The 114797-nt window shown below is 71.3% G+C and carries 105 protein-coding genes and 4 tRNA genes (1 of these 109 running past the window's edge); 70 read left to right on the plus strand and 39 right to left on the minus strand.

Translation table 11 applies throughout. From position 1 onward, the window contains the following. Window positions 1-76: 76 nt before the first annotated feature. Both KK087_RS11600 and KK087_RS11605 read right to left on the minus strand, forming a co-directional pair. Window positions 77-1309, minus strand: coding sequence for an MFS transporter (locus KK087_RS11600; RefSeq protein WP_214543703.1), 1233 nt, complete (start codon window positions 1307-1309; stop codon window positions 77-79). Next, entirely contained in the window at window positions 1306-1755 is a 450-nt protein-coding gene (locus KK087_RS11605) for a MarR family winged helix-turn-helix transcriptional regulator (RefSeq protein WP_214565443.1), read from the minus strand. Before KK087_RS11605 ends, KK087_RS11600 begins: the two co-directional genes overlap by 4 nt. 83 nt (window positions 1756-1838) lie before the next feature. Here KK087_RS11605 and KK087_RS11610 point away from each other — a divergent pair, with 83 nt between their 5' ends. Next, complete coding sequence (locus tag KK087_RS11610; protein ID WP_017886051.1) at window positions 1839-2129, plus strand: hypothetical protein; 291 nt, start codon at window positions 1839-1841, stop codon at window positions 2127-2129. Between the two features lie 29 nt (window positions 2130-2158). Next, window positions 2159-2419, plus strand: a complete 261-nt coding sequence (locus KK087_RS11615) for a thioredoxin family protein (RefSeq protein WP_214530391.1) — start codon at window positions 2159-2161, stop codon at window positions 2417-2419. On the opposite strand, the gene KK087_RS11620 is transcribed toward KK087_RS11615, so the two are convergent. The 3 genes from KK087_RS11620 to KK087_RS11630 form a co-directional block, all read right to left on the minus strand. Continuing rightward, window positions 2363-3811 (minus strand): DUF6716 putative glycosyltransferase, encoded by a 1449-nt coding sequence (locus KK087_RS11620; protein WP_214565445.1) that lies wholly within the window; start codon window positions 3809-3811, stop codon window positions 2363-2365. The genes KK087_RS11615 and KK087_RS11620 overlap by 57 nt on opposite strands. A gap of 181 nt (window positions 3812-3992) precedes the next feature. Beyond that, window positions 3993-4865, minus strand: a complete 873-nt coding sequence (locus tag KK087_RS11625) for an N-acetylneuraminate synthase family protein (RefSeq protein WP_214530393.1) — start codon at window positions 4863-4865, stop codon at window positions 3993-3995. Then, entirely contained in the window at window positions 4862-5623 is a 762-nt protein-coding gene (locus KK087_RS11630; RefSeq protein WP_214565447.1) for an acylneuraminate cytidylyltransferase family protein, read from the minus strand. The genes KK087_RS11625 and KK087_RS11630 overlap by 4 nt, the downstream gene beginning before the upstream one ends. 164 nt (window positions 5624-5787) lie before the next feature. On the opposite strand from KK087_RS11630, the gene KK087_RS11635 reads away from it, so the two are divergent. After that, window positions 5788-5860: transfer RNA gene (locus KK087_RS11635), tRNA-Arg, on the plus strand. 80 nt (window positions 5861-5940) lie between these two features. Here KK087_RS11635 and KK087_RS11640 read toward each other — a convergent pair. After that, window positions 5941-7269 carry a hypothetical protein gene (locus KK087_RS11640; RefSeq protein ID WP_214565448.1) on the minus strand — a complete coding sequence of 443 codons (1329 nt, stop codon included), beginning with the start codon at window positions 7267-7269 and terminating at the stop codon, window positions 5941-5943. A gap of 89 nt (window positions 7270-7358) precedes the next feature. Further along, window positions 7359-7625 (minus strand): hypothetical protein, encoded by a 267-nt coding sequence (locus tag KK087_RS11645; RefSeq protein WP_017886047.1) that lies wholly within the window; start codon window positions 7623-7625, stop codon window positions 7359-7361. A gap of 150 nt (window positions 7626-7775) precedes the next feature. Between KK087_RS11645 and msrA the strand changes: the two genes are divergently transcribed. The 3 genes from msrA (at window position 7776) to KK087_RS11660 (ending at window position 9377) form a co-directional block, all read left to right on the plus strand. Then, complete coding sequence (gene msrA, locus KK087_RS11650; RefSeq protein WP_214565450.1) at window positions 7776-8303, plus strand: peptide-methionine (S)-S-oxide reductase MsrA; 528 nt, start codon at window positions 7776-7778, stop codon at window positions 8301-8303. Between the two features lie 37 nt (window positions 8304-8340). Next, window positions 8341-8544, plus strand: a complete 204-nt coding sequence (locus KK087_RS11655) for a methyltransferase (RefSeq protein ID WP_214565453.1) — start codon at window positions 8341-8343, stop codon at window positions 8542-8544. Window positions 8545-8663: 119 nt separating this feature from the next. After that, on the plus strand, window positions 8664-9377 hold the full coding sequence (locus tag KK087_RS11660) for a single-stranded DNA-binding protein (RefSeq protein WP_214565461.1): 714 nt from the start codon (window positions 8664-8666) through the stop codon (window positions 9375-9377). 74 nt (window positions 9378-9451) lie between these two features. On the opposite strand, the gene KK087_RS11665 is transcribed toward KK087_RS11660, so the two are convergent. Further along, complete coding sequence (locus tag KK087_RS11665) at window positions 9452-10189, minus strand: hypothetical protein (protein ID WP_214565464.1); 738 nt, start codon at window positions 10187-10189, stop codon at window positions 9452-9454. Window positions 10190-10378: 189 nt separating this feature from the next. On the opposite strand from KK087_RS11665, the gene ettA reads away from it, so the two are divergent. Continuing rightward, the gene (gene ettA, locus KK087_RS11670) at window positions 10379-12064 is read left to right on the plus strand and encodes an energy-dependent translational throttle protein EttA (protein WP_214543694.1); all 1686 of its coding nucleotides are present in this window, start codon (window positions 10379-10381) and stop codon (window positions 12062-12064) included. 32 nt (window positions 12065-12096) lie between these two features. Next, the gene (locus tag KK087_RS11675; protein ID WP_214543693.1) at window positions 12097-12549 is read left to right on the plus strand and encodes an acyl-CoA thioesterase; all 453 of its coding nucleotides are present in this window, start codon (window positions 12097-12099) and stop codon (window positions 12547-12549) included. Here the strand turns inward: KK087_RS11675 and KK087_RS11680 are convergent. After that, window positions 12536-13399 carry an acyl-CoA thioesterase gene (locus KK087_RS11680; RefSeq protein WP_214530401.1) on the minus strand — a complete coding sequence of 288 codons (864 nt, stop codon included), beginning with the start codon at window positions 13397-13399 and terminating at the stop codon, window positions 12536-12538. The genes KK087_RS11675 and KK087_RS11680 overlap by 14 nt on opposite strands. A 92-nt stretch (window positions 13400-13491) precedes the next feature. Here KK087_RS11680 and KK087_RS11685 point away from each other — a divergent pair, with 92 nt between their 5' ends. Continuing rightward, window positions 13492-14193, plus strand: coding sequence for a DUF8185 domain-containing protein (locus KK087_RS11685; protein WP_071405518.1), 702 nt, complete (start codon window positions 13492-13494; stop codon window positions 14191-14193). A 100-nt stretch (window positions 14194-14293) separates the two neighbouring features. Then, entirely contained in the window at window positions 14294-15136 is an 843-nt protein-coding gene (locus KK087_RS11690) for an NAD(P)H-binding protein (protein ID WP_214565466.1), read from the plus strand. A 299-nt stretch (window positions 15137-15435) separates the two neighbouring features. Here KK087_RS11690 and KK087_RS11695 read toward each other — a convergent pair whose 3' ends face one another. The 3 genes from KK087_RS11695 to pepN form a co-directional block, all read right to left on the minus strand. Next, window positions 15436-15906, minus strand: coding sequence for a globin (locus KK087_RS11695; RefSeq protein ID WP_250901053.1), 471 nt, complete (start codon window positions 15904-15906; stop codon window positions 15436-15438). A 29-nt stretch (window positions 15907-15935) separates the two neighbouring features. After that, window positions 15936-17000, minus strand: a complete 1065-nt coding sequence (locus tag KK087_RS11700; protein WP_214565468.1) for a mechanosensitive ion channel family protein — start codon at window positions 16998-17000, stop codon at window positions 15936-15938. Window positions 17001-17075: 75 nt separating this feature from the next. Beyond that, complete coding sequence (pepN, locus tag KK087_RS11705; RefSeq protein WP_214565470.1) at window positions 17076-19655, minus strand: aminopeptidase N; 2580 nt, start codon at window positions 19653-19655, stop codon at window positions 17076-17078. A gap of 213 nt (window positions 19656-19868) precedes the next feature. Between pepN and KK087_RS11710 the strand changes: the two genes are divergently transcribed. The 5 genes from KK087_RS11710 to KK087_RS11730 all read left to right on the plus strand — a co-directional run bounded on the left by KK087_RS11710 (window position 19869) and on the right by KK087_RS11730 (window position 23556). Beyond that, window positions 19869-20429 (plus strand): mycothiol-dependent nitroreductase Rv2466c family protein, encoded by a 561-nt coding sequence (locus tag KK087_RS11710; protein WP_250901054.1) that lies wholly within the window; start codon window positions 19869-19871, stop codon window positions 20427-20429. A gap of 80 nt (window positions 20430-20509) precedes the next feature. Next, window positions 20510-20833 carry a hypothetical protein gene (locus KK087_RS11715; RefSeq protein WP_214565472.1) on the plus strand — a complete coding sequence of 108 codons (324 nt, stop codon included), beginning with the start codon at window positions 20510-20512 and terminating at the stop codon, window positions 20831-20833. Beyond that, complete coding sequence (locus KK087_RS11720; RefSeq protein ID WP_214565474.1) at window positions 20830-22050, plus strand: hypothetical protein; 1221 nt, start codon at window positions 20830-20832, stop codon at window positions 22048-22050. Before KK087_RS11715 ends, KK087_RS11720 begins: the two co-directional genes overlap by 4 nt. Before the next feature lie 5 nt (window positions 22051-22055). Further along, entirely contained in the window at window positions 22056-22514 is a 459-nt protein-coding gene (locus tag KK087_RS11725) for a hypothetical protein (protein ID WP_214543688.1), read from the plus strand. Further along, window positions 22507-23556 (plus strand): hypothetical protein, encoded by a 1050-nt coding sequence (locus tag KK087_RS11730; protein WP_214565476.1) that lies wholly within the window; start codon window positions 22507-22509, stop codon window positions 23554-23556. The genes KK087_RS11725 and KK087_RS11730 overlap by 8 nt, the downstream gene beginning before the upstream one ends. A gap of 10 nt (window positions 23557-23566) precedes the next feature. Here the strand turns inward: KK087_RS11730 and KK087_RS11735 are convergent, their stop codons facing one another. Then, complete coding sequence (locus KK087_RS11735; RefSeq protein ID WP_250901047.1) at window positions 23567-24085, minus strand: GNAT family N-acetyltransferase; 519 nt, start codon at window positions 24083-24085, stop codon at window positions 23567-23569. Here KK087_RS11735 and KK087_RS11740 point away from each other — a divergent pair. The 3 genes from KK087_RS11740 to KK087_RS11750 are packed head-to-tail and all read left to right on the plus strand — an operon-like array spanning window position 24084 to window position 26226. Beyond that, the gene (locus KK087_RS11740; RefSeq protein WP_214565478.1) at window positions 24084-24725 is read left to right on the plus strand and encodes a helix-turn-helix domain-containing protein; all 642 of its coding nucleotides are present in this window, start codon (window positions 24084-24086) and stop codon (window positions 24723-24725) included. The genes KK087_RS11735 and KK087_RS11740 overlap by 2 nt on opposite strands. Window positions 24726-24771: 46 nt before the next feature. Continuing rightward, on the plus strand, window positions 24772-25260 hold the full coding sequence (locus KK087_RS11745) for a ribose-5-phosphate isomerase (protein ID WP_214565480.1): 489 nt from the start codon (window positions 24772-24774) through the stop codon (window positions 25258-25260). 36 nt (window positions 25261-25296) lie between these two features. Further along, complete coding sequence (locus KK087_RS11750) at window positions 25297-26226, plus strand: Fpg/Nei family DNA glycosylase (RefSeq protein ID WP_214530411.1); 930 nt, start codon at window positions 25297-25299, stop codon at window positions 26224-26226. Between the two features lie 27 nt (window positions 26227-26253). Here KK087_RS11750 and KK087_RS11755 read toward each other — a convergent pair whose 3' ends face one another. Both KK087_RS11755 and KK087_RS11760 read right to left on the minus strand, forming a co-directional pair. Further along, a complete protein-coding gene (locus KK087_RS11755; protein WP_214565482.1) occupies window positions 26254-27723 on the minus strand; it encodes an amidohydrolase in 1470 nt (489 codons plus the stop codon). After that, the gene (locus KK087_RS11760) at window positions 27720-28373 is read right to left on the minus strand and encodes an FMN-binding negative transcriptional regulator (RefSeq protein WP_214565484.1); all 654 of its coding nucleotides are present in this window, start codon (window positions 28371-28373) and stop codon (window positions 27720-27722) included. The genes KK087_RS11755 and KK087_RS11760 overlap by 4 nt, the downstream gene beginning before the upstream one ends. Window positions 28374-28552: 179 nt before the next feature. Here KK087_RS11760 and KK087_RS11765 point away from each other — a divergent pair, with 179 nt between their 5' ends. The 7 genes from KK087_RS11765 to KK087_RS11795 all read left to right on the plus strand — a co-directional run bounded on the left by KK087_RS11765 (window position 28553) and on the right by KK087_RS11795 (window position 37122). Beyond that, window positions 28553-30139 carry a peptide ABC transporter substrate-binding protein gene (locus KK087_RS11765; protein ID WP_250901048.1) on the plus strand — a complete coding sequence of 529 codons (1587 nt, stop codon included), beginning with the start codon at window positions 28553-28555 and terminating at the stop codon, window positions 30137-30139. A 7-nt stretch (window positions 30140-30146) separates the two neighbouring features. Beyond that, entirely contained in the window at window positions 30147-31541 is a 1395-nt protein-coding gene (locus KK087_RS11770) for a M14 family zinc carboxypeptidase (RefSeq protein WP_214565486.1), read from the plus strand. Continuing rightward, complete coding sequence (locus KK087_RS11775) at window positions 31541-32482, plus strand: ABC transporter permease (RefSeq protein ID WP_214565488.1); 942 nt, start codon at window positions 31541-31543, stop codon at window positions 32480-32482. The genes KK087_RS11770 and KK087_RS11775 overlap by 1 nt, the downstream gene beginning before the upstream one ends. Then, entirely contained in the window at window positions 32479-33369 is an 891-nt protein-coding gene (locus KK087_RS11780) for an ABC transporter permease (protein ID WP_214565490.1), read from the plus strand. Before KK087_RS11775 ends, KK087_RS11780 begins: the two co-directional genes overlap by 4 nt. 89 nt (window positions 33370-33458) lie before the next feature. Beyond that, entirely contained in the window at window positions 33459-34868 is a 1410-nt protein-coding gene (locus KK087_RS11785) for a serine hydrolase (protein ID WP_307860048.1), read from the plus strand. Then, window positions 34865-35464 carry a GbsR/MarR family transcriptional regulator gene (locus KK087_RS11790; RefSeq protein WP_214565492.1) on the plus strand — a complete coding sequence of 200 codons (600 nt, stop codon included), beginning with the start codon at window positions 34865-34867 and terminating at the stop codon, window positions 35462-35464. Before KK087_RS11785 ends, KK087_RS11790 begins: the two co-directional genes overlap by 4 nt. Beyond that, window positions 35461-37122, plus strand: a complete 1662-nt coding sequence (locus KK087_RS11795; protein ID WP_214565494.1) for a dipeptide ABC transporter ATP-binding protein — start codon at window positions 35461-35463, stop codon at window positions 37120-37122. The genes KK087_RS11790 and KK087_RS11795 overlap by 4 nt, the downstream gene beginning before the upstream one ends. An 18-nt stretch (window positions 37123-37140) precedes the next feature. Here the strand turns inward: KK087_RS11795 and KK087_RS11800 are convergent, their stop codons facing one another. Further along, window positions 37141-37722 carry a hypothetical protein gene (locus tag KK087_RS11800; protein ID WP_214565496.1) on the minus strand — a complete coding sequence of 194 codons (582 nt, stop codon included), beginning with the start codon at window positions 37720-37722 and terminating at the stop codon, window positions 37141-37143. Window positions 37723-37866: 144 nt separating this feature from the next. Between KK087_RS11800 and KK087_RS11805 the strand changes: the two genes are divergently transcribed. Beyond that, window positions 37867-38199: a hypothetical protein gene (locus tag KK087_RS11805; RefSeq protein WP_214530420.1), complete on the plus strand. Its 333-nt coding sequence runs from the start codon at window positions 37867-37869 to the stop codon at window positions 38197-38199. A gap of 102 nt (window positions 38200-38301) precedes the next feature. Further along, complete coding sequence (locus KK087_RS11810; protein WP_181420993.1) at window positions 38302-38454, plus strand: hypothetical protein; 153 nt, start codon at window positions 38302-38304, stop codon at window positions 38452-38454. Window positions 38455-38522: 68 nt separating this feature from the next. On the opposite strand, the gene KK087_RS11815 is transcribed toward KK087_RS11810, so the two are convergent. Genes KK087_RS11815 through KK087_RS11825 form a run of 3 tightly spaced genes read right to left on the minus strand, consistent with a single transcriptional unit; the run spans window position 38523 to window position 41684 of the window. Beyond that, complete coding sequence (locus KK087_RS11815) at window positions 38523-39380, minus strand: EamA family transporter (protein WP_214565498.1); 858 nt, start codon at window positions 39378-39380, stop codon at window positions 38523-38525. Window positions 39381-39410: 30 nt separating this feature from the next. Further along, window positions 39411-40073 (minus strand): response regulator transcription factor, encoded by a 663-nt coding sequence (locus KK087_RS11820; RefSeq protein WP_214530422.1) that lies wholly within the window; start codon window positions 40071-40073, stop codon window positions 39411-39413. Between the two features lie 39 nt (window positions 40074-40112). Next, window positions 40113-41684, minus strand: coding sequence for a sensor histidine kinase (locus KK087_RS11825; RefSeq protein ID WP_214530423.1), 1572 nt, complete (start codon window positions 41682-41684; stop codon window positions 40113-40115). A gap of 132 nt (window positions 41685-41816) precedes the next feature. On the opposite strand from KK087_RS11825, the gene KK087_RS11830 reads away from it, so the two are divergent. Further along, window positions 41817-42689 carry a helix-turn-helix domain-containing protein gene (locus KK087_RS11830; RefSeq protein WP_214565500.1) on the plus strand — a complete coding sequence of 291 codons (873 nt, stop codon included), beginning with the start codon at window positions 41817-41819 and terminating at the stop codon, window positions 42687-42689. A gap of 305 nt (window positions 42690-42994) precedes the next feature. Here KK087_RS11830 and KK087_RS11835 read toward each other — a convergent pair whose 3' ends face one another. Continuing rightward, window positions 42995-44026 carry a LacI family DNA-binding transcriptional regulator gene (locus KK087_RS11835; protein WP_214565502.1) on the minus strand — a complete coding sequence of 344 codons (1032 nt, stop codon included), beginning with the start codon at window positions 44024-44026 and terminating at the stop codon, window positions 42995-42997. Between the two features lie 118 nt (window positions 44027-44144). Between KK087_RS11835 and KK087_RS11840 the strand changes: the two genes are divergently transcribed. The 8 genes from KK087_RS11840 to KK087_RS11875 all read left to right on the plus strand — a co-directional run bounded on the left by KK087_RS11840 (window position 44145) and on the right by KK087_RS11875 (window position 53777). Continuing rightward, a complete protein-coding gene (locus KK087_RS11840; protein WP_214530426.1) occupies window positions 44145-45419 on the plus strand; it encodes an ABC transporter substrate-binding protein in 1275 nt (424 codons plus the stop codon). A gap of 33 nt (window positions 45420-45452) precedes the next feature. Next, window positions 45453-46331, plus strand: coding sequence for a carbohydrate ABC transporter permease (locus tag KK087_RS11845; protein ID WP_111030545.1), 879 nt, complete (start codon window positions 45453-45455; stop codon window positions 46329-46331). Continuing rightward, window positions 46328-47305: a carbohydrate ABC transporter permease gene (locus KK087_RS11850; RefSeq protein WP_214565504.1), complete on the plus strand. Its 978-nt coding sequence runs from the start codon at window positions 46328-46330 to the stop codon at window positions 47303-47305. Before KK087_RS11845 ends, KK087_RS11850 begins: the two co-directional genes overlap by 4 nt. Beyond that, on the plus strand, window positions 47305-48720 hold the full coding sequence (locus KK087_RS11855; protein ID WP_214565506.1) for a glycoside hydrolase 5 family protein: 1416 nt from the start codon (window positions 47305-47307) through the stop codon (window positions 48718-48720). Before KK087_RS11850 ends, KK087_RS11855 begins: the two co-directional genes overlap by 1 nt. A 14-nt stretch (window positions 48721-48734) precedes the next feature. Then, a complete protein-coding gene (locus tag KK087_RS11860) occupies window positions 48735-51758 on the plus strand; it encodes an alpha-mannosidase (RefSeq protein WP_214565507.1) in 3024 nt (1007 codons plus the stop codon). 84 nt (window positions 51759-51842) lie between these two features. Beyond that, the gene (locus tag KK087_RS11865) at window positions 51843-52814 is read left to right on the plus strand and encodes an endo-beta-N-acetylglucosaminidase H (protein WP_214565509.1); all 972 of its coding nucleotides are present in this window, start codon (window positions 51843-51845) and stop codon (window positions 52812-52814) included. A 332-nt stretch (window positions 52815-53146) separates the two neighbouring features. Next, window positions 53147-53278: a DUF1905 domain-containing protein gene (locus tag KK087_RS17940; protein ID WP_307860049.1), complete on the plus strand. Its 132-nt coding sequence runs from the start codon at window positions 53147-53149 to the stop codon at window positions 53276-53278. 166 nt (window positions 53279-53444) lie between these two features. After that, complete coding sequence (locus tag KK087_RS11875; protein ID WP_214565511.1) at window positions 53445-53777, plus strand: hypothetical protein; 333 nt, start codon at window positions 53445-53447, stop codon at window positions 53775-53777. Between the two features lie 46 nt (window positions 53778-53823). On the opposite strand, the gene KK087_RS11880 is transcribed toward KK087_RS11875, so the two are convergent. Beyond that, window positions 53824-54702, minus strand: coding sequence for a G5 domain-containing protein (locus KK087_RS11880; RefSeq protein WP_307860050.1), 879 nt, complete (start codon window positions 54700-54702; stop codon window positions 53824-53826). Window positions 54703-54921: 219 nt separating this feature from the next. Beyond that, window positions 54922-54992: transfer RNA gene (locus KK087_RS11885), tRNA-Gly, on the minus strand. A 54-nt stretch (window positions 54993-55046) separates the two neighbouring features. On the opposite strand from KK087_RS11885, the gene KK087_RS11890 reads away from it, so the two are divergent. From KK087_RS11890 to KK087_RS11910, 5 genes are all read left to right on the plus strand, one after another. Continuing rightward, window positions 55047-55322: a hypothetical protein gene (locus KK087_RS11890; protein ID WP_214565513.1), complete on the plus strand. Its 276-nt coding sequence runs from the start codon at window positions 55047-55049 to the stop codon at window positions 55320-55322. A gap of 93 nt (window positions 55323-55415) precedes the next feature. Beyond that, window positions 55416-55492, plus strand: a tRNA-Pro gene (locus KK087_RS11895). A gap of 53 nt (window positions 55493-55545) precedes the next feature. Continuing rightward, window positions 55546-56853, plus strand: a complete 1308-nt coding sequence (gene tig / locus KK087_RS11900; RefSeq protein ID WP_214565521.1) for a trigger factor — start codon at window positions 55546-55548, stop codon at window positions 56851-56853. Window positions 56854-57022: 169 nt separating this feature from the next. Continuing rightward, complete coding sequence (locus KK087_RS11905; RefSeq protein ID WP_182064839.1) at window positions 57023-57652, plus strand: ATP-dependent Clp protease proteolytic subunit; 630 nt, start codon at window positions 57023-57025, stop codon at window positions 57650-57652. 26 nt (window positions 57653-57678) lie between these two features. After that, the gene (locus KK087_RS11910) at window positions 57679-58338 is read left to right on the plus strand and encodes an ATP-dependent Clp protease proteolytic subunit (protein WP_031259232.1); all 660 of its coding nucleotides are present in this window, start codon (window positions 57679-57681) and stop codon (window positions 58336-58338) included. A gap of 63 nt (window positions 58339-58401) precedes the next feature. Here KK087_RS11910 and KK087_RS11915 read toward each other — a convergent pair whose 3' ends face one another. Both KK087_RS11915 and KK087_RS11920 read right to left on the minus strand, forming a co-directional pair. Next, a complete protein-coding gene (locus KK087_RS11915; RefSeq protein ID WP_214565523.1) occupies window positions 58402-59010 on the minus strand; it encodes a copper resistance CopC family protein in 609 nt (202 codons plus the stop codon). 50 nt (window positions 59011-59060) lie between these two features. Next, the gene (locus tag KK087_RS11920; RefSeq protein ID WP_214565525.1) at window positions 59061-59789 is read right to left on the minus strand and encodes a YcnI family copper-binding membrane protein; all 729 of its coding nucleotides are present in this window, start codon (window positions 59787-59789) and stop codon (window positions 59061-59063) included. A 235-nt stretch (window positions 59790-60024) separates the two neighbouring features. Here KK087_RS11920 and clpX point away from each other — a divergent pair, with 235 nt between their 5' ends. Continuing rightward, window positions 60025-61305 carry an ATP-dependent Clp protease ATP-binding subunit ClpX gene (clpX, locus tag KK087_RS11925; protein WP_111224128.1) on the plus strand — a complete coding sequence of 427 codons (1281 nt, stop codon included), beginning with the start codon at window positions 60025-60027 and terminating at the stop codon, window positions 61303-61305. A 75-nt stretch (window positions 61306-61380) separates the two neighbouring features. Here the strand turns inward: clpX and KK087_RS11930 are convergent, their stop codons facing one another. Both KK087_RS11930 and KK087_RS11935 read right to left on the minus strand, forming a co-directional pair. Next, entirely contained in the window at window positions 61381-63405 is a 2025-nt protein-coding gene (locus tag KK087_RS11930) for a M3 family metallopeptidase (RefSeq protein WP_214565527.1), read from the minus strand. Between the two features lie 242 nt (window positions 63406-63647). Next, window positions 63648-64229: a TetR/AcrR family transcriptional regulator gene (locus KK087_RS11935; protein ID WP_214530439.1), complete on the minus strand. Its 582-nt coding sequence runs from the start codon at window positions 64227-64229 to the stop codon at window positions 63648-63650. Between the two features lie 122 nt (window positions 64230-64351). Between KK087_RS11935 and KK087_RS11940 the strand changes: the two genes are divergently transcribed. Further along, window positions 64352-65191, plus strand: coding sequence for an alpha/beta fold hydrolase (locus KK087_RS11940; RefSeq protein WP_214565529.1), 840 nt, complete (start codon window positions 64352-64354; stop codon window positions 65189-65191). Between the two features lie 133 nt (window positions 65192-65324). Here KK087_RS11940 and KK087_RS11945 read toward each other — a convergent pair whose 3' ends face one another. Both KK087_RS11945 and valS read right to left on the minus strand, forming a co-directional pair. Further along, window positions 65325-65576, minus strand: a complete 252-nt coding sequence (locus tag KK087_RS11945; RefSeq protein WP_214530441.1) for a hypothetical protein — start codon at window positions 65574-65576, stop codon at window positions 65325-65327. 65 nt (window positions 65577-65641) lie between these two features. Beyond that, window positions 65642-68236, minus strand: coding sequence for a valine--tRNA ligase (gene valS / locus KK087_RS11950; protein WP_250901049.1), 2595 nt, complete (start codon window positions 68234-68236; stop codon window positions 65642-65644). A gap of 288 nt (window positions 68237-68524) precedes the next feature. Here valS and proP point away from each other — a divergent pair, with 288 nt between their 5' ends. Then, window positions 68525-70090, plus strand: coding sequence for a glycine betaine/L-proline transporter ProP (gene proP, locus KK087_RS11955; protein WP_250901050.1), 1566 nt, complete (start codon window positions 68525-68527; stop codon window positions 70088-70090). 148 nt (window positions 70091-70238) lie between these two features. Here proP and KK087_RS11960 read toward each other — a convergent pair whose 3' ends face one another. The 4 genes from KK087_RS11960 to KK087_RS11975 are packed head-to-tail and all read right to left on the minus strand — an operon-like array spanning window position 70239 to window position 75524. Then, entirely contained in the window at window positions 70239-71978 is a 1740-nt protein-coding gene (locus KK087_RS11960) for an ATP-binding cassette domain-containing protein (RefSeq protein WP_214565531.1), read from the minus strand. Further along, complete coding sequence (locus KK087_RS11965) at window positions 71975-72895, minus strand: ABC transporter permease (protein WP_214565533.1); 921 nt, start codon at window positions 72893-72895, stop codon at window positions 71975-71977. Before KK087_RS11965 ends, KK087_RS11960 begins: the two co-directional genes overlap by 4 nt. Continuing rightward, window positions 72892-73899 carry an ABC transporter permease gene (locus KK087_RS11970; RefSeq protein ID WP_214530444.1) on the minus strand — a complete coding sequence of 336 codons (1008 nt, stop codon included), beginning with the start codon at window positions 73897-73899 and terminating at the stop codon, window positions 72892-72894. Before KK087_RS11970 ends, KK087_RS11965 begins: the two co-directional genes overlap by 4 nt. Window positions 73900-73904: 5 nt before the next feature. Continuing rightward, window positions 73905-75524, minus strand: a complete 1620-nt coding sequence (locus tag KK087_RS11975; protein WP_214565535.1) for an ABC transporter substrate-binding protein — start codon at window positions 75522-75524, stop codon at window positions 73905-73907. 32 nt (window positions 75525-75556) lie between these two features. Here KK087_RS11975 and KK087_RS11980 point away from each other — a divergent pair, with 32 nt between their 5' ends. Further along, the gene (locus KK087_RS11980) at window positions 75557-76156 is read left to right on the plus strand and encodes an acyl-CoA-like ligand-binding transcription factor (RefSeq protein ID WP_214565537.1); all 600 of its coding nucleotides are present in this window, start codon (window positions 75557-75559) and stop codon (window positions 76154-76156) included. 344 nt (window positions 76157-76500) lie between these two features. Here KK087_RS11980 and KK087_RS11985 read toward each other — a convergent pair whose 3' ends face one another. Further along, the gene (locus tag KK087_RS11985) at window positions 76501-77523 is read right to left on the minus strand and encodes a cation diffusion facilitator family transporter (RefSeq protein WP_214565539.1); all 1023 of its coding nucleotides are present in this window, start codon (window positions 77521-77523) and stop codon (window positions 76501-76503) included. Between the two features lie 245 nt (window positions 77524-77768). Between KK087_RS11985 and ileS the strand changes: the two genes are divergently transcribed. The 5 genes from ileS to KK087_RS12010 are packed head-to-tail and all read left to right on the plus strand — an operon-like array spanning window position 77769 to window position 84247. Next, window positions 77769-81026, plus strand: a complete 3258-nt coding sequence (ileS, locus tag KK087_RS11990; protein ID WP_214565548.1) for an isoleucine--tRNA ligase — start codon at window positions 77769-77771, stop codon at window positions 81024-81026. Continuing rightward, entirely contained in the window at window positions 81023-82516 is a 1494-nt protein-coding gene (locus tag KK087_RS11995) for a bifunctional folylpolyglutamate synthase/dihydrofolate synthase (protein ID WP_214565550.1), read from the plus strand. Before ileS ends, KK087_RS11995 begins: the two co-directional genes overlap by 4 nt. Then, complete coding sequence (locus KK087_RS12000; RefSeq protein ID WP_214530450.1) at window positions 82513-82929, plus strand: DUF4233 domain-containing protein; 417 nt, start codon at window positions 82513-82515, stop codon at window positions 82927-82929. The genes KK087_RS11995 and KK087_RS12000 overlap by 4 nt, the downstream gene beginning before the upstream one ends. A gap of 35 nt (window positions 82930-82964) precedes the next feature. Beyond that, window positions 82965-83384 (plus strand): nucleoside-diphosphate kinase, encoded by a 420-nt coding sequence (gene ndk / locus KK087_RS12005; protein ID WP_017885984.1) that lies wholly within the window; start codon window positions 82965-82967, stop codon window positions 83382-83384. Window positions 83385-83398: 14 nt separating this feature from the next. After that, window positions 83399-84247, plus strand: a complete 849-nt coding sequence (locus KK087_RS12010; protein WP_214530451.1) for a DsbA family protein — start codon at window positions 83399-83401, stop codon at window positions 84245-84247. 68 nt (window positions 84248-84315) lie between these two features. On the opposite strand, the gene KK087_RS12015 is transcribed toward KK087_RS12010, so the two are convergent. Both KK087_RS12015 and KK087_RS12020 read right to left on the minus strand, forming a co-directional pair. Then, window positions 84316-85179, minus strand: coding sequence for a DsbA family protein (locus tag KK087_RS12015; protein WP_214565552.1), 864 nt, complete (start codon window positions 85177-85179; stop codon window positions 84316-84318). A 31-nt stretch (window positions 85180-85210) separates the two neighbouring features. Next, window positions 85211-85813, minus strand: a complete 603-nt coding sequence (locus KK087_RS12020) for a vitamin K epoxide reductase family protein (protein WP_307860052.1) — start codon at window positions 85811-85813, stop codon at window positions 85211-85213. Between the two features lie 348 nt (window positions 85814-86161). On the opposite strand from KK087_RS12020, the gene KK087_RS12025 reads away from it, so the two are divergent. Continuing rightward, window positions 86162-89251: an Rne/Rng family ribonuclease gene (locus KK087_RS12025; RefSeq protein ID WP_214565554.1), complete on the plus strand. Its 3090-nt coding sequence runs from the start codon at window positions 86162-86164 to the stop codon at window positions 89249-89251. Between the two features lie 2 nt (window positions 89252-89253). Further along, window positions 89254-90066, plus strand: coding sequence for a hypothetical protein (locus KK087_RS12030; RefSeq protein ID WP_214565556.1), 813 nt, complete (start codon window positions 89254-89256; stop codon window positions 90064-90066). A 196-nt stretch (window positions 90067-90262) separates the two neighbouring features. Here the strand turns inward: KK087_RS12030 and KK087_RS12035 are convergent, their stop codons facing one another. Next, window positions 90263-90535: a DUF4031 domain-containing protein gene (locus KK087_RS12035; protein ID WP_071405560.1), complete on the minus strand. Its 273-nt coding sequence runs from the start codon at window positions 90533-90535 to the stop codon at window positions 90263-90265. 179 nt (window positions 90536-90714) lie between these two features. Between KK087_RS12035 and rplU the strand changes: the two genes are divergently transcribed. From rplU to KK087_RS12110, 15 genes are all read left to right on the plus strand, one after another. Next, window positions 90715-91023: a 50S ribosomal protein L21 gene (gene rplU, locus KK087_RS12040; protein WP_027464715.1), complete on the plus strand. Its 309-nt coding sequence runs from the start codon at window positions 90715-90717 to the stop codon at window positions 91021-91023. A 12-nt stretch (window positions 91024-91035) separates the two neighbouring features. After that, complete coding sequence (gene rpmA / locus KK087_RS12045; protein WP_017885976.1) at window positions 91036-91287, plus strand: 50S ribosomal protein L27; 252 nt, start codon at window positions 91036-91038, stop codon at window positions 91285-91287. Between the two features lie 104 nt (window positions 91288-91391). Continuing rightward, on the plus strand, window positions 91392-92969 hold the full coding sequence (gene obgE / locus KK087_RS12050; protein ID WP_214565558.1) for a GTPase ObgE: 1578 nt from the start codon (window positions 91392-91394) through the stop codon (window positions 92967-92969). 7 nt (window positions 92970-92976) lie between these two features. Beyond that, on the plus strand, window positions 92977-93795 hold the full coding sequence (gene proB / locus KK087_RS12055; RefSeq protein ID WP_250901051.1) for a glutamate 5-kinase: 819 nt from the start codon (window positions 92977-92979) through the stop codon (window positions 93793-93795). A gap of 401 nt (window positions 93796-94196) precedes the next feature. Then, a complete protein-coding gene (locus KK087_RS12060) occupies window positions 94197-95462 on the plus strand; it encodes a glutamate-5-semialdehyde dehydrogenase (protein ID WP_214565560.1) in 1266 nt (421 codons plus the stop codon). Window positions 95463-95503: 41 nt separating this feature from the next. After that, on the plus strand, window positions 95504-95704 hold the full coding sequence (locus tag KK087_RS12065) for a hypothetical protein (protein WP_214531371.1): 201 nt from the start codon (window positions 95504-95506) through the stop codon (window positions 95702-95704). An 11-nt stretch (window positions 95705-95715) separates the two neighbouring features. Beyond that, window positions 95716-96315 (plus strand): nicotinate-nucleotide adenylyltransferase, encoded by a 600-nt coding sequence (nadD, locus tag KK087_RS12070; protein WP_110859233.1) that lies wholly within the window; start codon window positions 95716-95718, stop codon window positions 96313-96315. Beyond that, complete coding sequence (locus tag KK087_RS12075; protein ID WP_214565562.1) at window positions 96312-97820, plus strand: hypothetical protein; 1509 nt, start codon at window positions 96312-96314, stop codon at window positions 97818-97820. Before nadD ends, KK087_RS12075 begins: the two co-directional genes overlap by 4 nt. Window positions 97821-97952: 132 nt before the next feature. Beyond that, window positions 97953-98327, plus strand: a complete 375-nt coding sequence (gene rsfS / locus KK087_RS12080; RefSeq protein WP_214531373.1) for a ribosome silencing factor — start codon at window positions 97953-97955, stop codon at window positions 98325-98327. Window positions 98328-98435: 108 nt separating this feature from the next. After that, a tRNA-Ala gene (locus KK087_RS12085) sits at window positions 98436-98508 on the plus strand. A 119-nt stretch (window positions 98509-98627) separates the two neighbouring features. Next, the gene (locus KK087_RS12090) at window positions 98628-99551 is read left to right on the plus strand and encodes an aldose 1-epimerase family protein (RefSeq protein ID WP_214565564.1); all 924 of its coding nucleotides are present in this window, start codon (window positions 98628-98630) and stop codon (window positions 99549-99551) included. Then, window positions 99530-101053, plus strand: coding sequence for an anthranilate synthase component I family protein (locus KK087_RS12095; RefSeq protein WP_214565566.1), 1524 nt, complete (start codon window positions 99530-99532; stop codon window positions 101051-101053). Before KK087_RS12090 ends, KK087_RS12095 begins: the two co-directional genes overlap by 22 nt. Before the next feature lie 46 nt (window positions 101054-101099). Continuing rightward, the gene (gene imuA', locus KK087_RS12100; RefSeq protein ID WP_250901052.1) at window positions 101100-101966 is read left to right on the plus strand and encodes a DnaE2-dependent mutagenesis accessory factor ImuA'; all 867 of its coding nucleotides are present in this window, start codon (window positions 101100-101102) and stop codon (window positions 101964-101966) included. After that, complete coding sequence (locus tag KK087_RS12105; RefSeq protein ID WP_214565568.1) at window positions 101963-103591, plus strand: DNA polymerase Y family protein; 1629 nt, start codon at window positions 101963-101965, stop codon at window positions 103589-103591. Before imuA' ends, KK087_RS12105 begins: the two co-directional genes overlap by 4 nt. A 37-nt stretch (window positions 103592-103628) precedes the next feature. After that, complete coding sequence (locus KK087_RS12110) at window positions 103629-107039, plus strand: error-prone DNA polymerase (RefSeq protein WP_214565575.1); 3411 nt, start codon at window positions 103629-103631, stop codon at window positions 107037-107039. 46 nt (window positions 107040-107085) lie between these two features. Here the strand turns inward: KK087_RS12110 and KK087_RS12115 are convergent, their stop codons facing one another. Continuing rightward, window positions 107086-108597, minus strand: coding sequence for a sensor histidine kinase (locus KK087_RS12115; protein WP_214531378.1), 1512 nt, complete (start codon window positions 108595-108597; stop codon window positions 107086-107088). Next, window positions 108594-109271, minus strand: coding sequence for a response regulator transcription factor (locus tag KK087_RS12120; protein ID WP_214531379.1), 678 nt, complete (start codon window positions 109269-109271; stop codon window positions 108594-108596). Before KK087_RS12120 ends, KK087_RS12115 begins: the two co-directional genes overlap by 4 nt. Window positions 109272-109466: 195 nt before the next feature. Here KK087_RS12120 and KK087_RS12125 point away from each other — a divergent pair, with 195 nt between their 5' ends. Next, on the plus strand, window positions 109467-109775 hold the full coding sequence (locus KK087_RS12125) for a hypothetical protein (RefSeq protein WP_214531380.1): 309 nt from the start codon (window positions 109467-109469) through the stop codon (window positions 109773-109775). Window positions 109776-109785: 10 nt separating this feature from the next. Here the strand turns inward: KK087_RS12125 and KK087_RS12130 are convergent, their stop codons facing one another. Next, window positions 109786-110916 (minus strand): FUSC family protein, encoded by a 1131-nt coding sequence (locus KK087_RS12130; RefSeq protein WP_307860053.1) that lies wholly within the window; start codon window positions 110914-110916, stop codon window positions 109786-109788. 80 nt (window positions 110917-110996) lie between these two features. Here KK087_RS12130 and KK087_RS12135 point away from each other — a divergent pair, with 80 nt between their 5' ends. Together KK087_RS12135 and KK087_RS12140 are read left to right on the plus strand one after the other, a co-directional pair. Continuing rightward, a complete protein-coding gene (locus KK087_RS12135; RefSeq protein WP_214565577.1) occupies window positions 110997-112241 on the plus strand; it encodes a phosphotransferase in 1245 nt (414 codons plus the stop codon). A 568-nt stretch (window positions 112242-112809) separates the two neighbouring features. Continuing rightward, on the plus strand, window positions 112810-114797 hold the 5' portion of the coding sequence (locus KK087_RS12140) for a DEAD/DEAH box helicase (RefSeq protein ID WP_176708427.1). Its footprint extends 139 nt past the window's final position; the window shows 1988 of its 2127 coding nt (coding positions 1-1988); its start codon is at window positions 112810-112812; the stop codon falls past the right edge of the window.

The raw sequence follows: 114797 nt of genomic DNA on the forward strand, positions 1-114797 counted from the left end.
GGGGACGGCGAAGGGGCGGGGCGCTCGCTGGAGGCTCGCGACGGGTGGCCAGCGAAGGCACCCGCCCCCCCGGCGGCTAGGCCATCTCGCCGGCGGTGATGGCCTCGGCCTCGACGGGCTCGGGCTCGGGGCCGTCGTCGACGCGGCGCAGGACCCTCGTGGTGCAGAGGATCACGACGAAGGCGACCGCGACGGACGCACCCGCGAACACGTACGCCGCCGAGGGGGAGTACGCGTCGGCGAGCAGGGTCGCGACGGGCGGGGCGATGGCGCCGCCGATGAAGCGGACGGCGGAGTAGGCACTCGAGGCGACCGAGCGGGGGAGGTCGGTGGCCTCCATGACGCACTCGGTGAGCACGGTGTTCAGGACGCCGAGCACGAGACCACCGATGACGACGCAGACGATCAGGCCCACCTGCGACCGCACGACCACGGCGGCGGCGAACAGGTCGAGTGCCAGCAGGGGGAGGGCGACCTTCAGGACGGTGGTCCGACGCATGCGGGCCGTCAGCATCGGGGCGACCCACACCGAGGTGATCGCCAGGCCGACGCCCCAGCCGAAGAACGTGAAGCCGATGCCGAGCGCGCCGAAGCCGAGCGGGAACGGCGTGTAGGCGAGCAGGACGAAGAAGCCGATGTTGTAGAACAGCGCGGTCGCCGCCAGGGCTGCGAGCGCGGGCTGTGCCAGGGCGCGGAAAGGGGCGGAGAGCTTCGTCGGGGTGGGCTTCTCGAGGCTGCCGGTCTTGAGCAGCGCCACGATCGCGATGAAGGCCACGGCCATCAGCGTGGTGACGCCGAAGAACGGTCCGCGCCAGCTCACCGAGCCGAGCAGGCCTCCGACGAGGGGACCGACGGCGATGCCGAGGCCGAGCGCTGCCTCGTACAGGATGATCGCCGAGGCGGTGCCGCCGGACGCCGCACCGACGATCGTCGCGAGTGCGGTGGAGATGAAGAGCGCGTTGCCGAGGCCCCATCCGGCGCGGAAGTCGATGATGCTCCACACACTGTTCGAGGTGGCGGCGAGGACCGAGAACACCACGATCAGGGCGAGACCGATGAGCAGGGTGCGCTTCGCGCCGATGCGGCTGGAGACCCAGCTGGTGAAGAACATCGCGACACCGGTGACGGCGAGGTAGCTCGTGAAGAGCAGCTCGGTCTGCGCGGGGGTCGCCTTGAGGGACGCCGCGATCGCCGGGAGGATCGGGTCGACGAGGCCGATGCCCATGAACGCGACGACGCAGGCGAAGGCGATCGCCCAGACTGCGGATGACTGCTTGAGGATGGAGCCGGTGGGTGCGTGGGTGTTCACGCGGAGATCTCCGTTTCGATGGGTGTGGTCCGGGTCCGCTCGGCGACCAGGGTCGCCGCGTGGTGCAGGACGTCCCAGTCGTCGTCGGTGAGGTCGGCGAACAACGGGCCGACCGTGCTGGTGAGGGCGGAACGCCAGGCGGCGAGGCGCTCCCGGCCGGCTTCGGTGAGCTCGATGAGCTGCCCACGGGAGTCGTCCGGGTCGACGCTGCGGCTGACGAGACCGTCGGTGAGCATCCCGGTGACGAGCCGGGTCATCGTGGGCTGCGCCACGCGCGACGCGGTGGCCAGTTCGCCGAGCCGCAGGGGCTCGTCGGTCTCGAGGATGCCGAGCGTGCGCCAGACGGCGGCGGACGTCGTGTTGCCCGTCGACTGGACGGCGCGGCGGATCAGGCGGTTGACGGAGACGAGGAGGGTCTCGATCGTCTGCTCACGCGGTGTTTCCATAGCTGAACTATATAGCTGTGCTATGAATATCGCAACGACGGGCTGGACAGACTGCGCCAGCCGCCGCCTGGTAGAAGGGACACATGAGCGACATCACCATCCACGAAGGCGACGAGTACACCGCGATCTTCCACGGCGGCCCCTTCGACGGCACGACCGACACCCGCACCGCCACGAGCGACGCGCTGGACGACGAGGTCACGGTGTTCGCCGACGTCGAGGGCCTGCAGACGGCCTTCACCTACCGCGCCACCAAGTCCCGCCAGGTCCTCGACCAGATCTCGGTCGAGTTCACCTACGAGCCCAGCGAGTCCGACCCGGTCGACGACCTGCAGGACCGCGGCGACCGCAGCGGCGAGTTCGACCGGGAGTAGAACCCGCACCCGCCGCGTTGCAGGACCACATGCAGCTCGACCTCTGGACGTCCGCCTTCTGTGCGCCGTGCGCCGCCGCCCGCCGGGTGTCGGCCGAGGCGTCGGCGCTCGTCCCCGGGCTCACCGTGACCGAACGCGACGTGGCGGCTCATCCCGACGACGCGGAAGACCTCGGCATCCGGTCCACGCCCACGATCATCGTGCGGCAGGGCGACGGGACCGAGGTCTTCCGTTCACCCGGCGTCCCGACCCGCGACCAACTCCTGCTCGCGGTGGCCAAGGCGCTCTGACCGAGCGGCCGCGCCAGCGGCGGCCCCCGGCGCTGGTGCAGCGGCGTGCGCCCCAGGGCGGACCCCCGCCCGCTGCGACGTCGGCGCAGCCACGACGACGGGCTCCGGTGGGTCGACCACCGCACGGACCCGTCGCACCAGGCGCTTCGCACCCCGGATCGGTGCCCCGATGCCCAGCGCCACCAGCCCGAGCGGGCTGCGATCGGCACCGCCGAGGGCGTTCTTCCGCTCCCATGCACGACGCAGCACCCCACCGCGGCTCCGGCGAGCAGGCTCCCGGTCCACGAGCGTCCCGGCGTCCCGGCGGGCCATGAGCTCCGCGAGTCGGTGCTGCCAGTCGTCGTCCGATGCCGGGTGGAAGTAGTTGTCCCGCATCCACTCCGGTCGGACGACTCCGAAGCGGCCGTCGACCAGGTCGACGGCGTCGCCTTCGAGTCCGCTCCCCACGAACACCTCGTTGATCAGGTGCCGCCCGATGCCGAAGTCGGTCAGCGTGAGCGCGGGGACGCCCCGGGCAGCCGCCTCGAGCACGGCGGTCGAACTGATCGTCACGAGCGCCACCGCACGGTCGAGGTGCTCGGCCATCGGACCGCTCTCGACCACGAGGTTCGCCGGGGCGTCCGCGGGCACCAGGTCCGGGTAGGGGTGTTCCTCGCGGTGCGTCTGCTGCTCGCCGGCAGCGGCGCGCGTCTTGATGACGACGCGCCACTCCGGGTGCTGCCGCGCCGTCTCGACGAGCCACCGGACGACGAGCGCGCGGTCGGCCCGCTCGAGCGGCACGCTCGGCTGCGCCGCGAAGACCACGGAGTCCTGGACGCCACGGACGGTCGCGCCGGTCGCGCCGGTTGCATCGGTTGCATCGGCTCCACCGGTCTCGCCGACCTCACCCGCCTTCCGCGCGAACGGCAGTGTTGCGAGTGCGAAGTGCGGCTCGACCCCGCCCTCACGCGCCATCTCCTCGTAGGCCCGGACCTCACGGTGGCTGTGCAGCACGAACAGGTCGGCTCGGGCGCGGAAGAAGATGCCCTTCCACTTCGACGGGAACGAGATCCCCGGCAGCCCGGACACCAGCACGGGCCGCTCCGGGATCCGCCGGTGCACCTCGTCGATCACGAGTTCGGCCACCGGGCCGATCAACGACACCAGGACAGCGTCCGGCGGGTCCTGTCGGAGCTCCTCGACGACCGCGTCGACGTCCTTCGGCGCGGGTGGCTCGTGGTGCAGGTGGGCGAGCCGTCGGTCGAGCCCGCGGAATGCCGACCGCAGCTGCTTCGGGCTCGCCGACCGCGGGGTCGCCACGGTCCGCAGTTCCAGGTCCCAGTCTGCCGGGGCGGTCGCCAGCAGGTGCGCGCCCCACTTCGCGAACGAGTCGGTGTCGACCAGGCCGACCACGCGTCGGACGCGTGGTGACGCGTCGGACGGGAGGCGCGCCTCCCGTCCGCCTGTCGACCCACTGCCGTCAGCCGGCACGCCCAGGGCGCGGGTCCCGTCGACCGGGCCGCTCACGCGCCGACGCGGCGCAGCTTCGCGAGCGGTGCCTGCTCGCCGGCGGTCAGATGGGGACTGCATCCGCTCACGCGCCGACGCGACGCAGCTTCGCGAGCGGTGCCTGCTCGCCGGGGAAGATCCTCTTGACCCCGTCGCCGAGGGCGGTCTCGATGATGCGGATGTCACGGGCGAGCGTCTTCAGGCCGTGCGGCTCGAGCGATGCCGCGTGGTCCGAGCCCCACATCGTGCGGTCGAGCGTGATGTGCCGCTCGACGGCCGTGGCACCGAGGGCGACCGCGGCGATGGAGATCTGCAGGCCGGGCTCGTGCCCGGAGTAGCCGACGGGGACGCCCGCGTACCGGTGGGCGAGGGTGTCGATCATGCGGAGGTTCGCCTCTTCGGCCGGCAGTGGGTACGTCGAGGTCGCGTGCATGAGGACGAGGCGGTCGGTGCCGAGCGCCTCGACGGCGGCGTCGATCTGCTCGAGCGTCGACATGCCGGTCGACAGGATGACGGGCTTGCCGGTCGCGGCGACGGCGGCGAGCATGCCGAGGTCGGTCACCGACGCCGAGGCGATCTTGTAGGCGACGACGTTGAGGTCCTCGAGGAAGTCGACCGACGGTTCGTCCCACGGGGACGCGAACCAGTCGAGGCCGCGGAGGGTCGCGTGGTCGCCGATCTCGATGTACTGGTCGCGGTCGAACTCGACGCGGTAGCGGTACTCCAGGTAGGTCATGTCGCCCCACGGAGTGCTGCGCGGGGTGTTCTTCATGTGCTCCGGCGTGGAGATCTCCGGGGTGCGCTTCTGGAACTTCACGGCCTGCAGGCCCGCGTCGGCAGCCACGTCGATGAGCTGCTTCGCGATGTCGACGTCGCCGTTGTGGTTGAGGCCGATCTCGCCGATGAGGTACGCGGGGTGGCCCGCGCCGATCGTGGACGTACCGATGGTGACGGTCATGGTGCTCCGTTCGGTGCGGGGGTTGCCCGCGTCGGGGATGGGTCTCGGGTCGTGGTGGATGCTGGGGCCGGGGCTTCGACGGGGGTTTCGGCGAGGGCTTCGGCGAGGGCCAGGTCGGCTTCCTCGTCGATGTCGATCGCGCCGGCACCGTCGACGACGGCCAGCTCGACCCGGCCGTGGAACCGGTGTCGGTTCTCGAGGAACCCCGCCGTCCGCATCACGTAGAAGGCGCCGGTCTCGCGGTACTCGGGCTCGCGGTCCTGCCGACGGGGCCTGGTCGCCGCGTCGTGGTTCACCGCGACCGCCGTGCCGTCCGGTGCGGTCCGCCACAGGAACGCGTGTGACGGAGCGGCGGCGAACACCGCGTCGGCACGACCGTCGAGCACCCGCGCGACGGCGGCGTCGAGGTCGGCCGGGTCGATGAACGGCGAGGTCGCCTGCAGGAAGACGAGGACCTCGGGCAGCGGCGTGCTGATCGCGTCGAGGACGTGCAGCAGCGCGGACTCGGACGAGGCCTCGTCGCCGGCGAGCTCGACCGGCCGGCGGACGACCCCGGCGCCGGCGGCGACCGCCTCGGCGGCGATGGTGTCGCCGTCGGTCGTGACGACCACGTCGTCGATGCTCCTGGCAGCGAGGGCCGATTCGACCGCTCGACGGACCAGAGAACGACCTGCGACCGTGCGGAGGTTCTTGCCGGGTATCCCCTTCGACCCGGCACGTGCTGGCACGACGGCGAGGACGGAACCGGTGGTGCGCATGCTCCGGACGCTACGAAGCGCGGGTGTCCCGGAGGGGAACGGGGAGCAGACGGCGGCCGACCGTTGGGCGACCGCCGCCCCCGGTCACGGCGTTGTCGGCGGTGTTGGGTCGCGGTGTTCGTCGTACGTTCGGTGGCCGCTCGCCGCTACAATCGACGCTGCTCGCCTCCGTAGCTCAGTGGATAGAGCAGGTGGTTTCTACCCACCGTGCCGCGGGTTCGATTCCTGCCGGGGGCGCCGAAGACGAACGGGGCCGCCATCCTCTCCGGATGGCGGCCCCGTTCTCGTCGTGCGGCTGTTGCTCGTCGTGCTGGCTGTTACTCGTCGTCGTCCGCTGCGCGGCGTCGGAGTTCGGCGGCGCTGATCGGCTGCGTGTACGGCGCCTCCGACGTCTCGTTCGCATCGGCCGGCTCGGCGGGCGCCTGGTTCAGGCGCGTCGGGACGGACGTGGTGTTCGTCGCGCCGGGGGTGTCGACCCGGGGAGCCGGTGGCGGCGGGACGTCGTTCGCGGGCGCCCGGTTGACGTGGGCGTCGGCCGCGGTGGGGCTCGCCACGGGGCGGTCGGACGAGGACGGACGGTCGTTCCGCGGTGCGCCGTCGGTGTCGCCGAACGCTCGGGTGGCGCTGGACGCACCGAAGGCCCGGGTGGCGGTGGAATCGTCCACGACCTCGGTGTCGTCCGTACTCCGGTTCGGGGTGGAGCGGGAGGGCGAGGTCGGGGTGCCGAGTGCCGGACGGACCGGGGCTGCCGCGTCGTCGTCGCCGTAGACGCGGGTGGTGTTGTCGCCGAAGGAGCGCGTGACGTTCGGGTCCGTGCTGCCGCGGTTCGGGTTCGGGGTGGCACCACGGTTCACCGAGAACGAGGGCGTCGTCCCACCGGCAGGAGATGCTCCGCCGACCGCGCCGGCAGCGGGCGCGGACGTCGTCGAGGGAGCCGGAGTCGCGGCGGACGCAGGGGTCGAGGGTGCGGACGCGGGGCGCTGCGCCGGGCGAAGCGAGGTCGTCGTCGGCGTCGGTCGCTCGGTGGCGGCCATCGGTGCCGGTGCCGGGGCCCCATTCTGGGTCTGCTCCTGGTTCTGGCTGCGCGGCGCCTGGGCCTGATCGGCGTTCCAGTCCTGCTGGCGCTTGATCAGGTCGGCGTCGGGGTCGGGTGACTCGAACTTCCAGCGCTCGAGGTCGGCCTTGAAGAGCTTGCGTGCCCGGTTCGGGCGGGCCTGCCACTCGAGCAGGCGGTCACGGAACTCGGCGAGTGACTGCTCGGCCTGGAAGCTGAACGTCGACGAGTTCTTCTTGATGTCGGCGATCTCGTGCTGCGCCCAGTTGGCGGCCAGGGGCGCGCCCTGCACGGGGAGGAGGCGCAACCGGATGTCGGCGTCCTCCGCCAGGTGGTCGGCATAGGCGCGCTCGTCGTGTCCGAGCGAGCCCCAGTCCGCCGACTTGCGCGCCGCCGTCAGGATCGCGGCCACTGCCGCGTTCTTCGATTCCCGCTCCTGGAGCGCCACGACCCGCTTCGTCGCGCTGCGTCCGATGAGCGCCGCGATGACGCCCGCCACGACGATGGCGACGAAGGGGATCACAGCGCCCGAGAGCACCCGCCAACCCGTGTCGGACGAAGTCCAGTCGGTCAGGTCGTTCCACCAGTCCATGCGCGCACCATATCCACGGAACGGTCAGGCGTCGGGGAGGCCGGACGGCGTTCCGTGCATCCCAGCGCAGATGATTCCAATCTGGAACATCATGACCAGCGCAGGGTGTCCACGGCGTCGTCGGCGGACCACACGCTCGGCAGTTCGACGAACCGACGCTCGGTCGCGACGTACCGGCGGGCACGGTAGGCGGTGTCGCCCGCGACGTCGATGCGGTCGACGTACCCGACGATCTCGCCGTTGGCTCGGGTCACCCGGCTCAGGTCGTCGCGGACGTCGAGGATGCGGTAGTCGCCCCGGGCGCGGGCCAGCGGGACGGTGCGGATCCGCAGTGCGGGTTCGGTGATGGTCTGCATCGCTGGCCTCCTGGTCGGTGTGGATTCGACGCTACGGGGGACCACCGACACGCCGAGGGGTGCCAGCCGATCTGGGGAACAGGACCTCCGCGCACACTGTTGTGGAGGAACGAAGGGGCTGCACCGGCGGCCCGGAGAGAGGTTGTGGCCATGACCACGTTCGTGCTCGCAGGTGGATGTTTCTGGTGTCTGGACGCCGTGTACCGCACGCTCCAGGGCGTGCAGGACGTGGTGTCCGGCTACGTCGGCGGGCAGGACGCGGACCCGTCCTACGAGCTCGTGTGCACCGGCACGACCGGGCATGCCGAGGCGGTCGCCGTGACCTTCGACGAGTCGGTGATCCCGGCCGACGTGATCCTCGACGTGTTCTTCACGCTGCACGACCCCCGTCAGCTGAACCGTCAGGGCGCCGACGTCGGCACGCAGTACCGCTCGGCGATGTTCCCGGCCGACGACGCGCAGCGCGAACTGTTCGAGCACGCGGTCGAGCGGGCGTCGGAGATCTGGGACGGCGGGATCGTCACCACCATCGAGCCGTTCTCGACGTTCTACCGCGCTGAGGAGTACCACCAGGACTTCTTCGCGAAGAACCCCGGGCAGGGGTACTGCCTCGCAGTCGCGCTGCCCAAGGTGAACAAGGTCCGGAAGGCCTACAGTCAGTACATCCTGGCGTCCTGACCCCGGGGCGGCAGGGCCACAAGGAGGTGGTTCGAACATGACGGACAACACGGGAACCTGGGTCGCCATCGGTCCGGCCGGAGCGGTGGGCAGCATCCACCGCGCGGCGGACGGCTTCCAGGTCGAGCTCTACGGACGACGACGGGCGGGCGGGCCGTACCCGTCCCTCGAGTCCGCGAAGGGCGCGGTCCACTCCGCGCTCGGACCGTTGGCCGCCCGGCCCGAGTTCCGAGCACACTGAGCGGGTTCGGACAGGAGGCCCGGGGGACTCGTCCTCCACAGGTCGCCTGATCGGGTCCACACGTCACAGATCGAGCCCGGGGCCGCTCGCGCAGCCCCGGGCTCCGTGACGATCGACGCATGAACGACATCATCACCGTCTGCGGAATCGTCGCCACCGAGCCACGTCACCTCGTCACCGAGACCGGCATCGCCATCACGAGTCTCCGGCTCGCGTCACCTTCGCGCCGTTGGGACCGGGCCAGTGCCGCCTGGGTCAACGGTGCGACCAACTGGTACACCGTCACCGCGTTCCGCTCACTCGCGTCGAACGTGTTCAAGTCTCTGAAGAAGGGCGACCGCATCGTCGTGGCCGGCCGCGTCCGCATCCGGACGTGGGAGCGCGACGGTCGCGGCGGGACCTCGGTCGAGATCGACGCCGACGGCATCGGCCACGACCTGGCGTGGGGGATCAGCAACTGGGTCCGGGTACCGCGGCAGGTGGGGGATGCCACCTCGGGCCATGGCGGTCTCCGCGGGGTCGACCCGCGCACCGGCGAGGTCCGTGAGTCCGTACCGGAGCCGGGGGCCGGTCGCGCGCCCGAGCACGGCGCACCGGGACACGGCGGGGGAACCGAGCACGATCCGTCAAGCGAGGACGGCCCCGGGGGCGGAGACGGCGACGGCGATGACAGCGGAGCTGACGGCCTGCACGGCGAGCCGCCGCTCGGCGACGCTCCCGACCCGGTCGGGCCGTCCGAGCACACGCTCGAACAGGACGCTGCGCCGTGGGACCCGGTGCCGCCCCTCGACGACCAGGACCGTCACGACGCGCACGTCGCCGAAGCGGCCTGACCCGACGCGCCGACCAGGGTCAGTGTGTCCGGTCAGGCCGCCGGTGCAGCGTGCCGTTCAGCGGGACGCGGCGGTCACCACTTCTGGGCGATCATCCCGATGCCGGAGACCTGGGCGGTGTCCCAGTTCCCGCCGCGGGGCAGCCCGGTCACACGGCCGTCGATCTTGAAGCTCGCACCCTGCACCCGGGGGGTGTTGGTCTGCTTGGCCTTCAGCCCGTGGAACGAGAAGCTCGTGTCCCACTTGCCGTTCAGACCGGTGTTCGACTTGCGGTCACCGACCGTGATGCGGGTGTTCTGCACCGTCGAGTGCACGACGTCACCGTTCAGGCGGGCGTTGGCCTCGGCGTTGAAGAACAGGCGACCGTCCAGGTTGAGCTTGAGCGTGCCGATCGTCTTGTGGTTCACGATCATCGTCGCGACGTCGTTCTTGTACCAGCGCATCCCGATCGGCGTGAGCTTGTTCGTGGCCGGGCCGAGGTAGCCGTAGGTGAACTTGCCGTTCTGCACGCGCTCCCAGATGTAGCGCGGCTTGCCCTTGCTCTCGGGGGAACCCTTGTCCGACTGGATCCCGAAGGCGTACGCGTTGTTGTGGGCGTCGTGCACGTTGATGTACGACGAGTAGCCGGTGCCCGTGCCGTTGGCGCTGATGCTCGCCGTGTACAGCAGGTACGGGTCGCCCTTCGGCACGGCACCGGCGGCCGATGCCGGTGAGACCGGGGCGATGAGTGCGACGGTGAGTGCGATCGCTCCGACGAAGGGGAGCGCGAGGCGGCGAAGCCGCGACGGGGTCGTGGTCGTGTGCGTGGTCATGGTCCTCGTCCTGTCCGTGGTCCTGATCCTGGTCCTCGTCGTGGTGAGCGACGGGCCCGAGGTAGCGGGGTGAGGCAAAGCTACGTCGTCCGTGCCGTGAACAACAGGGCTGTTCGTACAGGTGCGGGAAGCGGCGATCCGGCGTCGTGCGAGCACCGCTCCGACGGTGTCACTACACTTGGGGCCGATATGGCTGAGTACATCTACCAGATGGTCCGCGCCCGCAAGGCGGTCGGCGACAAGCTGATCCTCGACGACGTCACGATGTCGTTCCTCCCCGGCGCCAAGATCGGCGTCGTCGGGCCGAACGGTGCGGGCAAGTCGACGATCCTGAAGATCATGGCGGGTCTCGACCAGCCGTCCAACGGCGAGGCGAAGCTCACGCCGGGCTTCTCCGTCGGCATCCTCATGCAGGAGCCGGAGCTCGACGAGACGAAGACCGTGCTCGAGAACGTGCAGGAAGGCGTGGGCGAGATCCACGGCAAACTCGCACGCTTCAACGAGATCTCGGCGCTCATGGCCGAGCCGGACGCCGACTTCGACGCCCTGCTCGCCGAGATGGGCACGCTGCAGGAAGACATCGACGCCGCCGACGCGTGGGACCTCGACTCCCAGCTCGAGCAGGCGATGGCCGCGCTCCAGTGCCCCCCGGGGGACGAGCTCGTCACCCACCTGTCCGGTGGTGAGAAGCGCCGCGTCGCGCTCTGCAAGCTCCTGCTCCAGAAGCCCGACCTGCTCCTCCTCGACGAGCCCACCAACCACCTCGACGCCGAGAGCGTGCTCTGGCTCGAGCAGCACCTGCAGCAGTACCACGGTGCCGTCCTCGCCGTGACCCACGACCGGTACTTCCTCGACCACGTCGCGCAGTGGATCGCCGAGGTCGACCGTGGTCGCCTCTACCCGTACGAGGGCAACTACTCGACCTACCTCGAGAAGAAGCGCGCCCGCCTCGAGGTGCAGGGCAAGAAGGACGCCAAGCTCGCGAAGCGCCTGTCCTCGGAGCTCGACTGGGTCCGCAGCAACACCAAGGGCCGCCAGGCCAAGTCGAAGGCCCGTCTCGCCCGCTACGAGGAGATGGTCACCGAGGCCGAGCGCACTCGCAAGCTCGACTTCGAGGAGATCGTGATCCCCGTCGGCCCGCGCCTCGGTTCGCAGGTCATCGACGCCGAGCACCTGCGCAAGCAGTTCGGTGAGCGCGTCATCATCGGTGACCTCTCGTTCACGCTGCCCCGCAACGGCATCGTCGGCGTCATCGGTCCCAACGGCGTCGGCAAGACCACGCTCTTCAAGACGATCGTCGGCCTCGAGCCCCTCGACGGCGGCACGCTGAAGATCGGTGACACCGTCCAGATCTCCTACGTCGACCAGACCCGCGGCGGGATCGACCCGAACAAGAACCTGTGGGAGGTCGTGTCCGACGGCCTCGACTACATCCAGGTCGGCAAGACCGAGATCCCGTCCCGCGCCTACGTGTCGCAGTTCGGCTTCAAGGGCCCGGACCAGCAGAAGCGTGCCGGCATCCTGTCCGGCGGTGAGCGCAACCGACTGAACCTGGCGCTGACGCTCAAGCAGGGCGGCAACCTGCTGCTCCTCGACGAGCCGACCAACGACCTGGACGTCGAGACCCTCGGCAGCCTCGAGAACGCCCTGCTCGAGTACCCCGGTTGCGCCGTGGTCATCACCCACGACCGGTGGTTCCTCGACCGCATCGCCACGCACATCCTGGCGTGGGAGGGCCTCAACGAGGACGGGACACCGAACTGGTACTGGTTCGAGGGCAACTTCGAGGCGTACGAGGAGAACAAGATCGAGCGCCTCGGGGCAGACGCCGCGAAGCCCGGGCGCGCGACGTACCGCAAGCTCACCCGCGACTGACCCGCGTGGCGAGACTGCACGCTCCCATCCGCATGCGGTGGAGCGACATCGACGCCTACGGTCACGTCAACAACTCCGCGATGCTGCGCCTGCTCGAAGAAGCGCGCATCGTGGGGTTCTGGGGTGCCGACCCCGGTGAGGACCCGGACGGCAGCCTGCCGGAGCCGATCATCGACGGTCGGCCGGGCTCGGGCACGATGACCGTGATCGCCGGGCAGCGCCTGGAGTACCTGGCGTCGATCCCGTACCTCCGCCAGCCGCTCGACATCCAGATGTGGATCGGGCGGCTCGGGGGCGCGAGCATCGACGTCTCGTACGAGGTCTGGTCGCCGGTGGGGCAGCAGCCCGCCGTCCTGTACACCCGGGCCACGACGGCGCTCGTGATGGTCGACGCGGCGACGAGCCGTCCGCGTCGCCTGACCGACACCGAGCGTGCGGCGTGCGAGCGGTACCTCGAGGATCCGGTGCAGTTCAGCCGGCCGTAGGCACCCGCATCATGCCCTCCTGGGCGACGGTGGCCAGCAGCTGCCCGTCCCGTGAGAACATCCGGCCGAACGCGAGTCCCCGGCCGCCCTGGGCGCTGGGGGACTCCTGCGTGTACAGGATCCACTCGTCGGCGCGCCCGTCGCGGTGCCACCACATGGCGTGGTCGAGGCTCGCGCTCTTCACTCCCGGCGTGCCCCAGGCGATGCCGTGCCGTCGCATGATCGGCTCGAGGATCGACAGGTCGCTCGCGTACCCCAGCACGGCGCGGTGCAGGGCCGGGTCGTCCGGCAGGTCGCCCTGCACGCGGAACCAGACCGCCTGGTGCGGCACGTGCTCGCCCTGCACGTCGACGAACACCGGCCCCTCGACGTGCCGCAGGTCGATGGACCGCGCGGCCCACGCGCGAGCGACGGGGTGGTCGATCGCGGACAGGATCGACGCCGCCGAGGGCAGGGACTCGGGGTCGGGAGTGTCCACGGGGTACGGGTCCTGGTGCTCGATGCCGGTGTCCGGCACCTGGAACGACGCGATCATCGAGAAGATCGGCACGCCGCGCTGGTACGCCTGCACCCGTCGGGCCGCGAACGAACGACCGTCGTGGATGCGCTCGACGCCGAAGGTGATCGGCACCTCGATGTCACCGGGCCGCAGGAAGTACCCGTGCATCGAGTGGACGTCCCGACCGTCGATCGTGCTCTGCGCGGCGACGATGCACTGCGCCAGGACCTGCCCGCCGAACACCCGACCACCGGGGGACCAGTGGCTTGCACCGGTGAGGATCGTCTCGCCCGTGCTCGCGCCGGTGTCCTCGAGTCGCAGGGTCCGCAGGAAGTCGGGTTCGCCGTTCACGCTGTGCAGTCTACGAACGGCCGCCCGGCCCCGCCGCAGGGTCGCCACGCCCAGGCGGTGCGGCACCGATGGCCGGTAGGATCGGGGACGACATGGGCAACTCGTTCACGCTTCCCGACGCCGCCTCCCTCGGTGACCTCCGCACGTACCTCGGACGTGCCGCTCGGATCGAGGACGGCTCGGTCCGGCTCATCGCCGACTCCGGCGTCCTCGCCGTCTACACCGCGATCCTCTACCCCCTCGGGTTGCTCGACGAACTCCCGACGGTCCTCGGCCTCCGCACGTTCTCGCTCACCGAGCCCGCCTCGATCGACACCGTGGTCCCGCTGCAGTCGCTGCTCGAGCGTCTCCGCCTGCTGGCCGAGGCGCAGGACGCCGAGCACGCCGAGGGTGCCGACCCGACGCGGGCCACCCCGATCGAGGTCGAGTTGCCGCACGAGGTCCACACCGTCACGTGGGCGGCCATCTCGCCGCCCCGCGGTGGCTGGGTGCCGCTGCCCGACGTCTCGCCGGAGCTCCTCCGCCGCGCCACCCGCGACGGCATCGCCGAGGTCGCCGACGCCGTGCCGTCCAACGCGGGCGAAGCCATCGTCCGACGGATCCGCGCCGAGGTCTGGGGCCGGCCGGTCCCCGGCGTCGAGCACCTGCCGGCCGGCGCGGGCTTCGCGGGGGAGAGCCTCGGGTTCCTCGGGCACGACCCCGTCCGCCTGTTCGAGACCGGTCCGTGGAGCCGACTCACGACCTCGCGCGGCCACGTGCTCGTGAAGCGCCGCGCCTGGACCCTGAGCTCCTAGCGACCGCGACCGCGACCGCGACCGCGACCGCGACCGCGACCTCGACCTCGACCTCGACCTCGACCCTGACCCGGCCCGGCCGCCGTGGTTGGCTGGACCCATGCACGTCCTCCTCACCGGTGCGTCCGGGTACATCGGCTCCGCCGTCCTCCGCTCCCTCGTGGCCCAAGGCGACGAGGCCACCGCGCTCGTCCGGTCCGACGAGAAGGCCCAGCACGTCCGCGACGCGGGCGGCCGTGCCCTGGTCGGCGACGTCACCGACACCGAGGTCGTCGAACGGCTGCTGCACGAGAGCGACGGTGTGGTCCACACGGCGTCAGCGCCGGGCGTCGACCCCGACTTCATCCGCACGGCGATCGGTGCGCTGGCCGGCACGCCCAAGCCGTTCGTGCACACCGGTGGGATCTTCACCTTCGGTGACTCGACGGACATCTCCGAGCAGTCGCCGATCGACCCGCCGACGTTGACCGCCTGGCGCGGGCACAACGAAGCCGCACTCCGCGCGAGCGCCGTGCGGAGCACGGTCGTCGCGCCCGGCATCGTGTACGGCCGTGGCGCCGGCATCCCGGCGATGTTCGTCGGCGACGGCGAGCAGCCCGTGCACCTGGTGGGCGACGGTTCGCAGCGGTGGACGACGGTGCACGTCGACGACCTCGGCGCGCTGTACGTCCTCGCGCTGCACCGTGGCGAGCGCGACGGGTACATCGTCGCGGCGACGGGGGACAACCCGACCGTGCGCGAGCTCGCCGAGGCCGGGGCCCACGGATCGCCCGTCGTGGCCGAGAGCGTCGAGGCCAGCCGGCAGCGGCTCGGCACCGACTACGCCGACGCCCTGCTCCTGCACCAGGAGGCCTCCGGCGCCCACGCTCGGTCGGCCTACGGCTGGCGCCCGTCGCGGCCGACCCTGGTCGAGGACCTCGCCTCCGGCGCGTACGTGCGCTGACGCGCTGCCCACCAAAGACGCCGGCGTCCCGCGAACACGCCGCCGGTTCCGCGAGACGCCGCCGAATCCGGAGGCGTGGAACGCACATGGCGGCGTCAGACGGACACGCCGGCGTCTCGCGAACACGAGAACGCGGGGAAAGGCGGACGGGAGGCCCGTGGCGGCGCCGCCACGGGCCTCCCGTCCGCCACTCGTGACGATCACTGCACGCCGGCGTCAGCGGAAGACGCCGCGGGAGCGTCGAGACGCCGCCGGATTCAGCGGCGTCTCGACGACACGACGGCGTTTGTGCCCGCGCGTCAGTCGAAGGTGTTCGTCATCGCGTGGGCAGCGCGGTCGAGGTAGCCCCAGAGCTCGGCTTCGTCGAGGGGCGCGAGCCCGAGGGACTCGACCGCCTCGTGCATGTGGTGGAGCCAGCGCTCGCGGGCCTCGGACGTGATGCGGAACGGGTTGTGCCGCATCCGGAGCCGTGGGTGCCCGCGCTGCTCGCTGTAGGTGCCCGGGCCGCCCCAGTACTGCTGCAGGAAGGCCGACAGGCGCCAGATCGCACCCTCGAGGTCGTCGGCCGGGTACATCGGCCAGATGACCTCGTCCTGCTGCACGCCCTCGTAGAAGCGCCGGACGAGCCGGTCGAAGGTCGGGGCGCCGCCGATTCGCTCGTACAGCGACCCGGTGGCCGAGGCGCCGTGCTCCCCGACGCGCAGGGTGATCGGCTGCGCCGGGACGCCGGGGCCGCCGAGCCCCGGGGTGGTGCCGAGTCCGCCGGGCATGCCGAGACCGCTCGGCGGTGTGGGGTCGGTCATCGGGGGTCCTTCCCGCTGTCGGGGTCGTCCGTGCGGATCGGCTGCCCGAGGATGTTGCGCTTGGTGCGCCGGGGCTTCGTGGGCGCCGGCGTCGGCTGGGTCCGGATGGTGCGCAGGCCGTTGATCGAGGTGGCGTTCTCCCAGCCCTCGGGCATGATCATCGCCATCGCGGGCAGGGTGATGCCGAGCTCGTCGACGGCGTGCTTCAGCCGGGTGCGGAGTTCCCGGCCGACGACGTCCAGCTCGGACGCCCGGGTCTTCACGACGAGGCGGAAGACCATGCCGGCGTCGGTGATCGACTGCAGGCCCCAGATCTCCGGCTTCTCGACGATGCGTTGCCGCCAGCGGGGCTCCTGCGACATCGTGACCGCGGCCTTGAGCAGGGCGTCCTGCACAGCGTCGATGTCGGTGTCGTAGGGCACGGTGATGTCGACGAGCACGCGGGACCAGCCCTGCGACAGGTTGCCGACGCGCAGGATCTGGCCGTTCGGCACGAACCACAGGATCCCGTTCACGTCGCGGATCTGCATGACGCGCAGGCCGACGTTCTCGACGACGCCGGTGGCCTGACCGGTGTCGACGACGTCACCGACGCCGGCCTGGTCCTCGAGGATCATGAAGACGCCGGACAGCAGGTCCTTGACGATGGACTGGGCGCCGACGGCGAGACCTGCGGCGACGAGGGACGCACCGCCGACGATGCCGACCGCGGCGTTCGGGATCGCGACCGGGATGATGATGGCCAGCGCGATCACGACGACGATCACCGTCGCCAGGTTCTCGAGCACGCTGCCGAGCGTCCGGGTCCGCTGCACGACGCGGGCGGTCTGCACGGGCGAGGCGATGAGGGCCTGCGTGTCCTCAGCGCCCTGACGCTTCTTGACGCCGTTCACGACCCGGTCGACGACCTGCTTGATGATGCGGCGGAGGAACACGCGGACGAGGATCGCCGCGAGGATCGTGATGACGATCGTGATCGGGATGTGCCACGCCTCGACGAACTGGGTGAAGGTGTTGGAGGCCCACTTCGGGACGTCGGTGGAGTCTGCAGCCAAGTTCATATCCGGTCGATGCTAAGCGGCGGGGCCTCGGCGTCCCTGGAGGAACACCAAGACCCCGCCGGGTGGGACGACGGGTCAGGCGTCGGCGGCCTGGACCCGGAGTGCGCGCTCCGTGCCCGCGAGGCTCTCGGACACGATGCGGCGCAGGGCCGGCGTCTCCGGGTGCTCCTCGAGCCACGCGGCGGCGGCGTCACGGAGCTCGGCCGACGCGAGCGGCGCCGGGTAGAGGCCCGAGACGATGGTGTCGGCCATGTGGTAGCTGCGCTCGGCCCAGATGCGCGTCAGCACCTCGAAGTACTTCGGCACGAGGCCCTCGAGCAGCACCGGGCTGTTCACGTGCTGGAACCCGACCGTGGTCTGGCGCACGATCGCGTTCGGTAGCTCGGACGAGTCGACCAGTGACGAGAACGCCGCCAGCTTGCCCTCGGCCGTGGGGATCGTCGCCCGGGCGCGGGCCGCGGCCTGCTCACCCGAGGCCGTCTTGTCCGCGGCGAGCTCGGTGTCGATCTCGGCGTTGCCAGCGGCACCCGCGAGCACGAGACCCTCGAGCAGCTCCCAGCGCAGGTCGGTGTCGATCTCGAGGCCCTGCAGCGTGACCGAACCGGCGCGGAGGCCCTGCAAGGTCGCGACGTGCTCGGGCGTGGACGGGATCTGCGCGAAGAACTTCACGAACTGGAACTGCGCGTCCGAACCGGCCTCGGCCGAGGAGGCGAGCTGCCAGAGCGTGTCGCCGACAGTGCGGACCGTGGCCTCGACCGAGCCCGGTGCCACGTAGTTGCGTGCGGTGAGCAGCAGCTGCGAGAGCGTCGTGCGGATGGTCGTCGACTCGGTCTCGGTCGCGATGTTGCCGAGCACGAGGCGGACGTAGTCGCTGGCCGGGGACTCGGCGTCGCGCGTGGCGTCCCACACGGAACCCCAGACGATCGAGCGGGCGAGCGGGTTCGCGATCGACGCGAGGTGCTCGATCGCGGTGCGCCGGGAGTGCTCGTCGAGACGGATCTTGGCGTAGGCCAGGTCGTCGTCGTTGAGCAGCACGAGGTCGCCGCGCTGGACGCCGACGAGCTCGGGCACCTCGGTGCGGGCACCGTCGACGTCGATCTCGACGCGGTGGACCCGCTCGAGCTTGCCGCCGGTCGAGGCAGTGTCGGCGCCGAACGGCGCGGACTCGTCGTTCCGGAAGGCGTACACGCCGATCGCCAGACGGTGCGGGCGCAGCGTCGGGTAGTCGGCGGGGGCTTCCTGCAGGACGGTGAACGACGTGATGACGCCGGACTCGTCGGTCTCGATCTCGGGGCGCAGGGTGTTGACGCCCGCGGTCTCGAGCCAGAGCTTCGACCACTCGGTCAGCTCCCGGCCACTCGTCGCCTCGAGCTCGACCAGCAGGTCGCGGAGCTCGGTGTTCGAGTGGTGGTGCTTCTTGAAGTAGGCGGAGACACCGGCGAAGAACGCGTCGATGCCGACCCACGCGACGAGCTGCTTCAGGACCGAGCCGCCCTTCGCGTAGGTGATGCCGTCGAAGTTGACCTGGACGTCTTCGAGGTCGTTGATCGTCGCGACGATCGGGTGCGTCGAGGGGAGCTGGTCCTGGCGGTAGGCCCAGGACTTCTCCATCGCCTGGAACGTGGTCCAGGCCTCGGTCCACTCGGTGGCCTCAGCCGTGGCGATCGTGGAGGCCCACTCGGCGAACGACTCGTTGAGCCAGAGGTCGTTCCACCACTTCATGGTGACGAGGTCCCCGAACCACATGTGGGCGAGCTCGTGCAGGATCGTGACGACCCGGCGCTCCTTGATGGCGTCGGTGACCTTCGACCGGAACACGTAGGTCTCGGTGAAGGTGACGGCCCCGGCGTTCTCCATCGCGCCGGCGTTGAACTCCGGCACGAAGAGCTGGTCGTACTTCTCGAAGGGGTAGGCGACGTCGAACTTCTCCTCGAAGTACGCGAAGCCCTTCTTCGTGATGTCGAACACGTACTCGGGGTCGAGGTACGAGGCGAGCGACTTGCGCGCGAAGACGCCGAGCGGGATCGTCCGGCCGTCGCGGCTGGTCAGCTCGTCGCGCACGACCTCGTACGGGCCGGCGACGAGCGCGGTGATGTAGCTGGAGATGCGCGCGGTGGGCGGGAAGGCCCAGGTCGCGACGTCGCCGTCGACGTGCGGCTCCGGGGTGGGGGAGTTCGAGACGACCTGCCACCGCGACGGCGCGGTCACGGTGAAGGAGAACTCGGCCTTCAGGTCGGGCTGCTCGAACACCGCGAACATGCGGCGGGAGTCGGGGACCTCGAACTGGGAGTACAGGTACACCTCGTCGTCCACCGGGTCGACGAAGCGGTGCAGGCCTTCGCCGGTGTTCGTGTACAGCGCGTCGCTGACGACCACGAGCTCGTTCTGCTCCTGCAGGTCGTCGAGCCGGATGCGCACGCCGTCGTTCACGGCGGCGACGTCGAGTGCCGTGCCGTTCAGCGTGATCGAGTGCACGGTCTTCGTGATGGCGTCGATGAAGGTCGATGCGCCGGCGGTGGCGGTGAAGCGCACCCGCGTGGTGCTGCCGAAGGCCTCGGCGCCGCGGGTCAGGTCGAGCTCGACGTCGTACGTCTGCACGGCGACGACGGCCGCGCGCTCCTGGGCTTCGATTCGGGTGAGGTTCTCTCCGGGCACGCAACGCTCCATCTTCGCTGGGGACGCGGACGATCGGTGTCCGCGTACGGGGCCCCGGACGGCGTCGTGCGCCGGCGGGACGATGGGCTCCAGCCTAGCGACGCCGCGTACGCTCGGATCGTGACCGAGACGACTGTGGACAACCCGACCGACCCCACCACCGAGCGCACCGCCGTGGAGTTCTGGTTCGACCCGAACTGCCCCTGGGCCTGGATGACGAGCCGCTGGGTGGGCGAGGTGGCCGAGCACCGCGACCTCGACGTGACCTGGAACGTGATGAGCCTGTTCGTCCTCAACGAGGACCAGGACGTCCCGGACTCCTACAAGGAGCGCCTGCACGCCGGTCAGGTCTACCCGCGCATCGTCACGGCGGCGAGGCTCCGGCTCGGACAGGACGTCGTCAAGCCGCTCTACGACGCCCTCGGCGAGCACATCCACCACCGCCAGGAGTCCGACCCGGAGCAGGTCGTCCCCGCCGTGCTCGCCGAGCTCGGCCTCGACGCCGACCTGCTCGAGTACGCCTGGACGGACGAGGTCGACGCCGCCGTGCGTGCCAGCCACCAGGACGGCATCGACCGCGTCGGACAGGACGTCGGCACGCCGGTCATCGCCGTCGCGGGCACCGCGTTCTTCGGACCGGTCATCTCCCCGGCGCCCACGGGCCAGGAGGCGCTCGACCTGTGGGACGGCGTCGTCGCCGTCGCGAAGTACCCCGGCTTCTTCGAGCTCAAGCGCTCGCGCACGGTCGGCCCGGTCTTCGACACCACCGACTGACGGACTGGAGGCACGTGGCGGCACCGCCACGTGCCTCCAGACGGCACTATGGTGGGTTCCGTCGGTGAAGTATCAGGGGGATGGGGATCCACATGGGGGAGTCGTACCGCGTCGACCGCGCTGCGTCCGCGAGGACCGTCGCGGACGTCCGAACGGCGGCGTCCGGCGTGAGCCGACGTGCGGAGGAGTTCGAGCGAGCGCTCGACGCGCTCGCCGGATCGGCGAGCGGATCGGCGGAGATCGCCTCGGCGCTTCGATCGTTCGCGTCGGAGCGCGCGGGGACCGCGACGCGGATCGGCACCCACCTCCAGGCGGTCAGTGCGGTCGGTGCGATCGCACTCGCCGCCGTCGACGAGGCGGACGGTCAGATGGCGCGCACCGCCGACCACGCGGCGCAGCGATGAGCGGCATGGTCTCGGTCGCGTCGCTCGACGAGATCCGTCTCGACATGAGCGCCGTGGTGGACGCAGCCGCGACGCTCCGTACCGCATCGGACGGCGTGCGGACCGCGGCATCGGACGGCGAGCACTCCTGGTCCACCATGCCGGCGGTGTTCGAGATGGCCGGCGTGAGCGCCGCGATGCCCGCCATGACCCACCGTTCCACCGCCGTCGCGACCGAACTCGCCGAGAGCGTCGACCACCTCCACGCGCTCGTCGATCGGGCGTCGTTCGACTTCGCCGAACTCCGGACACGCCGCGTCGCGTTGGTCGAGCGGATCTCGTCGTTCACCGGCGGGGTCCACGCCGCCGTCGAGCGTCACGACGCTGCGCTGCCCGAGCCGCCCGACACGAGCACCTCGTGGGACCGGGTCCCCAGCCTCGTTGCCGAGGACGCGGCGCTCCGGGCGGCAGTCTCGGCCTGGAACGAACAGTGGCGTGACTGGCAGCAGCGACTCGCCTCGCAGATCCACGCCGTCAGCGGCGGTGACTCGACCGCGGGGCTCGCCGAGGACGACACCGACGTGCGCACCGCGAGTCTCGTGGCTCCGATGCCGCTGCCCGGCTTCCCGTCCGCGCCCTTCCAGTTCCCGTGGCCGTGGCTCGGTGCCGCCGGTGGGACCGCTGCCGGTACCGGCAGCGCGGTCGGTGGCCTGTCGGCGCTGGGCGTGCTGGGCATCCTGTTCGGCCTCAGCGGGGACACGAAGCAGCAGACCCCGGCCGACGCCATGCGGCAACGGATGGCCCAGGCTGACCGGGACGCGTGGGCGTGGACGCACGATCCGCTCACGGGCAAGCCCCGCGAGGTCGCGGGCGGCTCCGGGATCATGACGGACGTGGTCGGACCGATGACCGGCGACGAGGCCAACGAGCGGATCCGCTCCATCGGACGCCCGGGGAAGACCGAGCCGCATCGCGAGGTCGACACTCCAGAGGAAGCCGTCGAGGCATGGCGTGAGCTCAGCCGAGGCGGCACGCTCGCTCCGGGATCGACACCCGACCGCATCCAAGTCGTCCTCCCTGACGGAACACGCGTCCAGTACCGACGCGACAGCGGCACGGGAGGGCCAGTGGTCGAAGTGCACAACTCGAAGACGTCGGAATGGGAGAACGTGAAGGTGCATCTCCCCGAAGGATCGGCGCCGCATGACCTCCCCGACGATGCGATGCCGGAAGGATGATGTCGATGAATGAGTTCACCTACTACTGTCTGGCGTCCGTCCAGGACGGGACCGGCGAGAACCTGTGGGCCTGGACCGGCAACATAGAGAAGGGACGCCGTCGGCCGTTGGGGGAGACTCGTGAATGGCTCCTCGACGTGCTCGGTCGTTTGCTCGAGCGTGATCTCGTGTGCGTCGGCAACTACGAGGAGAACGGCACTGGGCGTGCCGGTTGGGAAACCTGGACAGCAAGCGTCGAGGCCGTCGTCGACAGGGTCGCGTCGATCTACACGATTGACCTCGCTCCTGACGAGGTGCAGTACTGGCCGTGCTACCTGATGCGGACGGAGACAGGCGCACAGCTGTACGGACGGGAGCGATCGCGGCGAGAGCTCGCTGGTGAGGACCCGGTCCCGCGACTTCGTGCGGTCTGGGATGAGGACGGCAACGTCATCGAAGAACACGGAGACGAGATCGTTGTCTGACCCCGGCCTCGAGTACGTCCCCTTCCCCGCAGAGGAAGTCCGCTCCATGCCGGACGGCTCCGTCGCCGCGATGCGGGAACCCCTCCCCGGGCACGAGGCCTACATCGACGTCATCCCGCCCGCTGATGCGGAGGACCCCCGGGTCCAGCGACGTAGTGTCCGGCACGACGATGGCCTGACACCGAGCGCCGAGCCGGCACCCCGGACGCCCGAGGAACAGCTGCTCCTCGACCTCACGGAGTTCAACCGGAACGGGTGCGCGACCGACCTCCGCGCGCTGCACCGCATGGCGCGGACCGACCACGAACCCGACGGCACCCGAGCCCGCGCGATGGCGTTGCGGTGCGTCGAGATCGGCATGCGGCGCGGGCTCCTGACGAGCGGGATGTTCGTCCGCGTCGCTTCGGAGCTCGCGTTCGTCGAACCCGAGCGGAGCTCCGCTGACCGGATTGCGACCGTCCGGGAACGCTACGTCAGCGCCCCCCGGGCCGGCGAGTCCGACGGCGACCTCGCGAACTCGGTCTGGCTGATGAACACGACGGACGGCGAGCGGTACGCGCGGACCCACAGCGCCGACCAGGCCAGGGAGGACCGGGCGAGCGATGCTGGGCCGGCGACGACCCCGAGCGTGCCCGCGGTCGTCGTGCGGTCCTCGAGCGACGAGTGGGGCGACAAGAACCACGAGCTGCTCGCGGACAACGTCTTCGAGGAACTCCGCAACGGCTGGCTCTCGTGGGACAAGGGCATCGAGGACGCGGCGCTCAAGAACCTCGCGTGGGGGATCGCCGCTGAGATCGTGTACGCCTTCGACGTGAAGTGGTCGCCGGACTGGGTCACGAAGGGGTACCCCCACCGGTGGCACGACGAGGCCGGCTGGCACGCGCGGTGCAACGACTGCCTCGACGAGAGCCCGGCTGAGGCTGACGAAGCGGTCGCGTACTCCTGGTTCGCCGACCACCGTCCGATCGCGCACGGTGACACCGCGCCGCCGTTCCGACGGTCGCCACCGCCCCTGGACGTCCCGATGCCGGGCACGGACTGACCGGCGACGGTCAGACGAGCGGCAGCCGCATCATCGTCAGGTCGAGCCACCGGTCGAACTTCCGCCCGACCTCGGGCACGACCGCGACCGTGGTGAAACCGAGCCGCTCGTGCAGGGCGATCGACCCCGCGTTGGTGCTGCAGATCCCGGCCATCATCACGTGCCGCCCCTCGGCGGTGGCGCGCGCGACCAACTCGGCCATCAGGGTCGTCGCGATGCCCCTGCCGCGGAACGCCTCGACCACGTAGACGCTGTGCTCGACGGTCAGCCGGTACCCCTGGTGCGGCCGCCACTGGGAGTACGTGGCGTAGCCGGCCACGACCCCGTCGACCTCGGCCACGACCACCGGGAAGCCGTCGCCCTGCCGCGCAGCGAGCCATCCGTCGAAGTACGCACGCGGGTGCGGGGTCTCCTGCCAGATGGCGGTGGAGTGCAACACGGCATCGACGTGCAGGGCGTGCACGACGTCGAGGTCGGCGGGGGTGCAGTCGCGGATCACGACCCCGTTCGTCGCATATGCTGTCGTCATGTCTCACATCGTAGACGACGAGCACGCCGATCCTGCAACCGGCACCGACGACACCTCGGTCGCCGAGCAGCGGGCGCTCGGCGAACGCCTGCAGCGGCTCCGCACCGAGCGGAAGTGGAGCCTGACCGAGCTCGCCGAGGAGTCGGGCGTCTCCCGCGCGATGATCAACCGCGTCGAGCGCGGGGTCTCCAGCCCCACCGCGACGATCCTCGGCCGGCTGTCCGGTGCCTTCGGCCTGACGATCTCGCAGCTCCTCGACGACGCCCTCGAGCACGAGGTGCCCAGGGCGACGGACCCCGACGAGGCGCGTGGGGTCCAACGCGGCGCGACCGCCGATTCCTGGACCGATCCCGACACCGGGTACCGCCGCCGTCCGGTCTCGAGCGCGGCGTTCCCCGCTGACGTCACCGAGGTGCGCCTCCCGGCCGGCCGCGACGTGGCCTACCCGGCGTCCGCCTACGCGTTCCTGCGGCACTGCATCTGGGTCGTCGACGGCGTGCTGGAGGTCGTCGTCGGCGGCGAGCCGACGCGCCTGGCGGCGGGGGACCGGATCGAGCTCGGCGACCCCGCCGACGTCGTCTACCGCAACCCGGGCGAGGACCCCACCCGGTACCTCGTGGTGGTCGTCCGCGCGCCGTAGTCAGTCGTGGTCCGGGCCCCGGAGTCGCAGGAATAGGATCGGTTCCATGCGCATCCACCTCGGAACGGACCACGCCGGCCTCGAGTTCAACAAGACCCTCGCGACACACCTGATGGAAGCCGGGCACGAGGTCGTGGACCACGGGCCGACCGAGTACGACGCGCTCGACGACTACCCCTCGTTCTGCATCAACGCCGCGCACGCCGTGGTGCAGGACCAGCGCGCCGGCGTCCAGGCGCTCGGTGTCGTCTTCGGCGGTTCCGGCAACGGCGAGCAGATCGCTGCGAACAAGGTCGAGGGCATCCGCGCCGCGCTCGTCTGGAACGAGTCGACCGCCGTCCTCGCCCGGCAGCACAACGATGCCAACGTCATCTCCATCGGAGCGCGCCAGCACACCGAGGACGAAGCGATCCGGTTCGTCGACCTGTTCATCGCCGAGCCGTTCTCCGGCGAGGAGCGTCACGCCCGCCGCATCGCGCAGCTCGCCGAGTACGAGACCACCGGGCTGATCGCCGGCCGCCAGATCGACGCGTAGTCCGGCCCGTCAGGGGTACCGGGTAGAACGGTAGTCATGCCCGAGGGTCACTCCGTCCACCGCATCGCCAACCAGTTCACCCGGCACTTCGTCGGCAAGCGCTGCGAGGTCTCGAGCCCGCAGGGTCGCTTCGCCGCCGGGGCCGCGCAGCTCGACGGCAAGCGCATGATCGCCGCGCGTGCCGTGGCGAAGCAGATGTTCCTGGAGTTCGAGGGCGACCTGTTCCTCCGCGTCCACCTCGGGCTCTACGGGGCATGGGACTTCGCGGGGATGATCTCCACCGCCGAGGCGCTGTCCGACGACGACGACCGCGAAGAGTCGCTCAGCTCGATCGGCGCACCCCGGCTGGCCCGCTACCGGATGGCCGAGCAGGAGAAGGTGGAGGACCCGATCGAGTCCTTCCCGCCGGATCCGGTCGGCCAGGTCCGGGTGCGGATCCTCACCGAGGACACCGTCGCCGACCTCCGCGGCCCGACCGCCTGCGTGGTGGAGACCCCGGCCGAGGTGCAGCGCGCCCTCGACAAGCTCGGCCCCGACCCGATGAACGACGACGGACCCGAGGCCGAGAAGACCTTCGTCGACAACGTCCGCCGTCGGAACGTCGCGATCGGCCAGCTGTTGATGGACCAGTCCGTCGTGGCCGGCATCGGCAACATCTACCGCGCCGAACTGCTGTTCCGGCAGCGCATCGACCCGTACAAGCCGGGCAAGAAGATCACCGTCAAGCAGGCCAAGGCGCTCTGGGCGGACTGGTCGAAGCTGCTGCACGACGGGGTCCGCGACGGCCTGATGATGACGATGGACGACCTGTCCGAGGCCGACCACAAGAAGGCCCTGCGCTCGCGGAAGGACCGCCACTGGGTCTACCACCGCCAGGGCGAGCCCTGCCGGGTGTGCGGCACCGAGATCCGGATGGCCGACATGGCCGGCCGGAAGCTCTACTGGTGCCCGAAGGACCAGAAGTAGCGCACCGCCGACGGCGCACCCGCCCGCTCACACCTCCAGGTACGTGAACCGCCCGGCGACGGCCGTGCCGAGCACCCGCATGGCCCGCAGGCCGGCGGACGACGCCACGAGCGGGTCGGTCTCGACGAGCACCAGGTCCGCCACGTCGCCGACGGACACCGAGACCCGGCCGTCCGTCGAGCCCTGCCACGCGACGAGTGACGAGAGCCGTTCGGCCGGCTGCCACGGCTCCCGGCCGTCGCGGTCGCGCCCGACGGCCGCGGCCATGGACACCCACGGGTCGAGCGGCGCCACCGGCGCGTCCGACCCGAGCAGCACGCGTGCCCCGGCCCGGGCGAGTGAGGCGAACGCGAAGGCCCGGTCGGTGAACCCCGCCCAGTGCCGGTCGGCGATGTCCCGGTCGTCCATCGCGTGCTCGGGCTGCACGGACGCGGCGACCCCGAGCCGGGCGAACCGGTCGACGTCGGTGTCGACGAGCAGCTGCGCGTGCTCGATCGTGCCACGGACCCCGACGGTCTCGAACACGTCGAGGGCGAGGGTGTTCGCCCGGTCGCCGATGGCGTGGATCGCGGGGACGAGCCCGGCGTCGACGGCCCGGCGGGTGATGGCCACGAGGTCCTCGAACGGCCAGGCGAGCACGCCGGAGCCGTCGGTCATCGCGGCGGTCCGGGTGCCGAGCGATCCGTCCGTGACCACCTTGAACGGCCCCATCGTGAGCAGACCCCGCGTGCCGTCGACCACGTCGCCGGTCCGCAGCCCCCGGGCGATGGCCTCTTCGAGCTCGGCCGGGTACACCCCGGACGCGACCCGGATCGCGTCGGTGCCGGCGTGGATCCGGCGGCGCCAGCGGTCGAGCCCGAAGCGCATCTCGAGGTCGACGACGCCCGTCACCCCTCGGGCCGCCGCCGCCTCGGCAGCGTCCGCCACGTAGGCGTCGAGCAGGTCGTCCGGCACCTGCGACAGCGCGCCGGTCACGTCGAACGCGTCCTGTTCGCGCAGGACCCCGTCCTCGCCCGCCTCGAGCGGGCGGCCGACGGTCGCGGAGAAGTGCGCGAGCGCGAGGGCGTTGCACCACACCGCGTGCAGGTCCGCGCTGATGACGACGACCGGGAGGCCCGGTGCGGCACGGTCGAGCAGCTCGCGTCGCGCAGGGCGCGGCCACATCCCGTCGCGGTACCCGTGTCCGACCAGGACTCGGTCCGCCACGCCCGCCCGCGCGACCGCGGCGAGCAGGTCGGCGGTCGTCTCGGCGGAGTCGCAGCCGGTGACGTCGACGCGGCGGCGGACGAGCGCCCACTGGTCGAAGTGCGTGTGGTGGTCGCGGAGCCCCGGACCGAGCCAGGCGCCGGCGGCCTCGACCACGTCGGTGTCGGCGCTCGTGGGGTCGAGGGTGCCGGTCGGCGCGATCTCGGTGACGCGACCGTCGACGATGCGGACGTCGGCAGGGGCTCCGGAGGTGCCCACACGCCGGACGGTGCGCAGCAGGATCTCGCTCACCGCTCCTCCAGGTCGTCGACACGCGCAGCGTGCGCTCGCTCCATCTCGTCGGCGAGCGCCGCCGACGCGTAGGGGCCGTCGCCCCGCAGCCCGGCGACGATGCGGTCGATCACCTCGGGGGCCTTGTTCTGCGACAGCTTGGCGCGGGCGTCGAACCGGGTGACCCGGATGCGGATCCCGACGGTGCCCTTGGCCATCCGGCGGGCGGTCTCCTCGTCGATCTGCAACGACACGGGCGAGGGCATCACCCGCTCGAAGTGGTCGACGAGTTCGCCGAGCACCCGGAAGTTCTCGTCGTCGGACAGGATCTCGGGGGTGCCCCAGACGTGGGCGGTGACGTGGTTCCAGGTCGGCACGAACTGCTCCGGCGGGTACCAGGCGGGGGAGACGTAGCCGTGCGGGCCCTGGAACACGACGAGCACCTCGTGCTGCCCGAGTTCGTGCGCGACCTCGTCGGGGCGGCCGACGTGGGACACCAGGACAAGGGCGTCCGGGTCGTCGTCGGGGCCGGGGGTCTCGAGCAGCATCGGGTAGTGCGAGGCGACCAGCCCGGCCGCGGTGTGCGACACGATCGTCGCCCACGGGTTCCCGGTGATGAGGCGTCGGACCTCGTCGACGTCGGTCATCAGGAAGTGCGGTGTGTGGCGCATGGTCCGAGCGTGGCACACCGTGCCGGAGCGCGCGACGGGTGTCGTTTCGCCGGTGTTTCTGCGCGGTAAAACTTTCAGAGTCGATTGAAAGAAGTCTTGTGGACGGGATTCGAACCGGCCTAGCTTTCCCACCACGACGACCGGGCAGGGATCCGGCCGCACCCGATCGAGGAGAGATCATGCGACGCAGGACGATCGCCGCGCTGGCCGCAGCGGCAACCTTGGCACTGGTGGCGACCGGCTGTTCCGCGAGCGGCACCGCGGACGACGACGCGGCCTCGACCCTGGTGTACGCGACCGGTGAGCCCGACCACCTGACCCCGGGGCGGCAGACCGTGGCCTTCGACCAGGTGATGAGCGTCTTCGCGCCGCTCACCCAGACCGACGCCGACGGGGACCTGCGGTACGTGGCGGCGAAGAGCGTCGAGAGCGACGACGCCACCACCTGGACAATCACGCTGCGGGACGGCTGGACGTTCCAGAACGGCGAGGCCGTCACGCCGGAGAGCTACGTGAAGGCCTGGAACCACGTCGCCTACGGCCCGAACGCCTGGGAGAACAGCGGCCAGCTCGCCGGGATCGTCGGGTACACGGACCTCAACCCGGCGAAGGGCGCCCCGAAGACCAAGGAGATGTCGGGGCTCGAGGTCACCGGCAAGGACACCTTCACGGTCACGCTCACCCACGCGGACAGCCAGTTCCCCCTGCAGCTCAGCCAGGCCCAGACGGCGTTCTACCCGATGCCCGAGGCCGCCTACGACGACCTGAAGGCGTACGACAAGCAGCCGATCGGCAACGGCCCGTACGAGATGACGAAGGCGTGGAAGGCGGACCAGGAGTTCACCGTCACCGCCTGGAAGGACTACGAGGGCACGAAGCCCGCCACCGACGAGGTGACCTTCCGCAGCTACTCCGACATGAACACCGCCTACACGGACGTCCTGGCCGGCAACGCCGACGTGCTGTTCCTGCCGACCGACAAGATGACGAGCGCGAAGGCCGACTTCGGCGACCGCCTGCACTCCTTCGACGCCCCCGGCATCGACTACCTCGGGTTCCCGCTGTGGGACGACCGGTACTCCGACCCCGACGTGCGCCGGGCGATCTCGATGTCGATCGACCGAGACCAGGTGAACGACGCCATCTACGGCGGCCTGTACGAACCCGCCACCGCCCTCACCCCACCGTCGATGTCGGGCACGGAAGAGGGCATCTGCGGGGACGCCTGCGAGTTCGACCCCGCGGCGGCCAAGCAGCTCCTCGCCAACGCCGGCGGGTTCGACGGCACCATGACGCTCGTCTACCCGGGCGGCACCGGCCTCGACTCCCTGTACGAGGCGTACGCCAACCAGATCCGGCAGAACCTGGGCGTCGACGCCGAGGCGAAGGCCACCACCGACTGGGCGTCGTACTACTCGGAGCTGACCGACAAGAAGGTCGCCGGCCCGCACTTCGGCCACTGGGGCGCGCTCTACATCAGCCAGCAGAACACGCTCCGCGCGCTGTTCACCACGGCCGGCGGCTGTGCCCCGTGCACCGGCTACTACCAGTCCGACGACGTCGACTCGCTGCTCGCGAAGGCCGACTCCGCCGGGTCGCAGGACGAGGCGAACGGGTACTACACGAAGACGCAGGAGGCGGTCCTCGAGGACTTCCCGATCGTCCCGACCTTCTTCGACAAGTACTCGTACGTCACGAGCGACAAGATCGCGAAGCTGCCGGCGGTCGCGGGCAGCCCCGTCATCGCCCAGATCGCCGTGAAGTAGGGCGGGCATGGAGCAGCACACCATCCTCGACCTGGTCCGGGGCGTCCCCGACCGCGACGGCTTCCCGCTCGTCGACGACCTGCACGCCCGGTTCGCGGCGCTCGCCGCAGCGCACCCCGACCGGGTCACGGTCACCAGGATCGGCACGAGCCGCCTCGGCGAACCCCTGCACAGCTACCGCATCGGCACCGGGTCGCACGCGGCCGTCGTGGTCGGCGGGGTGCACCCGAACGAGCCCATCGGTTCGTGGACGGCGTTGCACCTCGCCGAGGCGGCCCTCGGTGACGAACGGATGGCCGGGCTCGACGTCACCTGGCACATCGTCCCGACGATCGACCCGGACGGCATGCGGCTCAACGAGGCGTGGTTCCACGACCCGCACGACCGGGTGTTCTACTCGAGGCACTTCTACCGGCCCGCCCCGGACAGCCAGGTCGAGTGGACGTTCCCGAACAGCTACAGGTCGGTGTACTTCGACCGGGTGCTGCCCGAGACGCTCGCGTTCATGCGGCTCATCGACGACACCGAGCCGGACCTGCTCGTGAGCCTGCACAACGGCGAGATGGGCGGCGTCTACTACTACCTGTCCGAGGACCTGCCCGCCGTCGTCGACACCCTGCACGCGGTCCCGGCCGCACTCGGGCTGCCGCTCGACACCGGGGAGCCCGAGTCGCCGTACCTGCGGGAGCTCGCCCCGGCGGTGTTCGCGATGGACGGCATCGAGACGGCGTACGCCTACCTCGAGGAGCTCGGCGTCGACCCCGGCGAGCACATCCACGGCGGCTCGAGCGCGGCGTGGGCGATGCGGCACGGCGCCCTCTGCATGGTGGCCGAGCTGCCGTACTGGAGCCACCCCGACGCCGACGACCCGACCCCGACCGACGAGTCGTACGCCGACCTGCTGCGCCGGTGCGCGGACGACCTCGGTGCCTCGGGTGCGGAACTGCAGGCGTTCCTCGACGAGGCGTCGCCGATGCTCTCGATCCCGTCCCCGTTCGTCGAGGCCTCCCGGGCGTTCGTCCCGATGCTCGCCGGGATCGCGGACACCGACCGCCGCCGGGCCGAGCGGGAACCGGCGGACCGCACGGCCACCGTCGCGGAGCGCTTCGGCTGCGAGGACCTCGTCCGCTGCTTCCGCCTGCGCTACGGCGGCATGCTCCTGCGTGCCGTCGAGGCGGAGACGACCGCCGGCATGGCGTCCGCGCCGCTCCGGCGGCTCCGCGACCGCCTGGCCGAGCGGTACGCGCACTGGCAGGCGGACGCGTCGGCGGGTGCCGAGCCGATCCCGGTGGGGAAGCTCGTGGGGGTGCAGTACGGGGCGATCCTCGCCTGCGCGGCGCACGTGGCGGACCCGACCCGCGCCTCCCGGCCGGTGTCGGCGACCGTCTCGGGAGGCGCGTGATGCGTCCGACGCTCGCCGTCGGTCGCCGACTCGGCGGCCTGGTCATCGTGTTCCTCGGGGTGACCTTCCTCATCTACGCGATGACGTTCGCGCTGCCCGGCGACCCGATCAAGGCGCTCGGCGGCGAGCGCCCGCTCACCGACTCGGTCGTGCGGGCGCTGCGGGCGGAGTACCACCTGGACCAGCCGCTGTGGCTGCAGTACGTGCAGTACCTGGGCGGCCTGTTCCGGGGTGACTTCGGCACCGACTTCAACGGGCAGCCCGTCGGTGAGCAGATGGCCTCGCGGTGGCCCGTGACGATCACGCTGGCGCTGAGCGCCTGGGCGCTCGAGATCGTCCTCGGCATCGGGTTCGGCGTGGTCTCGGCGCTCAAGCGCGGCACCGTGCTCGACAAGACGGTGCTCGTCGGCACCATCGTCGTCGGAGCCGTCCCCGTGTTCGTCCTCGGCGTCGCGCTGCAGCTGGTGTTCTCGGTGCGGCTGCACTGGTTCCCGGTCGCGGGTGTCACCGCCGGGTGGCCGACCGCCTACGTCCTGCCGGCGTTCGTGATCGCCCTGTTCGGCCTGGCCGCGGTGTCCCGGCTCACCCGGACCTCGATGATCGAGACGCTCGATGCCGACTACGTGCGGACGGCCCGTGCGAAGGGGCTCGCCCCGGGCCGGATCGTCGGTGTGCACGTGCTGCGGAACTCGCTCATCCCGACGGCGACGTACCTGGCGACCGACCTCGGGTACCTGATGGGCGGCACCGTGATCATCGAGGGCATCTTCAACCTGCCGGGTGTCGGGAACCTGCTGTTCCAGGGCATCCGCTCGCACGAGGGTGCCGTCGTCGTCGGCATCTCGACCGCCCTCATCCTGGTGTTCCTCGTCACGAGCGTGCTCGTCGACCTGCTGCACGCCGCCCTCGACCCGCGCGTCCGGACAGGAGCCTCGCGATGACCACCGAAGCCCTCGGCGCCACCGTCGAACCCGTCGTCGGGGTCCGGCGCCGGCCACTGCTCGCCGCCGCACGGACGCCGGGGTTCTGGGTGCCCGCGTCGGTGCTCGTGGTGGTCCTGCTCATCGCGGCGTTCCCGCAGCTGTTCGCCGGCCTGTTCGGCCACGGCGACCCGCGGGTGTGCGACCTCGGCCGGAGCGGGGCGGCACCGACCGCCGGGCACCCGTTCGGCTTCGACCTGCAGGGCTGCGACGTGTACGCGAACGTCGTCTGGGGCACCCGGTCGTCGATCGCCGTCGCGGTGCTCACGACCGTGCTCGCCGGCATGGTGGCGGTCGTCGTCGGGACCGTCGCGGGGATGGTCGGCGGATGGGTGGACGCCGTCCTCGCCCGGCTCACCGACGTGTTCCTCGGGTTCCCGTTCCTGCTCGGCGCCGTCGTCGTGCTGAACAGCGTGGGGGAGCGGTCGGTGCTCACCGTGTCGCTCGTGCTCGCCCTGTTCGGCTGGCCGACGATGGCCCGGCTCGTGCGGTCGAGCGTGCGCAGCGTCCGGGGCGCCGAGTTCGTGCTCGCCGCCCGGACGATGGGGTTGTCGACGTGGCGGATCACCACCCGGTACGTGCTGCCGTCGTCGATCTCGCCGCTGCTCGTGCTCGCCACCATCACCGTCGGCGGGGTCATCGTGTCCGAGTCGTCGCTGACCTACCTCGGCATCGGACTGGAACGCCCGGCGATCTCGTGGGGGCTGCAGCTGTCCGCGGCGACGTCGCAGTTCCTCCGCGCACCGCACATGCTCATCGCGCCCGCGGCGTTCCTCGCCGTGACCGTGCTCGCCGTCATCGCGCTCGGCGACACGCTGCGCGCCGCACTCGACCCACGTCGGCGCTGACGGCGCTGACGGCCGTCGACCGCGTCGCGGCGGACATCACCGCGACCGACGCGCCAGACTCGGACAGAACCGCTCTCGAAAGGACCACCGTGACCGACACCCTCTCCGCGTACCGGAAGACCCTGCCCTACATCCGCGAGTGGGTGTCCTACAAGGTGTGGCAGCTGCGTGTGCCGGGCGTGCAGGTCGCCGTCGGGTACGGCGACGAGGTCCTGTTCGACGAGGCCTGGGGTTACGCCGACGTCGAGGCCGGCCGCCGCCTGACCACCACCGACCTGTTCCGCATCGCCTCGCACTCGAAGACCTTCACGGCGACGGCCCTGCTGCAGCTCGCGGAGCGCGGGTCGCTCCGGCTCGACGACACCGTCGGCACGTACGTCCCCGCCCTGGTCGAGGGCGGGTCCCCGCTCGCCGACGCCACCCTGCGCGAGCTCATGGAGATGGGCGCCGGCGTGATCCGCGACGGACACGACGGCGACTACTGGTCCCTGCTGCGGGCGTTCCCGGACGAGCAGGAGCTCCTCGCGCTCGTGCTCGACGGCGGCCAGAAGGTACCGGCCGGGTCGTCGTTCAACTACTCGAACCTCGGCTACTCGCTGCTCGGCCTCGTCATCGCCGCGGTGTCCGGGCAGTCGTACAACGACTTCGTGCGCGAGTCGATCACCGAACCCCTGGGCTTGCGGAACACCGGCCCGGACTGGGACCCGTCCCGCGCGGACGACTTCGTGGTCGGGTACACCGGCTTCCACACCGCGCGGCACCGGCAGCGCATCGACCACGTCGACACCCGCGCGATGGCCGCCGCCACCGGGTTCCACGGCACCGCGTCCGACCTGGTCCGGTACTTCTCGCAGCACGTGATCGGGCAGGGCACCCTGCTCGACGACCACTCCAAGCGGCTCGCACAGCGGAAGGCCTGGAGCGCCACCGACGACCCCGCCGCCCGTGGCTACGGTGCCGGCTTCATCGTCGACCGGATCGGCGGCCGGGAGATCCGCGGCCACTCCGGCGGGTTCCCCGGCCACATCACCCAGTCGATGTTCGACCCGGCCTCCGGACTCGTGGTGTCCGTGCTGACCAGCGCCGCCGCCGGACCCGCCGCGGTCATCGCCACCGCGATCATCGCGATGCTCGACGCCGCGGCCGACGCCGACGCCCCGGGGACCCCGGTGCCCGACGACGTCGACACGGCCACCTTCACCGGACGCTTCGCGAACCCGTGGGGCGTCACCGACGTCGCCCGGATCGGCGACCGGCTCATCGAGCTCGACCCCTCCGGCCCCGAGCCGATGGACACCCCCACCCGACTCGAGGTCGTCGACGCCGACACCCTGCGGATGACCCACGGCAACCGCTTCGGCTCGGTCGACGAGGACATCACCTACACCCGCGACGAGGACGGCACCGTGCAGGCGATCCGCGGCGGTGGCGGCATGTCGCAGGAGCCGTGGTCGATCCCGGACGAGCGACCCGAGGTGGCCGCCGGGCTGGCCTCGTGACCGACGACGGGGCTACGGGCACCGACGACGGGGGCACGGGCACCGACGACGGGGGTACGGGCACCGACGACGACCGGCTGCTCGGACCGGAGCGCCAGGCGTTCGTCGAGGAGTTCGCCCTGATGCTCAACGACGGAGCGGGCATGCCCCTCACCGACGCCCGGGTGCTCGGCTACCTGATGATGACCCGCGCGCCGCACTCGTCGTCGTCGGACCTGCAGACCGCGCTCGGCGCCAGCTCGGGGTCGGTGTCGATGGCCACCCGGCGGCTCGTCGACTCCGGGTTCGTCAAGCGGCACATCGTCGCCGGCGAGCGCAGCCACTACTTCCGCGCCGAGGCCGACGTCTGGGGCTCCTGGCTCGCCAGCGAACGGAAGTACCTGGACCGGCAGCGCGACATCATCGGCCGCGGGCTCGCCGTCGTCGAGGGTGCCGGCCGCACCGGCACGGGCGACGTGGACGCCGAGGTCCGCGAGCGTCTGCTCAACGGCCGTGACTACATGCAGTGGCTGCAGGGCTACCACCGCAAGATGCTCGAGGAGTGGGAGGCCTTCAAGGCCGCCCGCGACGACACCGACCCCCCGGAGACCCCATGAGCAGCACCAGCGACGTCCTGACGGTCGAACGCCTCACCGTCACCTTCGACGTCGAGGGCGAGGTCGTCCGCGCCGTCGACGACGCCTCGTTCACGGTCGCCCGCGGCGAGGTCGTCGCCGTCGTCGGGGAGTCCGGCTCCGGCAAGAGCATGACCGCGATGACCGCCATGGGCATCGCCCCCGACGGTGCGCGCGCCTCGGGGAGCATCCGGCTCGGCGACCTCGAGGTGCTCGGCACGGACGAGCGCACCCTCCGGTCGGTCCGGGGCCGGAACGTGTCGATGATCTTCCAGGACCCGTCCGCGGCCCTGAACCCGGTCTTCACGATCGGCTTCCAACTCGCCGAGGCCGTCCGACGCGCCGATGCCGCACACGACCGTGCCGCCGTCCGGGAGCGGTCGCTCGAACTGCTCCGCGCCGTGGAGGTCCCCGAACCCGAACGCCGCCTGGGCCAGTACCCGCACGAGCTCTCCGGCGGGCAGGCGCAGCGCGTGATGATCGCGATGGCGCTCGCCGCCGACCCGGACCTGCTCATCGCGGACGAGCCGACGACCGCCCTCGACGTCACGGTGCAGGCCGAGGTGCTCGACGTGCTCCGCGCGCTGCGCGAGCGCACGGGAACCGCGATCCTGCTCATCACGCACGACATGGGCGTCGTCGCGGACCTCGCCGACCGCGTGGTCGTCATGCGCCGGGGCCGTGTCGTCGAGACCGGCGCCGCCGGTGCGGTCTTCGCCGCACCGTCCGCCGACTACACGCGCGAACTCCTCGCTGCGGTCCCGCGCATGGGCACGAGCGTCGAACCGGAGGCGCGGGTCGACCCCGCCACCGAGCCACCGGCACCCGTCCTGGACGTCCGGCACCTCGTGGTCGAGTACGGCGGCACCCTGCGGGGGCGCTTCCGTGCCGTCGACGACGTGTCGTTCACCGTCGGCCGCGGCGAGATCGTCGGCCTGGTGGGGGAGTCGGGCAGCGGCAAGACCACCATCGGCCGCTCAGCAATCGGCCTCGCCCCGATCACCTCCGGGTCGGTCATCGTCGACGGCACCGACGTCGCCGGAGCACGACGAGCCGCCCGCCGGCAGATGCGCCAGCACGTCGGCGTGGTGTTCCAGAACCCGCTCCGGTCGCTGAACCCCCGGTACACCGTCGGGCAGACCGTGGCCGAGCCGCTCCGCCAGATCCTCCGGCTGCCGGCGGCGCAGGTCGAGGAGCGTGTCGAGCGACTCCTCGCCGACGTCGGTCTCGACGGCGGGTACGCCGAGCGCTACCCGCACGAACTCTCCGGAGGCCAACGGCAACGCGTCGCGATCGCCCGCGCCGTGGCGCTCGACCCCGCGCTCCTGATCGCCGACGAGCCGACGAGCGCGCTCGACGTGTCCGTGCAGGCGCGCGTGCTCGACGTGTTCCGCGAGCTGCAGGAGCGCCTCGGGTTCGCGTGCCTGTTCGTCACGCACGACCTCGCCGTCGTCGACACCCTGTGCGACCGGGTCGTCGTGCTGCACGGCGGGCGCGTCGCCGAACAGGGCACCCGCGACGCCATCCTGCGCTCGCCCCAGGACCCGTACACGCGACGCCTGATCCAGGCCGCGCCCGTGCCGGACCCGGGGGAGCAGGCGCGCCGACGCTCGGAGCGACTGGCTGCCCGCGCGGGCTGAGGTGGGCTGGAGTCCGGCTCAGCGCACCTCGGCCGAGGCCCACAGCGCGCCGACGCCGCGGCCCACCGGACGCAGCAGCGGCACGGCGACGAGCACCGCCGCGGCCAGGTAGGCGACGGTCTGCAGGAGCCCCGGGAGCGACACCGCGGCGTCGAGCGCGGTCTGCGGCAGCGCGCCGAGCGGCACCGACACCATCAGCAGTGCGGTGACGAACCACGCCGCAGCCGCCACCGTGACGATCCAGCCGAAGGCCCGCTGCACACCCGGTTCACTCCGGACGGTGACGACGCCGAAGGCCACGAGGGCGCCCTGCGCGACGACGAGGAGCACCTCGACCGCCCACCCGGGAGCCGGCCACAGCAGCGCGAACGCGAGGACCGACACCGCGAACGCCAGTGCACGGCGATCCCGGGCGCGCACCGCCGCGACGAGGACGACCACGCCCGCGAGCCCGGCGACCACCGCACCGGCCTGCAACCAGGTCGGCGACAGCTCCCACGGTGCGAGCCAGATCGTCCCCAGCACGCCGCTCGCCCCGAACACCAGCGCCGCCACCACCGCGGCCGCCGACACCACCCGTACCCCCGTGCTGCTCTGCATGCCCGCACCCTATGCCCGGGACCCCGCCAGCGGAACACGCTCCCCGCCGTTCGCGCTCCGACGACACGCCCGTCCGGCGCGCGGCGCTCGTCCAGACGGCGCGGTCGACTTGACTGTCGTTCGAACACACGTTCGAATACCGTCGTGGGACGGCGTCGCGAGAACCGGTGGCAGCCCCCGGAACACCCGGAGGTCGAGCGTCCGCGCGCGTACTCGTTGTCCGAGGACGCCCGCGGCGATGACGTCTGCCACGCCGTCACCCCCAAGCCGGTCTGGGCCTGGATCCAGTTCCCGACCTTCCACGTCCGCGTGAAGGCCTTCGCGAAGAGCTGGACCCGTGACGCCGTCCTGGTGGAGTGGGCGCAGTTCGGGCAGCAGGCCGAGGCCTGGGTGTGGCGCTCCGCGGTGAAGCACCGGACGCTGCGGGTGGACCAGGCCGACCGCGCGAACCGGAGTCCGCAGACCGCACTGCGTTGACTTCCGCACGCACCCCGAGGATGGTTTAGCGAACACCGGTTCAGCAAGTAACTCACTGATCGAGGCATTCGGTCCGAGGGCTGCTCCGGAGGAGGAGGCACCATGAAGAACACAGCGGTGCCGTCCTGGGTCGCCCACGTGCTCACCCCGCCCGAGGTCATCAGCGCCTACGTCGAGCGCCGGATCAACGATCCGGCCCTCCTGTCGGGTGAGCAGTCGGAACCCACGTACGCAGACTTCCTGCGCGACGAGTAGACGGTCTTCTCGAGGAGGCCCGGATCACGTACCGCTGTCGGCGGACGTGATCCGGGCCTCCTCTTCGTTCACCCCGCGGCTCCGCCGCGTCGGCGGCGGGCCGACAGCGTCACGCCGACGCTCGCTGCGGTGACGCACGCCAGGGCGACCGTCTCGAGCACCGAGAGCCCCTCGGCCAGCACCACGAGACCGGCGAGGGCGGCGATCGCCGGGCCGAGGCTCTGCAGCACCCCGAAGACCCGTGTCGGCATCCGCCGGAGCGCGAGCATCTCGAGGGCGTACGGCAGCACGCTGGACAGCACGGCGACGGCACCGAAGACGATCAGGAGGGTCGGCTCGCGCAGGACGCCGTCGACCGCCGACCGGAGCCCGAACGGCAGCGACACGAGCATCGCGACCACCATCGACACCACCAGGCCGTCGACCCCGGGGATCGCGGCGCCGACGTGCCGGTTCATCACGATGTAGCCCGCCCAGCAGCCGGCGGCGAGGACGGCCCAGACGACCCCGCCGACCTCGGTCACCGCGGTCGGGCCGACGCCGAGCAGCACGACCCCGGCGAGCGCCAGCACCGCCCACAGGGCATCGCGCCAGCGCCGGGTGTGCACGAGTGACAACGCGAGCGGCCCGAGGAACTCGATCGTCACGGCGACGCCGATCGGGATGCTCGCGAACGACAGGTAGATGAAGACGTTCATGCCGCCGAGCGCGAGGCCGAGGCCGATCGCCCCGAGCCACTGCGCTCGCGTCCAGTGCCGCACGCGGGGACGGACCACAAGGGCGAGCACGACGGCACCGATGACGAGCCGGAGCGTGGCGGCGCCGACCGCACCGACGTCGTCGAAGTGGGTCTTCGCGATCGCGGCGCCGAGCTGGACGGACACCATCGCGGTGAGGGCCAGCAGGGGCGCGGGGACCCGGTTCATCCTCGGGCTCGGCTCATCTTCGGGCTCGGTTCATCCGAGGTAGGCGAGGACGGCGAGGACGCGGCGGTGGTCCTCTCCGGTGTCCTCGAGCGCGAGCTTGCCGAAGATGCTCGACACGTGCTTCTCGACGGCGCCGGTGCCGATCACCAGGGCGCGGGCGATGGCGGCGTTCGTGCGGCCCTCGGCCATCAGCCCGAGCACGTCGCGCTCGCGCGGGGTGAGGGCGGCGAGGGGGTCACGGCGCCGGCTCATCAGCTGCGTGACGACCTCGGGGTCGAGCACGGTGCCGCCGGCGGCGATCCGGCGGACCGCGTCGTCGATCTCCTCGAGCCGGGTGACGCGGTCCTTGAGCAGGTACCCGATGCCGGTCGCACCGGCGGCGAGGACGTCCTCGGCGTAGGTGGCCTCGACGTACTGGGAGAGCAGGAGCACACCGGTGCGCGGGGCGATCCGGCGGGTCTCGACGGCGGCGCGGACGCCCTCGTCGGTGAAGGTCGGCGGCATCCGGACGTCCATCACCACGACGTCGGGCGCACCGTCCGGCAGGGTCGCGAGGAAGCCCCGGGCGTCGGAGTACTGCCCGATGACGTCGATGCCGGCCTCGTCGAGCACGCGGGCCAGGCCCTCGCGCAGCAGGACGGCGTCGTCGACGACGACGGCCCGGATGCGTGCTGCATCCGGGCCGTCTGTCATGCCGACCAGCCTAGTGGGAGCGCGGACGCTCCCGTGGGGTCACGACCGCTGGTTCGCCGCCGTCGGCACGCCGTTCAGCGCACCGAGCGGGATCCGGGCGGTGGCCTCGGTCGGGCCGCCCTCGGGACTCGACACGACCAGGTCGCCGTCGAGTGCGCGCATGCGGCCGATCAGACCCTCGATGCCGTGGCCCTGCTGCGGTCGGGCCCCACCCCGGCCGTCGTCGGTGACGCTGACCGTCAGGTACCAGAGGCCGGACGCGTCCACCACGAGACCGAGGTACACCCCGGCGGTGGTGGCACCGGCGTGCTTCATGGTGTTCGTCAGGAGCTCGCTCACGGTGAAGTACACGTTGCGCTGGATCTCCGTGGCGAGCTCCAGACCCTCGGGCAGCCGGACGTCGAGCCCCACCGGGATCGGGGTGCGGGCGACCAGTGCCTCGAGTGCCGCGACGAGTCCGCGGTCGAGCAGGATCGGCGGGGCGAAGCCGCGGGACAGTGCCCGGAGTTCGTCGAGGGCGTCCTGGGCGTGCTCGGAGGCCTCGCCGATGAGCTGCTTCGCCTTCTGCGGGTCCTTCTCGAAGGCACGCTCGGCGGCGGACAGGTCCATCCGGAGTCGGACGAGGCGCTGCTGGGGGCCGTCGTGCAGGTCGCGCTCGATCTGGCGGAGTGCCTGCCCCTCGGCGGTGACGGCACCGGCGCGGGAGGCCTGCAGGCCGGCGACACGACGCTCGAGCACCTCGGCGCGGAACCCGCCGAGCAGGCCGAAGTCGATCCAGTAGTGCGCGAGGACGGACCCACGGGCCCACAGCGGCAGGAGCACGACCGCTGCGGCCATCGACAGCAGCCCCGCGACACCGACACCGGCCACGACCCCGTAGTCCCAGCTCGGGTAGGAGAGCGTCCCGACCCCGCCGAAGGCCCAGGCGCCGACCACGACGATCGGCCAGAAGAACGCGACGAGCAGCAGGACACCGGTACCGACGGTCGCCACCGCCGCCAACGGGTAGACCACCGCGGCGTGCAGCAGGTAGAGCCAGTAGTGCGGGTTGGCGACGGCCGATCCCGTGCGGGTCCACCAGTTCTGCTGCCAGCGCGGCGTCCAGTCCACGGGGCGGATGGGCCTCGGGTCGGCCCAGCTCATGCGGAGCTTCTCGAACTGTCCGAGCCACCGCGCCACGAACAGCGCGATGAAGAACATGAGCAGGACGAACGGGTTGAACAGGTCGCGGAAGCCGCCACCGAAGATCGCCGTCGGGAACGCGAAGTACAGCGTGCAGAGCAGCACGGCGGTGAGCGCCATGTACCCGAAGTCCCGCGGCAGGCGCTTCCACGCGTCGCGGTAGAACTGCCCCGCCGTCATGCCGGACCCTCGACCAGAGCCACCGACCGGACCGGGCCCGACGGGCGGGGTGGCGCTCCAGGACGCCGGCGGGGACTGCCGGTCGTGGTCGTCGTCCTGGTGGTGCTGGCGCGGGTACTGGGGCATCGGCTTGGTGGCTCCAGGGGGCACGGAGTCGGCCAGCGGGACGGTCTGGGCCTGGTCGGGCGAGGGCGTGACGTCGTCCAGCGGGACGGTTCGCGCCTGGTCGAGGCGGTCGGTGTCGGTCATGCATCCAGCTTCGCCATCGCGGAGCCGTTCCCCCATCCTGCCTTCTCCCCACCCCGGGTGGGGTTATCCCCCCTCTTCCACAGGCCGCCCGATGCACGCCCGCGCGTCCTGCTCGTGGATCACGCTCGTCGGATGGGTGATGCGCTCCGAGCACTGATCGACGCCGTCGGGCTCCGGGTGGGGCCGGGCACCGAGGTCCGGTCCGACGACGAGGCGTGGACGCTCGACGTCGAACCGACGGGCACCCACGTCTGGGTGGCGACGCGGTCCCGCTCCGTGTGGGTCCGGCGCGGAGACGACATCGCGATCATCGACGCCGGCACCGCTGCCCTCGTCCAAGGGCACGCGACGATCACGATCAGCACGGGCCCGGAACGCTCTGCCCCGCCCCACGTCGCGGAGACGTACGCGTTCCCGCACGAGGCGCTCTTCGCGCTCACCGGTGTCCTCGTCGGTGCCGCAACGCTCGGCCCGCTCGCCGACGAGGTCCTCGCACTCCCGCCCATCGCGAGCACCGGCCCACCCGGTGCGCCCTCGCCCGACGTCGGCCTCGCGCTGCGCCACGTCGGGCACCTCGACGGCGGGAGGTGGCACGGCGCGCAGCAGCAGGCCCTCGCCCGGCTCGTCGTCACGACGGTGCTCCGCGACAACCCACCCCCGATGCTCGGCGACAACGGTCTCGCGAGGGTCCTCGACCGCCTGTTCGATCCGGCCGGTCCGTTGTCTCTGCAGGCCCTCCTGGTCGGTGTCCAGATGTCGGAGCGCACGCTCGAGCGCCGGTGCGCCGCAGCGACGGGTTGCTCGCCCGCACAGCTCGGCCGCTGGTACCGCAGTCTCGCCGTCCGCAGCGCGCTCACCCGAGGCGACCACCCGTCCGACGTCGCGACCCGCTTCGGCTTCAGCACGACGTCGTCCATGCGGCGGGCCCTCGAGCGGGTCCGACGCCCGACGAACCGCCGGAGACCGTCGACCGCGGGGGTGGGAGGTTCCGATCCGCATCGATGACGGTTCTGGTTCACGATCCTCGGGTTTCTTGAACCAGAACCGTCACGGCGCGGAGAAGACCACGTCGTCCCGTCGCCGACCGGTAGGTGCGCGCCAGATCCAGGCAGCCGCGCCGCGCTTCGGGAGCGGGAGGGGGAGCGGCGGCAGCGGCAGCGGCAGCGGCAGCGGGAGCGGGAGCGGCGGAAGCGGGAGCGGCGGCAGCGGGAGCTGGAGCGGCTGGAGCGGCGGGCGCGGGGGCGCGGGGGAAGCGGGCGCGGCGGGAGCGGGAGTGGGAGCAAGCCGTTGGGGCCGACGTCCGGAGCGGGTCAGGCGGGGGCGCGGCCGGTGGACTCGCGGACGCTCAGGGTGAGCGAGGGGCCCGGGCGTGAGGGGAGTGGGACACGGGCGTCGATCTGCTCGCGGAGCAGGGCCGCCGCACGCTGCCCGAGCTCGACGGTGTCGCGGGTGAGCGAGGTGATCGCCGGCCGGACGAGCCGGATCATCGCCGAGTCGTCGAAGGACACGATCGAGACGTCGCCGGGCACCGCGACGCCCATCTCGCTCGCCACGCCCAGCCCGGCGACCGCGAGCACGTCGTTGTCGTAGACGATCGCGGTCGGTCGGACGCTCCGGGACAGCAGCGTGCGGGTGGCGCTCGCGCCGGCCTCGGCCGAGTAGTCCGTCGGGACCGAGACCGCGTCGTCGAGCCCCTCGTCAGCGGCGAAGGCCCGGAGCCGGTCCATGCGCATCGCGGTGTGCTCGAACTCCGGACGCCCGGCGACGTGGGCGATGCGCCGGTGCCCGAGGGCGTGCAGGTACCGCAGAACGGTGTCGGTGGCGTCCGAGTCGTCGATCCAGACCGTGGGTGCTGCGCCGTCGGGGGAGGGGTGCGAGCCGACGACGACGGTCGGCATGCCGAGGTCGGCGAGCAGGGCGAGCCGGGCGTCGTCGCGACGGGGGTCGATCACGATCACGCCGTCGACACGGTGTCCGCGCCACCAGTCCCGGTAGGTCTCGAGCTCTTCCTCGGCATCGCGCGCGACGAGCAGGTTCATGCCGACGTGGGTGCCGGCCAGGCCGAGCTGGATGCCGGAGATCAGGTCGCCGAAGAACGACTCCGTGCCCAGGGTCCGCGCTGGTCGGTTCAGCACGAACCCGATGGAGCCGGCCTTCGCGCCGCCGAGTGCCCGCGCGGCGGTGTGCGGCTGCCAGTCGAGTTCGCGGGCGATCTCGCGCACGCGACGTCGGGTCTCGTCGGACACGCCTGGTCGGTCGTTCAAGGCGAACGACACCGCGCTGATGGACACGCCGGCCCGCGCGGCGATGTCGGCGATCGTCGTTCGACGCTTGGTGGCCACGGGGTTGACTATAGCGCTTTAGTCATCCACAGTGGCTGCCACACACGGGTTCGGTAACTGCTGCTGAACCGGTTCAGCTATGACGAGGGAGTCAGACGCCATGAGGACCAGCACACGCATGACGAGGGGCCGCGCCACCGCGTTGCTCGCGACGGCCGCCGCCACGGCGCTCGTCCTGACCGGTTGCTCGAGCGGCGGGAACGCGGCCGACGGCGGCAACGGGGAGATCAGCGGGACCATCACGCTGCAGACCTGGGCGCTCACGCCGACCTACACGGGGTACCTCAACGGGGTCATCGAGGACTTCGAGGAGGCCCACCCGGACGCGAAGGTCAAGCTGCAGGACCAGCCCGGCGACGGGTACGCCGACAAGGTGCTCAGCCAGGCATCGTCGAACAGCCTGCCCGACGTCATCAACCTGCCGCCGGACATCGCCCTGCCCCTCGCGAAGCGCGGGTTCCTGCAGGACGTCGGGAAGGACGACCCGAAGCTCGCCAGCACGTACGTCGCCGGCGCGGTGGACTCGTACGAGTACAAGGGCGTCGACGGCACGTTCGGCTACCCCTGGTACCTCAACACCGACGTGAACTACTGGAACGCGACGATGTTCGCCAAGTGCGGCCTCGACGCGAAGAACCCGCCGAAGACCACCGACGAGCTGTTCACGCAGGCCAAGACCATGCACGAGAACTGCCCGACCGACTACCTGATGAGCCGGAAGCCCGGCCTCGGTGACTTCACGCTCGCCGGCGTCAAGGTGCTCAACGCCGACGGCACGAAGTTCACCTTCGCCGACTCGTCGAAGGCCGCCGACCTGATCGACCGCTACAAGGACGCGTACCAGGACGGCTACATGCCCTCCAACGTGCTGAACAGCGACTACCTCGGCAACTCCACCCTGTTCACGCAGGCCAAGGTCGCCTGGACCACCGGTGGTGCGACCTCGCTCGCCGACTTCGAGAAGAACAACCCGTCGCTCAAGGGCAAGGTCACCGTCAGCCCCGCGCTCGACACCCCGCCGCTCTACGTGCAGGGCCTGTCGGTGTCGAGCAAGTCGAAGCACCTCGCCACCGCCGAGGCCTTCGCGAAGTTCATGACGAACGCCAAGAACCAGGAGGCGTTCGCCCACGAGGTCAACATCTTCCCGTCCACCACGTCGTCGCAGTCCGACCCGTACTTCTCGAAGGACGACGGCACCGTGAACGGCGAGGCCCGGGTCCTGGCGAACGAGGCCCTGAAGTCGGCGGAGGTCATCAACCCGGTCGAGGCGAACTCCGCGATGACGGACTTCCTCGACCAGCAGATCGCCCTCGCCATGAAGGGTCAGGTGGCACCGGAGAAGGCGCTCGAGACCGCCCAGACCAAGATGAACAGCCTGCTGGCCAACGGCTGATCCAGCCCCGAAGAAGAGAGAGGGAGGATCGCCATGCGCGCCAACCGCTGGTACACGCCCTGGTTGCTCGTCCTGCCGGCACTGATCTGGCTCGTCGCGTTCAGCCTGTGGCCCTCGATCAACACGGTCCGGCTGTCGTTCACGAACGCGAGCCCGCTCGGCGGCGTCAGCCAGTGGGTCGGGGTCCAGAACTTCGAGACCCTGCTCGCCGACCCGCAGGTGTGGGAGGCGCTGCTCAACAGCGTCATCTACATGGCGGTCTGCCTGCCGCTGCTGACGGTCCTCCCGCTCCTCATCGCGGTGCTCGTGCAGCAGAAGCTGCCCGGGATCGCGTTCTTCCGCACCGCGTTCTACACGCCGGTCATCGCCTCCGCGGTGGTCGTCGGCCTCATCTGGACGTGGATCCTCGACGACCGCGGGGTCATCAACGAGATGGCACAGGCCCTCGGCATCGTGCAGGGCAGCGTGCCGTTCCTGACCGACCGGTGGCTGCTGCTCCTCAGCGCCATCAGCCTGACGGTGTGGAAGGGGCTCGGCTACTACATGATCATCTTCCTGGCCGCCCTCGGGAACGTCGGCAAGGACCTGCACGAGGCCGCCGCCCTCGACGGCGCCGGCGCGGTCCGACGCTTCTGGTCGGTCACGATGCCCGGGGTCCGCGGCACCATGACGCTCGTCGGGATCCTGGTGTGCGTCTCCGCGCTCCGGGTGTTCAGCGAGCTCTACATCCTCACCAACGGCACCGGCGGGCCCGGCGGGCAGGACAACTCGCTCGTCATGCTCATCCAGCAGTACGCCCGCGGCTTCACCGGCAACCTCGGCTACGCGTCCGCCCTGAGCCTCCTGCTCTTCGTCGTGACGCTCGTGCCGATGCTCGCCCTCGCCCGGATGAACAGCAAGGCGGACAAGTGACGAACACGACCAGCACGACCGAACCCGTCATCGGCGGCGCGCAGGGCGCAGCCAGCCCGACGCCGGACGTGACCGGCGCGACGGGCGCGGGACGGGCCTCCAGGCAGGACGGACGCGACGGACGCAAGCGGCGCCGCGCGGTCTGGGGCGTCATGTCCACCCGCGAGAAGGTCATCCGCTACGTCCTGCTCATCGTGGTGCTCTTCATCACGATCGGCCCGTTCCTGTGGCAGCTGTCCACCTCGCTCAAGGGCGCGGGTGAGGACATCTACACGGCGAACCCGTCCTTCATCCCGTCCGAGCCGACGTTCGACAACTACCTCAAGGTGGCCGCCGCGATCCCCGTCTGGCGCTACATCGGCAACTCGCTGCTCGTCGCCGCGATCGACGTGCTCGGCAACATCCTGTTCGCGACCCTGGCCGGATTCGCCCTCGCCCGTCTGCAGTGGCGGCACCGGAAGCTCGTGCTCGGGCTGTTCCTCGGCACCCTGGTGCTGCCCGGGGAAGCGACGATCATCTCGCAGTTCGTCACCGTCAAGGACCTGGGCCTCGCCGACAACCTGGTCGGTGTCGCCCTGCCCGGCATGATCGCGGCGCTCAACGTGCTGCTGATGTTCAACGCGTTCCGGCAGATCCCCGAGGAGATCGACCAGGCCGCCGTGATGGACGGCGCGAACGCCCTGCAACGCCTGCGGTGGATCTCGCTGCCCGCCGTGCAGGGGACGATCGCCGTCATCGCGATCTTCTCGTTCATCGGCGCGTGGGACGACTTCCTCTGGCCGCTCATCGTGCTGCAGTCACCGGAGAACCTCACCCTGACCGTGGGGTTGCAGTACCTGCAGGGCACGTTCGCCACCGACCAGCGGATGATCGCAGCCGGCACCATGATCGCGTTCATCCCGATCGCCGTGATCTTCGCCGTCCTGCAGCGCTTCTTCTTCAAGGGCGTCGAAGAGGGCGGTGTGAAGGGCTGATGCGCTTCGGGGTCAACTACACGCCCTCGGTCGGCTGGTTCCACTCGTGGCTCGACTTCTCACGGTCGGACACCGCCAGGGACCTCGAGGCCATCGCGTCGATCGGCGCCGACCACGTGCGGATCTTCCCGCTCTGGCCGGTCGTCCAGCCGAACCGGACGCTCATCCGCCAGCAGGCCCTCGACGACGTCGCGACGGTCGTCGACCTCGCCGGGTCGTTCGGGCTCGACGTCAACGTCGACGCCCTGCAGGGGCACCTGTCGAGCTTCGACTTCGTGCCGTCCTGGCTCGACAGCTGGCACCGCCGGAACATGTTCACCGACCCGGACGTGGTCGCGTCGACCGCCGCGTACGTCCGGGCGCTCGCCCGAGCGGTCGCCGGCAAGCCGAACCTGCTCGGGATCACCATCGGCAACGAGGTCAACCAGTTCGCGCACGCGCCGCACCCCGCGCCGCACGCGATCACGGCGGAGCAGGGGCACGCGTGGGCGGCGACGATGGTCGCGGCGGCGCGAGCGGGGCTGTCATCGGGGTCGGTGGGGTCGGTGGGGTCGGTGGAGTCGGCCGGGTCGTCCGGTTCGTCCGGCCTGGAGGCTCGGCTCGGCTCCGCCACGGCCGTCACCCCCGCCGCCGGGTCGCGCCCCGGGCCACTGGTCACCGTCGCGCAGTACGACGCGGCCTGGTACGACGACGCCCAGCCCTTCGGCCCGGAGCACGCGGCGGACCACGGCGACGCCACGGTCACGCACTCGTGGGTGTTCAACGGCTCGGCGGCCCTGCACGGCGCCCTCGGGGCCGGGTCGGTGCGGCACGGGGAGTACCTGCTCCAGCTCGCCGCGGCCTGGAACCGCGACGCCGGCCGGCCGAACTGGCTGCAGGAGGTCGGAGCCCCCACCAACGTCGTCGACCCCGCCGACGCCGCCGCGTTCACCGAGCAGACCATCCGGCACGTCCTCGACGCGCAGCAGGTGCTCGGGGTGACGTGGTGGTGCTCCCACGACGTCGCCCGGTCGCTCGCCGACTTCCCGGAGCTCGAGTACGACCTCGGGCTGTTCACGAACGACGGACGGCTGAAGCCCGCCGGCGAGGCGTTCGCCGCCCTCGCCCGCGCCGAGCACACCCGCGACGCCCGTGCCGCACCGCCGACCACCGCGCTCGTCCTCGACGACGTGCTGTCCGACGGCACCGACCGGCACGGCACCCGCGCCGACTGCGCCCCGGGCGGTCGGTTCGCCGCCGCCTGGCTCGCCCTGGCCGAGGCCGCACCGGACGGCCGCGGGCCCCAGGTCGTCCTGCGCTCCCGACTGTCCGACACCGCACTGCTGGCGGCCCGCGGCATCGACCGCTGCGTCGACGTGCCGTCCGACCTCGACACCACCACCGTCCGCGTCGCCCACCCCGCGACCACCGCCTGACCCAGGAAGGCCACATGCACGACGACATCCCCCTCACCACCGGACGCGCCCGACGGGTGCTCGACGAGCGGATCACCCCCGCGGTGCACGCGACCACGACGGCCCTCGAGACCGCCTGGCACGAGCTGCCGGGGGAGCCGATCCCGCCGACCGAGGGGCTCGCGCTCACGTTCGAGCCCTACGAGGTCGGCACCCCGTGGGGCGCGGCCTGGGGCACGACGTGGTTCCGGCTGACCGGGACCGTGCCGACCGAGTGGGCCGGGCGCCGGGTGGAGGCGGTCATCGACCTCGGCTTCGACAAGAACATGCCCGGGTTCCAGTGCGAGGGACTCGTCTACCTGGCCGACGGCACGCCCGTGAAGTCGATCAACCCGCGCAACCAGTGGGTCCTCGTCACGGAGCGGGCCGAGGGCGGCGAGACGGTCGAACTCTTCGTCGAGGCCGCGTCGAACCCCGTCCTGCTCGACTACCACCCCTTCCTGCCGACACAGGAGGGCGACGTGCAGACCTCGTCTTCGAAGCGCCTCTACGCCACCCGCCGGATGGAGCTCGCCGTCTTCGAGTCCGAGGTGCACGAACTCGCCCTCGACATCGACGTCCTGCTCGAACTGCAGGCCGAGCTGCCCGCCGGACCCCGACGCATGCGGATCCTGCAGGCCCTCGACGACGCCCTCGACGCGCTCGACCTGCAGCACATCCCGGAGACCGCCGGGGACGCCCGTGCGGCGCTCGCCGAGGTGCTGGCCGCCCCGGCCGAGGCCTCGGCGCACACGATCTCCGCCGTGGGGCACGCCCACATCGACTCCGCCTGGCTCTGGCCCGTGCGCGAGACGATCCGGAAGGTCGCCCGCACCACCTCGACGATGACCGAGCTCATCGACCAGACCGACGACTTCCTGTACGGCATGTCGAGCGCGCAGCAGTACGCGTGGATCAAGGAGCACCGCCCCGAGGTCTACGCCCGCGTCACGGCCGCGGTCGAGGCCGGCCGGTTCCTGCCGATCGGTGGCATGTGGGTCGAGTCCGACACCGTGATGCCCACCGGCGAGAGCATCGTCCGGCAGTTCTCGCAGGGCCAGCGGTTCTTCGAGCGCGAGTTCGGCATCCGGCCCAAGGGCGTCTGGCTGCCCGACAGCTTCGGGTACTCGCCGGCGCTGCCGCAGCTCATGCGCCGCGCGGGGTTCGAGTGGTTCTTCACGCAGAAGATCTCGTGGAACCAGGTGAACAAGTTCCCGCACCACACGTTCCTGTGGGAGGGCATCGACGGGTCGCGGGTGTTCTCGCACTTCCCGTCGATGGACACCTACAACTCGCGGCTGTCCGGCAGCGAGGTCGCGAAGGCCTCCCGCCAGTTCCGCGAGAACCGGCTCGCCACCGGCTCGATCGCCCCGGTCGGCTGGGGCGACGGCGGCGGTGGCACCACCCGCGAGATGACCGGCACCGCCGCACGGCTGGCCGACCTCGAGGGCAGCGCGAAGGTCCGCTGGGAGCACCCGGACGCGTTCTTCGACCGCGCGAAGTCCGAACTGACCGACCCGCCGGTGTGGGTGGGGGAGCTGTACCTCGAGCTGCACCGGGCCACGCTCACCTCGCAGCACGGCACGAAGCAGGGCAACCGCCGGTGCGAGCAGCTGCTCATCGAGGCCGAGCTCTGGGCCGCGACCGCCGCCGCCCGCACCGACTTCGCCTACCCGTACGACGAACTCGACGCCCTGTGGCAGCAGGTCCTGCTCCAGCAGTTCCACGACATCCTCCCGGGCACCTCGATCGCGTGGGTGCACCGCGAAGCGGTCGAGCGCTACGCCGAGACGGCCGCGGCGCTGACCACGATCATCGAGCAGGCGCTCTCGGCGCTCGTCGGCACCGGGGACGCGGCCGTCGTCGTGAACCCGGCCCCGTTCCTCCAGGCCGGAGCACCAGCGCAGGGCGCCGTCGTGGCGACCGACGTGACGGCGGCGACCGCGGTGTCCCTGACCGAGCAGGACGGCGGGTACGTGCTGGCGAACGACCTGGTGCGGGTCGTCGTCGACGCGCAGGGGCTCGTGACGAGCGCCGTCGACCTGGTGAGCGGGCGCGAGGCGATCGCGGCCGGGCAGGCGGCGAACCTGCTGCAGCTGCACCAGGACTTCCCGAACATGTGGGACGCGTGGGACGTCGACCGGTACTACCGCAACCGCGTCGAGGACCTCGTGTCGACCACCGGCCTGACCGCGTCGGTGGACGACGCCGGAGTCGCCCGGGTCACCGTGTCACGGGCGTTCGGCGACTCGACGGTGACGCAGGAGATCGTGCTGGCGCCGGGGTCGCGCACCCTGGAGTTCGACCAGGTGACCGACTGGCACGAGACCGAGAAGTTCCTCAAGGTCGCGTTCCCGCTCGACGTCCGCGCCGAGCACACCGTCGCGGAGACGCAGTTCGGCGCGCAGAAGCGGGTGACGCACACGAACACCTCGTGGGAGGCCGCGAAGTTCGAGACCTCGATGCACCGCTACGTGCTGGTGTCCGAGCCGGGCTTCGGCATCGCGCTCGTGAACGACTCCATCCACGGCTTCGACACCACGCGCGACGCCGTCGACGGGCACGTCACCACCACCGTGCGGCTGTCGCTGCTGCGGGCACCGCGGTTCCCCGACCCCGAGACCGACCAGGGCGTCCAGACGCACCGGTACGGCATCGTCATCGGGACCGACCAGCTCGGTGCCACGTCGGCCGGCGTGCGGATGAACGCGGGCGCGCGGACGATCACCGGGGCGCACGGCTTCGCGCCGCTCGTGCAGGTGTCCGGCGACGTCGTGCTGTCGAGCGTGAAGCTCGCCGACGACCGGTCGGGTGACCTGGTCGTTCGCGTCTACGAGCCGTCCGGGCAGCGGGGGACCGGTGGCATCGAGGTCTCGGTCGACGATGTCGGCTTCGGCCCTGCTGTCGAGGTGACCCTGCTCGAAGAGCCGCTGGCCTCGGCTGAGGCGGTCGATGCGTCCTCGTTCGCCGTCGACGCCTACGAGGTCCGCACCTTCCGGTTCCCGCGCACCCGCGCCTGAGACTCCGCCGCCGGGACTTCGGGTGTCCCGGCGGCGGCCCCGGTCGGCGACCGCCGACCGGTTCATCACTCGCTGAGGAGTGTCATGAAGAAGTCCACGAAGTTCAGCATCGCGACCGCGCTGGTCGCCATGCTCGCGGCACCGCTGGTGCCCGCCGCTGCATCCGCAGCGCCCTCCCCCTCCGGGCACGGTCACGGCCACGGCGCGTCCCACGGGGGCGGTCACGGCCATGGTCATGGTCATGGCCACCACGCTGCGCCCACCAAGTCGGGGCCGACGAGCATCGCCTACGTCGAGGTGAACAACGACGAGCTCGCCAACGTCGGCCGGTACACGCTGGACAACGGCGCGAACGCCTGCGACGTGGCGATCATCTTCGCCGCGAACATCAACTACGAGGACGGCAAGGCGGTCCTGTACAACAACGAGAACGTGCAGCGGACCCTCGACCAGGCCGCCACACAGATCCGCCCGCTCCAGGCCAAGGGCATCAAGGTGACGCTCTCGGTGCTCGGCAACCACCAGGGCGCCGGCCTCGCGAACTTCCCGACGAAGGCCGCGGCGCGGGACTTCGCGGCGCAGGTGTCGGCGACGGTGAAGAAGTACGGACTCGACGGCGTCGACCTGGACGACGAGTACTCCGACTACGGCGTGAACGGCACCCCGCAGCCGAACCAGCAGTCCATCGGCTGGCTCATCAGTGCCCTCCGTGCCGACATGCCGGGCAAGATCATCTCGTTCTACGACATCGGCCCGTCGTCCGACGCCTTGAAGACGGCGAACCCGTCGATCGGCGGGAAGCTCGACTACGCCTGGAACCCGTACTACGGCACCTACACGGCGCCGACGATCCCGGGGCTGCCGAAGTCGAAGCTGTCCGCCGCCGCGGTCGACATCCAGAACACCCCGCAGGCCACCGCGGTCTCGCTCGCACAGCGCACGAAGGCCGACGGGTACGGCGTCTTCATGACGTACAACCTGCCGGACGGCGACGAGTCCGCGTACGTGTCGTCGTTCACCAAGGTGCTGTACGGACAGGCCGCGTCGTACCGCTGACGCGCTCGTCCTGAGGGCGGCTCGCGCCCCGTGCTCCCCGGCTCCGGCCTGGAGGCACGGGGCGCGTCCGTCGTCCGGGTCCCGCTGGCTCCGGGGAGGCACCAGTTCCTCCTCGTCCGTGACGGTTCCGGTTCGCAGATTCCGGCGATCGTGAACCGGAACCGTCATCCACCGAGAACGAATCCCGATCCGGCGCGCTCGACGCCGCGGCCGTACGATCGCCGCATGGAGCTCGAGTTCCGCGGCGAGGTGATCGAGTGGCGTGGCCCGTCACCGTTCTTCTTCGCCGTCGTGCCGCCGGACGCCGCTGAGGTCATCGCGGACCTCGCTCGGTGACGTGGACGACGTCACTGTTCCCGAAGGACGGCGGCTACCTCGTGCCGTTGCGTGCGGCGGAGCGGAAGCGTGCCCGGGTGGAACTCGGCGACGCCCCGGAGATCACCCTCGAGTTCGCCGACCCCTGACGTTCGTGCCACTGACCGTCAGTCCTCCACAGGTCCGGCGATCGCGAGACCTTCCCGCAGCGACCGCCAGCTGCTCTCGCCGTCACTGTCGGGCTCTTTGCCCCTGGTGTGTTGTGCATCTGAAGTATCGGCTCGCGCGAACGGGCTTTGAGGACAGGAGAACGTGATGACGAACTACCTCGTGCGGCTCGAGTGCGTGGCGCAACTCGGGGCAGCGGACGATCGGCGCGCAGCCCTCGCGGCGGACTTCGACACCATCGCGGAAGCACTCTTCGACCTCGACGACGTCCACGACCAGGACCTGACCGCTGACCTGTCGACCGGCACGCTCACCTTCTCGATCGGCGTCGACGCGGACGACGAGTCCGGTGCGCTCGACCGTACGCTCGGTGCCGTCCGGACCGCGCTGCACGTTGCGGGACGCGGCACTCCCGGTTGGGAGCAGCACTACCGGATGCTGCGGCAGGAAGTCGAAGAAACACCGCTCGGAGCGCTCTAGGGACGACCCGGGAGCGTGCGACCGCTCATCGTCTCAGCTGTGTGCGTCACAACCAGGTGGCGACGCCGCCGTGCCCGGAGCAGGTCCCTCGCCGTGACTGGCTGTAGCTGTACACACCGTCGACACACTGTGCCGTCGCTCCGGCGGGTGCGCTCGAAGCGGCTTCGGGCCGACAGACCGTTGCTCCATCGGAATTGACGTACGTGCCGTTCGAGCACGTCGGAGCTACCGGCGCTGCGGGAGCGACGTAGGTGCCGACCGTCGTCACCTGCGTCACCGGCGGCGTCGTCACGCGTTCGTTCGTCAGGACTCGACCGGACTCCACGCCGTCGGTGTAGGTGACCGTGTAGGTCTTCGTGGTGACGCCCCGCACCCCGGGCGTCGTGACCGTCGTCGTCCCCTGCGCCAGCGTCGAGCTCTGCACCGTCGTGGAGCTGAACGGGATCCGTGAGGTCTCCGTCACCGCCTTGGTCGTGACCACCGGCGTGGGTGTCGGCGACGGTGTCGGAGTGGGCGTCACCGTCACCGTCGGTGTCGGTGTCGGGGACGTCTTCGGCTTCGCGGCCGTCGTCGTGCTCGGGGTCGTCGCGGCGGCGACCTGTGCCGGTGCGTCGGGCAACGGATGGGTCGCACCGTAGGCCGAGGTGGATCCGATCAATGCGGCGAGAGCGATGCCCGCACCGATCGCGGCAGTAGCGCGCTTCCTCGGGATCCGGAGCCACGTCGAGCGCCGGAAGGCAACGGCGTAGAGCGTCGTGGGCAGGATGACGAGCGCGATCATCATCAGCATCCCCCAGACCCCGGTCGACGCGAGGCCGGCGAGTGCGAGGACGGCGGTTCCGACGATGCCGACCCACGTGATGATCGGTACCCGACGACGGGTACGTGGCGAACGCGGGCTTGTGGTCTGGCGGGGGTTCGGCACTGAGCTCCTAGGCATTGCGAGGACCGCTCAAGTGTCCTGGAGGCAGCTCCACCGCCCCATCCCCAGTTCTGGGTGGTGCCGAGATGCACGGTGCGCACGTGTCCACACTGTGCGGAGTTGATCGCTCGGTGCGCCGGAACGGCCTCGCACAGAGCAACCCACCGCGCACGGGCCGAACAACAACGCACCGTGCGGCGACGGCAGAAAGGGGACGAAGAGAGGGGATGACGGGAATCGAACCCGCGTAGCCAGTTTGGAAGACTGGGGCTCTACCATTGAGCTACATCCCCGCGCCTGCGCACCAGGCGCAGCCCGACCATCGTAGCGGACGAACGAGCACCGACATGCCGACGCGCGTCATCCCGAAGCCGGACGCCGGTGCCGAGCGCACGATCCGCCGGTCGCGGGTGGTCTCGTACGTGCTGGTGGTCCTCGCCGCCGCGGTCCTCTCCCTGCGCCCCGACCTGTTCGGCGACCCGCAGTCGCAGCCAGTGCACGCCCTGCTGCACGTCTGGCGGATCGTCGTCGGGCTGCTGCTCGCGGTCGCCGCCCTCGGGGTCCAGGTGGCCGTCGGTGTGCGCTGGCGGCGCGGCCTGCGACGCGCCGCCGACGACGACTGAACAACGTCCGGGAACAGCGCGGCGTCGGACCGCTAGACTCACCGGGGTCGCATGCGCCCTGCGCGTGCGCGGCCGATCCCTGGCACACACCAACGGGGCGTAGCTCAGCTTGGTAGAGCGCCCGCTTTGGGAGCGGGAGGTCGCAGGTTCAAATCCTGTCGCCCCGACCAGGTCCTTCGAGCACCACCGACCACACGAACGTCAACCAACAGGAGAACATCCCTTGGCCACCAGCACCGTCGACAAGGTGAGCGACACCCGCGTCAAGCTCACCGTGAACGTGACGCCGGACGATCTCAAGCCGAGCATCGACCACGCCTACAAGCACATCGCCGAGCAGATCAACATCCCCGGCTTCCGCAAGGGCAAGGTCCCGCCGGCGATCGTCGACCAGCGCGTCGGCCGCGGCGAGGTCCTGAACCACGCCGTCGGTGACGCCATCGACAACTTCTACCGCCAGGCGGTCGAAGAGCAGGAGCTCCGCATCCTCGGCCGTGCCGAGGCCGACGTCGCCGAACTGCCGAACGTCGCGGACTTCACCGGCGACCTCGTCCTCACCTTCGAGGTCGACGTCCGCCCCGAGTTCGACCTGCCGGACTACTCCTCGTACGAGCTCACCGTCGACGCCGTCGAGGTGTCGGACGACGAGATCGAAGAGGAACTGCAGAACCTCCGCACCCGCTTCGGCACGCTCGTGACGGTCGACCGTCCGGCGAAGACCGGCGACTTCGCGCAGATCGACCTCACCGCCAGCATCGGCGACGACGAGGTCGACTCGGCCACCGGCGTCTCCTACGAGATCGGCTCCGGCGACCTGCTCGAGGGCATCGACGAGGCGCTCGAGTCCCTGACCGCCGGTGAGTCGACGACCTTCGAGTCGAAGCTCGTCGGTGGCGACCGCGAGGGCGAGACCGCCCAGATCGCCGTCACCGTCACCGCCGTCAAGGAGCGCGAGCTCCCCGAGGCCGACGACGAGTTCGCCCAGATCGCCAGCCAGTTCGACACCATCGACGAGCTCAAGGCGGACCTCAAGGAGCAGATCGCGAAGTCCAAGACCTTCGGTCAGGGCGCCGCGGCTCGCGACAAGCTCGTCGAGAAGCTCACCGAGGACGTCAACATCCCGATCTCGGAGCAGCTCATCGCCGACGAGGTGCACCGTCACCTCGAGCAGGAGAACCGCCTCGAGGACGAGGAGCACCGCAAGGAGGTCTCCGAGTCCAGCGAGACCGCCTTCCGCTCGCAGATCCTCCTCGACGCGATCGCCGAGAAGGAAGAGATCCAGGTCTCGCAGGAGGAACTGACCCAGTACCTCATCCAGGCCGCCGCGCAGTACGGCATGGAGCCGGCCGAGTTCATCAAGGTCATCGACCAGAACGGCCAGATCCCCGGCATGGTCGGCGAGGTCGCCCGCTCGAAGGCGGTCGCGACCGTCCTGTCCAAGGTGACCGTCAAGGACACCAACGGCGACGCCGTCGACCTGTCCGCCTTCACGGCGGGCGTCGCGCAGGAGCCGGCAGGGGCTGCCGAGTAACGATCTCGACGCCACCAGCACGACGGACGGGAGGCACGGTGCCAGTTGGCACCGCGCCTCCCGTCTCGTGTTTTCCGCACCACCGCATTGCTGTCGGCGAACAGAGGAGAACTGGTGCGTTGCACCCGATAAGTTCGACAACAAGCGACAACTGAACGGGAGCTTTTCCATGGCCGAAGCAACACTGAACCCCAGTGTTTTTGACCGCCTTCTGAGAGACCGGATCGTGTGGCTCGGCTCCGAGGTCCGCGACGACAACTCGAACGAGATCGCAGCCAAGCTGCTGCTGCTCGCCGCCGAGGACCCTGAGAAGGACATCTACCTCTACATCAACTCGCCCGGTGGTTCGATCACCGCCGGCATGGCGATCTACGACACGATGCAGTTCGTCCCGAACGACATCGTCACCGTGGGCATCGGCCTCGCCGCGTCGATGGGACAGTTCCTGCTGTCCTCCGGCACGCCCGGCAAGCGCTACATCACGCCGAACGCCCGCGTCCTGCTCCACCAGCCGTCCGGTGGGTTCGGCGGCACCGCTGCCGACATCCAGACGCAGGCCAAGGTCATCCTCGACATGAAGCAGCGCATGGCGGAGCTCACGGCCGAGCAGACCGGCAAGTCGATCGAGCAGATCCTCAAGGACAACGACCGCGACAACTGGTTCACGGCGCAGGAAGCGCTCGAGTACGGCTTCGTCGACCACCTCCGCGCCTCGAGCGCCGAGGTCATCGGCGGTGGTGGCACCGTCGGCGACGGCGAGACGCCCACCAGCGCAGCCGAGCCCGACGCCCAGTCCTGATCACCACCGAAGAAAAGGAAACGAGAATGCATCTCCCCATGCTCGGTGGCGCGCAGAACGTCCCGGCTCCGTCCAATCGGTACATCCTGCCGAGCTTCGAAGAGCGCACGGCCTACGGCTACAAGCGCCAGGACCCGTACGCCAAGCTCTTCGAGGACCGCATCGTGTTCCTCGGCGTGCAGGTCGACGACGCGTCGGCTGACGACGTCATGGCCCAGCTGCTCGTGCTCGAGTCGATGGACCCCGACCGCGACATCGTGATGTACATCAACTCGCCCGGTGGCTCGTTCACCGCGATGACGGCGATCTACGACACGATGCAGTACATCCGTCCGCAGATCCAGACGGTCTGCCTCGGCCAGGCGGCCTCGGCCGCGTCGGTGCTCCTCGCCGGCGGCACCCCCGGCAAGCGTCTCGCGCTGCCGAACGCCCGTGTGCTGATCCACCAGCCCGCGACCCAGCAGGGTGGCGGTCAGGCGTCCGACATCGAGATCCAGGCGGCGGAGATCCTCCGCATGCGCACCTGGCTCGAGGAGACGCTGTCGAAGCACTCCAACAAGACGCCGGCGGAGATCAACCACGACATCGAGCGCGACAAGATCATGTCGGCGCAGGAAGCCGTGGAGTACGGCCTGATCGACCAGGTCCTCACCAGCCGCAAGAACCTGCCGGCGCTCGTCAAGTAGCACCAGCACGAACGACGAAGGCCCCGCACCGATCGGTGCGGGGCCTTCGTCGTTGCACGGTGGCTAGTCCTCGGTGTCGTCGGACTCCGGGGCCGGCTTGCGGCGCAGGAGCAGCAGCACCGCGACGACCACGCCGACGAGGACGACGCCACCCGCGCCGATCCAGATCGCGTCGGACGCTGCCGAGTCGTTCGACCCCGAGGCCGTCCCGGTGGTGGTGTCCGAGCCGGCGGCGTCGTTGCCCGCGGTGGCGCAGGTCGGGGGCTTCGCGGCTCCCGAGGCCGGGGTGAAGCCCGACGGCGCCTTCCACGTGAAGGGGTACTCGTCGGACACGGTGTGCCCGTCGGCGGAGACGATCTGCCACTCGACGGTGTACTTGCCGGATCCGCCGAGTGCGGCGGTCGTGGTCATCGACGGCCCCTCGACGGCGACGCAGCCGTCCTCGTAGTACCTGCCGTCGGGGCCGACGATGCGGAACGCGAAGCCCGACCCCGAGTCGCCGATGTCGAGCAGCTTGTCGTTCGTCGTGATGTCGAAGGTCTCCGGCAGCTCGGTCAGGGTGCCGCCGACCTCCGGGTCGGACGAGATCAGGTAGTTGTGCGCGCTGGCCGGACCGGCGAGCCCGAGGACCGCACCACCGGCGATCGCGACGGCCGCGGCGGACCCGGCCACGAGCCTCCAGGCAGAGGACCGTGGCCGGGACCGACGCGAGCCGCGCTGCGTCACTTGGCGGAGCTCCGACGACGCGTGCCGGCGACGGCGACGACCAGGGCGACGGCGCCGAGCACCAGTCCGCCGAGGCCGAGGAACCGGCCGACCAGGTCGGGGTCGCTCGGAGCGTTCGTGCCGGCGGCCTCGGCCGTCGGGGTCGCGGCGACCGGGTCGCCGTCGTCGTCCGTCGCCTCGGCGGCGGTCAGGGTGATCGAGGGTGCCGGGTGCTCGGGCTCGGCTTCGCCGGCCTGCTGCTCCTGGTTCCACTCGACGCTGCCCTTCTCGCAGGTCTGGATCGCGGGGAACTCGACCAGGTCACCGGCCTTGCCGTCCGGCAGCGAGAACGACAGCGCGAAGGTGTCGCGCTCGTCGGCGGGCAGGGGGGTCTTGGCGGTGTAGGTGACGCTGGTGACGCGCTCGGCGGCCGTCTCGGCGTGGTCCTCGTCGGACGCGGAGGCCGAGGGGTCGGTGTAGGGCTCGGTCGCCTTCGTGATCGTCCAGTTCGGGTTCACGGTGGGCGTGACCTCGATGACGGACTCCGGCACCTGGAACTCGATCTTCGTGGTGGGGGAGCCGTCGCAGCCGTGCGGGACCGAGAAGGTCGCCGTGGTGTACGAGTTCGCCGCGGTGGAGGTGGCCGTCGCGGAGACGTGCGCGCTGGCCGACGTGGCGCTGCCGAGGACGATGACTGCTGCGACACCGAGGGTGACGGCGCCGCCGGCGGCGAGACGCTTCTGCATGGGGTTCCTTCCAGAGGGTTCCTGGCTTGTGGTTCTACAACTTGTAGAGGAGTCGCGATCACCGTAGCAGGCCCGCACGCCCTGGGCGAACGCGCTGGCGGATTCCGGAGGGGCATCGCGGTCGGTGTCACCGGTTGCGGTTAGGCTCGTGTCCACGACGAGGTGCCCACCAGCAGCGGTGCACCAGCGGTGGTGCGACAGCGCGGCCGGCATGTCCAATCAGGGAGGCACGGGAATGGCACGCATCGGAGAGAGCGGCGATCTCCTCAAGTGCTCGTTCTGCGGCAAGAGCCAGAAGCAGGTCCAGCAGCTGATCGCCGGACCCGGCGTCTACATCTGCGACGAGTGCGTCGAGCTCTGCAACGAGATCATCGAGGAACGTCTGGCCGAAGCCGGAGAAGACACCTCGAGCGGTGACTTCGAACTGCCGAAGCCTCGCGAGATCTTCGACTTCCTGCAGGAGTACGTCATCGGGCAGGACCCGGCGAAGCGCGCCCTCGCCGTGGCCGTCTACAACCACTACAAGCGCATCCGGGCGCAGGGGCAGATCACCGCCGCCGAAGACCGCGACGACATCGAGATCGCCAAGTCGAACATCCTGCTCATCGGCCCGACCGGCTGCGGCAAGACGTACCTGGCGCAGACGCTGGCCAAGCGCCTCAACGTGCCGTTCGCCGTCGCGGATGCCACCGCCCTGACCGAGGCCGGCTACGTGGGCGAGGACGTCGAGAACATCCTCCTCAAGCTCATCCAGGCCGCCGACTACGACGTGAAGCGCGCCGAGACGGGCATCATCTACATCGACGAGGTCGACAAGATCGCCCGCAAGGCCGAGAACCCGTCGATCACCCGCGACGTCTCCGGCGAAGGCGTGCAGCAGGCGTTGCTCAAGATCCTCGAGGGCACGGTCGCCTCGGTCCCGCCGCAGGGCGGTCGGAAGCACCCGCACCAGGAGTTCATCCAGATCGACACGACGAACGTGCTGTTCATCGTGGCCGGTGCGTTCGCCGGGCTCGAGGACATCGTGTCGTCGCGGGTCGGCAAGCGCGGGATCGGCTTCGGGGCGCCCCTGCACAGCGCGTCCGACCACCAGGACCTCTACTCCGAGGTGCTGCCGGAAGACCTGCACAAGTTCGGCCTGATCCCCGAGTTCATCGGTCGTCTGCCCGTCGTCACCACGGTGTCGCAGCTCGACCAGGCGGCGCTCATGCAGATCCTGACCGAGCCGAAGAACGCGCTGGTCAAGCAGTACCAGCGGATGTTCCAGATCGACGGTGTCGAGCTCGAGTTCGACCAGGGTGCGCTCGAGGCCATCGCGGACCTCGCGGTGCTGCGTCAGACGGGTGCCCGGGGGCTCCGGGCGATCCTCGAAGAGGTGCTCGGCCCGGTGATGTTCGACGTCCCGTCGGACGACGACGTCGCCCGCGTGGTGATCACCCGCGAGTCCGTGCTCGAGAACGCGGCGCCGACGATCGTGCCGCGGCCCCGGGCGAAGCGCGTCGAGAAGTCGGCGTAGCCTGCTTCGTCGTCCTCAGCGCGAAGGCCCGCACCGTGATCGGTGCGGGCCTTCGTCGTTCGTGCCGTGCGCCGCCTACTCCAGTCCGCGGCGCCGCAGCAACGGGCCGACCTCGGCGTCGCGGCCGCGGAAGTCCCGGTAGGCCTCCAGCGGGTCCTTCGCCCCGCCGACACCGAGCAGCCGTTCCGCGAACCGCCTGCCCGCCGATCGGTCCAGCCCGCCGTTCTCGCGGAACCACTCCACCGTGTCGGCGTCGAGCACCTCCGACCAGATGTACCCGTAGTACCCGGCGTCGTACCCGCCCGAGAACGTGTGCGCGAAGTACGTCGACGAGTACCGCGGCGGCACGGCGTCGACCGCGATGCCGGCGTCCGCCAGGGCGTCTCGCTCGAAGTCCTCGACCGACGTCACCGCGGCGGCTTCGGCGGCGGACAAGCGGTGCCACGCCTGGTCGAGCAGCGCTGCGGCGAGGTACTCGGTCGTGCCGAATCCCTCGTTGAAGCCCTCGGACTCGCTGAGCCCCAGGACGAGCTCCGGCGGCAGGGGAGCCTCGGTCTCGTGGTGCTTCGCGTAGTTCGCCAGGACCGACGGCCACGACACCCACATCTCGTTCACCTGGCTCGGGAACTCGACGAAGTCCCGCTCGACGTTCGTGCCGGAGAACCGCGGGTAGGTGGTCCTGGCGATGAGGCCGTGCAGGGCGTGCCCGAACTCGTGGAAGAGCGTCTCGACCTCGTCCTGGATGAGCAGGGTGGGAGAGCCGGCGGCCGGCTTCGCGACGTTGAGGTTGTTGACCACGACGGGCAGGGTGCCGAGGAGCTCGGACTGCTCGACGACCGGGTTCATCCACGCGCCACCGCGCTTGCCGTCGCGCGTGTAGAGGTCGAGCAGGTACAGCCCCACCGGCTCGCCGTCGTCGCCGGTGACCTCGAAGACCCGGACCTCGTCGTTGTAGCCGTGCAGGTCCGGGCGCTCGGTGAAGGTCAGACCGTACAGGGCGCCGGCGGCGTGGAAGACCCCGTCGTGCAGGACCCGGTCGGCCTCGAAGTACGGGCGCAGAGCCGAGCTGTCCGCGGCGAACTGCTCCCCACGGAGGATCTCGGTGGCGTAGGCCCAGTCCCAGGACTCGATGTCGAACCCGACCGTGCGGGATCGGACCGCCCGTTCGTCGTCGGCGTTCCGGGCGGCGGCACCGACGAGCGAGGACAGCAGCCCGTCGACGGCCTCGGGGGTCTTCGCGGTCTCGTCTGCGGTGACCACGGCGGCGTGGTTCGGGAACCCGAGCAGCTCGGCACGCTCGGCCCGGAGCCGGACGATCCGCAGCAGCACGTCGCGGTTGTCGTACTGGTTGCCGCACCTGCCGCGGGCGAGCGACGCACGCATGATCCGCTCGCGCAGGTCGCGGTTCGCCAGGGACGACAGCCACGGGTGGCCGGTGTAGAGCGGCAGCGTGATGAGCCAGCCGTCCAGCCGACGGTCGGCGGCAGCACCGGCGGCGGCGGACTTCGCACCGTCGTCCAGGCCCTCGAGCTCGTCCTCGCGCGTCACGTGCACGGCGGAGTCGTTGGTGTCCTCGAGCAGGTTCCGCTCGAAGGTCGTCGTGAGGGTCGAGAGCTCCTGGTTGATCGCGGTCAGTCGCTCCTTGCCCGCGTCGTCGAGGCCGGCTCCGGCCAGGGTCATCTCGGCGTGGGTCCGCTCGACCAGCCGCAGCGCCTCACCGGTCAACCCGGCGGCCTCGGCCCCGTCGAGTACCTGCTGCACGCGGGCGTAGAGGCGCGAGTCGAGCGTGATCGCGTCGCGGTGGGCGGCGAGGAGCGGCGAGACCTCGGCCTCGAGGTCCTGCAGCTCGGGCGTCGAGTCGGCCGACGACAGCGTGAAGAACACGTGGCTGACACGGGTCAGCAGCTGCCCGGAGCGCTCCAGCGCGACCAGGGTGTTCTCGACCGTCGGGGCGTGCGGGTCGGTGGCGATGGCCTCGACCTCGGCGCGCTGCTCGGCCATGCCGGCCTCGAAGGCCGGTCGGTAGTGCTCGAGTCGCACGTCGCCGAAGGGCGGCAGGGCGTAGGGGAGGGTGCTCGGGACGTCGAACGGGGTTGCCATCTGCCCACCCTATGCACGGGTGCGCGTGTCCGTTCCTTCCCATCGCGCCCGCCGTGGGAAGCGGAATCGGGCGTACCTGGTCGGGACAACCGACCCGGTACGCCCGAGAACACCAGGTACGCCCGAGAACGCCCGGAACGGCCCGGCTGGCACACGCACCCGCGCCCGGCGCGACCGACATGCGGACGGGAGGCCCGTGGCGGCACCGCCACGGGCCTCCCGTCCGCATCGCGGTCGCGTGGTCAGCGCGTGGCGGCGTCGATCAGGGTCTCGGCGGCACGACGCGCCTGCGCGGCCGGCGCCGTGGTGCCGGCGATGGCGGCCGTGGTCTGGGCGCCCTCGGCGAGCAGCGCGAGCTGGGCCGCGAGCTCCTCGGCACGGACCGGGTCGGCGACGACCTCGGCGGTGTGCTCCTGGATGAACCGCTGGAACGAGTCCTTGTGCTCGCGCGCGATCTCGGCGACCGCGGGCGAGGTCGCACCGAGCTCGCCGAAGGCGTTGATGAACCCGCAGCCGCGGAAGGTGTCGTCGCCGAACCACGACTCCAGGAAGTCGTAGACCGCGAGCAGCTTGTCGCGGGGGCCGGCAGCGGCCTCGACCGCGCCGTGCACGCCCTGCTCCCACATGTCGTGCCGGCCGGCGAGCACCGCGGCGATGAGCTGCTCCTTGCCGGGGAACGCGGCGTACAGCTTCTTCAGTGAGACCCCCGCGCCCGTGCGGATCTCGTCCATCCCCACGGACTGGATCCCGCGCGTGTAGAAGAGCTGGTCGGCGACCTCGACGATGTGTGCTCGGACGTCCGGCTCGATGGTGCTGGTGGCCATGTGTGTACCCCGTTCCCTGAGTGTTCACCATTCCCGACTTGCGTCGGGAACGGGCGTTCTCTACTGTAGTCCACATCGGCAGAGAACGCTCGTTCTCCGCGATACTCAGGGAAGGAACGATCATGGGTGCCATCACCGTCGGAACCGAGAACAGCGTCGACATCGAACTCCACTACGAGGACAAGGGCCAGGGACAGCCGATCGTGCTGATCCACGGCTTCCCCCTCGACGGCAACTCCTGGGAGGGGCAGGTCCCGATGCTCCTCGAGGCCGGGTACCGCGTCATCACGTACGACCGCCGCGGCTTCGGCCAGTCCTCGCAGCCGTCCACCGGCTACGACTACGACACCTTCGCCGACGACCTCAACATGCTCCTTGAGACCCTCGACCTGCGCGACGTGATCCTCGTCGGGTTCTCGATGGGCACCGGCGAGATCGCCCGCTACATCGGCCGCCACGGTGAGGAGCGGATCGCGAAGGTCGCGTTCCTGGCCTCGCTCGAGCCGTTCCTCGCGATCACCGACGACAACCCGGACGGTGCCGGCCCGATGTCGTTCTTCGAGGGCGTCGCCGCCGATGTGGCGAAGGACCGCTACGCGTACTTCACGAACTTCTACCAGGACTTCTTCAACCTGTCGGAGAACCTCAGCAGCCGCATCTCCGAGGAGCAGGTCCGCAACGCCTGGAACATCGCGGCCGGCTCCGGCTCGATCGCGTCGGCCGCGGCGCCCCTGACCTGGCCGACCGACTTCCGCCAGGACATCCCGAAGGTCACCGTCCCCGCCCTGATCGTGCACGGCACGTCGGACAACATCCTGCCCATCGACGCCACCGGCCGCCGCTTCACCCAGGCGCTGCCCGCGGCGAAGTACGTCGAGATCGAAGGCGCCCCGCACGGCCTGCTCACCACGCACACCGCCGAGGTGAACGAGGTCCTCGGCACCTGGCTCGCCGAGTCCTGATCCCTCGGCGATCACGCGGGCGCTCCCCGGTGGGGGCGCCCGCATCGTGAGCAGAAATGGTCGGGTCCCCACCGGGGACCCGACCATTTCTGCACGCCAACGAACAGCGCGCAGCGCGCAGCGCGTCCTCGCCTCAGTCCTCTTCGCCCGCGTCGTCCGGGTTGGTGACCTGGGCGTGCCCGAGCGCGTCGAGGTGGATCGAGGTGCCGTCATCGAGCTCGACGATCGGCTTGCCCTCGAGGAACGTCAGGGTCCAGCCCCACGTCCCCGTGTCGACCGACTCCGCCGCGAGCTCGTCCTCGACCTCGCGCACGGCGACGACCATCGCCTCGGGCAGTCGCGCAGGCGGCTCCCCACCCACGTTCCAGCGTGTGCCCAACTGCATCCGTGTCTCCAGTCCGGTGGTTGACGGGCCGGGTCGCCGACGCGACCCGGCCCGGACGGCCGACGTTACGCCTGCTGTTCCGCGAGCTCGATCTCGGTGACGGCGAGCTCGTCGCCGTCCACGAACGACAGGTTCTCGATGCGGCCCACGGCCGCCAGGTCGACCGCCGCGCGCTCGATGAGCACCCGCGTCTCGGCGGGCGCCGCGACGACCGCACGCGTCACGGGCGTCTTCTGGGACGCCTTCGCCGCCGTCTTCGCGCCGCGGATCCCGATGAGCGCCTGTCCGACGGCCGCGAGCAGTCCGGTGGGGGCCGCGTCGGTGGGCAGGTCGGACGCGGTCGGCCAGGAGGCCCGGTGCACGCTGGTGTCGTGGGTCCAGGCCCACACCTCCTCGGTCGCGTACGGGAGGAACGGTGCCAGCAGTCGGAGCAGCACGTCGATCGCGCCGCGCAGCGCCAGCACCGCGCTCGCCTGCGTCTCGTGTGTCGCGTCGGACGCGGTGCCGTAGGCACGCTCCTTCACGAGCTCGAGGTAGTCGTCGCAGAACGTCCAGAAGAAGCGCTCGGTGATCTCGAGGGCACGGGCGTGGTCGAACCCGTCGAACGCCGCGGTGGCCTGCTCGACGACCGCGCCGAGCTCGGCGAGCATGTCGACGTCGAGGGCCTCGGTGACGCTCGACGCGCCCTCGGGCAGCGGGAAGCCGTAGACGAACTTCGCCGCGTTGAGCACCTTGATCGCCAGACGACGGCCGACCTTGATCTGCTTCGGGTTCTGCGGGTCGAAGGCCGCGTCGGTGCCGAGCTTGGACGACGCCGCCCAGTAGCGGACCGCGTCGGCACCGTGCTGCTCGAGGATCGACAGCGGCGTGACGACGTTGCCCTTCGACTTCGACATCTTCTTGCGGTCGGGGTCGACGATGAAGCCGGATATCGAGGCGTGCTTCCACGGCACCACGTCCGCCTCGAGCTGGCTGCGGAGCACGGTCGTGAAGAGCCACGTGCGGATGATGTCCTGCGCCTGCGGGCGGACGTCGTACGGGTACACCAGGTCGTAGAGCGCCGGGTCGGTCTCCCACTTGCCCGCGAGCTGCGGGGTCAGCGACGAGGTCGCCCAGGTGTCCATGACGTCGAGCTCACCCTGGAACCCGCCGGGCACGCCGCGCTGGTCCTCGGTGAAGCCCGGGGCGGGCTCGGAGGCCGGGTCGACGGGCAGCTGCGCCTCGGTCGGCACGATCGGCTGGTCGAACACCGGGTTGCCGTCGGCGTCGAGCGGGTACCAGACCGGCAGCGGTACACCGAAGAAGCGCTGGCGCGAGATGAGCCAGTCGCCGGACAGGCCACCGACCCAGTTGTCGTAGCGGACGCGCATGAAGTCCGGGTGGAACGCGATCTCCTCGCCACGCTGGCGGAGCGTGCTCTTCAGCTGCTCGTCGCGCGCACCGTTGACGATGTACCACTGGCGGGTCGACACGATCTCGAGGGGCTTGTCGCCCTTCTCGAAGAACTTCACCGGGTGCTGGATGGTCTTGACGTCACCGATCAGCTCGCCGGACTCGGTCAACGCGTCGACGACGACCTTCTTGGCCGAGAACACGGTCTTGCCGGCCATCTCGGCGTAGAGCTCCTGGCCCTCCGCGGACTCGATCCACGCGGGCTCGTCCGATCGCACGCGGCCGTCGAAGCCGATGATCGCGCGGTTCGGCAGCTGCAGCTCGCGCCACCACACGACGTCGGTGGTGTCACCGAAGGTGCAGACCATCGCGATGCCGGCGCCCTTGTCCTTCTGCGCCAGGTGGTGTGCGAGCACCGGGACCTCGACGTCGAACAGGGGGGAGCGGACCGTGGTGCCGAAGAGGTCCTGGAACCGCTCGTCGTCCGGGTGGGCCACCAGGGCGACGCAGGCGGGCAGCAGCTCGGGGCGGGTGGTCTGGATGACGACGTCGTCACCGCCGTCCGTGCGGTGGAAGGCGATACCGTGGTACGCGCCGGGCATCTCCTTGTCCTCGAGCTCGGCCTGCGCGACCGCGGTGCGGAACGTGACGTCCCACAGGGTCGGGGCGTCGGCCTGGTAGGCCTCGCCGCGCTCGAGGTTGCGCAGGAACGCGCGCTGGGCGCTGGCCCGCGAGGTGTCGTCGATGGTGCGGTACGACTGGGTCCAGTCGACCGACAGGCCGAGCGTGCGGAAGAGCTCCTCGAACTGCTGCTCGTCCTGCACGGTCAGGCGCTCGCACAGCTCGATGAAGTTGCGGCGCGACACCGGCAGCTGGTCGGCGGCCTTCGAGGACTTGCCGTCGCCCCCCTCGAACGGCGGCGTGAAGTCGGGGTCGTACGGCAGGGTCGGGTCGCAGCGGACGCCGTAGTAGTTCTGCACGCGCCGCTCGGTGGGCAGACCGTTGTCGTCCCAGCCCATCGGGTAGAACACGTGCTTGCCGCGCATCCGCTCGAACCGGGCCTTGAGGTCGGTGTGCGTGTACGAGAACACGTGGCCGATGTGCAGCGAGCCGGACGCGGTGGGCGGCGGGGTGTCGATCGACCAGACGGCGTCGCGGTGACCGGCGGCGTCGCGGTCGAAGCGGTAGGTGCCGTCCTGCTCCCAGACGGGCCCCCAGACCTGCTCCAGTCCGTCGACGCTCGGCTTCTCGGGCATGGGCTTGGTCATGGGTGTGCCTTCCGTACGTGTGTGCGGCACCGAGTCCGTGATGAGGTGCCTGAGTGTTCCGCGCCTGACGCGCGGTGCCCCAATCGTAGCGGCCGTGCACGCGTCCGGAGCCGGGTGACCTGGCAGCCCGCGGCCTGCCACCGCCAGCGCCTAGCACACCGAACTGTCGGACACGCCAAGGGCCTGCTAGTCTGTCGGAGTTTGTCCGGCGAACGCAGAGTTCGCAGGAGCTGCAACGTTGCCGTCCGCCGGACGCCCGAAGGAAGCACCGCACCCCGGAGGAACGACTTGGCACCGAACAACGCACCCCACCCGCACGGCGATCGGCCGTTGCGCACGAAGGGCGCTGCGAAGCGCGCTCGTCGCGACCTCACGAAGGACGACGTCACCGTCGTCGAGGAGTCGCTGCTCAAGCGTGCCGTCGCGGCTGCCGCGCTCGGCAACGCCATGGAGTGGTTCGACTTCGGCATCTTCGCCTACCTGACGGTCACCATCTCGCAGGTGTTCCTGCCGCAGGGCGACCCGGCCGCGAACATCGTCGCCACGTTCGGCTTCTTCGCCGCGGCGTTCATCGTGCGCCCGATCGGCGGTGCCGTGTTCGGCCCGATCGGCGACAAGATCGGCCGGCAGAAGGTCCTCGCGCTGACGATGATCCTGATGGCCGCCGGCACGCTGATGATCGGTCTGATCCCGTCGTACGACACGATCGGCTTCTGGGCCCCGGTCCTGCTGCTCGTCGCCCGCTTCGTGCAGGGCTTCTCGACCGGTGGTGAGTACGGCGGCGCCGCGACCTTCATCGCCGAGTACTCGCCGGACAAGCGCCGCGGGTTCATGGGCTCCTGGCTCGAGTTCGGCACCCTCGCCGGCTACGTCCTCGGTGCCTCGATCGTCACCGGCCTGCAGTTCGGCCTCTCCGAGGACGCCCTGCTCAGCTGGGGCTGGCGCATCCCGTTCATCATCGCGGGCCCCCTCGGCCTGATCGGTCTCTACCTGCGCCTCAAGCTCGAGGAGACCCCGGCGTTCCAGAAGCAGCAGGAGCAGGCCGCCGAGCGCGAGGGGCAGAAGACCCCCTTCATCAAGCTCTTCGCCGAGAACTGGCGCTCGCTCATCATCTGCATCGGCCTGGTCCTGGTCTTCAACGTGACCGACTACATGCTGCTGTCGTACATGCCGACCTACCTCGAGCAGAACCTCGGCCAGAACGCCACGTTCGGCCTCATCCTGATCGTCATCGTGATGCTGCTCATGATGGTCGTCATCACCTTCGGTGGCCGACTGTCCGACAAGTTCGGTCGCCGTCCGGTGCTCGCCGCCGGCTGCATCGGCTTCATCCTGCTGTCCTGGCCGGCCCTCAAGCTGGTCCAGACCGGCACCGGCGTCGGCGTCTTCGCCGGGCTGCTGATCCTCGGCGTCGTGCTGGTCACGTTCACCTCGACCATGCCCTCGACGCTGCCCGCGCTGTTCCCGACGATCATCCGCTACGGCGCCCTGGCGATCGCGTTCAACGTCTCGGTGTCGCTCTTCGGTGGGACCACCCCGCTCGCGACCGCCGCGCTCATCAACGCCGCGAAGGACGCCGGGTACGGCTGGGCCGAGGACATCCCCGCCTTCTACCTGATGCTCGCCGCCGTGATCGGCCTGGTCGCGGTGTACTTCACCAAGGAGACCGCCGCGAGCCCGCTCATGGGCTCCGGCCCGACGGTCGGCTCCGAGGACGAGGTCGCCGGCGTCATCGAGGACTACAACGACCCGACGTCGGAGCTCGCGCAGTCCGACTGGGCGAAGGAGTTCTCGACGAGCGAGATCCCGATCATCTCGGCCGACGCCGCCCAGAAGGAGCCGTCCGGCTCCTGACCACGGGGCCGCCCCGCGGCAACCCCGGCCTGGAGGCCCGGTGCACGTCCGTCACGGACGCGCGCCGGGCCTCCAGTCAGTTCTCGAGCTGTGGCTGCGTTTCGCGCGCAGCGACAGTTCACGGGCGCGAGCGCGCGTGGACTGTCGCTCAGCCCGTGAGGTCGGCCGCCGCGTCGGCGGCGGACCCGGCGGCCAGCCGCTCCGCGGCGTGCAGCAGCCGCGCGGTCACCGGGTGGGCCGGGCGCGCGAAGACCTCGGCGGCGGGGCCGTGCTCGACGACCGCGCCCCGGTGCACGACGAGCACCTCGTCGGCCATCCGCCGCACCGCCCGGAGGTCGTGCGACACGAACACCATCGCCACCCCGGTCTCGTCGCGGAGCCGTTCGAGCAGCCGCAGCACCGCGTCCTGCACCGTGGCGTCGAGGGCGGTGACGGGTTCGTCGAGCACGATCACCTCGGGGGCGGTCGCCAGCGCGCGGGCGATCGCGAGCCGTTGCCGTTGTCCGCCGGACAGGGTGCGCGGGGAACGCGAGCGGAGCGCCGGGTCGAGGTCGACCTGCCGGAGCGCCGCGTCGACCCGGCCACCGAGCGCACCGCGTGCCCGCCGTTCGTCACCGCGCGAGAACGCGTCGGCGAGGACCCGCTCGACGCTCCACCGCTCGTCGAACGTCGCGCCGGGGTCCTGCACGACGGCCGACACCCGGTGCCGTCGGGGGCGTCGATCGCGCTCGTGCAGCGGGATCCAGGGCTCGCCGTCGAGCGTGACCGTGCCGGCGTCGGGCGTTTCGAGCCCGAGGAGCATCCGCGCCAGGGTCGTCTTGCCCGACCCCGAGGCGCCGATCACCCCGAGCACCCGGCCGCGCTCGAGTCCGAACGACACGTCGTCGACCGCGAGCACTCCGTCGTAGCCGCGTGAGAGTCCGTGCGCCGCGAGCACGTCGCCCTTCGCACCGTGCGAGGTCGCGCGCTCGGTGCCGCGGTCGCTGATCGGCGCACGGTGCGCAGTCATGCGGTCGGTGCGAGGTTGGCCGCTCGGTGCCTCGTCAGAGGACTGCACGGAGCCATCGACCTCGAACCGATCGGCAAGATCGGCACCGTGCGGTGGCTCCGGCTCGGCCCCGGCAGCACCGGCCGCGCGCACCAGCGCCTGCGTCGCGGGGTGCTGCGGCGCCGCGAAGACCTCGGCGACCGCGCCCTGCTCGACGATCCGGCCCTCGTGCACGACGGCGACCCGGTCGGCCCACCCGGCGACGAGCCCCAGGTCATGCGTGATGACGAGCAGTCCGGCACCCCGTGTCTGCGACGCCCGCAGCTGCTCCATGACGGTGACGGCGACCCCGGCGTCGAGCGCCGTCGTCGGCTCGTCGGCGACCAGCAGCGCGGGGGATCCGACGGTCGCCGCGGCGATGAGGGCGCGCTGCCGCATCCCGCCCGACAGTGTGCCGGCGAGCCGACCGTCGGTCGCGATGTCCGGGTCGAGGCCCACCGCGGCGAGGGCATCACGCACGGCGTCCACGCGCTCGGCCGTACCCATCCCGGTGTGCAGGCGGAGGGTGTCGGCGACCTCGCGCCCGACGGGGCGCAACGGGTCCAACGCGCCCAGGGCCTCCTGGCCGACGTAGCCGACCCGCGATCCCCGCAGCCGACGCCACCGCCGGTCCGGGTACCCGCGGACGTCGACCCCGTCGACCTCGAACGCGTCGGCGTGCACGGCGGCGCCGGGCGCGGACAGGCCCAGCACGGCACGGGCGGTGACGGTCTTGCCGGAGCCGGAGGCACCGACCAGGGCGACGCACTCACCGGCGTCGACGCGCAGGTCGACCCCGTGCACGATCGCGGTGCCGGCGATGGCGACGGTGAGCCCGCGGACGTCGAGGACGGCGCTCACCGGGCCGCTCCCGTCCGTCGGATCGCCCGACCGAGCACGGTGACGGCGGTCGCGAGCACCACGATCGCGAGCCCGGGGAACGTGCTCATCCAGGGCGCGGTCTGCAGGTACGTACGGCCGTCGGCGAGCATCGCGCCCCACTCCGGTGCGGGCGGTGGTGTGCCGACGCCGAGGTAGCTCAGGGCCGACGCCCACACGACGGCCTGCCCGACCCCCAGCGTGGCGACGGCGACGACGGGCCAGAGCGCCGTCGGCAGCACGTGCCGGACGACGGTCCGGGCGGGGGAGCGGCCGAGCAGCACCGCGGTCTCGACCACCTGCGAACTCCGTGCGGCCCGGACCAGGCCGCGCACGATCCGGGCGTACCCGGGAGCGGTGGCGAACCCGACGGCGAGCACCGCGGGCACCGGACCCGGGCCGGTCACGGCGATCACGACCAGGGCCACGAGCAGCAACGGCAGGGCGAACGCGACCTCGGTGACGCGGCCGATGACGGCGTCGAGCAGGCGTCCGAGTCGTCCGACCCCGGCACCGAGCCCGGCCACGACGCCGAGCAGGACGCCCACGCCGCCACCGATCAGGGTCGCGGCGACGCCCACGACGAGCGACGCGCGGGTCCCCGCGACCACCCGTGCCAGGACGTCGCGGCCGGACTCGTCGGTGCCGAACGGGTGCGCGCCGCTCGGGGCGAGCAGGGCCTCGGCCGGGTGGACCGCGAGCGGGTCGCCCCCGCCGAGCAGGGCGGGCCAGGCCGCCGCGACCACGGCGACCAGGACGACCACCCCCGCGGCGATGCCGCCGACGCCGAGCGTCCCCCCACGGACGCGCTCGGTGCCGGCGGCGGTCTGGTCGCCGGGTGCTCCGGTCGGGTGACCGGGTGCTCCGGTCTGGAGGCCCGGGTCGGCGATCCCGCTCACCGTGCGCCCGCCGGTCTGCCGGGTCCACGGCGTCGCGCGCTGCCGCCTCGCGCGGTGCCGGTCCGTGCGCCGCTGCCCGCTGACGTGCGCGGGTCGACGACGCGCTCCACGAGGTCGGCGACTGCCAGCACGACGACGTACGCGGCCGCCGACACCATCGCGATGCCGGCGACGAGCGGCATGTCCCGCTGGGTGACGGCAGTCACCAGTGCACGGCCGATCCCGGGCAGGGCGAACACCGACTCGACGACCACGGCTCCGGAGACGAGCGACCCGAACGCCCAGGCGGACAGCGCGATCCCGGGCAGGGCGGCGTGCCGGAGCAGGTGCCGTCCGAACAGGCCCAGGCGGGTCTCGCCCCGACCGCGGGCGGCGAGGGCGAAGGCCGAGCGCTGTGCGTCCACGACCCCGTCGCGCACGGTCTCGGCGAGGTACCCGGCGACCGGCACGGCCACGGTCAGCACCGGCAGGACCCATCCCCGGACGGTGCCGTCGCTGACCGCCGGCACCCATCCCAGGGCACTGGCGAACACGACGATGAGCACGCTGCCGAGCCAGAAGTGCGGCATCACGCTCGCGGTGACGCTCAGGGCGCTGGTGAGCCCGGCGGCGACGCGGCCGCGCTGCGTCGATGCCCAGGCGGCGACGATCGCCAGCACCCAGGCGACGACGAGGCCGGCGACCGCGAGCGTCAGCGTGACGGGCAGCTGCTGGGCGAGGAGCGTCGCGACCGGGGTGCGGAAGGCGTACGAGTCGCCGAGCTGCCCGGTCGCCAGGCGGCCGAGGAACACCGCGTACTGCACCAGCACCGGCTGGTCGAGGCCGTACTCGTGGCGGACCTGGGCGACGGCCTCGGCCGAGGCCTGCGAGCCCGGGCCGCCGAGGATCGCGAGCGCCGGGTCACCGGGGATGAGCCGGATCGCGACGAAGACGATCGTCGCGACGGCCCAGAGCACGCCGATGCCGCCGGCGAGCCGCCGGACGGCCCACCAGACCCATCGCATCCGGGTCAGCGGTCGATCCAGGCGGTGCCGAACCAGGGCGTCGAGACCGGGGTCGTCCGGATGCCGTGCACGGCCGAGCGCACCAGGAAGTGGTTCTGCTGGTCGTACAGGGGGAGCACGGTGTCGCTCGCCAGGATCGCCTTCTGCGCCTGCTCGTACAGGTCGGCGCGCTCGTCGGCGTCCGACGTGCGGGCAGCCTGCTCGAGCAGCCGGTCGAGCGCGGGGTCGTCGAGCTGGGCGAGGTTGGCGAAGTAGCCGGACGGTGCCGGTTCGATGCTCGCGCTGTCGTACAGGATGCGCAGGACGTCGGGGCCGACCTTCGTGTACGGGGCGCTGACGACGTCGTACTCGTTCGCCGCGAGGGCCGCGTACCAGCTGGAGAGGTCGAGCTCGTCGAGCACCACCTTGAACCCGACGGCCTTCTCGGACGCCTGGATCTGCTGGAACAGGCTGCGCTCGGCCGGCACCGACTGGTTCGTCGAGACGGGGAACGTCACGGTGAGCTGCTGGCCGTCCTTCTCGCGGATGCCGTCCGAGCCGACCTTCCACCCGGCGTCGTCCAGGAGCTGCTTCGCCTTGGTGGGGGAGTAGTCGAACCGGCTCTTCTCCGAGTACGCGAGCGGCTCAGCGCTCGAGAGTGCCGAGTACGAGCGCTTCGCGGTGCCGAGGAACAGCGACTGCAGGCCGGGGTCGATCTCGGCGCCGGCGATGAAGGCCTGGCGCACCGCCTGGTCGCGGAACACGCCGTGACCGGAGTTCAGCTCGAGCCGGTTCGACGCACCGGGACGCGGGGCGTCCAGGTCGCGGATCGTGCCCTTCGCCGACGCGGCCTTGAGCTGGTCGGGCTGGGCGTTGTCGATGACGTCGACCTGACCCGACTGCAGCGCGGCGTAGCGCGACGTCGAGTCCGGCAGGAACCGCCACGTGATGCCGGACAGGCGCGGCTTCGTCGTTCCCCAGTAGTCGGTGTTCTTCGTCAGGGTGACGCGGTCGCCGTGCTTCCAGCCGGTGACCTCGAAGGGGCCGGTGCCGACGGGGGACTCGCAGTTCGTCGCCTGCTTCCGTTCGAGCGCCTTCGGGGACTCCATGCCCACCCAGGGCTGCGAGAAGGACTCGAGCAGCGCGCTGTCCGGCCGGCTCAGCGTCAGCGTGACGGTGTGCTCGTCGGTGGCGGTCGCCTTCGTGATGGACTGCAGCGCCAGGTAGCCGGTGCTCGAAGCGGTGGCCGGGTCCTGCACGTGCGCGATGTTCGCCACGACCGCGGCGGCGTCGAACGGGGTGCCGTCGGTGAACGAGACGTCGTCACGCAGGGTGAACGTCAGGGTCTTCCCGTCGTCGCTCGTGGTCCACTTCGTCGCGAGTTCGGGTGTCGGCTTGCCGTCCTCGAGCCCGACGAGCTCCTCGATGTACTGCGTCGCCAGGAGCGCCTGCGGGTAGTTGCCGCCGACGTGCGGGTCGAGGCAGGTCGGTTCGGCGTCGCCGGAGGCGTAGGTGAGCGTCCCGCCCGCGACCGGGGTGCTGCTCCCGGTGCTCGTGCCCGGTCCGCTGCAGGCAGCCAGGACGAGCAGGACCGCCGAGGCGCCCGCGACTGCGGTGAGGGTTTTCTGTACTGAGTCCAAGATCATGGCTGACCGAGTCTAGCGGTTTACTGGGGCCCATGGACGAACCGATCCGCCGCGGTGGCCGCCCCCGACGCTCGAGCGCCGAGGTGCTCGCGGACGCCGCCGCCGAGCTGTTCCTCGAGCAGGGGTACGGACGCACCACGGTCGACCAGATCGCCGCCCGCGCCGGGGTCAGCCGCGCGACGTTCTTCAACTACTTCCCGGCGAAGGCCGACGTGATGTGGCTCGAGCTCGACGCCGCCGTGGCCGGGCTGCCCGGGTACCTCGCCGCCTCGACCGAGCCGAGCGTCGTTCGGGCCGTCGAACAGGCGCTCCTCGCCGCCGCCCGGGCCCACGACCCCGAGCGGGTGCCGTGGGCAGTGGCGCAGGCCGAGGTGATGGGGATCGGGCCGGAGCTGGTGGCGGGCGTCGCGGTGCGGGTGACGGCGCAGCACGAGGCCGTCGCGGCGTTCGTCGCGGGCCGCACGGGGGAGCAGCCGCGCTCGATCTGGCCGCAGACGGTGTCCGGCGCGATGCTCGGGGCCGCCGCCGCCGCGTTCGGGGTGTGGGTGACCGACGGGGTCGGCCGCCGTGCGCTCGTCGAGTACGTCGCGGCAGCGCTCACCCCGGTGGTCGCGGGCCTCGACGCCCGCTGACGCGCCGGCGTCTTCGCAGGACGCCGCCTCGTCAGCGAGACGCCGCCGAATAAGGCGGCGTCTCGAGCACGTGGCGACGTCTTGCTGACACGCCGGCGTCCCCCGAGCCGCGTGCGGGGCGGTGGACGTGACGGGCGGCGGACGGGAGGCCCGTGGCGGCCTGGCACCGCGCCTCCCGTCCGCCGGTCGGTCGCTCACAGAACACGCCGTCGTCTTCTCGCGACGCCGCCTCGCCGACGAGACGCCGCCGGATGCGGCGGCGTCGCGGGCACGTGGCGGCGTCAGACCAACACGCCGGCGTCTTGCGACACGGACCCCGCCGCCGGCACCCACCCAGTCGACGCTCACTCCGTGCGCAGGGTCCCCGCACCACCGGACGCCACGTCCGAGGCCGTGCCGTCCCGCACGACCTCGGGCACGTCGCCGTCGGTCGGCACCAGGGACTCGTCGCCCGGGTAGCTCAGGGTGAGGACGGCCTCCTCGATGTAGGGGCTGTCCTCGAGCGACTGCTCCACCTCGCGCAACCGCACCGCGACGTGCGCCTCGGTCTCGTTGCCGGTCAGGTCGACGGCCGCGACGAGGTACACCCGCGACGGCCCGACGAACTCCAGGTGCAGGTAGGTGACCCGCTCGACCTGCGGCCGGCCCAGCAGCTCGACGAGGACCGCGTTCTCGAGCTCGGGGGACGTGCTCTCGCCGAGCAGGAACCGGCGGTTGCGGTCGATCAGGACGATCGCGACGACGCCGAGCAGCACACCGATCGCGATGGAGCCGAGCGCGTCGAAGACCGCGAGCCCCGTGACCTGGTGCAGGAACACCCCGAGGAACGCCACGACCAGGCCGATCAGCGCCGCGGCGTCCTCGGCGAACACCGCACGGAGCGTCGGGTTCGACGACTGCAGCACGTGCCGCAGCACCGGCACCCTCCGCTTGGTCGCGGCACCGTGCGCCTGCCGGTACGCCTGCAGGAAGCTCGTGCCCTCGAGCAGGAACGCGACCCCGAGCACGACGTAGTTGAGCACGACGTCCTCGGCCGGTCCGGTGTCGCCGAACTCCGAGATGCCGTGGTAGATCGAGACGATCGCGCCCGCCGTGAACAGGCCGAACGCGGCGAACATCGACCAGATGTAGGTCTCGCGTCCGTACCCGAGCGGGTGCGCGATGTCCCGCTGCTTGCCTCCCCGTCGTTCGGCGACGAGCAGGAACACCTCGTTGCCGGTGTCCGCCCACGAGTGCGCCGCCTCGGCCACCATCGAGGCCGAACCCGAGACGAGCGAGGCGATCGTCTTCGCGATCGCGACGAGCAGGTTCGCCCCGAACGCGATCAGGACGGTGACGAGTGACTCGGGGCGTTCTGCTGCGGGCATCGCTCAAGCATGCTCCCGTCCGGTAAAGTCGTCTTCCAAGAGCGTCGATCCGGCCATCACCGGGGAGCTTCCGGAAGAACGCGGAGCGCACCAGCGCCTCCGTCAGTAGAACCGGGCGGGTTCGGGACCGTCACCACCCCCGACACAGAGTGGTCGCACAGCGCACGTTGGGCGGCAAACGAGGTGGTACCGCGGAACCTGCTTTTCGTCCTCGTGGAGATCGAGCGAACCCACAAGGAGTCCCGGTGCCGTACCCGTTGAACGCCGATGCCGATGGCGTCGTCCCCTCGCCGAGCTTCCCCGCCGTCGAGCGGGGCATCCTCGCCTTCTGGAAGCGCGACGACACGTTCCAGGCGTCCATCGACGCGCGACAGGGCTGCCCGGAGTGGACCTTCTACGACGGCCCGCCCTTCGCCAACGGCCTGCCGCACTACGGGCACCTGCTGACCGGCTACGCCAAGGACGTCTTCCCGCGCTACCAGACCATGCGCGGCAAGCAGGTGCACCGCCGCTTCGGCTGGGACACCCACGGCCTGCCCGCCGAGCTCGAGGCGATGCGCCAGCTCGGCATCACCGAGAAGCACGAGATCGACGCGATGGGCATCGACGTCTTCAACGCCGCCGCCAAGAAGTCCGTGCTGCAGTACACCGACGAATGGCAGGAGTACGTCACCCGCCAGGCGCGCTGGGTCGACTTCGAGGACGACTACAAGACCCTCGACGTCACCTTCATGGAGAGCGTGCTCTGGGCGTGGAAGCAGCTCTGGGACAAGGGCCTGGCGTACGAGGGCTTCCGGGTCCTGCCGTACTGCTGGAACGACCAGACGCCGCTGTCCAACCACGAGCTGCGCATGGACGACGACGTCTACAAGATGCGCCAGGACCAGTCCGTCACGGTGGCGTTCCCGCTGCACGGCGACCGCGCTGCGGCGCTCGACCTGACCGGTGTGCGGGCGCTCGCCTGGACGACGACCCCATGGACCCTGCCGACGAACGCCGCGTTGGCAGTCGGACCGGCGATCGCGTACGCGGTCGTCCCGGCCGGGCCTGGAGGCGCGGCTGACGGTGCCGACGCCGGGTCCGTCTCCTACCTGCTCGCGTCCGACACCGTGGCCGCGCACGCGAAGGAGCTCGGTTACGCCTCGGGTGACGAGGCGCTCGCCGCCGTCGCTCGCACGCTGACGGGCGCCGAGCTCGACGGCGTCGAGTACGAGCGCCTGTTCGACTTCCTGGCCGACGCCGAAGGCTACGAGAACGCGTGGCGTGTGCTGGTCGCCGAGTACGTCGAGACCGGTGAGGGCACCGGCATCGTGCACCAGGCCCCGGCCTACGGTGCCGACGACCAAGAGGTCTGCGCCGCCGCCGGCATCCCCGTCGTGCTGTCCCTCGACGAGGGCGGCGTCTTCACGTCGCAGTTCGGCGAGGTCGCCGGCATGCTCTGGTCGGACGCGAACAAGCCGCTGACGAAGGCCGTCCGCGACGCCGGGCGACTGCTCCGCCAGGCGTCCTACGAGCACAGCTACCCGCACTGCTGGCGGTGCCGGAAGCCCCTCATCTACAAGGCCGTCTCGTCGTGGTTCGTCCGCGTCACCGAACTCCGCGACCGCATGGGCCAGCTCAACCAGGACATCAACTGGGTGCCGGACAACGTCAAGGACGGCCAGTTCGGCAAGTGGGTCGGCAACGCCATCGACTGGTCGGTCTCGCGCAACCGCTACTTCGGCACGCCGATCCCGGTGTGGCAGTCCGACGACCCCGAGTACCCGCGCACCGACGTCTACGGCTCGCTCGCCGACATCGAGCGCGACTTCGGTCGCCTGCCGGTGAACGCCGAGGGCGAAGTGGACCTGCACCGCCCGTTCATCGACGACCTGACGCGGCCGAACCCCGACGACCCCACGGGCGGGTCGACGATGCGCCGGATCACCGACGTGTTCGACGTGTGGTTCGACTCCGGCTCGATGCCGTACGCCCAGGTGCACTACCCGTTCGAGAACCGGGAGTGGTTCGAGTCGCACAGCCCGGCCGACTTCATCGTCGAGTACATCGGGCAGACGCGTGGCTGGTTCTACGTCATGCACGTGCTCTCCACCGCGCTGTTCGACCGGCCGGCGTTCCAGAACGTCATCAGCCACGGCATCGTCCTCGGCTCGGACGGCCAGAAGATGTCGAAGTCGCTCCGGAACTACCCGGACGTGTCCGAGGTCTTCGACCGCGACGGCGCCGACGCCATGCGCTGGTTCCTGATGTCCTCGTCGGTGATCCGCGGCGGCAACCTCGTCGTCACCGAAGAGGGCATCCGCCAGGGCGTCCGCGAGTTCATGCTGCCGCTGTGGTCGACGTACTACTTCTTCACCCTGTACGCGAACGCCTCGGGTCCCGACGGCTACCGGGCCGAGCGCCGGACCGACTCGACCGACGTGCTCGACCGGTACCTGCTGGCGAAGACCCGGGTGCTCGTCACCGACGTCCGGGCGCACCTCGACGCGCTCGACACCCCGCTCGCGGCCCAGGCCGTCCGCGACTTCGCCGACGTGCTGACGAACTGGTACGTCCGCCGCTCGCGTGACAAGTTCTGGACCGGGGCCGACGCGGACGCCGGTGCCGAGACCCGTGCGGCGTTCGACACGCTGTACACCGTGCTCGAGACCCTGACCCGGGTCGCCGCACCGCTCGCGCCGCTCGTCACCGAGGAGATCTGGAAGGGCCTGACCGGTGGGCGCAGCGTCCACCTGACGGACTTCCCGGACCCCGACGAGTTCCCCGCCGACGACGCCCTCGTCGACGCGATGGACCGCGTGCGCGACGTCGCCTCGAAGGGCCTGGCGCTCCGCAAGGCCACCGGCAAGCGCGTCCGGCTGCCCCTCGCCACGCTGACCCTGGTGGTGCCGGACCCGGCCGCGGTCGAACCGTTCGCCGACATCCTGCGCGACGAGCTCAACGTCAAGCGCGTGGTGCTCGAGACGCAGGCCGAGGAGTCGCTGGCGCAGTACGGCATCGAGCGGAAGCTCACCGTGAACGCCCGCGTCGCCGGCCCCCGCATCGGCAAGCAGGTGCAGCAGGTGATCCCGGCCGCCAAGAAGGGCGACTGGACCGCGACCGACTCCGGCGTGACCGTCGGCGGCGTCGACCTGATCGAGGGCGAGTACTCGCTCGACCTCACCGTGGCCGACGCCTCGGTGGCCGTGGCGTTCCTCGACGAGGGCGGCTTCGTCGTGCTCGACACCGTGACGACGCCCGAGCTCGAGGCCGAGGGGCTCGCCCGTGACGTCGTCCGCGCCGTCCAGCAGGCCCGCCGCGACGCCGACCTCGACGTCAGCGACCGCATCGCCCTGACCCTCCGGGTGGACGACACGGCCGACGGCGCGGTCCGCGCGCACCAGGAGCTCATCGCCGGGGAGACCCTGGCGACGAGCGTCGAGATCGTGCCCCTCGGGGCGGACGACACCACCACCGACGTCGGTGACGGTGCGAAGGTATCCGTGGAGGTAGCACGCGCATGAGTGACGACGACCAGTACGACGACCACGAGGCGAACGAGGAGTTCGTCGGACACGACGACCTGGACGGTCGCGACGAGGACGGCATCCGGATCCCGGTCGGCCCCTCCGGAGACGGTCCTGCCGATGCCGTGCCCTACGGCGGCGACGACGACGAGGTCCGCCGCGTCGAGGCCGCCCTGTACGCCCGCATCGGCGAACAGGCCCCCGAGCGCCGGCTGACCGCCACCCGCCGCGCCGTCGAGCTGCTCGGCGACCCGCACCTGGCGTACCCGGTGATCCACGTGACGGGGACGAACGGCAAGACGTCGACCGCGCGGACCATCGAGAGCATCGTCCGGGCCCACGGTCTGCGCACCGGCCTGATGACGAGCCCGCACCTGGTGTCCATCCGGGAGCGCATCGTCGTCGACGGCCAGCCGATCGCGGCCGACCGGTTCGTCGAGAACTGGGACGACATCGCCCCGGTGCTCGAGATCACCGACCGCGAGCTCGCCGACAAGGGCGAACCCCCGCTGACGTTCTTCGAGGCGCTCACCGTGCTCGCGCTGGCGTGCTTCGCCGAGGCCCCCGTCGACGTCGCCGTGATCGAGGTCGGGATGGGCGGCGAGTGGGACTCCACCAACGTCGTGCAGAGCCAGGTGTCGGTGTTCACGCCGATCGCCATCGACCACGCGAAGCAGCTCGGAGCCACGGTCGCCGAGATCGCCCGCACCAAGTCGGGGATCGTGAAGCCGTCGTCCGCCGTGGTGTCGAGCCGGCAGGTCCCCGAGGCCCTCGCCGAACTCGAGCGCGCGGCCGAGCTCACCGAGTCCACCCTGGCCGTCGAAGGGACGGGATTCAGGGTCGTCGACGTCACCCCGGCCGTGGGCGGACAGCTCATCACCGTGCAGGGCATCGCCGGCCGCTACGACGACCTGTTCCTGCCGCTGTTCGGCCGGCACCAGGCCGACAACGCCGCCGTGGCCATCGCAGCGGTCGAGTCGTTCCTCGGCCGCGGGGCCCAGGCCCTCGACGAGGACGTCCTGTCCGAGGGCATCGCCGGCACGACCAGCCCCGGTCGCCTGCAGCCCATCGCGACCGACCCGACCGTCGTCGTCGACGCCGCGCACAACCCGCACGGTGCGAAGGCCCTCGCCGAGGCGCTGCCGGTGGCCTTCCCGTCGGAGCACGTCGTCGGCGTCGTCGGGATCCTCGGCGACAAGGACGCCCGCGGGTTCATCCGCGCGCTCAAGGACACCGTCGCCATCTTCGTCGTCACGCAGCCGCCGGGGGACCGCGCACTCGACGCGGACGAGTTCGCCCGGGTCGTCATCGACGAGGTCGGCGTCGACCGGGTCGTGGTCGAGCCGGCGCTGGCGTCCGCCCTGCAGCAGGCACGCGACCTGGCCGACGAGGCCGACGCCGAGGACGCCCTCGTGCTCGTCGCGGGCTCCATCGTGATGGTGGGCGCGGTCATGGACCTCGTGCACCGGGAAGGCGAGGCGAAGTGACGGACGCACCCCGTGCCTCCCGGCCGGGACGCACACCGCGCACCCGGAAGCCGCGCCGCCCACGCGGGGCACAGGAGAGCCTGCTGTCGATCGCCCTGGTGCTCGAAGCGATCATGTTCTTCTTCCCGATGCTCGTCGTGTTCGGGAAGGGCACGCTGCCGCCCGCCGTGGCCTTCGGCGGCGGCATCGGCGCGATCATCGTCCTCGCAGCGGCCTCACGCCTGACGGGCAACCCGGCCGGTGTATGGTTCGGGTGGCTGCTGCAGGCGGCCATCCTCGCCACCGGGTTCATCGAACCGTTCATGTTCGCGGTCGCCGTGGTGTTCCTGGCGCTGTGGGTCTTCTGCTTCGTCAAGGGCGGTCAGCTCGACCGTCAGAACGCCGCGCGCCGAGCGGCCATGGGCGAGGACTGACCACCACATTCGACCCCGAACACAGGGAGTACTGCGTGTCCGACTTCGAAGAGACCCTCGTCCTCGTCAAGCCCGACGGCGTCGCCCGCCAGCTCACCGGTGAGATCCTCCGCCGGATCGAGGCCAAGGGCTACGAGCTCGTCGACCTGAAGATGCTCACCGCGCCGCGGGACCTGCTCGACGCGCACTACGAGGAGCACCAGGGCAAGCCGTTCTTCGAGCCGCTCGTCGAGTTCATGCAGTCCGGCCCGGTCGTCGCCGTGCGCGTCGCCGGCAACGGTGCGATCGCGGGCTTCCGCTCGCTCGCCGGCACCACCGACCCGACCTCCGCCGCGCCCGGCACCATCCGTGGTGACCTCGGCCGCGACTGGGGCCTCAAGGTGCAGCAGAACCTGGTCCACGGTTCGGACAGCCCCGAGTCGGCCGCGCGCGAGCTCGCGCTCTGGTTCGCCTGAGCGACGGGGACGACGTGACGAACAACGACCGACCCACCAAGAACGAGCGGCGTCAGCACGCCCGTGAGGTCGCACGGCAGCGCGCCGACGCCGAGAAGCGCCGCAAGCGCCGCAACAGGTGGTTCCTGCAGGGCGGCATCGGCCTGGGCATCGTGGCGATCGCCGCGATCATCACCATCGTCGTGGTGAACGTGAACAACGCACCCGCCCTCTCGGCGGCCGGCCCGAAGAACATGGCCACCGGCGCGATCCAGTTCACCGGCGAGGACGGCAAGGTCACCCCGGTGAACACGAAGGCCGTCCCCGCGAAGGGCACGCCCTCCGCGGCCCCGACGACGAACGCCGACGGTGCCGTGACGGTCACCGAGTACGTCGACTGGGCGTGCCCGGTCTGCAAGCAGTTCGAGGCGGCGTACTCCGGCCAGATCCTCGACAAGGTGAAGTCGGGCGACGCGACCCTGGCGATCCAGCCGGTGTCGATCCTCGACCGCAGCTACGCGGGCTCCCGGTACGCCAGCCGGGCCGCGAACGCCGCCATGTGCGTGGCGAACTACGCGCCGGACAAGTTCCTCGACGTGCAGACGCAGTTCTTCGAGAACCAGCCGGCCGAGGGCACCAAGGGGCTCACCAACTCCGAGATCGCGAAGCTCGTGAAGGCGGGCGGCGCGACCGGTTCGGACCTCTCCGAGTGCCTGTCCACCGAGCAGTTCAAGGGCTGGGTGACGAAGTCGACCAAGATCGTGACGGCCGACGAGGCACTCGCGGGCCCCCAGGGCTTCGGCACGCCGACGGTCGTCGTCGACGGCAAGCGCCTCGACGACCTCAGCACGGTCATCACCGCGATCGACGCCGCGGCGAAGTAGCACTCCCGAACGACCGACGGCCCTCGCTCCCACTCGGGAGCGGGGGCCGTTCGTCGTGCGCGGGGGAGCTAGGACGTCCCGCCGTGCCGCCGGACGAAGGCCGCGAAGGCGTCGGTGTCGGCGAGGGACGTCGAGCCGTCCGCGTCGTACTGCTCGCCGTTGACGATGATCGTCGGCGTGCTCGTGATCCGCTCGAGCGACGAGTTCGGTACCGGGTCGTTCATCGCCCGGTTCGTGGCGTCGGCGACCCACCCGGCGAAGTCCTGCCGGATGATGCACGGTGTCACGGCCGGGTCCGTCGCCCCGGCGTCCGCAGCGAGGGACGCCAGCTCGTCGTTGGTGAGTCCGCGCGTGCCCTCGGACGGCTGGTGCTCGTAGAGCGAGCTGTTGAACGCCAGGAACGCGTCCGGGTCGTGGTCCGCCACGCAGGCGGCAGCCGCAGCCGAGCGGGTGGAGTACCGCGATCCGAGCGACACGCGGTCGAGCAGCCCGAGCGGGTGCAGCTCGAGGGTGGCGGTGCCGTCCTCGACCCACTGCCGGATCTGTGGCATCTGCGCCGTCTCGAACTGGTTGCAGTACGGGCACATGTAGTCCGCGTAGATCGTGATCGCGGTCTGCGAGCCGCCCTGCGCGGTCGGCGTCGGGGACTCGCCGTCGGGCACCGCTCGCGTCTCGACGGGCACGATCCTGCCGTTCGAGCCCGTCAGCAGGACGCCGTCGCTCGCCGTGTTGCGGGGACCCGGCCCGGCGGGCCGCACCGAGTTCGCGATCACGACGACCACCACCGCGACCACCGTGAGGCTGCCGACGATGATCCCGCTGGTGCCCAGCACGCGGCGGCGGCGTCGACGCGCCCGGTCCTTCGCCCGGGCCGCACGTGCGCGTTCCCGCGCGGCGTCCCGATGCGCCCTGCCGCTCTCGTGCTCAGTCATCGATCCCGAGCGTAGGGGCAGCCCGGGCGGGTCAGATCATCGACAGGAGGGTCGGGAACATGATGATGATCGTGACGATGATGAACAGGTAGTTCGCCAGCGGGAACGCCCAGCAGAAGGGCAGGAGCGTCCGTCCGACCCGCTGTGCGCCGGCGCCGAAGCGGCCCTGCGCGGCGTTCCAGATCGTGAACACCCAGAACATCGGGATCGTCACCGACCAGACGAGCATGCACCACGGGCACAGTGCGCCGATGACCCACACGGTCTGCGTGAACAGCCACGTGACGAACACCCACGCCAGGAACACACCGACGTTGAACGCGATCCAGAACCAGCGTGATCCGTTCCGGAACCCGGCGAGCAGCATGACGGCGACGGCGATCGGTGCGACGAAGCCGAGGAGGCCGAGCAGCGGGTTCGGGAACCCGAACAGGTGCCCCTGCGCGCTCGCCATCACGTCCGAGCAGCTGATGAACGGATTGAGGTCGCAGCTGAGGACGGCCTTCGGGTTCTCGTACTTCTTGAACTCGTCGAGCACGAGCTGGAACGAGCCGAACAGGCCGACGAGCCCGGTGACGAGCAGGAAGACCGCCATCGCGATCGGACGACGGGGGGCAGGTGCAGACGCGGTCACGCGGTCATCATCGCATGCGGGTTCCGGTGCTTTCCGGGTGTGGCATGCGATAATGCCTGGAGGTCGTGCGGCCAACCGCACACCGAAGCGAGCTTTCCGAGCATCGCCCCACCGGGCGGTGCCCGGACGATCAGGTGCGGTGAGAGCGCACTGTGGTCGGACAGCGTCACTCCGACGCCGGGCCGACCCGGGCCGGGTGCCCGGAGCGGAACGGGCGCGGACGCAACGAGAAGTTGACGCGGACCGGTCACGAGACAGCGAACGCGGGGGCGTCGACGCCGCCCGCCACAACGACAGAATTCCCGCCATCCGAAAGGGTGCGAGTGGGGCCGAGGAGTGCGCCAGTTCATGGTGGAGCAGAACAACGACAACACGACCAACGACGAGAACGCGCCGAAGCGCCGGAGCCGCCTGTTCGGCGGTCGCCGCGCCCGGTCGTCCGGCCAGGAGGCTGGGCCCACGCGAGCCGGTTCCGACGCGTCGCGAAGCGACGTGGCGGCCGAGCTCGTGGGGAGGGGCGCCGAGCAGGCACCCCACGCCGACGAGACCCTCGCGCTGACGGGCGGCGCTGACGCCCGTCCCGCGGCCAGCGTCGCGTCGGCCGGTTCGCCGGACTCTCCCGATTCGCCGGACTCGCCCGACTCCCCGGCTTCGCCGGCGTCGCCCGTCGAGTCGACCGACACCGGGGCGGTCTCCGTCGCGGTCGAGGCCGTCGCCGACGGCGGGGCCGAGCCGCACGACGTGAGCACGCTGACCGGCGACCTGCCGGTCGTGTCGGGTGACCAGGCCGCCACCGCGACCGACGGGGCGGACGCGAACCGTGCCTCCCGTCCGGCCCAGGGCGAGCCGACGACCGAGGCGAGCGCACCCGCTGCTGCCGCCGAGGAGCCGTTCGTGCCGAAGGCGACGAGCACACTCAGCCTGATCTTCCACGCGCCGGTGCTGCCGGAGCTGCCGCAGCGCGCGCCCCGGTACGAGCGCGACCGCGACCGCGATCGCGACCGCGACCGCGACGAGGACGACCGCTACGACCGCGAGGACCGTTTCGATCGCGACCGCGATCGCGACCGTGACGACCGCGACGACCAGGGCGGTTCGCGCCGCCGTTCGCGTCGCCGTGGGTCGAGCGCCGACCGCGAGGCCCGCGAGCCGCGCGAGCCGCGCGACCACCAGGAGCCGCGCCGCCGTGAGCCGGAACTCATCACCGAGCCGCAGCGCATCAAGGGTTCGACCCGGCTCGAGGCGAAGAAGCAGCGCCGTCGTGACGGCCGTGACGCCGGACGCCGCCGCCAGGTCGTGAGCGAGGACGAGTTCCTCGCCCGCCGCGAGAGCGTCGACCGCCAGATGATCGTCCGCTCCAGCTCGTCGACGATCGAGATCGGCGTGCTCGAGGACGGCATCCTCGCCGAGCACTACATCACCAAGTCCGAGAACGTGTCGCTCATCGGCAACGTGTACCTCGGCAAGGTGCAGAACGTCCTGCCCTCGATGGAGGCCGCGTTCGTCGACATCGGTCGTGGCCGCAACGCCGTGCTCTACGCCGGTGAGGTCGACTGGAACTCCGTCGAGACCGGCAACCACGGTCGCCGCATCGAAGCAGCGCTCAAGCCGGGCGACAAGGTCCTCGTGCAGGTCACGAAGGACCCGGTCGGCCACAAGGGCGCCCGTCTGACCAGCCAGATCTCGCTGCCGGGCCGCTACCTGGTCTACGTGCCGAACGGCTCGATGAACGGGATCTCGCGCAAGCTGCCGGACACCGAGCGTGCCCGCCTGAAGAAGATCCTGAAGGAGGTCCTGCCGGAGCACGCGGGCGTCATCGTGCGCACCGCTGCCGAGGGCGCGACCGAGGAGCAGCTCACCCGCGACGTGCAGCGCCTGACCAGCCAGTGGGAGGCCATCCAGAAGAAGGTCGCCGGTGGTCACGCCCCGGTCATGCTGCACTCCGAGCCGGACCTGCTCATCAAGATCGTCCGTGACGTCTTCAACGAGGACTTCACGAAGCTGATCATCGACGGCGAGGCCGCCGGCGGCACCATCGACGAGTACCTGTCGGCCGTCGCCCCGGACCTCAAGGACCGCGTCGTCCGCTACGAGGGCCCGGACTCCTTCGAGGAGTTCCGCCTCAACGAGCAGATCGACAAGGCGCTCGACCGCAAGGTCTGGCTGCCCTCCGGTGGTTCGCTCGTCATCGACCGCACCGAGGCCATGACGGTCGTCGACGTCAACACCGGCAAGTTCGTCGGTTCCGGGGGCAACCTCGAAGAGACGGTCACGAAGAACAACCTCGAGGCTGCCGAGGAACTCGTCCGCCAGCTCCGCCTGCGCGACATCGGCGGCATCATCGTCGTCGACTTCATCGACATGGTGCTCGAGGAGAACCGCGACCTCGTGCTCCGCCGCCTGGTCGAGTGCCTGAGCCGCGACCGCACGAAGCACCAGGTCGCCGAGATCACCTCGCTCGGCCTCGTGCAGATGACCCGCAAGAAGATCGGGGTCGGCCTGCGCGAGTCCCTCGACGAGGTCAACGCCAAGGTCAACGACAACAACGCCGACCCGGGCCCGAGCAAGGGGCGTCGCAAGGGTCGTGGTGGGAACGGCAACGAGAACGGCCGGTCCGACAACGGCAACGGCAACGGCAACGGCAACGGCAACGGCAACGGTGGCAAGGGGCACTCCGGTTCCTCGGGGCAGTCGAACGGGCCCTCCGGTCAGGCGCACCAGATCACCGACGACGTGAAGAACGCGCTGTCGCGGATCGCGGCCTCGACCCTCTCGCACGACGAGCAGCAGGCGGCAGACGCAGCCGCAGCGTCGACCGGGACGGACGCGACGGACGCGACGGCGCCGACGTCGGCCGATGCCGCGAACGGCACCTCCGGCGAGCAGCCGACCGGTTCGAAGCGTCGCCGCCGCGGTCGTGGCGGACGCGGTGGGGACCAGCAGGCCACTGCGGGTGCCGAGAACGCCGAGTCGACGGACGCTCCCGCTGCGGAGCAGTCCGATGCGCCCGACCGGTCGGTCGCACCGGAAGCCGCCGAGGCCGTGGTCGTCGAGCCGAAGGCCACCGCGCCGACGGCGGGCGAGCCGAAGGCCGTCGTCGAGCCGGTCGCCGCTGCACCGAAGGCCAAGGCCCCGGCTCGTCGTCGGGTGAGCTCGAGCGCGACGGTGACCCCGACCGAGAACTCCGTCGCGATCCTGGACATCCCGATCGCCGCGGCGCCCAAGCGCGAGCCACGCACGGTCGCCCCGGACGCCGAGTCGCTGCTCGACTCGGTGCTCCAGGCGCTGCCCGAGCCGAAGCAGCCCGGTCAGGGGCGTTCGCGCTCCCGCCGGGTCTCGTCCCCGAGCATCAGTGCTCCGGCGGCGCCGACGGATGAGTCGACCGATGACACCGACGGCTCCGACGGCTCCGACGGCGCCGTGATCCTGGGGAACTGACCATGACGAACCCGGGCGACCCGCAGCAGCAGCGCGGGTACTACGGTGCGGGCTGGTCCCAGCCCGCACCGCCCGGCCCGGGCAGTCAGCAGCCGGGAGGCCCGGTGCCGCCGCAGCAGGGCAGTGTGCCGCAGTACGGGCACCAGCCCGGTGCCGGAGCCCCGTACGCCCCGCCGCGGCCACCCCGTGCCCCCGCCGATCCGCGCCGGGCGTTCGCGCCGGGCGCCTCGGTGACGAACACGGCCGGCGCGCTCATCGCCGTGGTGACCCTGGTGCTCGTCCAGTTCGTGTCCGGGCTGTTCGGACTGCTCGGGAACGCGCTCGTGGTCAGCCCGTTCCGGCACTACGGCGCCGGGACGAGCTTGCTCGGCAGCTTCACCACCGGGGTCTTCGTGGCGCCGTTCCCGTACTACGCCGGTGCCTTCCTGGCCCTGGCCTTCCTGACACCGATCGACCGCCGCAGCCCGCTGCCTCGGCTCCTGCTCCGCGCCGTGCTCGCCGGCGCCGCCGGCACCGTCGCCCTGGCGCTCGTCGGGGTCTTCACGGGCTCGTTCGGTGCGACCACCGCTGGCGGCTCGAAGCTCGTCATCGACGTCGTCACGACGCCGCTGCAGAACGGCGTGCCCTTCACGGTGATGCTCCTCGCGACCGCCACGGCGGCGTGGCTCTGGCTCGGCCGCCCACGCGGTGCTCGCAGTCCGGCGTCGACGTCGGGCATGCCGGGCACCGTCCGACCCGCCGACGCGGTCCCGCCGGCGACGATCCAGCCGCAGCAGCCCCCGGCGAACCCCTGGGGCGGTCCAGCTCCCCGCTGAGCCCGTTCGCGGCCCCTCGCACGGTGCGAGGCCCCGTCGAACCGTGCGAGGTTCCGTACTCGGTGTGCCAGTCTCCGCGTCGCACGGAGTACGGAACCTCGCACCGTTCGCGCGGCCCTGCGAGCCGGCGGCGCGCCGTGCGAGGTGCCGCGCGGGGCGGACCGGCACCGGGCCTCCCGGCCGTCCTGGCGTGCCGTCAGAGCCCGCGCTTGTCCCGCTGCGCCACGCGCAGCCCGCTGCGGATCAGGCGCAGCACGAGCTCCCGACCGGTCACGGCGGACGCGCCAGCGGCCACCAGTTCGTCGTACCGCGAGAGCGGGACGTCGTAGTGGTCGTGATCGAACGCACGGCGCGGCACACCGGCCCGCGCAGCGAACGCGTGGAGTTCCGCGTAGGATTCATCACTGACGAGGTGCGACCACAGTGTGTCGTGGGCGGGCCACGTCGGTGGGTCGATCAACACGGTCACCGTGCAATCGTACGGGTGTCGCCGTTTGACCGGACCCAGGGTGATCGAGTATTCTCGGTCCCTGGTGTCAGCGGGCCGTTCTGCCTGCGTCGCCGATCGGGCCCGGCCTTCCGGGAGCCGCTCGTGCAGAAGTGGGCACCCGAGACTTCCCTCAAGCAGAGTTACGTAAGGATTTCCACGTGGTTTACGCAGTAGTGCGCGCCGGCGGCCGTCAGGAGAAGGTCGAGGTCGGCACCATCCTGACCATCGACCGTGCCAAGGCGGACGACAAGGGCAACATCGACCTCGCCCCCGTGCTCCTCGTGGACGGTGACAAGATCACGTCGGCGGCTTCCGAGCTCGCGAACGTGACCGTCACCGCCGAGGTGCTCGACGACCTCCGTGGTCCCAAGGTCATCATCCAGAAGTTCAAGAACAAGACCGGGTACAAGAAGCGCCAGGGTTTCCGCGCTGAGCTGACCCGCGTCAAGATCACCAAGATCGCGTAAGGGAGTCAACTCATGGCACACAAGAAGGGTGCGAGTTCCACTCGCAACGGTCGTGACTCGAACGCACAGCGCCTCGGCGTGAAGCGCTTCGGTGGCGAGGTCGTCAACGCCGGCGAGATCATCGTCCGCCAGCGCGGCACGCACTTCCACCCGGGCGCCAACGTCGGCCGCGGTGGCGACGACACGCTGTTCGCCCTCTCGTCCGGTTCGGTCGAGTTCGGCACCAAGGGTGGCCGCAAGGTCATCAACATCGTCAACGCGTAGTCGTCCGAACGACTGCAGCGGGAGGGGCGGGCCGAGTGCCCGCCCCTCCTTCGCTTTTCCCGCCGACGATCCCGTCGGCACAACGAAACACCTGGAGTGGACCCATGGCGACCTTCGTCGACCGCGTGACCCTGCACCTCAGCGCGGGGCACGGCGGCAACGGCTGCGTGTCGGTCCGCCGTGAGAAGTTCAAGCCCCTCGCCGGGCCCGACGGCGGCAACGGCGGTGACGGCGGCGACATCGTGCTCGTGGCCGACCCGCAGGTGACCACGCTGCTCGGCTACCACCGTTCACCGCACCGCTCGTCGAAGAACGGGCAGCCCGGCATGGGCGACCACCGCAGCGGCGTCAGCGGCGAGGTCCTCGAGCTCCCGATGCCCGTCGGCACCGTCGTCTACGACGAGTCCGGCGAGGTCATCGCCGACCTCACCGAGCCCGGCATGCGCGTCGTCGTGGCCCCCGGCGGACAGGGCGGTCTCGGCAACGCGGCGCTCTCCACCACGAAGCGCAAGGCCCCCGGCTTCGCGCTGCTCGGCACCGAGGGGTGGGCCGGCGACATCAGCCTCGAGCTGAAGACCATCGCCGACGTCGCCCTCGTCGGGTTCCCGAGCGCCGGCAAGTCCTCGCTCATCGCGGCCATCTCCGCCGCCAAGCCGAAGATCGCCGACTACCCGTTCACGACCCTCACCCCGAACCTCGGTGTCGTCGAGTCCGGCGACACCCGGTTCACCGTCGCCGACGTCCCCGGTCTGATCGAGGGTGCGTCCGAGGGCAAGGGCCTCGGACTCGAGTTCCTGCGCCACGTCGAGCGGTGCGAGGCGCTGCTCCACGTCATCGACTGCGCCACGCTCGACCCGGGCCGCGACCCGATCAGCGACCTCGACGTCATCCTCGGCGAGCTCGAGCGTTACCCGGTCCCCGAGGGCCAGGTGCCGCTGCTCGAGCGCCCGCAGCTCATCGCCCTGAACAAGGTGGACGTGCCCGAGGCGCAGGAGCTCGCCGAGTTCGTCACCGCCGAACTCGAGAGCCGCGGCTACCGCGTCTTCCCGATCTCGACCGCGTCGCGCAAGGGTCTCCGCGAGCTGACGTTCGCGCTGGCCGACATCGTCGAGCAGGCCCGCGCCGCCCGTGCTGCCGAGCCGGTCCCGGAGCGCATCGTGCTCCGCCCCCGTTCGGTCAACGAGAAGCCCTTCACCGTGCGCGCCGAGGGCGGCGAGGAGCACCGCTTCTACCGTGTCCGCGGCGCCAAGCCGGAGCGCTGGGTCCAGCAGACCGACTTCACCAACGAAGAGGCGATCGGCTACCTGGCCGACCGGCTCGCGAAGCTCGGCGTCGAGGACGGCCTGTTCAAGGCCGGTGCCGTCGCCGGGTCGACCGTCGTCATCGGTGGCGACGGCGGCATGGTGTTCGACTGGGAGCCGACGCTCACCTCGACGGCGGAGCTCATCACGAGCGCCCGCGGTACCGACGCCCGCATCGGCGCGACCTCGCGTCCGACCCGCAACGAGCGGCGCGAGGAGTACTTCGAGCGGATGGACGCCAAGGCGGCCGCCCGCGCCGAGCTCGAGCAGGAGCGCGTCTCCGGGCTCTGGGTGGACGACGACGTGGTGACCAGCGACCAGCTCGGCACCGGCGACCAGTCCGACAGCGACCAGGTCGAGACCAGCGACCAGAAGGACTGACCGCGGCATGACCGACACGACCGCCCACAGCGACCTCGGACCCGTCACCCGGCGCGAGGACATCCCGCGTGCGCGGCGGATCGTGGTCAAGGTCGGCTCGTCCTCGGTCAGCGGTGCCGCCGCCGGCCAGATCGGCCCGCTGGTCGACGCCCTGGCCGCGGCCTACGGTCGAGGCACCGAGGTCGTGCTCGTGTCGTCCGGTGCGATCGCGACCGGGTTCCCGTTCCTCGGGCTCGAGGGTCGGCCGGACGACCTCGCCACGCAGCAGGCGGCCGCGGCCACGGGTCAGAACGTCCTGATGTTCCGGTACCAGAAGGAACTCGACCGGCACGGTGTCGTCGCGGCGCAGATCCTGCTGACCGCCGGTGACCTGCAGAATCCGACGCACCGGGTGAACGCCCAGCGGGCCATCGACCGGTTGCTCGCGCTGCGGGTGCTGCCGATCGTGAACGAGAACGACACCGTCGCCACGCACGAGATCCGCTTCGGCGACAACGACCGGCTCGCGGCCCTGGTGGCCCGGCTGCTCGGTGCCGATGTCCTCGTGCTGCTCTCCGACGTTGAGGCGCTCTACACGGCGCCCCCGGAGCAGCCCGGCGCGACCCGCATCGACGAGGTGCCGTTCGGCGACGAGCTCGCCGGGGTCACCTTTGGCTCGATCGGCACCGCCGGCGTCGGCACCGGGGGAGCGGGGACCAAGGTCGCCGCCGCGCGGCTCGCAGCCGAGGCCGGCACCGCTGTGCTCGTCACCGACACGGCGCTGGTCGACCGCGCGCTGGCCGGCGAACACCTCGGTACCTGGTTCCACGCCGCATCGCGGCCCTGACGCAGTCCGCACAGCGCCCGGAACGGTCACGACGCGCCATCGGCACGGCGCCGAATGGTCGGGAACCGTCGGCGCAGGCGTCGCGGAGCGACGGTCTGTGACCGCGCGCACGGCGCAGGACGACGTGTCGTGACCGGTCGGCGGAGTGGACGCGACCGCCTGGAGGCCCGGTGCAGGTCCGGGGACCGGTGGCGGGCCTCCAGGCGGTCACGACTCCCTGTCGGGACGCCGGCGTGTGGTCGAGAACCCTCGGTACGGTCGCCGCGTCGCGCAGATCTGCGACCGCTCAGCAGACGGGTGACGACGTGTCGTGACCGGTCGGCGCGGCGGACCGGGCCTGGAGGCACGGCGAGCGTCCGGCACGCCCGTCACGAACCGAGGGGCGGACCTAGAATCGGTCCATGTCGTCGATCGCGCCCGCCCCGACCCTGACCGACACGCTCGTGGCAGCACGGGCTGCCTCGTCGGCGCTCGCGACCGCGACCACCGCCGTCAAGGACGCCGCGCTCGTGGCGATCGCCTCGGCCGTGCGCGCCGCGACCGCCGAGATCGTCACCGCGAACCACGAGGACCTGGTCGCCGGTGAGGACGGCGGGCTGTCGTCCGGGCTGCTCGACCGGTTGCGGCTCGACCCGGTCCGGATCGAGGCCCTGGCCGCCGCGGTCGAGCACGTCGTCGGGCTCACCGACCCGGTGGGTGAGCACGTCCGCGGGTCGCAGCTGCCGAACGGGCTCCAGCTCACCCAGGTCCGCGTGCCGTTCGGCGTCGTCGGCGCCATCTACGAGGCGCGCCCCAACGTCACCGTCGACATCGCCTCGCTCGCGCTCAAGTCGGGGAACGCCGTGGTGCTCCGCGGCGGGTCCGCAGCGCAGCACACCAACGCCGTCCTCGTGGCACGCATCCAGGACGCCGTCGAGTCGGTCGGGCTGCCGCGCGACCTGGTGCAGACCATCGACACGTTCGGCCGGGCCGGTGCCACCGAGCTCATGCGCGCCCGTGGCCTGGTCGACGTGCTGATCCCGCGGGGGAGCGCCTCGCTCATCCAGACCGTGGTGACCGAGTCGCAGGTGCCCGTCATCGAGACCGGTGCGGGGGTCGTGCACGTGTTCCTCGACGCGTCCGCGCCCGAGCAGCGGGCCGTGGACATCGTCCTGAACAGCAAGGTGCAGCGGCCGAGTGTGTGCAACGCCCTCGAGACCCTCCTGGTGCACGAGGCAGCGGCCGAACGGCTCCTGCCGGTGCTGGCCGACCGGCTGCGGGCGTCCGGCGTCACGCTGCGTGGTGACGAGACCACGCGGGCGATCGTGCCCGGTGTGCTCCGTGCCACGGACGACGACTGGGCGACCGAGTCGATGGACCTCGACCTGTCGATCCGCGTCGTGCCCGACGTCGACGCGGCGATGGCCCACATCGCCCGGTGGTCCACGCACCACACCGAGTCGATCGTCACGAACGACGTCGACACGGCCGAGCGGTTCCTGGCGACCGTCGACTCGGCGGTCGTGATGGTGAACGCGTCGACACGGTTCACCGACGGCGGCGAGTTCGGTTTCGGCGCCGAGGTCGGCATCTCGACGCAGAAGCTGCACGCACGCGGTCCGATGGGGCTGCCGGAACTCACGAGCACGAAGTGGATCGTGCGCGGCTCCGGGCAGATCCGCGGCTAGACTGAACGGCGTCTTTCCCCGACCGAACGGAGCACCGAACGATGACCCTCCTCGCAGAAGCTGCTGAGCACGCCTCCGGGGCGCCCGCGTTCGTGTACCCGATGGTCGGCGCCCTCTTCTTCATCTTCCTCGGCTTCGTGACCTGGAGCTTCCGCGACGTGGCCTACCGTCACTCGCAGAAGTTCGAGGCCACCCGCCACCACGAGACGGGTGTCGACGAGTTCGGTCACACCAAGATCTGACCGACCACTCGATGCTCGAGACCACCGGACGGCCACGCATCGGCGTGATGGGTGGCACGTTCGACCCCATCCACCACGGGCACCTGGTCGCGGCGTCCGAGGTGGCGCGGGCGTTCGACCTCGACGAAGTCGTCTTCGTCCCCACCGGACAGCCGTACATGAAGTCCGACGTCACCGATGCCGAGCACCGGTACCTGATGACCGTGATCGCGACCGCGTCGAACCCGATGTTCACGGTCAGCCGCGTGGACATCGACCGTCCAGGACCGACCTACACCGTCGACACCCTGCGTGACCTGCACGAACAGCGACCGGATGCCCAGCTGGTCTTCATCTCGGGCGCAGACGCCGTTCAGCAGATCGTCGACTGGAAAGACCATGATGGTCTCTGGGACCTGGCGCACTTCGTCGCCGTGACGCGTCCGGGACACGCCTTGAGCATCACCGGATTGCCCGAGCGGGACGTAAGCTTGCTCGAAGTCCCTGCACTGGCCATATCCTCGACGGATTGCCGTGACCGGGTTCGACGGGGGTTCCCCGTCTGGTACTTGGTTCCCGACGGCGTCGTCCAGTACATCTCCAAGCACCACCTGTATCGGAGCGTTGCATGAGTTCGTCCGACGCGCAGCCGCCCCTGTCGCGGCGCCAAGCGCGCGAGCGGGAGCGTGCCGCCGCGGCCGGTTCTCAGCCCGCGACGCCGCCCCCGACCGTCGCAGCACCCGCCGCCGAGACCCCGGAGTCGCACCGTCGCCCCGGGTCGCACGTCGCCCCGGCACCCGGTGGCCCGGCGCAGTCGTCCGCCCCGGTGTCGGCACAGTCCGCACCCGGGTCCGCGCAGTCCGTCCCGGTGTCGGCACCGGCAGCCGGTGTGCCGCCGTTCCCGCCGGCCTCCGCGACCGAGATCGTCCCCGGCAGCGGTGGGCTCACGCGTCGGCAGATCCGGCAGCTCCGTGCGGCCGAGAACCAGGCGGTCCAGCCGGTCCCGCTGCAGAACCCGACCCCGCAGTCGTCGGACCGCACCGTCGAGGACGTCCTCGGCTCGGTCGACACCATCGACCCCTCGGTCGCACCGCGCAGCGCTCCCGACTCGGGCACCGGGTCCGACGACGAGCAGACCGCGCCGGCGACGGCCCTCGACCGGGCAGCGGTGGCCCAGGCCACCGAGGCCGACGGATCGCCGGACGCCCTCGAGCCCCTCGACGAGGCCGCCGCGCACGCCGAGGAACCCCGCCGTCACCGTTCGACCTGGTCGCCGCCCGCCGAGGCTGCGGACGCCGAGCCCACGACCGAGCCCGAGCCGGAGTCCGCGTCGGAGTCCGAGTCCGACGCCGCGGTGTCCAAGGGCGCGACGGACCGGACGACCGAGGACGCTCCGGCCACGGCCGCTCGACCCGCCGACACCGCCTCCGCTCCGGAGCCGCGGCAGGCAGCGGTCAGCCCGGCCCCGGCCCCGATCCCGACGAGCGCCGCCGCCGCGACCCCCGCCGTGTTCCCGCTCTCGCTCGACGCCGACGCCGACCCCGAGGACGACGACACCAACGAGGTGCCGCTGCCCGGATCCGCTCCCGCGACCGAGGCCCCGAAGGTCCCGGCCGCGTTCCAGCGTCCGACGGAGCCGAAGCCCGTGACCACGGCCTTCGCGCCGCCCGCCGGCCACTGGTCGCAGCAGGCGCACGACTCGAACGACTCCGAGGTGCACGACGCCGAGACCGGTACCCGCCGCGTCGCCGTGACCAACACGAACGCGATCATCCTGCCGAACTCGGCCCTCGCCGACCCCACCGGTGCCCTGAACGCGACGGGCGAGGTGATCCTCACGGGGTCGATCGACCTGCCGGCGTCGCTGTCGTCGACCGGGTCGCACCGGCCGATCGACGGCGCCGAGGTCGACCGCCTGCTCGAACAGCAGGACGAGCAGCCCGAGACCGACGCCAGCCCGGTCCGCGCGAGCCGTGCGGTGTCGAGCCACACGTCGACCCGGCAGGTCGTGCTCGCCGCGGCCAAGCCGAAGGAGTCGCGCACGCCGCTCATCCTCGGCATCACCGTGGGTGCCGTCGGGCTGGCGGCGGCGGGCGTGATCATCACCGCCCTCCTCACGACCCACATGGGCGGCTGACCACTGCCGTCCCCGACGTCCGTCCTGCACCACCCCGCCGACTCCGGCCTGGCCGCTGTCGGCGGGGTGGCTTATGATCGTGACCCATCAAGCGAACCGGCTGCCCGTCGGTTCGACGACCGGAAGGAATCCGTGACCGCCTCCACTCGCGCACTGGAACTCGTGCAGGCCGCAGCACTCGCGGCCGACGCCAAGCAGGCCGAGGACCTCGTCGCTCTCGACGTGACCGGGCCGTTGCAGCTCACGGACGTGTTCCTGCTCGCAACCGGTCGGAACGAGCGCAACGTGCAGTCCATCGCCGATGCCGTCGAGGAACGTCTCCTCGAACTCGGCGCCAAGACGCTCCGTCGCGAAGGTCGTGCCGAGGGTCGCTGGGTCCTCATCGACTTCGGTGACGTCATCGTGCACGTGTTCCACGACGAAGACCGTCAGTACTACTCGCTCGAACGTCTGTGGGCCGACTGCCCGACGATCTCCCTCGAGCTCCCGGTTGACCACACCGCCTGATCGGCGACGCGCCCGGGTGACGGCTCCGATTTCGTCACCCGGCGTTCGCGTGGTGTACGCTTCTATGGTGCCTCCGGAGAACCGGTCGGCGCAGAAGCAACACAATCTGGGTCTGTGGCGCAGCTGGTAGCGCACCTGCATGGCATGCAGGGGGTCAGGGGTTCGAGTCCCCTCAGATCCACCGGTACGAACACGAACAGTACGGACACGAACCGCCCCGTCGCTCCCGAGCGTCGGGGCTGTTTCGTTTCCGGGGTCGCGCGTCCGACGGCTCCCGGCCGCCCCCGATACGCTGAGCGCATGAGCAACGACGCGCCGCTGTCCGGGTCCCCGCTGACGATCGCCTCCGCCGGGTACACGGCCGACATCGCCACCGTCGGCGCGACGCTGCGGACGCTCCGTCACGATGGTCGCGACCTGGTCGTGCCGTTCGACGCCGACGAGGTGCGCCCGGTCTTCCGCGGTGCCGTCCTGGCTCCGTGGCCGAACCGGATCGTCGACGGTGAGTACTCCTTCGGCGGCGTCGACCATGAGCTCGCCCTCACCGAGCCGGCACGGCACCATGCCCTGCACGGACTCGTCGCGTGGACGGACTTCCGGGTGCAGGAGCAGGCGGACGACCGCGTGGTGCTCGCCACCACCGTGCAGGCGCAGCAGGGCTACCCGTACCGCGTCGAGGTCGCAGTGGAGTACCGGCTCGACGCCGAGGGGCTGCACACGACGATCACCGGGACGAACACGGGCGCCGAGGACGCTCCGTGGGGGACCGGCCCGCACCCGTACCTCGTCGCGGGCACCGGAACCGTCGACGACTGGACCCTGTCCCTGCCGGCAGCCCAGGTGCTCGAGGTGACGCCGGACCGGCTCATCCCGACCGACCTGGTCCCCGTGCACGACGAGTTCGACCTGCGGACGCCCACACTCATCGGTGACCGGTTCATCGACCACGCCTTCACGGGCTTCGACCGCGACGCCGCCGGCCTCGCGACCATCGCGGTCACGGCGGCGGACGGCCACGGGGTCCGTGCGACCTTCGGTCCGGAGTGCGGCTGGGCCCAGGTGCACACCGCGGACCACGTCGTGTCCGAGTACCACCGAGCCGGTCTCGCCGTCGAGCCGATGACGTGCGCGCCCGACGCCTTCAACGACGGCGAGGACCGCGGTCTCGTGGTGCTCACCCCCGGTGCCTCGCACGCCGCCGCATGGACGATCGCCGCGATCTGACCGGCCTCGACCCCGACCCCGACGTCCGCGTCGAGGTCCGCCGACTCGACCCGGTCCCGGACCTCGCGACCCTGGCGGCGCGTGTCCAGGGTGACCTGGTCTGGCTCGACTCCGGTCTGCCGGACGGTGCTGCCGCCACAGCTCGGCCCCGGGCACGCTGGTCCGTGCTGGCGTGGACGGACGGGCCGTTCGCCGCCCGGTTCCGGCACCAGGACCGTCGAGCGCACCTGACGGTCGCCGCGCCTGCAGAGGGGTGGCTCGGTCGGACCCGTTCCGAGGAGCGTCCGGCCTTCGCGGTGCTGGCCGACCTGCTCGCCCGCACACCCCGCCTGCCCGAGCCGCTCCCCGGGTGCGGCTTCGCGCTGGGCTGGGTCGGGTTCCTCGGCTACGAGCTCGGCCGCGAGTCCGGCGGTCCGGACCGCACCGCCGACGGACACGCCGACGCCGACCTGCGGTTCGTCGACCGTGCCTTCGTCGTCGACCACACCGGTTCCGGGTGGGCGCTCGCGCTCGTCTCCGACGCCGAACCGACGGCCAGTGCGCGGAACCGCGCGTGGCTCGAGCAGGTGACCGCCCCGTCGACTCCGGCCGACGTCGGGGACGCGGCCACGGGCCTCCCGGCCGGGGTGTCCGCGGCGACCGGACGTGTGTCGCGGGCCGCCTACGAGCGGGCGGTCGACGCGTGCCGCGCCGAGATCCGCGAGGGCAACGCGTTCCAGGTGTGCCTCACCACCGCCTTCGCGGTCGGACGGGAGGCCCGGGGCGGCTCCGTCTCGGACCCACACCTGGGCGAGTACCTGCGGATGCGGGCGTCCGATCCGGTGCCGTTCGGCGCGTACCTGCGGCTCGGCCCGCTGCGCGTGGCGAGCCGGTCGCCGGAGCGGTTCCTGCGGATCGACGCGGTCGGGAGCGTGCTCGCGGAGCCGATCAAGGGCACGCGGCGACGGCTCGCCGATGCTGACGCGGACGCTGCCGTGCGGGACGAACTCGCGGCGAGCCCGAAGGACCGGGCCGAGAACGTGATGATCGTCGACCTGCTGCGGAACGACCTGCTGCGGACGGCCGTGCCCGGGTCGGTGCACGTCGAGCGGCTGTGCGCCGTCGAGACCTACGCGAGCGTGCACCAGCTGGTCTCGACGATCGGGGCGGTGCTGCCGGCGGGGACGTCGCGGGCCGACGTGGTGCACGCGGCGTTCCCGCCCGGATCGATGACCGGGGCACCGAAGAGCAGCGCGACGGCGATCGCGGACCGGCTCGAGGGGGCGCCGCGCGGGGTGTACTCGGGTGCCATCGGGTACTTCTCGGCGAGCGGGGCGGTCGACCTGTCGGTGGCGATCCGTACCCTCGTGACCGTGCTCGACGACTCGGGCGTCGTGCGTTCCCGGACGCTGGGCGCCGGGGGAGCGGTGACGTGGTCGTCGGTTGCGGCGGACGAGGCGGACGAGGTCGAGACGAAGACGCGATCGGTGCTCGGTGGGGTCGGGGCGGTCGCCAGTTGGTGAGCTGATGCACTGAGTCGAACAGGCGTTCGACACAGACTGTCCACAGATGTCGGACGCGATTGACATCATCGAACACATGTTCGAATATGAGGGCATGCAGACGGCGGCGGCACTCCGGTCGCCCACCCCGGACCGGGGCGGGCGGAGCGGCGCTGCACACGGCAGCGGCGCGGGCAGTGGCGGTGCGCGCCGTGGGACGGACCACCTGGGCGATGCCCGGGCCGCGCTCGACCGCATCACGTCCCTGCGGTCCCGGGTGGCCGACATGGAGTCCACCCGGGTCGACACCGCCGGGCTCCCCACGGCCCCGGCGCTCGAACCCCTGCTGCCCGGTGGCGCGATCCGGGTCGGTGGTACCTACGCCGTCCCCGAGTCGGTGCTGCTCGCGATCACCATGCTGCAGGCGGCCTCGGCGGCCGGAGCGTGGTGCGCGGTCGTCGGCGTGCCGTCCTTCGGGGTCGAAGCGGCAGCCGCCGCGGGGATCGACCTCGAGCGGCTCGTCCTCGTCCCCGAACCGGGCGACCAGTGGCTCGCCGTGACGGCGGCGATGGCCGACATCGCGCAGATCGTCCTCACCCGACCGCTCGGCCGGGTCGTGCCGGGCGACGTGGCACGGCTGTCGGCTCGGCTGCGACAGCGCGGTGGCGCACTCGTCGCGCTCGGCTCCTGGCCCGGGGCGGACGTCACGCTGCGGGTCACGTCCTCGACGTGGAGCGGCATCGGACAGGGCCACGGTCACCTGACGGAACGCCGGGCGACCGTGACCGCGACCGGGCGTGCCGGCGCGGTGCGTCCGGCGACCGCCGAGCTGCTCCTGCCCGCGGCCGACGGTGCGGTCCGGGCCGCCACACCGGTACCGACGGTGGGCTCCGGGGACACCCGCGTGCTGCGGCCCGTGGCGGTGGCGTCGTGATCGCCTCCGGGCGCGTCCGGTCCGACGCGATCACGCGGGGAGCGGCACTGCCCGAACCACCCCCGACCCGGACGATCGTGCTCTGGTGCCCGGACTGGCCGGTCATCGCGGCGGCTCGGGCCGGTGGCACCCCGCCGGAGCAGCCCCTCGCCCTGACCGCGAAGGGGCTCGTGTTCGCGAGCTCCGCGTCCGCGCGTGAGCAGGGTGTCGTGCGGGGGCTCCGCGTGCGTGAGGCGCAGGCGCGGTGCCCCGAGCTCCTCGTGCAGCCCTACGACGACGCCCTCGACCACCGCGCCTTCGAGCCCGTCATCCGAGCGGTCGAGGCGGCGGTCCCCGGGGTCGAGGTGCTGCGGCCGGGCACCCTCGCGCTCCGCGCCCGTGGGCCGGCCCGGTACTACGGCGGTGAACGCGCGGCGGCGGCGACCCTTGCCGGCATCGCGGCCGACCACGGCGCCCCCGCGGTGCGGGCCGGGGTGGCCGACACCCCGTTCGCGGCGGACCAGGCAGCCCGGGCCCGTCCGGTGCGACCCGGTGAACGGGTGCGGCTCGTGCCCGTCGGGGGATCGGCGGACTTCCTCGCGCACCTGCCGCTCGGTGTGCTCGGCGACCCCGACCTCACGACGGTGCTCGACCGGCTCGGCATCACCACGCTCGGCGACTTCGCGGCACTCGGCGACGAACAGGTGCGGGACCGCTTCGGCGTGGCCGGGGCGTTCCTGCACCGGTTGGCCGGGGGCCGCGACCCACGCGAGATCGCGGCGCGGGAGATCCCGCCGGAACTCCGGGTCGAGGCGTCGTTCGAACCCCCGCTGGACCGTACCGACCAGATCGCGTTCGCGTTCCGGCGTTCCGCCGACGACTTCGCCGAGCGACTCCGGGCCGCGGGGCTCGTGGCGACGACCATCCGTGTGGGGATCGTCGACGAGCGCGACATCCTGCTCGAACGGACCTGGGCGCACCCGCGCTGGTTCGACGCCGCCGACGTGGTCGACCGGGTGCGGTGGCAGCTCGCCGGCGGGGTGGACCCGACCGGGCTCGAGGCGCCGGTCACCTCGGTGGTGCTCGAGCCGGTCGCCGTCGACGACATGGCGAACCACGAGCGCGGGCTGTGGGGCTCCGGCCCGGATGAGCGCGTGCACCACGGCCTCGCCCGGATCCAGGGCATGGTCGGGCACGACGGTGTGGTGAGTCCGCGCATCGGCGGTGGCCGCACCCTGTCCGAGCGCGTCGTGCTCGTGCCGTGGGGCGACGCGCCAGCGGGCGGCGAGCGTGCCCTGGCGACCGTCCGCGACCGCCCGTGGCCCGGCAAGCTGCCCGGCCCGCCACCCGCCACCGTGCTCGAGCGGCCCCGACCGGTCGACGTCGTCACCGCCGGCGGTGCGAGTGTCGACGTCGACGAGCGTGGTGTGCTGTCCGGCGCACCCGAGCGGTTCCGTGCCGAGGGCGACCGGGGCGGCACGTTCGCGGCCGTGACGGCCTGGGCGGGCCCGTGGCCGCTCGTCGTGCGGTGGTGGGAGTCCGGCGGACGACGCCTGCACCGGCTGCAGCTCGTCGACGCCGAGGGACGTGCCTGGTACCTGGTGCTGGCGGACCACCGCTGGTGGGCGGAGGCGATCGCGACGTGACCACCACCAGCAGCAGCACGAGCAGGAGCGTGACCTGATGGGCTACAGCAACCCACCCATCCCGTGGTCGCAGTTCGAGCGTGCCCTGTCCGACAAGCGGAGCCCGGGTACGGCGCACGACGGCGACGGCGGGGACAGCCCGGCGTGGTCGCGGAAGCGCGAGCCGTACGTCCCGTCGCCGCTCGACACCGACGGCGGCCCGGTCGTGCCGTACGCCGAACTGCACGCGCACTCGGCCTTCAGCTTCCTCGACGGCGCCAGCCAGCCCGAGCACCTGTTCGAAGAAGCTGCTCGGCTCCGGCTGCACGCCCTCGCGCTCACCGACCACGACGGCTTCTACGGGGCCGCCCGGATGGCCGAGGTCGCCGAGTCGTACCCGCAGGTCGGCACCGTCTTCGGCACCGAGCTGTCCCTGGGGCTGACCGAACCCCAGAACGGCGTGCCCGACCCCGAGGGCTCGCACCTGCTCCTGCTCGCCGACGGCCAGGACGGCTACCACCGGCTCGCGGGTGCGGTGACGAGTGCGCACCTGGCTGCCGGGTCCGAGAAGGGCAGCCCGCAGTACGACCTCGACGACCTCGCCGCGCGGGCGGACGGGCACTGGCGGGTCCTCACCGGGTGCCGGAAGGGCTCCGTTCGGCAGGCCCTCGAGCAGGGTGGCGAGTCCGCCGCCGAGACCGCGCTCCGGGTGCTGCTCGACCGGTTCGGCAGCCGCAACGTCGTCGTGGAGCTGCTCGACCACGGCGACCCGCTCGACAGCGCCCGCAACGACGCCCTGGCCGCCCTCGCCGCGAAGCACGCGCTGCCCCTGGTCGCCACCGGCAACGTGCACTACGCAACCCCCGACCGGTTCCCGGTGGCGACCGCACTCGCGGCGGTGCGTGCCCGTCGCAGCCTCGACGAGATCGACGGCTGGCTGCCGGCCGCCGACACCGCCCACCTGCGCTCCGGCGCCGAGATGGCCAGACGGTTCGGGCGCTACCCGGGGGCGATCGAGCAGACGGTGGAGCTCGCCGACGAGCTCGGGTTCCGGCTGAAGACCGTGCAGCCCGGGTTGCCCGACCTCGACGTCCCGGACGGACACACCGCGATGTCGTGGCTCCGCGAGCTCACGTGGACGGGTGCCCGGCGGTTCTACCCCGGCAGCGCCGACGGCGTCGACCCCCGCAAGCGGGAGCGCATCGAGCGTGAGCTGTCCGTGATCGAGGAGAAGAACTTCCCGGGGTACTTCCTGATCGTGCGCGACATGGTGCAGTACGCCCGCGGTCGGGGCATCCTCTGCCAGGGGCGGGGCTCGGCGGCGAACTCGGCGGTCTGCTACCTGCTCGAGATCACCGCGGTGGACTCGATCCGGTACGGGTTGCCGTTCGAGCGGTTCCTGTCGGCGATGCGCGACGAGGAACCCGACATCGACGTCGACTTCGACTCGGACCGCCGCGAAGAGGTGATCCAGTACGTGTACGCCAAGTACGGTCGGCACAACGCCGCCCAGGTCGCGAACGTCATCACCTACCGGCCCAAGGGTGCGGTGCGTGACATGGCGAAGGCGCTCGGCCACAGCCCCGGGCAGCAGGACGCCTGGTCGAAGCAGGTCGAGCGGTGGGGCTCGGTGACCGAGAGCCAGGACCACGACATCCCGCCGGCGGTCGTCGGGCTCGCGAGCGACGTCCTCGGGTTCCCGCGGCACCTCGGCATCCACTCCGGCGGCATGGTGCTGACCGACCGCCCGGTGGGCGAGGTCGTGCCGATCGAGCACGCCCGGATGGACGGCCGCACCGTGCTGCAGTGGGACAAGGACGACTGCGCCTACATGGGGCTCGTGAAGTTCGACATGCTCGGGCTCGGCATGCTCGCGGCCCTGCAGTACTCGTTCGACCTGGCGGCAGAGCACTGCGGGGAGCGCTGGGAGATGCACTCCATCCCGAAGGAAGAACAGGGGGTGTACGACCAGCTCTGCCGCGCGGACACGATCGGGGTGTTCCAGGTGGAGTCCCGCGCGCAGATGGGCACCCTGCCCCGACTGCTCCCGCGGCGGTTCTACGACCTGGTGATCGAGGTCGCACTCGTCCGACCCGGGCCCATCCAGGGCGGCGCGGTGCACCCGTACATCCGTCGGCGCACGGGCGAGGAACCGATCACGTACATGCACCCGGCGCTCGAACCCGTGCTCGAACGCACCCTCGGGGTCCCGCTGTTCCAGGAGCAGCTCATGCAGATGGCGATCGCGGTGGGCAACTGCTCCGGGGACGACGCCGACCTGCTGCGGCGGGCGATGGGGTCGAAGCGCGGGCACGAGAAGATCGACCGGCTGCGGGACAAGCTCTACACGGGGATGGCGGACAACGGCATCCACGGTGCCGATGCCGACGCGATCTACGCGAAGATCCAGGCCTTCGCGAACTTCGGCTTCGCGGAGAGCCACTCGATCAGCTTCGCCCTCATCGTCTACGCGAGCGCGTGGATGCGGCTGCACTACCCGGGAGCGTTCCTGGCGGCGCTGCTCCGGGCGCAGCCGATGGGGTTCTACTCACCGCAGACCCTGGTCGCCGACGCCCGGCGGCACGGTGTCCGGGTGCTGCGGCCGGACATCCTGCGGTCCGGGGTCGACGCGACGCTCGAGCCCCTGCCGGACGGGGATGCCACGGCCGGTGACGACGCGTGCCTGGCCTCCGAGCAGCCCCCGGTGCTGCCCTTCGACAAGGCGCTCCCCGACGACACCGCGAGGCACCGTCGCGACGGTGCCTTCGCCGTGCGGCTCGGGCTGGCCGAGGTCGCGTCGCTCAGCCGGAAGAGCGCCGAGAAGATCGTCGCCGAGCGGGACGCCAACGGCCCCTTCTCCGACATGTCCGACCTGGCCCGCCGGGTCGGCTTGACCACGCCGCAGCTCGAGGCCCTCGCCGCCGCCGACGCGTTCGCCCCGTTCGACATCGACCGGCGCGGTGCGATGTGGTCGGCTGCCCAGGCCGCGGCGGAGCGCCCCGACCAGCTGCCGGACACGCAGGTGTTCGTGCAGCCGCCGTTGTTCGGTCAGATGACGAGCGGGGACGTGCTCATCGCTGACATGTGGTCGACGGGCATGACGACCGACGACCACCCCGTCCGGCACGTGCGGGACCGGCTCGCCGCACGCCGGGTGCTCAGCGTGCAGGACACCGCGACCGCCGAGACCGGCCGACGGGTCGAGATCGGCGGGATCGTGACGCACCGGCAGCGTCCGGCGACGGCCTCGGGCATCACGTTCCTGAACGTCGAGGACGAGACCGGGCTGGTCAACGTCATCTGCAGCGTCGGGGTGTGGGGGCGCTACCGCCGGGTGGCGCGGGAATCCCCGGCGGTGATCGTCCGCGGCATCCTCGAGCGGTCGCCCGACGGGGTGGTCAACCTGGTGGCTGACCGCATCGAGCACCTGTCGCTGTCCGTCCGCACCCGCTCGCGGGACTTCCAGTGATCGGTCGTGCGCAGGTGAGCGGTCGTGCTCGAGCGAGCGGTTGTGCTCAGCGCACCTCGGGCAGGCGGACCGTGACTTCGAGCCCACCCGAGGGCACGTTGCGGAGCGACGCCGTGCCTCCCGCCCGTTCCGCCACCGCGCGCACGATCGCGAGTCCCAGGCCGGAGCCGCCGGGCAGGGCGCCGGCACCTGTCGACGGGTCCGGGTTGGGGCGGGACTTCCTGGCCTCGTCCGGACGGGTGAAGCGGTCGAAGGCCACCGGGATGAAGGACTCGGGCACGCCAGGTCCGTCGTCGGTGATCTGCAGCACGCCCTCGCCACCGGTGCTCCGCCACGACACGAAGATGCCGCCGCCGCGGGGGAGCGCGGCCACGGCGTTGCCCGCGATGTTCGTCACGAGCTGCGCCATGCCGCCGGTGTCGATCCGGTAGTGCGGCTCGACGGTGCCGCCGCCGATGCCCGGGCCCGAGCCGCCGACGGCGACGGGTGGTTCGAGGTCGAAGTCGACGGTGACGTCCTTCGCCGACGCGATGAGCCGGACGCGGTCGACCGCGGCCATCACCTCGTCACCGAGGTCCGACCAGGCGGTTTCGGGTCGCTGGTCGCCGTCCTGTTCGCGGCGCTCGGACTCTTCGATCCTTGACAGCGCGAGCAGGTCGTTCGCCAGCCGCGACAAGCGCGCGACGCTGTGCTTCGCACGCTCGATGTGGGCGGCGAGGGCGGCCGCGTCGTCGACGTCGAGCGCGGCGAGGTCGAGCTGGGTGGTCAGGATCGCGAGGGGCGTGCGGAGCTCGTGGCTGGCGTCCGACACCATCTGGCGTTCACGCTCCGTCGCCTGTCGGGTCCGGGCGAGGAAGGCGTTCAACGTGGTGGCCAGGGACGCCAGCTCGTCCTGGGCGGGGCCCACGGGGAGTTCGGCTCGTTCCGGGGCGACGGAGAGCCGTTCGGCCTCGCGGCGCATCCGGTTCACGGGGCGCAGCGCGGTGGTGGCGAGCACCCAGGACGCGACACCGAAGGCGAGCAGGATCGCCAGTCCCGTCAGCGACAGCGTCGTCGTGAGGTCGTCGACGACGATCGCCTCGGCCTGCGAGTTCCGGGCGGCGACGACGGTCCAGCGGCCGGCCTGGTTGACGGGGTGCTCCACCACGACCCGGTACTCCGAGCCGGAGACGCGGATGATCGACGTGCCGGCGGCGGTCGACGTCAGGCTGCCGAGGGCCTGCTCGACGCGGTCCGGCATCGTGGACAGCACGATCTCACCGGACGGGGACACGACGGCGACGAGCTGCGCGTTGCCCGGCGGCGACAGGTCCGGGTCGCTGTCGACCTCGAGCGTGGCGACGTAGGGGTCCGCGTCGGCGTCGAGCAACGTCCGTGTCGCGCTCGCGACGACGCTCACCACCTGGAACCGCATCACCAGGACGAGCAGCAGGATGACGATCGCGGCGATCGCCGTCGATCCGATCGTGATCCGGGCGCGCAGCGACAGCAGGCGCAGCGGTCGGATCGGACCGCGGCGTCGGCGGTCCGATCGGGGGGCGTCGCCGGCCCCGTTCACGCCCCGAGCAGATCCAGGCGGTACCCGCGGCCGCGGACCGTGGCGATGGCGACCGTGGCGCCGTGCGCGGTGAGCTTCTTGCGGAGGTACGAGATGTACTGCTCGACCACGTTCGGGTCGACGTGCTGCGAGCCGTCCCAGACCTCTTCGAGGATCTTCGGGCGGTCGACGACGCTGCCTGCCGATCGAGCGAGCAGTCGGAGCAGCGCGAACTCGGTCGGGCTCACGGCGACGCGCTGGCCCTTGATCGAGATGCGGCGGGCCTCGGAGTCGATCGAGACGTCCCCGACCTCGATCGTGCGGGGAGCCCCGGCGGACTCACGGCGGCCGAGGGCACGGAGCCGCGCGGTGAGCTCGGCGAAGGCGAAGGGCTTGGTGAGGTAGTCGTCCGCGCCGGCGTCGAGCCCGAACACGCGGTCGTCGACGGCGTCTCGCGCGGTCACGAGCAGGATGCGCACCGGGTCCTCGCGCTCGCGGATCCGCCGGGCGAGCTCGAACCCGGACATGCCGGGCATCATCACGTCCACGACGGCCAGGTCGAACGCCTGCTCGCCGAGGGCGATGAGCGCCTCGACGCCGTTCTCGACCGCCGTGACGCGGTACCCCTCGGCAGCGAGCCCGCGCTCCATCAGTGCACGCATCTCGTCGTCGTCCTCGACCACCAACAGCCGCATAGTGGACCTCCTCGGACCCATCGTGGCATCGAACCGGCTCGGAGGGCCGTTCTCCGGGGCAGACTCGCTGAATCTCGTCACAGGACAGAGCAGAACGGTCTGTCCCACGTTCTAGGGACGTGAGCGTCGCTTGCTTCGTTGCTAGGCTCCGGCAGCGGACAGCGCGACCCGATGCGCCGTCCGCACTGGGGGACCATGAACGACTCGATCGACCACCCGTCCATCGTGCGCCTGCGCGCCGAACTCGACGCCGCCTGGAAGGGCATCGGCGCGCTCGCGCAACTGGAGGACGCCCCGCGCGACCGCGTGGTCGCGGAGCTGCTCACGGCGGTGCCGGACGTGGCGAGCCGCACAGCACGGGAGGTCGGCATCGAGGCCGTCGTCGCCGAGATCAGGCGGTACGCCGATGCCGGGATCCCGGGAGCGAGCGGTACCGTGCCGACCTCGGTGATCTGGTCCGACGTCGTGCGGACGGCGTCGGAAGCGGCCTGCGCCACCCGCTGACCCGGACCGCCTAGTCGTCCTCGCCGAGCAGCTCCTCGCGCACGCGCCGGATGTCCTCGAGCAACGCTCCGATGAGCACCCAGTGCCGCGAGTTCGGCCGCACCACCTCGAGCGGCGCGGTCAACGCCGGCTCCGACGCCTCGGCCCATGGGTCGCCGACCACCCCGGCCGAGCGCCCGTCGGCGCCGCCGGACCTGCCCGTCCCGCCGGACCTGCCCGTCCCGCCCGCGCCGGCGACCGGGTCGAGCCGCGTCGACTCCACCCGCGCACTGAGCGCCCGGACGTCGGCACCGATCCGCGCCACCTCGGTCGCGATCCCGTGCACCACCGGGTCGGCTCGCAGGTCCGGCGCGGTGTTGTCGCGGATCGCCCGGGTCATGCCGGTCACCCGGGTGACGAGGACCCGGAGGTGGTCCGTGACCGCCACGTCGCGGTCGAGGATCATCCGGTGTCGCCCGCCGCGCGGGTTCATCGTCAGGGACTCACGCGCCGAACCGAGAGCGGCCTCGGCCTTCGCGTGCTGCTGTCGGAGCGCCCGGGCCGCCACGAGCGCCTCGTCCCACCGGTCGCGGTCCCACCCCTCGGTCAGGCCGATCGCGATCCGTTCGAACGCCACGGCGGTGTCGCGAGCGAGGCGGGCGACGGCGAGGTGCGCCGGCTCCAGCAGCACGGGCGGCACGATGACGGCGTTCACGACCAGGGCGACGACCGCACCGATCACGGTCTCGAGGATGCGGTCCGCGGAGTAGTTCGGCGTGACCACCCCGGCGGTGAGCACGAGCATCCCGCTGATCCCCACCTGGGTCGCCGAGGTCGGCGTCAGCCGCAGCGCCCACGCGATGAGGATCGCGAGCACGATGACGAGCAGGACGACGAACACGCCGTCGCCGAGCAGCAGGTGGAACCCGGTGGCCAGCACGACGCCGATCACGACGCCCGCGCTCCGCTCGAGCCCCTTCACGAACGACTGGTTGATGCTCGGCTGCACCACGAGCAGGGCCGCGATCGCCGCGAAGGTCGGGAACGGTCCCTGGATGACCAGACGGCAGAGGAGCACGGCGGCGACCACCGCGACGGCGGTCTTCACGACCTGCAGGAACGGCGTGCGACTGGAGCTGCGGAGACGCGCGACCGGGTTCACACCGACCACGGTAGCCACCGGCCCCGCGCCGAGCCGTGCACGAACGCGACGAAACCCCCGCGACACGGTTGACTGATGTCGTGTGGCCCAACCATGAGCGCGTCATCCCGCAGGCCTTCGCCGGCTCCGGGACCTCCGTGGTGGCCGCGCGGGCGCACTCCGTCGAACCGTCGGGCAACGGCTACCTGTACGGCTACGAGGTCGACACGGTGGACCGCAACGGCCAGCGCGCCACCGTCCTGACCTACGTCGACACCGGCGGGACCCACGACCAGAACAGCGCCATCGTCACCGACCCCGCGACGGGTGAACCGGTGTCGGTGTGGGCGTACCCGAACGACCCCGGCCTGCCGGTGCTGCCGCAGGTCACCTACCGCGACGCCGTCGCCGAGCTGCTGACCACGCTCGGGATGCCCGTCACCGAGCCGGTGCTCACCGTGGCCGCGTACCGGCCGGGCAAGCGCGCGGTGGTGCGCGTGGACGCCCCCGAGCGCACCCTCTTCCTGAAGATCGTCCGCCCGCACCGGGTCGCGCCGATCGTGCAGTCGCACGAGCAGTTCGTCGCGGCCGGTCTGCCGGTGCCGCGTGTGCTGTCGAGCCGTGGCGACGGCCTGCTCGTGCTCGAGCGCATCCGCGGGGTGCCCGCAGGCAGCCGCATCCTCGACATCGCCGACGACCCGCGCTTCGTGGCGTCACTCGCGGCCCTCAGCGGCCGGGTCGCCACCGTTCCGATGACCCAGCAGGCCCGCGCCGACGCGATGGACCACGCCGACTGGCACCGCCGGACGCTCATCTCCGCCCTGCCCCGGGACGCCGAGGAGATCGACCGCCTGTACGACGCCATCGGCCGCCGCTCCATCGGCTGGTCGAGTTCGACCAAGCAGGTCGTGCACGGCGACCTGCACCTGGAGCAGGTCTTCGTCGACGAGGACGAGCCGTGGCGCATCTCGGGCCTGCTCGACATCGACACCGCCGGTTGGGGGTTCCCCGTCCGTGACGTCGGGGCCGTCGTCGCCCACCTCGTGGTGACCGGGCTGTGGCACCGGTCCCGCGGAGACGCGGAGCGCGGCGCCGCGGCCGAGCGACTCGCCGACGCGATCGCCCGCGACTGGGTCGCGCGCAACCCGCGCGAGGCCGACCGCATCGGACCGGCCATCGGGGCCCAGCTGCTCGCCCACGCCGGCGGCCAGGCGACCACCGGGTCCGCCAACGGGATCCAGACCGCCCAGCAGCTCCTCGCCGCGACGCAGGCCGCCCTGGCGGACGCGGCCCCGAGCCTCCCGACCGGCGGTTCGATCCGCCCGAGGTCCGCACCACAGGCCTGAAACGCGACGCCGCCGTCGCGAAAGCGACAGTTCTGCGCGGAACATCCGCGGCAGCCTGTCGCTCTCTCGGGGGGCAACGGGGCAGGGACCCGGGAACGTGTCGCTTCGGTGGGGTGAACGTGACCGAAGGGCGGACGGGAGGCCCGGGTCGGGCCCGCCACGGGCCTCCCGTCCGTCGTCGCGACGCGCGCGGGCAGCGCGCCGGTCGCCTCCGTCGGTGGTCCGGGAGTAAACTGACCGCGCACGCACCGCGTTCCCGCGTGCCGCGTCGATTCCGGACGCAGCCGTCGATCACTTGATCGACGCGGGAACCGGGCCGTGAGCGCCCCGAGGGGGCATCACGTGCGTGTGACGACGCCGGATCCCGGCGCGGACCGTCCGAACCTGCTCCCGGCAGGCGCTCGTGTGGAACGGCTCGCGGGAGTCCACCGGACGTCCCGAAGCGGGGACCGGCGATGCGGTGGGCCACGGTGGCCCGCAGCTGAACCGGAGCCGCGCCAGGCCCCGGTGCAGGACTTCCCGCCCCACGGGCGGATCGCCCCGACGTGTGGGCGGAACAGGAGGAGCGTTGGCTCGATCAGGCACCCGGCGTGCTGCCGGCGGGACGCGGACCGCGTCACGTCGTACCAGGCCGCTGGACAACGACGGCGTCATCCCCGTCCTCGCCCGCGCTGTGCGCGAGGTCGAGGCCGCGGCGCAGCGCGGACCGCTCAAGGCATCGAACCGGACGAAGTTCCAGGCGGTCGCCCTGCTCATGCGCGAAGAGCGCGCGCGGGTGAAGGCCGACACGGAGCTCACCGACGCGCAGCGCGCCGAGCAGCTCAAGCGGCTCGACGGCGTGGCCACGATCCTGGCGAAGACGGCGGCGCGGGACACCAGCGTCATCCAGCTCCTCGCCGAAGAGGTGCAGGTGTCCGAGGCGACGCGTGCGGTCAAGCGGGACATGATGATCGCCGGTGGCATGGAACTGCAGCCGGAGGACCTCGTCATCGCATCCGAGCCGGCCGCGGTGGTCGAGACCCCGGTGCGGGCCGTCGTGCCGCAGGCGGTCGTGCAGCGCCAGCTCGCGAATCCGTTCATGCCGCCGGACTTCGCCCTCGCCGACCAGCCCGTCGCGCACCCGCGTCGGCTGGCGAACTGGGAGCTGTTCGGGCCGCTGTTCAAGTCGTTCGAGTACGGCGCTGGCGGGGGAGCGGCGACGATGCCGCTGCCGGAACCCACGACGCTGCACTCGCGCTCCGGCACCACGCTCATGAAGCACCAGGCGGAACTCGTCGCCGCCGCCGCGCAGGGGCACCGTACCTTCCTGCTCGCCGACGAGCCCGGCCTCGGCAAGACCGCGCAGTCGCTGCTCGCCGCCGACGCCGCGAACGCGTTCCCGCTGCTCGTCGTCGTGCCGAACGTCGTGAAGACGAACTGGGCGCGCGAGGCCGAGCGCTGGGTGCCGAACCACCGCGCCACGGTGATCCACGGGGACGGCAACGACCTCGACGGGTTCGCCGACATCGTCATCGTGAACTACGAGATCCTCGACCGGCACGCCGGGTGGCTCGGCAACTTCGGGTTCAAGGGGATGGTCGTCGACGAGGCGCACTTCATCAAGAACAAGGACTCGCAGCGCGCCCGGTTCGTGCTGCAGATCGCCGAGCGCATCCGGCAGCGCACCGCCGCGCCGCTGCTCATGGCGCTCACCGGTACCCCGCTCATCAACTCGGTCGAGGACTTCCGCACCATCTGGGAGTACCTCGGCTGGATCGACGACAAGAAGCCGCGGGCGAAGCTCATGAACGAGCTCGAGGAGATCGGCCTGACGCCGGCCGACCCCGGGTTCTTCGTCGAGGCCCGTCGTGCCGTCATCGACCAGGGCATCGTCCGACGCCGCAAGGTCGACGTCGCCGCGGACATCCCGGCCCGCCGGATCGCCGACATCCCCGTCGAGCTCGACGGTGACGAGGGTCGCTCCATCCGCGACGCCGAGCGCGAGCTCACCGCGAAGCTCGTCCGCCGCTACCACCAGGCGCTCGACGCCCGCACCGGGCAGGACCCGGTCGTCGGCATCGACCACAAGCTGGTCCGCCAGGTCGCCCGCTGGGAGCTCGAGGACCAGGACGCCTCGTCGACCGGCGAGAACGTGTTCTCGATGGTCCGCCGCATCGGCCGGGCCAAGGCCCAGCTCGCGGCCGACTACGCGGCACAGCTCGCCTCGAACGTCGGCAAGGTCGTGTTCTTCGCGAAGCACCTCGACGTGATGGACCAGGCGGAAGAGGTGTTCGCCCGTCGCGGGCTGCGCACCGCCACGATCCGCGGCGACCAGACCCCGACGCAGCGCACGGCCGAGATCGACTCGTTCGTGAACGACCCCGACGTCGCCGTCATCGTCTGCTCGCTGACCGCGGCCGGTGTCGGCCTGAACCTGCAGGTGTCTTCGAACGTCGTGCTCGCCGAGCTGTCGTGGACGAGCGCCGAGCAGACCCAGGCGATCGACCGTGTGCACCGCATCGGGCAGGAAGAGCCCGTCACCGCGTGGCGCATCATCGCCGCGCAGACGATCGACAC

Origin of the sequence: Curtobacterium aurantiacum (assembly GCF_018598555.1) — a bacterium.
Lineage (GTDB): Bacteria > Actinomycetota > Actinomycetes > Actinomycetales > Microbacteriaceae > Curtobacterium > Curtobacterium aurantiacum.

Bases quoted from the DNA above. Each gene is read 5' to 3' on its own strand.
- KK087_RS11605 (WP_214565443.1), bottom strand. From the start codon at position 1,755: ATGGAAACACCGCGTGAGCAGACGATCGAGACCCTCCTCGTCTCCGTC.
- KK087_RS11610 (WP_017886051.1), top strand. From the start codon at position 1,839: ATGAGCGACATCACCATCCACGAAGGCGACGAGTACACCGCGATCTTC.
- KK087_RS11615 (WP_214530391.1), top strand. From the start codon at position 2,159: ATGCAGCTCGACCTCTGGACGTCCGCCTTCTGTGCGCCGTGCGCCGCC.
- KK087_RS11625 (WP_214530393.1), bottom strand. From the start codon at position 4,865: ATGACCGTCACCATCGGTACGTCCACGATCGGCGCGGGCCACCCCGCG.
- KK087_RS11630 (WP_214565447.1), bottom strand. From the start codon at position 5,623: ATGCGCACCACCGGTTCCGTCCTCGCCGTCGTGCCAGCACGTGCCGGG.
- KK087_RS11640 (WP_214565448.1), bottom strand. From the start codon at position 7,269: ATGGACTGGTGGAACGACCTGACCGACTGGACTTCGTCCGACACGGGT.
- KK087_RS11645 (WP_017886047.1), bottom strand. From the start codon at position 7,625: ATGCAGACCATCACCGAACCCGCACTGCGGATCCGCACCGTCCCGCTG.
- msrA (WP_214565450.1), top strand. From the start codon at position 7,776: ATGACCACGTTCGTGCTCGCAGGTGGATGTTTCTGGTGTCTGGACGCC.
- KK087_RS11655 (WP_214565453.1), top strand. From the start codon at position 8,341: ATGACGGACAACACGGGAACCTGGGTCGCCATCGGTCCGGCCGGAGCG.
- KK087_RS11660 (WP_214565461.1), top strand. From the start codon at position 8,664: ATGAACGACATCATCACCGTCTGCGGAATCGTCGCCACCGAGCCACGT.
- KK087_RS11665 (WP_214565464.1), bottom strand. From the start codon at position 10,189: ATGACCACGCACACGACCACGACCCCGTCGCGGCTTCGCCGCCTCGCG.
- ettA (WP_214543694.1), top strand. From the start codon at position 10,379: ATGGCTGAGTACATCTACCAGATGGTCCGCGCCCGCAAGGCGGTCGGC.
- KK087_RS11675 (WP_214543693.1), top strand. From the start codon at position 12,097: ATGCGGTGGAGCGACATCGACGCCTACGGTCACGTCAACAACTCCGCG.
- KK087_RS11685 (WP_071405518.1), top strand. From the start codon at position 13,492: ATGGGCAACTCGTTCACGCTTCCCGACGCCGCCTCCCTCGGTGACCTC.
- KK087_RS11690 (WP_214565466.1), top strand. From the start codon at position 14,294: ATGCACGTCCTCCTCACCGGTGCGTCCGGGTACATCGGCTCCGCCGTC.
- KK087_RS11695 (WP_250901053.1), bottom strand. From the start codon at position 15,906: ATGCCCGGCGGACTCGGCACCACCCCGGGGCTCGGCGGCCCCGGCGTC.
- KK087_RS11700 (WP_214565468.1), bottom strand. From the start codon at position 17,000: ATGAACTTGGCTGCAGACTCCACCGACGTCCCGAAGTGGGCCTCCAAC.
- KK087_RS11710 (WP_250901054.1), top strand. From the start codon at position 19,869: ATGACGAGCCGCTGGGTGGGCGAGGTGGCCGAGCACCGCGACCTCGAC.
- KK087_RS11715 (WP_214565472.1), top strand. From the start codon at position 20,510: ATGGGGATCCACATGGGGGAGTCGTACCGCGTCGACCGCGCTGCGTCC.
- KK087_RS11720 (WP_214565474.1), top strand. From the start codon at position 20,830: ATGAGCGGCATGGTCTCGGTCGCGTCGCTCGACGAGATCCGTCTCGAC.
- KK087_RS11725 (WP_214543688.1), top strand. From the start codon at position 22,056: ATGAATGAGTTCACCTACTACTGTCTGGCGTCCGTCCAGGACGGGACC.
- KK087_RS11740 (WP_214565478.1), top strand. From the start codon at position 24,084: ATGTCTCACATCGTAGACGACGAGCACGCCGATCCTGCAACCGGCACC.
- KK087_RS11735 (WP_250901047.1), bottom strand. From the start codon at position 24,085: ATGACGACAGCATATGCGACGAACGGGGTCGTGATCCGCGACTGCACC.
- KK087_RS11745 (WP_214565480.1), top strand. From the start codon at position 24,772: ATGCGCATCCACCTCGGAACGGACCACGCCGGCCTCGAGTTCAACAAG.
- KK087_RS11750 (WP_214530411.1), top strand. From the start codon at position 25,297: ATGCCCGAGGGTCACTCCGTCCACCGCATCGCCAACCAGTTCACCCGG.
- KK087_RS11760 (WP_214565484.1), bottom strand. From the start codon at position 28,373: ATGCGCCACACACCGCACTTCCTGATGACCGACGTCGACGAGGTCCGA.
- KK087_RS11765 (WP_250901048.1), top strand. From the start codon at position 28,553: ATGCGACGCAGGACGATCGCCGCGCTGGCCGCAGCGGCAACCTTGGCA.
- KK087_RS11770 (WP_214565486.1), top strand. From the start codon at position 30,147: ATGGAGCAGCACACCATCCTCGACCTGGTCCGGGGCGTCCCCGACCGC.
- KK087_RS11775 (WP_214565488.1), top strand. From the start codon at position 31,541: ATGCGTCCGACGCTCGCCGTCGGTCGCCGACTCGGCGGCCTGGTCATC.
- KK087_RS11780 (WP_214565490.1), top strand. From the start codon at position 32,479: ATGACCACCGAAGCCCTCGGCGCCACCGTCGAACCCGTCGTCGGGGTC.
- KK087_RS11795 (WP_214565494.1), top strand. From the start codon at position 35,461: ATGAGCAGCACCAGCGACGTCCTGACGGTCGAACGCCTCACCGTCACC.
- KK087_RS11800 (WP_214565496.1), bottom strand. From the start codon at position 37,722: ATGCAGAGCAGCACGGGGGTACGGGTGGTGTCGGCGGCCGCGGTGGTG.
- KK087_RS11810 (WP_181420993.1), top strand. From the start codon at position 38,302: ATGAAGAACACAGCGGTGCCGTCCTGGGTCGCCCACGTGCTCACCCCG.
- KK087_RS11815 (WP_214565498.1), bottom strand. From the start codon at position 39,380: ATGAACCGGGTCCCCGCGCCCCTGCTGGCCCTCACCGCGATGGTGTCC.
- KK087_RS11820 (WP_214530422.1), bottom strand. From the start codon at position 40,073: ATGACAGACGGCCCGGATGCAGCACGCATCCGGGCCGTCGTCGTCGAC.
- KK087_RS11825 (WP_214530423.1), bottom strand. From the start codon at position 41,684: ATGACCGACACCGACCGCCTCGACCAGGCGCGAACCGTCCCGCTGGAC.
- KK087_RS11830 (WP_214565500.1), top strand. From the start codon at position 41,817: ATGGGTGATGCGCTCCGAGCACTGATCGACGCCGTCGGGCTCCGGGTG.
- KK087_RS11840 (WP_214530426.1), top strand. From the start codon at position 44,145: ATGACGAGGGGCCGCGCCACCGCGTTGCTCGCGACGGCCGCCGCCACG.
- KK087_RS11845 (WP_111030545.1), top strand. From the start codon at position 45,453: ATGCGCGCCAACCGCTGGTACACGCCCTGGTTGCTCGTCCTGCCGGCA.
- KK087_RS11855 (WP_214565506.1), top strand. From the start codon at position 47,305: ATGCGCTTCGGGGTCAACTACACGCCCTCGGTCGGCTGGTTCCACTCG.
- KK087_RS11860 (WP_214565507.1), top strand. From the start codon at position 48,735: ATGCACGACGACATCCCCCTCACCACCGGACGCGCCCGACGGGTGCTC.
- KK087_RS11865 (WP_214565509.1), top strand. From the start codon at position 51,843: ATGAAGAAGTCCACGAAGTTCAGCATCGCGACCGCGCTGGTCGCCATG.
- KK087_RS11875 (WP_214565511.1), top strand. From the start codon at position 53,445: ATGACGAACTACCTCGTGCGGCTCGAGTGCGTGGCGCAACTCGGGGCA.
- KK087_RS11890 (WP_214565513.1), top strand. From the start codon at position 55,047: ATGCCGACGCGCGTCATCCCGAAGCCGGACGCCGGTGCCGAGCGCACG.
- KK087_RS11905 (WP_182064839.1), top strand. From the start codon at position 57,023: ATGGCCGAAGCAACACTGAACCCCAGTGTTTTTGACCGCCTTCTGAGA.
- KK087_RS11910 (WP_031259232.1), top strand. From the start codon at position 57,679: ATGCATCTCCCCATGCTCGGTGGCGCGCAGAACGTCCCGGCTCCGTCC.
- KK087_RS11920 (WP_214565525.1), bottom strand. From the start codon at position 59,789: ATGCAGAAGCGTCTCGCCGCCGGCGGCGCCGTCACCCTCGGTGTCGCA.
- clpX (WP_111224128.1), top strand. From the start codon at position 60,025: ATGGCACGCATCGGAGAGAGCGGCGATCTCCTCAAGTGCTCGTTCTGC.
- KK087_RS11930 (WP_214565527.1), bottom strand. From the start codon at position 63,405: ATGGCAACCCCGTTCGACGTCCCGAGCACCCTCCCCTACGCCCTGCCG.
- KK087_RS11935 (WP_214530439.1), bottom strand. From the start codon at position 64,229: ATGGCCACCAGCACCATCGAGCCGGACGTCCGAGCACACATCGTCGAG.
- KK087_RS11940 (WP_214565529.1), top strand. From the start codon at position 64,352: ATGGGTGCCATCACCGTCGGAACCGAGAACAGCGTCGACATCGAACTC.
- KK087_RS11945 (WP_214530441.1), bottom strand. From the start codon at position 65,576: ATGCAGTTGGGCACACGCTGGAACGTGGGTGGGGAGCCGCCTGCGCGA.
- valS (WP_250901049.1), bottom strand. From the start codon at position 68,236: ATGACCAAGCCCATGCCCGAGAAGCCGAGCGTCGACGGACTGGAGCAG.
- KK087_RS11970 (WP_214530444.1), bottom strand. From the start codon at position 73,899: ATGCGATGGGTCTGGTGGGCCGTCCGGCGGCTCGCCGGCGGCATCGGC.
- KK087_RS11975 (WP_214565535.1), bottom strand. From the start codon at position 75,524: ATGATCTTGGACTCAGTACAGAAAACCCTCACCGCAGTCGCGGGCGCC.
- KK087_RS11980 (WP_214565537.1), top strand. From the start codon at position 75,557: ATGGACGAACCGATCCGCCGCGGTGGCCGCCCCCGACGCTCGAGCGCC.
- KK087_RS11985 (WP_214565539.1), bottom strand. From the start codon at position 77,523: ATGCCCGCAGCAGAACGCCCCGAGTCACTCGTCACCGTCCTGATCGCG.
- KK087_RS11995 (WP_214565550.1), top strand. From the start codon at position 81,023: ATGAGTGACGACGACCAGTACGACGACCACGAGGCGAACGAGGAGTTC.
- KK087_RS12015 (WP_214565552.1), bottom strand. From the start codon at position 85,179: ATGACTGAGCACGAGAGCGGCAGGGCGCATCGGGACGCCGCGCGGGAA.
- KK087_RS12025 (WP_214565554.1), top strand. From the start codon at position 86,162: ATGGTGGAGCAGAACAACGACAACACGACCAACGACGAGAACGCGCCG.
- KK087_RS12030 (WP_214565556.1), top strand. From the start codon at position 89,254: ATGACGAACCCGGGCGACCCGCAGCAGCAGCGCGGGTACTACGGTGCG.
- rpmA (WP_017885976.1), top strand. From the start codon at position 91,036: ATGGCACACAAGAAGGGTGCGAGTTCCACTCGCAACGGTCGTGACTCG.
- obgE (WP_214565558.1), top strand. From the start codon at position 91,392: ATGGCGACCTTCGTCGACCGCGTGACCCTGCACCTCAGCGCGGGGCAC.
- proB (WP_250901051.1), top strand. From the start codon at position 92,977: ATGACCGACACGACCGCCCACAGCGACCTCGGACCCGTCACCCGGCGC.
- KK087_RS12060 (WP_214565560.1), top strand. From the start codon at position 94,197: ATGTCGTCGATCGCGCCCGCCCCGACCCTGACCGACACGCTCGTGGCA.
- KK087_RS12065 (WP_214531371.1), top strand. From the start codon at position 95,504: ATGACCCTCCTCGCAGAAGCTGCTGAGCACGCCTCCGGGGCGCCCGCG.
- nadD (WP_110859233.1), top strand. From the start codon at position 95,716: ATGCTCGAGACCACCGGACGGCCACGCATCGGCGTGATGGGTGGCACG.
- KK087_RS12075 (WP_214565562.1), top strand. From the start codon at position 96,312: ATGAGTTCGTCCGACGCGCAGCCGCCCCTGTCGCGGCGCCAAGCGCGC.
- KK087_RS12090 (WP_214565564.1), top strand. From the start codon at position 98,628: ATGAGCAACGACGCGCCGCTGTCCGGGTCCCCGCTGACGATCGCCTCC.
- KK087_RS12095 (WP_214565566.1), top strand. From the start codon at position 99,530: ATGGACGATCGCCGCGATCTGACCGGCCTCGACCCCGACCCCGACGTC.
- imuA' (WP_250901052.1), top strand. From the start codon at position 101,100: ATGTCGGACGCGATTGACATCATCGAACACATGTTCGAATATGAGGGC.
- KK087_RS12110 (WP_214565575.1), top strand. From the start codon at position 103,629: ATGGGCTACAGCAACCCACCCATCCCGTGGTCGCAGTTCGAGCGTGCC.
- KK087_RS12120 (WP_214531379.1), bottom strand. From the start codon at position 109,271: ATGCGGCTGTTGGTGGTCGAGGACGACGACGAGATGCGTGCACTGATG.
- KK087_RS12125 (WP_214531380.1), top strand. From the start codon at position 109,467: ATGAACGACTCGATCGACCACCCGTCCATCGTGCGCCTGCGCGCCGAA.